Raw genomic sequence first — 115343 nt, 5'->3', positions numbered from 1 at the left:
AAGTTGTTGGTAACTGCCCTGTTGCTGGATATCGACCCATCGATTGGCGGTAACGCCGTTCGCAAGTCCATCGCAGGCCTGCAGCTTTATGCCCCGAGCAATGTCGGCCGCCAGGCCTCCGTTATTTGCCAGGAGCTACGGGCCTTTTTGGTAGCCAAACAAATGGCATCGGCCGGTTTGGCAGCCGTTGCTGCGCACTTGTTGCTGACGGGCATTGCTCCGGAATTTATGGTCAAGGGTATTCCGTCTTCGCTACTGATGGGGTCGGTGGAATGGATGAGTTATTGCCGCGCCGTCGTCTTGGCCGAGTCTGTGCGAAAGGGCGCTGCGCGGGTGATGAGCTATGCGCAAATAGTCGCCTATGGCGAACTGGAGCCACTGGGTGAGGCGCAGATACACCTGCGTGATATGGCAATGATCGGCCCGATGATCGACTGGGCATTGATCAATGATGTGGTGACGTCGTCTGAATTGGCGAATAAGGAAAAGGCCACCACAGAACGTGCGCTGTCTGCATTCCAGGAGTATGCAGACAACTTCGTTCCGCGCTTCGGGCGGCTGCCGGACAGACGTCTGATCGCAAAAGAAGCGCTGGAAGATGCCGCGCCGTTGTGTGACTTTCTGGAAGAAAAAGTACTTCACCAGCATCCGGGCCTCGGCGCGTCTCCGACGGCCGCCTGCATGATCGATTTGCATATGTCCGGCGATCTGTCTGGAGGGGCTTGGGATCGGCCGGAAATCTTCCCGGATAACGTCTACTCCAATATTCCTTCCTTGCATGGTGGTGTGACCAACTACGAACGGCCCAAACGTCATGACCCTTCGGTTGCGAGTATCCACGAAGAATTTCCACGGCTACGTCGCCTGCGCCCGAATGACCAAGAGTTTCATCGCCAGTTGCGGGTCTATCTGGAAAACCTCAATCGCTCGTTGGTTGCCACGGTGAAACTGGCGCTTTCCAACATGCCTCATAGGGATCTGCAGGCCTTTCTGACAGGCACTGTCACCTTCTTTACCTTCCGCGACCGTGCGATTGAAACTTCGTCGTTTCGCGCCGCCGGACCTTTTACCTTTGAGGTGGACTATGAAACACGCCAAGGCAAGGATGCTGCCACCGGGCGTTTCGGACTATTGATGTGCGTGTCAAATGGTGCGGAGCTGACTGCCTATGAGCTGTTTACGTTGCGGGGCGAACTGGTAAAGAATAATCAGCTTGGTAATGAACTGGTCAGCAGAGGCTTGTTCCAGAAACCCGCCAGACTGGATTTTAAGGGTGATCTGAAGAAACAAGACGAGCCCATCGCTAAAACGTCTTTCAATATTGATTTCTCCAAGTACTTACATGGCGATTCTCCAGACTTCAGTTCAGGATCTGGTCAGGCCATCGCTGAAAAACTGGGCGTGCTGAGCGCTGCTGCCAATCCGATCCAGCTGGACAAGAGTGTTTACAAGAACTTCAGCAATCCACAACTTGTGCGCCTGGCCGACTTCATCATCAATCATCATCCTGTCATCAAGTTTGAAGAACTGGTAGCGGCGGCCACCGAGCCAACGGAACTCGAAGCAGAGCGGGCCAAAGGCGAGAAAATCGCCACTTACTTCGTTGATCTGGCCGTGCCTTTCAAAAAATGTATCGAGGACATATCAACGGGTGAGCACAATCGAGTCGTAGACGGGATCTACGGTTGCCTCATGGATGCCATTGCTTTGGGTGGCGCATTCTATGGCGCCGGTGTCAAAGCCTTGAGCATTTCCGCCAAGGCAATCTCTGCGGCCGGCAAAGCCGCGCGCGTGACCAAACTAGTGGTGGCAACCTCCGTATCGGCTTTCAATCCGGTGGATGGAGTACCCACGGCGGTGTACGGCGTCGGCAAACTCGTTCACAAGGGATTACTGCGATTCAGCAAGCCTACGCTGGAACTGTTGGGACTGGCCAAATCTCAATTGACCACGTTGCACGGCAGTAATAAAGGCAAGCACCTGATCCGCTCAGCGGATAATGCTTCAATAGCGCATGGTACCTGGCGGCCGAATGCTTCAGCTTCGGACACGCTCACGGTGCTGGCGGCGCGCAATAACTACAAGTGGTATGCACTGGATAGTTTGGGCAAGCCCTGGGGGCCGGCTCTGGGGCATTTCAACTTTACTGCGTCACTTCGGTTGCCGCGTGCCAATCACACCTTGCCCGTCAGTTATACACGACTGTTCATCGAGCAAAGCTTGCCCCGGGCACGGGCAAAAATAGAAAGTGCAATCAGTGTGTTGACCAGCCATGACTACCGGGCTGAGCGCGATGCGCTGATCAAAATATTGATGGGCCAGACCTCCAGCGATGCGGCGAATCGTGTGTTGGATTATCTGCGGTTGGTCAGGGCGGATTTTGCCGGCGTTTCCATGAGCAACTTCTTTCTCGATCCGCTCAAGGAGACGAACGACATCGCTGAGTTTGATGCGCAGGCCTACCAGCAATGGAAGCGCGCCGGTGGGCAGAGTCCGATTCCGTTCATCCAGATCAATACACCCAATATCAATCGACAGTTCATCGATAAGGGCATGAACCACGACGTAGTAGCGGATGATGTGATTCACGAGTTATTTCATGGGGTCGTACAGAACAATGATGTCGGTTATGCCCTGGATGTCGATGGCGTTACCAAGGGTGGGCAACAGCTGGACGTGGCTGCACTGCTTAATCTTGCCTTGGGGCGACTGGCGGTTGCAGATTCCAGCAACGTCTTTCACCCAAGTACCAAGGCCTTTGAAAACGCCGATTCTCTGGCAGTGCTCACCTCGCTCCTCAGCCAGATGAGCACCGATAAAGTGACGTTTGAAAGCAATCTGCGAGTGCTTCGCGCAGCCGTTGACAACAATGTCGAGGGCACGATTATCGGACCTGTATTGATCAAACTGAACGCCACATCTACACACGATCTGACTGATCCGCCCCTGGCAGATGGCTGGGTCAGACCGGTGTAGTCATCTGGCGCAAATCTGTTGTACTAGATCTCCAGCTCCGGCCGATCCCGAAACTGCTCCAGCGCTTCGGGATTGGCCAGCGCATCGGTGTTCTTCACTGGCCGTCCATGCACCACTTCACGTACGGCCAGTTCGACAATCTTGCCGCTGATGGTGCGCGGAATGTCCGTCACCGCAACGATCTTCGCCGGCACGTGCCTTGGGGTGGTATTGGCGCGGATAACCTGGCGGATGCGTTGTTCCAGCGCCTCATCCAGCGCTAACCCTTCACGCAACCTGACAAACAGCACAACCCGCACATCATCCTGCCACTGCTGACCGATGGCGACGCTGTCCAGCACTTCGGCGATTTTCTCGACCTGGCGATAAATCTCTGCCGTGCCAATGCGCACGCCTCCCGGATTGAGCACGGCGTCGGAGCGGCCATGGATCAGCATCCCGCCGTGCGGCCGTTGCTCGGCGTAATCGCCTTGTGCCCAGACGCCCGGAAAGAGGCTGAAATACGATTGCCGCAGTTTCGTTCCGTCGGGGTCATTCCACAGACCGATCGGCATGGCCGGAAAGTGCCGGATGCAGACCAGTTCGCCTTTTTCGCCAATCACCGGTTGGCCGGCGTCATTCCAGACTTCCACCGCCATGCCCAGGCTCTTGCCCATGATCTCGCCGGCCCGCACCGAGGACAGTGGATTGGCATTGACGAAGCACGAAACGATATCGGTGCCGCCTGACATCGACGCCAGGCACACATCCGGTTTGAAGTCGCGATAGACGAAATCGTAGCTTTGCGGCGATAACGCCGAACCGGTGCACAGCAGCGTCTTCAGGCTACCGAGGTCATGACTTTCACGGGGTTTCGCACCGCTGCTTTCCAGGGTGGCGAGGAACTTGGGGCTGGTGCCGAACACGCTGATGCGTTCGTCGTCGATCAAATCGAGCAAACGCTGGTTGTCCGGGTGAAACGGCGAGCCGTCGTAGAGCACCACGGCGCTGCCGACCGCGAGCGCCGAAACCAGCCAGTTCCACATCATCCAGCCGCAGGTGGTGTAGTAGAAAAGTCGATCGCCCGGGCCGAGATCGCAATGCAGGCCGTGTTCCTTGACGTGTTGCAGCAGTACGCCGCCGGTGCTGTGGACGATGCATTTCGGCACGCCAGTGGTGCCGCTGGAATACAACACGTACAGCGGATGACTGAACGGCACCGGGACAAAATCCGCTTCGCCGCCGGCTTGATAGAAGTCATCCCACAAGGTCACTTCGGCGTGAGTCCGGTAAGTCTCGACGTGGGCGTGCGGCTGGGCATAAGGCACGATGATCAACTGCCTTAACGTTGGCAGTTGCTCGAGTATTCCGTTGATCTTGTCAGTCTGGTCGATGGTTTTGCCGGCATAGCGATAACCGGCGCAGGTGAGCAGCACCTTGGGTTCGATCTGGCCGAAACGATCAATCACGCCGTGGGTGCCGAAATCCGGCGAGGAGCACGACCAGATCGCGCCGAGGCTGGTGGTGGCCAGCATCGCCACTAGCGTCTGCCAGGTATTCGGCATGCACGCGGCGACACGATCACCGATACCGACGCCGGCGGCCTGCAAACTGGCTTGAAATCCGGCGACATGCTCGGCGAGTTCGGCCCAGGTCAATTGCTCGCGCTGACCGTTCTCCGCCACGCTGATCACCGCCACTGCATCGTCACGCCGGCGCAGCAGGTGTTCGGCGAAGTTCAGCGTGGCGCCGGGAAACCACTCGGCGTCGGGCATGTTTGGGCCTTCGCGCAGCACCGCATCGGGCTGAGTGTGGAAGCGGATATCGAAGAAATCGACAATCGCCTGCCAGAACTCCGGGCGCTGCTCGACGCTCCATTGGTGCAGGGCAGGGTAGTCGTCGAGTTTCAGCGAGTGCCGTTGGTTCACGGCACGACGGAAGGTGTCCATGCGCGATTGGGCGATACGGGTAGCGTCGGGTTGCCAGAGGATGTCGGACATTGTTTGCCTCTTGTTATCGGATTACAAAAATTCCCCTGTAGGAGTGAGCCTGCTCGCGATGGCGGTTTGTCAGTTAACTGTTACGGGGCTGACACACCGCTATCGCGAGCAGGCTCACTCCTACAGGAACGCAGCATTACTGCGCCAACCACCCACCATCAATATTCCACGCCGCCCCACGCACCTGACTGCCAGCTTCGCTGCACAAAAACAACACCAGTTCGCCCAGATGCTGCGGTGTCACGAACTCCAGCGACGGCTGTTTCTCTGCCAGCAAATCATGCTGCGCCTGCTGCGGATCGACACCCTTGGCTGCGCGGTCATCGATCTGTTTCTGCACCAGCGGCGTCAGCACCCAGCCCGGACAGATCGCGTTGCAGGTGACGTTGCTGGTCGCGGTTTCCAGACCGACCACTTTGGTCAAACCGATCACGCCGTGTTTGGCGGCCACATAAGCCGCTTTGCCGGTGGAGCCGACTTGGCCATGTACCGAGGCGATATTGATGATCCGCCCCCAGCCTTTGGCGCGCATTCCCGGCAGGCTCAAGCGCGTGCTGTGAAACACCGAAGACAGGTTGATGGCAATGATCGAGTCCCAGCGCTCGACGGGGAAATCCTCCACGGCGGCGACATGCTGGATGCCGGCGTTGTTGACCAGAATGTCGACGCCGCCGAACTCGCGCTCGGCGTAATTGATCATGTCGGCAATTTGCGCCGGATCACTGACATCGGCCGGATGATGGCCGACCTTGCCGCCGAACCGGGCGACTTCGGCGATGACTTTCGATGCATCGCCAAAACCGTTGAGAATCAGATTGGCGCCAGCCTTGGCCAGGCTCAGTGCGATGCCCAGACCGATGCCGCTGGTGGAACCGGTCACCAGGGCGGTCTTGCCGGAAAGAGTCGTCATGAATACCTCACACAATGCCAGTGGCGTAGAAAGTGCCGATCACTACGAAAACCGCCAGGGTCTTGATCAGCGTAATACAGAAAATGTCTTTATAGGCTTCGCGGTGGGTCAGGCCCGTCACCGCAAGCAAGGTGATGACCGCGCCGTTGTGCGGCAGGGTGTCCATGCCGCCACTGGCCATCGCGGCGACGCGGTGCAGCACTTCCAGCGGAATATTCGCGGCGTGGGCTGCACTGATGAACTGCTCGGACATCGCCGCCAGCGCAATGCTCATACCGCCCGAGGCGGAGCCGGTGATACCGGCCAAAAGGGTCACGGTGATGGCTTCGTTGACTAGCGGATTGGGGATTTGCTTGAGCCAGTCCGCCAGCACCAGAAAGCCCGGCAGCGACGCGATCACCGCGCCGAAGCCGTATTCCGACGCGGTGTTCATCGCCGCCAGCAATGCACCGCTGACTGCACTTTTGCTACCTTCGGCGAGTTTGCTGCGAATCGCCTGAAAGCCGAATGCCAGCACCATCAGAATGCCAACCAGCAAAGCCGCCTGCACGGCCCAGATCGCCGTCAGTTTGGCGATCTCGGTGGTGACCGGAGCCGCCATGCCCGGCAGCGCGAGGCTGTGGGTCTTGCCGTACCACTGCGGAATCCACTGGGTGAAGAGCAGGTTCATGATGCCCACCGCCAATAACGGCGACAGCGCAAGCCATGGGTTTGGCAGTTTCAGGTCTTCAGCGGTTTCCGGCTCGTTGCGCAATTCAGTGCCGTAGCCTTCGCCAGCGCGTTGGGCCTTGTTGCGTTGACGTTGCAGAAACAGCATGCCGGCGCAGAACACGAAAATTGTACCGATCACGCCCAGCCACGGCGCCGCCCACGCGGTGGTATTGAAGAACGTGCTGGGGATGATGTTCTGGATCTGCGGGGTGCCGGGCAGGGCGTCCATGGTGAACGAGAACGCGCCGAGGGCGATCGTTGCCGGGATCAGCCGCTTGGGAATATTACTCTGGCGGAACATCTCGGCAGCAAACGGGTAAACCGCGAAGACCACCACGAACAGCGACACGCCGCCGTAAGTGAGCAAGGCGCAGACCAGCACGATCACCAGCATCGCCTGTTTGGTGCCCAGCAAGCGAATGGCCGCAGCGACAATCGAGCGGGAGAACCCCGACAGTTCGATCAACTTGCCGAACACGGCGCCGAGCAGGAACACAGGGAAATACAGCTTGATGAACCCGACCATTTTTTCCATGAACACCCCGGTGAACGCGGGAGCGACGGCGGAGGGGTCGGTGAGCAGGACGGCGCCGAGGGCAGCAATCGGGGCGAAGAGGATAACGCTATAGCCACGGTAGGCAGCCAGCATCAGCAGCGCCAGGGCTGCCAAGGCAATGATCACACTCATGGTGTGTCTCTCCAGAATTGTTATTTTTGTGGGTGGAACGGGTGTGGGAGAGGTATTAGCGAGATCTGTGCCAGATATTTAAGTTATTGAAATATATGGATTTTATTGGTTGTGACTAAAGGTTTTCAACGGTTTCGTCTCCTTTTAGAGACTGAGTTAAACCGAAAAGATCGCAGCCTTCGGCAGCTCCTACAGTGCGAACCCGAATTGCCCCTGTAGGAGCTGCCGAAGGCTGCGATCTTTTGCTCTTCAAATAACTGATCTAAAAAAAGAGATTTATGTCTCTTTATAGAGACTCAAGCAATCCCCAGTGCCACCATTTTTTTGTATAACGTCGACCGCCCCAGCCCCAGTCGAGCCGCTGCCTCGGGCACGTTCCCCGCACATTGCGCAAGAGCTGCCTGGATCAGTTGTCGATCAAAACGCTCCCGCGCCTGAGCGAATGTCTCTTCAGCCAGCGCCTCTATCGTCGGCACGGACGCACGTTCAACCGGCGTCAACGTGCCAATCGCCGCGCGAATATCCTGCTCGGTCAGCATCAAGTCATCACTGAGCAACGCCGCCCGCTCCAGCACATTGCGCAGCTCGCGAATGTTCCCCGGCCAGGCGTGTTGCCCGAGCAGTTCGAGAGCATCACGGTGCAGCTCATGCTGACTGCGCAGCTCTTCAAGGATCGCTTCGCTGAGCGCCGGCAGATCATCGAGACGCTCACGCAATGGCGGCACCTGAATCGGCAACACATTGAGGCGATAGTACAAATCGGCGCGGAACTCACCGCGTTTGATCGCCGCTTGCAGATCGGTCGAGGTGGCGGCAATCACACGCACATCGCTCTGAATCACCTCGTTGGAGCCGACCGGTTCGAACTCCTTTTCCTGCAACACGCGCAGCAGCTTGCTCTGCAAGGGCAGCGGCATGTCGCCAATTTCGTCGAGAAACAGCGTGCCGCCCTGGGCAATCTGCAGCTTGCCGGTGCGGCCCTTGCGGTCGGCACCGGTAAAGGCGCCCGGTGCCGTGCCGAAAAATTCTGCCTCCAGCAGTGCCTCGGGAATCGCCGCGCTGTTGATGCTGACAAAGGCTTTGTGTGCCCGTGGCGAGGCACTGTGAATCGCCTGGGCCAGCAACTCTTTGCCAGTGCCGGTCTCGCCGAGCAGCAACACCGGCGACTCGGCGCTGGCACTGCGTCGGGCACGGCGTTTGACTTCGAGGCTGGCGGCGCTGGTGCCGATGAAATGGGCGAAGTTGTACTTGGTCTGTCGGGCGCGCAGCAGAGAACGGGTCGAGGCCAGTTCTTCCTGCATGCTCAAGTAGCGTTTGAGCATCGGCGACAGCGTGCGCAACTCGTCGAACAGGGCAAATCCGATCGCGCCGATCACCGTGCCGGCGTCGTCATGGATCGGCAGGCGCATCACCACCAAAGGCTCTTTTGGCGTGTCTTGCATGTCCAGAAGAATAGGGCGGCCGGTGCGCACCACTTCCCGCAACAAGCTGCCGGGAATCACGCTTTCACAGGGTTTGCCGATCGCGCCTGCTGCCGATTCAAGACCGAAACGCCGGGCGTAACGCTCGTTCATCCAGACGATGTTGGCATCGCGGTCGACAATCACCGTGCCTTCGCTGGACTGCTCGATGATCTCGAACAGCGAACGGATCGCGAGGGTGCGAACCCGTTGGTAGTCCTTGAGGCTTTCGGTGGTGTTCATCTGGCGGCTGGTCCGGAATTTGAGTTGTTGATGCGGGCCTCTTCGCTGGCAAGCCAGCTCCCACAGGGTTCTCGGTCGTTCACACCTGTTGTGTACACCGCAGCCCCTTGTGGGAGCTGGCTTGCCAGCGATGGCCGCGACTCGGTTTCACGTCGATCCCCGATTATGCCTACCCCGGATGCGCCGCCGCCAACAGCTCTTTGGTGTACGGATGCTGCGGCGCATCGAACACATCATGGCTGGCGCCACGTTCGACCACTTTGCCGTCCTTGATCACGATCATGTCGTGGGCCAGGGCGCGCACCACCGCCAGGTCATGGCTGATGAACAGATAGGTCAGACCGTGTTTTTCCTGAAGCTGGCGGAGCAGGGCGACCACTTGTTTCTGCACCGTGCGATCCAGCGCCGACGTTGGTTCGTCGAGCAGGATCAGTGCCGGTTTCAGCACCAGCGCCCGAGCGATGGCAATGCGTTGGCGCTGGCCACCGGAGAACTCGTGTGGGTAGCGATGGCGACTCTCGGGGTCGAGGCCGACTTCTTTAAGCACGCGGATCACTTGTTCGTCGCATTCATCAGCGCTCGACTCGCAGTGCACTTCCAGGCCTTCGCTGATGATCTGCGCCACTGACATGCGCGGGCTGAGACTGCCGAACGGATCCTGAAACACCACCTGCATTTGCCGGCGCCACGGCCGCATCTGCTTCTGATTGAGGCCGTCGAGCGCTTGGCCCTGAAAGCGGATACCGCCCTCGGAGTCGAGCAAACGCAGGATCGCCTGACCCAGCGTCGACTTGCCTGAGCCGGACTCGCCGACGATGCCGAGGGTCTTGCCACGCTGGATGCTCAGGCTGATGCCATCCACCGCCCGCAGGTATTGCTTGCGCTGAAACAGACCGCCACCGACGACAAACTCAACCTTCAGGTCATCGACCTCCAGCACGTTTTCGCGTTCATCCCGGGGCAGGGCTTCGCCTTCGGGTTCGGCGTTGAGCAGCACGCAGCTGTAAGGATGTTTCGGCTCGGTAAACAAGGTTTCGCAGGGCGCCTGTTCGACGATTTCCCCGGCCTTCATCACGCACACGCGCTGGGCAATACTGCGCACCAGATTGAGGTCATGGCTGATCAGCAGCAGCGACATACCCAGGCGTTGCTGCAGGGATTTGAGCAGCAGCAGGATCTTGCGCTGCACCGTCACGTCGAGCGCCGTAGTCGGTTCATCGGCGATCAATAGCTCCGGTTCGCAGGCCAGCGCCATGGCGATCATCACCCGTTGCCGTTGGCCGCCGGAGAGTTGATGCGGGTAAGCCTTGAGGCGTTCCTTGGGTTTCTGGATGCCCACCAGTCCCAGCAGTTCGAGGATCCGCGCCTGCGCCGCTTTGCCGCCGAGGCCACGGTGCAGCAGTAAGGTTTCGCCGATCTGCTTTTCAATGGTGTGCAGCGGATTGAGCGAGGTCATCGGCTCCTGAAAGATCATCGCGATGCGGTTGCCGCGCAACTCGCGCAAGACCTTGGGATCGGCGCCGATCAGTTGCTGTCCGCGATAGCGAATGCTGCCAGTGGTTTGTGCTTCGCTTTCGGGCAGCAATTGCAGAATCGAATGGGCGGTCACCGATTTGCCCGAGCCCGATTCGCCCACCAGCGCCAGACATTCGCCGGGGCGGATGTCCAGACACAGGTCGCGCACCACGTTCTGGCCATGGAAGGCGACGTTGAGGTTACGGATTTCAATCAGGTTGTCAGTCATGGCCACGCTTCATGATCGAGGGTCGAACGCGTCGCGTAACGCTTCGCCGATGAACACCAATAAAGAAAGGATCAGCGCCAAGGTGAAAAACGCTGTCAACCCAAGCCACGGTGCTTGCAGGTTCTGTTTGCCCTGACCGATCAACTCACCCAGCGAGGCGCTGCCGGCAGGCATGCCGAAACCGAGAAAATCCAGCGCAGTAAGGGTGGAAATCGCCCCGGTCAGAATGAACGGCAGGTAGCTCAGTGTCGCATTCATGGCGTTGGGCAGAATGTGCCGGAAGATCACCTTGCGGTCGCTCAGGCCCAGCGCGCGGGCGGCTTTGACGTATTCCAGGTTGCGTCCGCGCAGGAACTCGGCGCGCACCACATCCACCAGTGCCAGCCACGAAAACAGCGCCATGATCCCCAGCAACCACCAGAAATTCGGTTCGACGAAACCGGAGAGGATGATCAACAGATACAACACCGGCAACCCCGACCAGACTTCCAGCACGCGTTGCCCGAGCAGATCGACCCAGCCGCCGTAGTAGCCCTGCAAAGCCCCGGCGGCGATGCCTATGAGGGCGCTGACAAACGTCAGCATCAAGGCAAACAGAATCGACACCCGTGCGCCGAAAATCACTCGCGCCAGTACATCTCGCGATTGATCGTCGGTGCCCAGCCAGTTGACCGACGTCGGCGGGCTCGGCGCCGGTTTGTTGAGATCGTAGTTTGGTGTGTCGTCACTGAATGGAATCGGTGGGAACAGCAACCAGCCACCGTCCTTGCGAATCAGCTTCTGCACATAGTCGCTGCGGTAATCGGCCTGGAACGGCAGTTGCCCGCCGAACTCCTGCTCGGTATGCCGCTTGAACACCGGGAAGTACCATTGGCCCTGATAGCTGACGACCAAAGGCTTGTCATTGGCGATCAACTCACCGCCCAGTGTCAGCACAAACAGGCCGATAAACAGCCACAGCGACCACCAGCCACGGCGGTTTTTCTTGAAGCGTTCGAAGCGCCGACGGCCCAGCGGCGAAAGCTTGAACATCAGGCGTTCCTCGCGGCGAAATCGATACGCGGATCAACCATCGTGTAACACAAGTCACCGACGAGTTTTATCAGCAGGCCGAAAAGGGTGAAGATGAACAGCGAACCGAACACCACCGGGTAATCCCGCGAAACCGCGGCTTCGTAGCTCATGCGCCCGAGACCGTCGAGGGAGAAGATCACTTCGATCAGCAAGGAACCGGCGAAGAACACGCTGATGAACGCCTGCGGGATGCCTGACACCACCAGCAGCATTGCGTTGCGGAACACATGTCCGTAGAGCACGCGACGTTCGCTCAGACCTTTGGCGCGCGCGGTGACCACGTACTGGCGAGTGATCTCATTGAGAAACGAGTTTTTCGTCAGGATGGTCAGTGTGGCGAAACCACCAATCACCAGCGCCGTGACCGGCAGCACCAGGTGCCAGAAGTAGTCGGCAATCTTGCCGAGAGTCGACAGTGATTCGAAGTTGTCCGAGACCAGGCCACGCACCGGAAACCAGTTCAATGACGTCCCGCCGGCGAACACCACGATCAGGAACATCGCAAACAGAAACGCTGGCATTGCATAGCCGATGATGATCGCCGTGCTGCTCCAGATATCGAAATGACTGCCATGGTGCACAGCCTTGCGGATCCCCAACGGGATCGACACCAGATAGGTGATCAGCGTCGCCCACAGCCCGAGGGAAATGGTCACCGGCATTTTTTCCAGGATCAGGTCGGTGACCGTCGCGCCACGAAAGAAGCTCTTGCCGAAATCCAGTTGCGCGTAGTTCTTCAACATCAGCCACAAGCGTTCGTGAGCCGGTTTGTCGAAGCCGTACTGTTTTTCGATGTCCTTGATCAGTTGCGGATCGAGACCGCGACTGGCGCGGGAAGTACCGCTCATGGTTTCGCTGGCACCACCGCCGACACTAGCGCCGCCGATCCCTTGCAGGTGGGCGATGGCCTGTTCCACCGGACCGCCGGGCGCGGCCTGGATGATCACGAAATTGACCAGCAGGATGATCACCAGCGTCGGGATGATCAGCAGCAGGCGCCGCAGTATGTAACCCCACATCAGTGCGGTCCTCCGGGTCTGCCACGGGCGATCTTCTCGGCCGTCATCTGTTGATTGGTCAGCGGCGTGCTGCTGATTTCCCACCAGCTCTCGATGGCTTCGTCATTGCTGGCTTGCACCGACGGTATGCCGAAGCGGTTCCACCACACGGTCGAGGTGCCCGGTGGATAGTAGTTGGGAATCCAGTAGTAATTCCATTGCAGAACGCGGTCCAGAGCATGGGCGTAGCGCAGCATGTCGGACTGCGTGGAGGCGCGGATCAGACCGTTGATGAGCGTATCCACGGCAGGGTTTTTCAACACCATGTAGTTGTTCGCGCCCGGGTCGTTGGCCGATGCGGAACCGAAGTAATTGAGCAACTCGCCTCCCGGCGAAGTGCTGACCGGATAGCCGGTGACGATCATGTCGTAGTCACGACTCATCAGGCGATTGACGTATTGCGAAGAGTCGATGCGGCGAATATTCAGGTCGATGCCGATCTGTTTCAGCGTGCGCTTGTACGGCAGCAGCAAGCGGTCCATGCCGTTCTGGCTGACCAGGAAGGTGAAGGTCAGCGGCTCGCCCTGGGCATTCACCAGTTGATCGCCATCCGGTTTCCAGCCAGCCTGTTCGAGCAATTCGAGGGCCTGTAATTGTTTGTCGCGGATCAGGCCGCTGCCGTCGGTTTTCGGTGCTTCAAAGACTTTGCTGAAGACTTCATCGGGAACCTGACCGCGCAGCGGTTCGAGAATTTTCAGTTCCTGCGCATCGGGCAATTCGCTTGCGGCCAATTGCGTGTTGGAAAAGTAGCTCTGCTGACGGATATACATGCCGCGCATCATCTGCCGGTTGCTCCATTCGAAGTCCCAGAGCATGGCCAGGGCCTGGCGCACGCGGCGATCGGCGAATACAGGTTTTTGCAGATTGAACACAAACCCCTGGGCCGACTGGGGCGCCTCGGTGGCCAGATGCGCTTTTTGCAGGCGTCCGTCGCTCAGTGCGGGGCTGTCGTAGCCGATCGAGTAGCCGGTGGCCGAGAACTCGCGGTTGTAGTCATAAGCACCACCGCGCAGCACTTGCCGGGCGACGTCGGTATCACCGAAGTACTCGATGCTGAAATGATCGAAATTGTAGAGGCCGCGACTGACCGGCAAATCCTTGCCCCACCAGTCGGCGTTGCGCTCAAAGGTGATGCTGCGCCCTGAATCGACTTTGCCGACTCGATAAGGGCCGCTGCCCAGTGGTGGTTCATACCCGCCACCCCCGGCGAAATCGCGGCTCTTCCACCAGTGCTCGGGAAATACCGGCAGGGTCGCGACGTCCAGTGGCAGGGTGCGGTTTTCATTGCTCTTGAAGTCGAAACGCACGGTCAACGGGCCTTCCACTTCGACGCCTTTGACGTCAGCAAACTGGGTGCGATAACGCAGGCTGCCCTGGGTCATCAATAAATCGTAGGTGTAGCGTACGTCTTCGGCGGTAATCGGCTTGCCATCAGCAAAACGTGCCTTGGGATTGATGAAAAATCGCAGCGACAGACCGTCATCCGAGCGCTCCATCTTTTGCGCGACCAGTCCGTAAACCGTGTAAGGCTCATCCAGCGAACGCTGGGCCAGCGGCGAATAGAGCAAACCATCGATCTGGGTGACGCCGATGCCTTTGTCTATATAAGGAAGAACATGATCGAAGTGGCCGATTTCGATGGCCGAGCGGCGCATCGTCCCGCCCTTGGGCGCTTGCAGGTTGGTGTAGTCGAAGTGACTGAAGCCGGCAGGGTACTTGGCGGGTTCGCCATAAACAGTCAGCGCGTGTTGCGGTGCAGCGTTCGCGCCGGTAGCGCCCGTCAGCAGGGCGAGGGCGGTGAGCATCAATGTGGGGAAAACCAGTCGCATCGTCAGCCTTGGAACCGGGAAATCGATAAGCGCAAGTTGTACGCGAGAGGCGCGCCAGTCGCCAGCCGTATGTGTAACTGAAACACAACGGCCCACCAGAAGGCGGGCCGTTGATAAGCAATCAGGCGACGGATCAGTCCTGACGGCTGGTGACTTCCAGCAGGTGATAACCGAACTGGGTTTTCACTGGACCTTGCACGACGTTGATTGGCGCGCTGAAGACCACGGTGTCGAATTCCTTGACCATCTGGCCAGGACCGAACGAACCCAGATCACCGCCCTGGCGGCTGGACGGGCAGGTGGAGTTGGCTTTGGCAACTTCGGCGAAATCAGCGCCACCTTCGATCTGGGCCTTGAGTTCGTTGCACTTGTCTTCGCTGGAAACCAGGATGTGGCGGGCAGTGGCTTTAGCCATGGGGAAACTCTCCAATCTATTTCAGTAAAGTGTGGAGCCTACCGGATTCAGTGGGCGAATTCTCGGCAAAGTTCCGTTCGATTGTCCGCAGCTTTGCTCAGAGATTGGCGGCGTGCAGACGTTCGGCGTGTTCAACGTACAGTTCAATCGGGTCGGGCAGGGTCGTGATGGGACTGGCCGTGCGGCGCAGGCTGCCCAGATGGTCCAGCGGATAGTCGGAGCGGATAACCTGCCCCAGATGAGAACTGAAGCGACCGACGAAACCGTCATTCTGCTGGGTCTCGGTCATGAAGTATTGCGATAGCGCATGGCAAATGTTCCGGGTCGGATCGAGTGTCGATGGACTGTCAGCCGGCAGGACGCCGCTCCATGAGTAATAACGCACACCATTGACTTGCTCCGCGCCGTGGCCGCCCCAGCTCCCGGGCAACCCTTGAGGAAACTTGTCGTTGAAATCGCCCACGCCTTCGGTAGTCAAGGCATTGAGTGCCGCCAGCGCGTTTTGCGGCAATCTTGCACTGCCACTGAGCAGCGAAAGAAAGTTGCCGAACAGGGTCGCAACATTCTGTGCGACCGCCTCGGGCAGTCGCCCGGGCACCAGTGCCTTGCGCAGAAAGTCGGCCAGCTCCGAACCGTGGTTCGGACCGCTGACAGAAGTCACCGAGGCTACCGCGTGTGGCGCAAGCGCCGCAGCGTATCGGGCAGCCAGTGCGCCCTGGCTGTGTCCGATGAGATTGACTTTTTCGGCACCTGTGCCCCGCAATACACGATCAATCTGTGCAAGCAGTTGTTCACCTCGTATTTCGTTTTTGTGGGTGGCAGAGAGGTGCGGAACAAACACTCGGCTGCCGCCGGCTTTCAGCGCGTTCTTTACGTCATGGAACAGCTCGAAATGACCAATGCGCTCAAATCCGAACAGGCCATGTACCAACAGGACGGGATAACGAGTTGAAGCATTCCGTTGCATGTTCTTACCTTTTTCGCAGAAGTTCATCGGGGAGTACCGAGGCCACTCTAAAACACTCGTCCCGTTGAAGAAGTAAGAAGAGGCTTCTCTTGGCCGTTGAATCTGGACTAGGTGCTGTACGAATTTTCAGATACTTATGAAATCCGAATCGGAAGTTGCGGCCATCTTTCGCCCGGTTGATAGCGGTTTTGTGCAGTTTGCCTACCCAGTTGGAGGCCTTTGCCGGGAACCTGCGGCGGATCGGGCTGACATCGAAAATGTGAGAGGGCGGGTTAAATGTTGGCTGTCGACGCCGTCCACCTACACGGCGTTTTTTCCAAGGAATGGAGCCACCAATGCACACGCATGAAGTCGAGTTTTGCTACCGGATGCGTCACCCCGTCAGTCCCTGTGTGGCGAACGAACTGCTGCCAGCGGCAACCCTGGATTGTCTGGAGGGGGCGGTGCTGGACCCTTCTCTTGGCAAGGTCGTTGCCCGTATTGCCCCTTATGCAAACATGACCTGTGGCGATCAGTTGCTGTTGAGTTGGGACGGTCTGGATATAGAGGGCTTTGCTTATCAGCATGAAATGGTTCGTTATGTCAGCGAAGCCCAGGTCGGCAAGGATGTCGTTTTCGTTATCAAAGGCATGCACATCGCGGCGCTGGATGGCGGCTCGCTGGAGGTCTACTGGAAGCTGCTCAGTGCGGGCGCGTCCGTCCCTGCGCTATCTGCACGGGTGCAATTGTCTGTGGGAGATACTCCGCCGCAGTTGCTTGCACCAGTTGTCGAGGGGGCGATAAGGGGAACACTGGATCCGGAGCGAGTGACGGAAGGCACGCTAATCGTTATCCAGCCTTACGCCCGAATGGCGGTGGGGGATCGGGTCAGGTTGCTGTGGGGCGCTGACGCACTGCCCGCAGCGTTCAGCGACAGCTTGAAGGTTGAAGCCTGTGCTGTCGCTGACGTGCTGTCGTTCTGGGTTGACGGGGCGCACATCGCAGCGCATCTCGGTGGCGAAGTGATGGTGAGCTATCGAGTCGAGCAGGCCGGTGGAGCAGTGCGAAAATCCGAGGTGACAAAAATCCTCGTCGCTCCGCTCCTTCGTGGTGAACTGGATGCTCCCGACGTGCTGGAAGCTGAAAATGGCGTGTTGCTGAAAGAGGATTCAGTCGATGGTGTCACCGTCGTGATCGGTAATGCCCAGACGCAGGAAGGTGAGCTGGTTTATCTCAAGTGCGACGGCGATCTTTTCAACCACCGGGATGACCGTGAGATCACTCGGGAGACGGCGGGAAAGCCGCTGATCTTTATCGTGCCACACCGGTTCTGGCGTGAGCACCATGGCACGACCGTGCGTGTGGCCTACACGGTTGAGCGTCTGGACGATGTCAGTCAGGCATCGGCGGTGGCGCAGGTGCAAGTGGAGGCATAGCGGGAACGTGGCCAGCCCTCCGGATTGCACTGAATCTGGAGGGCAAGCCTGGTTGTCAGGCTTTTACCTGTGCCGCCAGGCGTTGTGCGGCGTCAAGGAGCAGGTGTTCCGTTGCGCTGAAACCGAGGCAGCCATCGGTAATCGACACCCCGTAACGCAGGGACTCGCTCAGTGGCTGGCAGCCTTCGAACAGGTGCGATTCAATCATCATGCCGATCAGTGCGCGATCACCTTGCAGGCGTTGCTCGAGCACTTCGTTGAATACGCCTGGCTGGCGCAATGGATCTTTGCCGCTGTTGGCGTGGCTGCAGTCGACCATGATTCGGCCTGGAATCTTCAGTCGGTTCAGGTCAGCGTGGATTTTTGCCACGCTCTCGCGATCATGGTTCGGCCCTTTATGGCCCCCGCGCAATACCAGATGAGTGTCGGGGTTGCCTGGCGTTTGAATGATGGCCGGATGACCTTGGCTGTCGACGCCGAAATGCCGGTGCGGATGGGCTGCCGAACGCATGGCGTCAACCGCAATGGCTGCGCCGCCGTCGGTGCCGTTCTTGAAGCCGACCGGCATGCTCAAACCACTGGCCATCTCTCGGTGAATCTGCGATTCAGTGGTGCGGGCGCCAATGGCCACCCAGCTCAACAGGTCATCGAAGTAGCCGGCGGCCATCGGTTGCAGCAATTCTGTGGCCACCGGCAAGCCGAGACGGATCATTTCCAGCATCAGCTCGCGTGACAGAGTCAGGCCGCCAGCCATGTCATCGCTGCCATCCAGGTGTGGGTCGTAGGCCAGACCTTTCCAGCCGACCGTGGTGCGTGGTTTTTCGACGTAGGCGCGCATCACCAAGAGCATTTCGCCGCTGACTTCTTCAGCCAGTCGAGCGAGTTTGCCCGCGTATTCGAGTGCCGATTGCGGGTCGTGGATGGAGCAGGGGCCAACGATAACCAGCAGTCGCGGATCTTGGCCATTGAGAATGGCACGAACCGCCTGGCGGTGGTTGGTGACTTGCAGGCTTAAGGCATTGCTCAGAGGCAATTGCTGTTTGAGTTGCAACGAGCTGGGCAGACGCAGGGTCAATGCTTCGTTGGCAGGGTTCAGGGTGGACAGTGGCAGAGCAGAAACGGACGAGTTCATATTCGGTCTTCCTGGGCTGGCGGCGGGTTCTTCCCGCGCACTCGGCCCTACTGGGGTGTTCGACAGTTGGCCGTATTGGCTATATGTGTGTGCTTGCCACCTGTAGGTGACCGATCGGAGGCGGCAGGCTGTCCCGAGCGGAAGCTGGTAAATCGCCAGGCGCTAAAGCTGTCGTAACGGTAATAAGTGGCGTAGTTCATTTCGTGAATCCTCAAAGTGTCTGGTGTGTTGCTGAAAAAGTGTGGGGCTGAAAAAACAAAACCCCCGGTCGGGAGGCCGACCGGGGGTTGAGAATTCTCTGGTAGGCGACCCGTTTTTATGGGCGCCGTTTGGGTATCAGGCGCGCCAGTGGCTAAACCAATACCCAAAATAAAAGCTGATCGGAGCGCAAACGTCATTCACCCGGGCAGCCGCAACCGAGCGCAGGGCGCTGGCGGTACGAAGCTGTGAGAGGGCGTTGAGCATGGTCTGTCTCCGATGAATGGGCCGAGCTTACTAGAGGCTGATACGCCTCAGCAATCAGAAATTGCTATGGCCTGATCAACAAAACGCCTATTGCTAGAGTCACGCAAGAGTGGTGACACTCTGTGCTTTGCTTGATTGCCAAGGATGAAACGTGTCGACATTGACTATTGCTGCTGCCCAGACCATTTCCATCGCCGGTGATCTTTCTGCAAACATTACCCGGCATGGTCGCTTCATTGAGATCGCTGCGCAGCAAGGCGTCGAATTGCTGGTTTTTCCCGAGTTGTCGCTGACTGGCTACGAGGGAGAGGTGGCGGCAGCTTTGGCGATAGACCCGCAAGATGCCGTGCTGCAACCTCTGAGGGATTTGGCCCGAGCGCTTGGTATAACGGCCGTCGTCGGCATGCCGATTCGGCTTGAAGACGGTGCTTCGGTTTTGATCGGTGCCGTCGTCCTGGGCGCTGATGGCTCGCTCGGCGTGTACAGCAAGCAGCATTTGCACTCGGGCGAGGAGCTTGTTTTTGCCCCAGGTGTCGGCGGGTCGACGCTGAACATTGGCGGCGAAGTGATCGCATTGGCGGTGTGCGCCGATTTCTCACATGCCAGCCATGCTGCAGCGGCCGCTGATCAGGGCGCTGGCTTGTACGCGGCCGGTGTATTGATCAGCGAAAAAGGGTACGCAGCCGACACAGCAATACTTCAGGGTTATGCCCGGCAACATTCGATGGCTGTGTTGATGGCCAATCACGGCGGGCTAACCGGTGGATGGCAATCCGCAGGGCGCAGTGGCATCTGGTCTGAAGATGGTTCGTTGGTCGTTGCGGCGCCAGGGGCGGGCGATCTTCTGGTAATCGCCGAGCGCCACGAGGGTGGATGGCAGGGGCGAGTAGTTCCTGTTGTGCAAGCCTGATGACATTGCGCTTACGTCTCGCAAGTCCAGAGGATCTGGCGTTTGCCCGCGATCTCACCTGTCAGAACATGCTGCGCTACTACATTCACCATGACCTGTTATGGCAGGACGAGGCGTTTGACGTGGCGTGGTCGGGGCGGCAGAACTGGCTGATAGTGCAGGGTGATGTGCCGGCAGGTTATCTCAGCCTCAGCCGGGATATGCGCGCGTTGTACATTCGTGAACTGCAGATTGCTGAAGCGTTTCAGGGGCGGGGCCTGGGTTCCTGGGCGATTGATCAGGTTATCGAGATGGCTCGCAAAGAAAAGCGTCCGGCTTTGCGGCTGACCGTATTCGAAAATAATCCGGCGAGAAACTTGTATGAAAGAAAAGGCCTACAGGTTCAGGGCGCGGACGAGTGTTTTCTGCGAATGCAGCTTGATATCAGTACACATGTGCTCTGAAACCCACGGCCGGCAAGCCTTCAATGATGAATTGAAACTTTTTAAATGATGCTTTCCGCTAGGTCTGTGTGGCTCTTTTTGCTAAGGTGTCCGGCATCCCAATATGACCATATCGCGAGGTGTCTGCTTGATTAGGGTGCTAGTGGTCGATGACCATGATCTCGTTCGTACAGGCATTACACGTATGCTGGCCGATATCGATGGCTTGCAGGTGGTTGGCCAGGCCGAATCCGGGGAAGAGTCCCTGATCAAGGCCCGAGAGTTGAAGCCCGATGTGGTGCTGATGGACGTCAAGATGCCTGGCATCGGCGGTCTGGAAGCCACGCGCAAACTGTTGCGCAGTCATCCGGACATCAAGGTGGTCGCGGTTACGGTGTGTGAAGAGGATCCTTTCCCGACACGCTTGCTGCAGGCGGGTGCCGCGGGTTATCTGACCAAAGGCGCGGGTTTGCCGGAAATGGTCCAGGCCATTCGCCTGGTGTTCGCCGGCCAGCGCTATATCAGTCCGCAGATCGCCCAGCAATTGGCGATCAAATCCTTTCAGCCGTCCAACGACTCTCCTTTCGATGCCTTGTCCGAGCGGGAAATTCAGATCGCCCTGATGATTGTTGGCTGTCAGAAGGTACAGATCATTTCCGACAAGTTGTGTCTGTCGCCGAAAACCGTGAACACCTATCGCTACCGTATTTTCGAGAAGCTTTCGATCAGCAGCGACGTCGAGTTGACACTGTTGGCGGTTCGTCACGGCATGGTTGATGCCAGCCTCTGACCATGACTGACACATTCGATTCCGGCGCGTTTCTGTCGACAGTCAGCGGGCGCCCGGGCGTCTATCGCATGTTCGACAGCGATGCACGCCTGTTGTACGTGGGCAAGGCCAAGAACCTGAAAAAACGCTTGGCCAGCTATTTTCGCAAAACCGGTCTGGCGCCCAAAACTGCCGCGTTGGTAGGGCGCATTGCGCAGGTCGAAACGACCATCACCGCCAACGAAACCGAGGCGCTGCTGCTTGAACAGACGCTGATCAAAGAATGGCGGCCGCCGTACAACATCCTGTTGCGCGACGATAAATCCTATCCCTACGTATTTCTGTCCGACGGCCAGTTCCCGCGTCTGAGCATTCATCGCGGGGCGAAAAAAGCCAAAGGCAAGTACTTCGGCCCCTATCCGAGTGCCGGCGCCATACGTGAAAGCCTGAGTCTGCTGCAAAAGACCTTCTTCGTTCGCCAGTGTGAAGACAGCTATTACAAGAACCGCACCCGTCCCTGTCTGCAGTATCAGATCAAACGCTGCAAAGCGCCTTGCGTGGGGTTGGTTGAGCCTGAGGTTTATGCCGAAGACGTGCGTCACTCGGTCATGTTCCTTGAGGGGCGTAGTCACGCGCTGACCAACGAATTGTCGACTGCAATGGAAGAGGCGGCAATCAACCTGGAGTTCGAGCGAGCTGCCGAACTGCGTGATCAGATCGCGCTGCTGCGTCGAGTCCAGGATCAACAGAGCATGGAGGGCGGCACGGGAGATATCGATGTCATCGCGGCATTCGTCAATCCGGGCGGCGCCTGCGTGCACTTGATCAGCGTCCGTGGTGGGCGCGTGTTGGGCAGCAAGAATTTCTTTCCGCAAGTCGGTATCGAAGAGGATGTGTCGGAAGTCATGGCCGCGTTTCTCGGCCAATACTTCATCAGCAGCCCTGAGCGCGATCTACCGAGCGAGCTGATCGTCAACGTGGTGCATGAAGATTTTCCAACTCTGATTGAAGCGATCCATGAGTTGCGTGGTCGCGAGCTGGCCATCAGTCACCGGGTGCGCGGTACGCGTGCGCGCTGGCAGCAACTGGCCGTCACCAATGCCGAGCAGGCGTTGGGCGCGCGCCTGGCCAACCGTCAACACACTGCCGCGCGGTTTGAGGCCTTGGCCGAAGTATTGAACCTGGATGAGCCGCCGCAGCGCCTGGAATGCTACGACATCAGTCATTCCAGTGGTGAGGCGACGGTCGCGTCTTGTGTGGTGTTTGGTCCGGAAGGCGCGATCAAGTCGGACTACCGGCGCTACAACATCGAAGGGGTCACGGCGGGAGACGACTATGCCGCCATGCATCAGGCCCTGACGCGTCGCTTCAGCAAACTCAAGGAAGGCGAGGGCAAGTTGCCGGACATCTTGCTAGTGGACGGTGGCAAGGGCCAGCTGTCGATGGCACGAGATGTTCTCAACGAATTGGCCGTGCCGGACCTGATCCTCCTCGGTGTTGCCAAAGGTGCTACGCGCAAGGCGGGCTTCGAAACGTTGTATCTGAATGATGCAGCGCATGAGTTCACCTTGCGTGGCGATTCGCCGGCGCTGCACCTGATTCAACAGATCCGCGATGAGGCCCACCGCTTCGCGATTACAGGACACCGCGCACGCCGCGGCAAAACCCGCCGTACGTCAACGCTGGAAGGCGTTGCCGGCGTCGGGCCGACCCGACGTCGCGACTTGTTGAAACATTTTGGTGGATTGCAGGAGCTGTCTCGTGCAAGCATCGAAGAGATCGCCAAAGCCCCGGGGATCAGTAAAAAGCTCGCAGAGTCGATTTATGCAAACCTGCATAGCGAGTAGAATGCCCCTTCACCTCGTAGCCAGTTGTGCCGATGAATATCCCTAATCTGATTACCGTTCTACGCGTCCTGCTCATCCCGATCTTCATTTTGCTGTTCTATCTGCCTTACCAGTGGAGTTACATGGCCTCCGCCTCGGTGTTTGCCTTTGCGGCAGCGACGGACTGGCTGGACGGTTATCTGGCCCGTCGTCTGGAGCAAAGCACGCCTTTCGGTGCGTTTCTCGATCCGGTCGCCGACAAACTCATGGTTGCGGTGGCACTGGTACTGCTGGTCCAGGAACACGGCAACCTCTGGCTCACTCTGCCGGCGGCTGTCATCATCGGTCGCGAGATTGTGGTATCGGCCTTGCGTGAATGGATGGCCGAACTCGGCGCCCGTGCCCACGTCGCCGTTTCCAATCTCGGCAAATGGAAAACCGCAGCGCAGATGCTCGCACTGGTAATCCTGCTGGCCAATCCTAAGGACTTCAGTTTCTGGGTTATCCTGGGTTACGCCTTGCTGATGGTCTCTGCTGGCCTGACATTGTGGTCGATGGTTCAATACCTTCGTGCCGCCTGGCCGCACCTGAAGACTGATGTTGAAAAGAAATAAAACTTTTTTGAATCAAGGGGTTGACGGAGCTTCTTAATTCTATAGAATGCGCATCACCAAGCGGGAATAGCTCAGTTGGTAGAGCACGACCTTGCCAAGGTCGGGGTCGCGAGTTCGAGTCTCGTTTCCCGCTCCAATTTGTACAGTGTTTGTTGTTGTGCTACTGACAGCAAATACTTTGAGGCCGAGTAGCAAAATGGTTATGCAGTGGATTGCAAATCCACCTACGCCGGTTCGATTCCGACCTCGGCCTCCACTATAAACAAGCTCCGTAGATCCATGATTTACGGAGCTTTTTTATTTGCACTGCGCTGCAAGATTTAGTCTTGAAAAACGGCCATTGCGAACTTGCTTCACCGGGAAGTGATGTATATATTTCCCGCACTACTGTTCAAGGCTGGATCCTGTCAGGATCGCTACCGCGCAGCAGAAGACAGCAACACCGCGCTACCGCCCGAATGGCGAAACTGGTAGACGCATGGGACTTAAAATCCCCCGCTCGTAAGGGCGTGCCGGTTCGATTCCGGCTTCGGGCACCATCTTGAATCAAGGGTTTGCGGGCGAAAGCTGATGCAAACCCTTGTTTGTTTCCGGGTCGCAATCCAGGTCGTAAGCGCGCTGAAGTCGGTGCAATCCCATCCCTTGGGCTTGCAGGCAGAGGTGTGTGGAGGCCGTTGGCTGCTATCGGCAGTTTGCAGGCGTTACGAATAAGAAGCCCGGACGTATCCGGGCTCGTCGGGGAAAATTCAGCGCGAATCCACTTCTTTCGAAGAGCGAGAGGAAGATCTTTCAATCCGTCTCCGAAGCCAGCTGAAGATCGCGTGCACCGGGTGTAGGAAGGCGGTAAGCACGCCTATGAGCATGATGATGAAGATGGCAACAAGCGGGATGCTTTCGTGCGAGAACATGGTGGGTTACTCCTGTAGTCACTATGTCGGAACCCGCAGCCTAGACGCATCGAGCCATGTTTTCGATGAACGTATGTTCATCCTTCGGTGCCTCATTTGTGCTAAAGCGAGGCTCTCCAGATTGGCGGGATTGAGTCGATGTGGATGTTCGGACAACGCCGCGCGGCACCTTGAATATTAAAGGCCTGCATGAGTCTTCTCATGCAGGCCTTTTTTGTGCCTTGCTTATACGCGCTGCTAGACGAATGCTTGCCCGCTAAAGCCGCGAGGCAAGCGCTGAAGGCCGGCCATGGCGGTCAGGCGCTCGATCCACTCTGCGCGCCAATTTGTTGCGCCGTGCAAGGTTTTGGCCTGACGGGCCATGCGGCGGGTGGCGTTGCGCTGATCCTTTCGTGCCTGCTTGTAGGCATCGGTATTGCGGCAACTGCGGCACTTCACGCGATTGAGTTCGCGACTTGCCGACAGTTGTTTGCCTTTGTGGCCGCAGGCCAGATGCCCGTCGACGCTGAAATGGGTAACCATGACTGTCTCCTTTGCGACATGTATAAGTTATGACAACTTACGAACTGCAACCGTTCGCCGTTTGGGCATTGGCAAAAAAACACCCGCATGCGGGCGGGTGAGGGCGTTACTTTGCAAAGGAGTGATTTCACTGTAGTCGCGCGGATGTATTGGTCATGTGAAAAACTGGAAAAAGAAACATAGCGGCCAGACACATGCGCGGTGACCCATGTGTCACCGCTAATGAGCAAATTCCTAAAACCCTGGCCGGGTCGAGGTCATCTGAACCGAGGCAGTGGCCGATCAAGGGGTTTGAGCGCCGACAGCGTATTGCGAATCAGCGGAGCATCTTTCTCGATGTCGTTCAGCCGGTCACGGATGCGCAGGGCGGTTGGATGTCCGCCTTGGTGGTCGACCCAGTCGGCGATCTCTTTGCAGGCGGCCGCGAGGCGCGCTTGCCGAGCGTCGAGCAGGGTGAGGAGGGTGGTGATGGACTCTTTTTCGGACATGGAACACCTCCGTTCTATGAAACCTGAGCTGCAGCAAAAAGCCCGCGTGTTGCGAGCCTTCTGCCGTGGGGTGCTGCTCCTTCAGCTGGTTTCAGTATAGACCCGCTTCTGATCGGCATCAGCCGGACGGCGCGCGGGCCGGTAGTGGGGAACTGACTGCGTTGAGACGCCTGCATTCGCGCTGCGCGTCCTGCTCTGCGTCGAAGCCGTCGCCGATAAAACCGCCGGTGCGAGTGTCGCAGATGCGAAACCAGCCAGTGGCTTCGGCGGGATCATGTTGACTGTCTCCGGCGCGTCGACCGTGAATGATGATCTTGTTGCAACGCTTCACGACGAAAATGTCTTCCATGGCGTCACCGCAGCTGATTCGTGTCAGATCAACTATAGAAGCCCTTGGCAATCGTGCAAAAAATAGACAGCTCAGCTCGTCGGTTGCCAGCGCCAGCCTTCGCGGTGCCAAGTCAAATGATGGCTTGGGTTTAACGCCTCTAGAAACGCCTGATCGTGGGACACCGTGATAATCGCTCCGGGAAATGTCCGCAAGGCTTGTTCGAAGGCCTGCACCGACGCCAGGTCCAAATGATTGGTGGGCTCATCCAGCAGCAGTAGTTGTGCGGGTGTCTGGCGCCACAGCGCCAGCGCGAGCGCGGCTTTCAAGCGTTCACCTCCACTGAGTGAGGCGCAAGGTCGGGTGACACGCTGCGCATCCAGTTGCAGTTGAGCGAGGTAACTGCGCAGCGTCCCTTCGCTCAAAGGCGTCTGCTGTGTCAACAATTGATCGACAATAGATGCATCGGGATCCAGCAGTTTCAGCTGTTGATCGAGAAAGGCAAAAGGCACATGGGTGATGCACTCGCCACTCACGGGTGCCCACTCGCCAGCCAGCAATCTCAACAGCGTTGATTTGCCGCAACCGTTAGGACCGCTGACAGCAATGCGCATCGGCCCTTGAATGGCGAGGTCAAGCCGAGAGCTGGGCGCGTCTGCCGACAACCATGGCAAACAGGCGTCGACGAGTGTGCACACCCGGCGATTATCTGGAACCACGCTGCCCGGCAAATTGATCAGCACACCGTCGTCCAGCGGGACCTTGGCGTAAGCCTCACGAACGCGTTCATCCAGTTCGGATTTGCGTGCCTGATGGCCAACCTTTGTTTGCCCCGTGATGTCCCGCGCGGCCGCTTTCATCGCCGCCCGTTCGAAGGCAGAAACGTTGGCAGTTTGCGCATTGCGCCGGCTGCCAGCCGCGTGGCGTTGAATCGTATCGTGCTCGCGTTGCAGTCGCGTGCGTTCGCGCTGACGCTCGGTACGGGCCTGATCGAGTTGTGCCTGCGCGGCTTGTTGATGTATCCGGCGCTGCTCGGTGAAGGCCGAAAATCTTCCGCTGAAAACAGTTGCCCCCAGCGGTGTAAGTTCGACGATTCGCTGCATGTGCTCCAGTAGTTGCCGGTCATGGCTGACGACAATCAGTCCGCCCTGCCAGCGATCAAGTGCGCTCATCAGCCACTGTCGACCGGCAGTGTCGAGGTGATTGGTGGGTTCGTCGAGGACGAGCAATTGCGCCTGACTCAGCAACGCGCCGATCAAGGCAATTCTGGCTTGCTGGCCACCGCTGAGGTTTTCGGTCAGGTCCGTCGCGGTGATATCGCTCATCCCGGTCTCATCAAGCATTTGACGCAAGCGTTCGCTCAGGTCCCAACGTTCGCCGATGAGATCGAAATCTTCGCTTGTGGCACAACCGAGTTGCAGTCGCTCCAGTGCGCGGAGCACCGTGGCTGTTCCTGTGGCGTCAGCTACGGTTGTCCATGTGTGGTGACCAAGGTTTGCGCGACATAGTGCGCGGACGCTGAACGTGCCACGCTGCCGAAATCAGGCTGCAAATGCCCGGCAATCAAACGTGCGAGCACACTCTTGCCGACACCATTGCGCCCGACGATAGCGGTCGGTTGACCATCGAAGTTCAGGTTCAGGGCTTCGAAAAGCGTTGCGCCATTGGCGAACTGAAAGCCCAGTTGATTCAGGGAAACGAGTGCGGCTGTACGCGAGACGTGAGTCATCGGCACCTCCAAAAAATGTCGTGAACACTGACAAGCGCCGAGAGCGGCCTGTCGCGATTACATTTTTAGAAGGCTGGATTGTTCACTTCTGCGGTCGTCCGGGGAGGAGGAGAAGGTCGCTAGCCTAGATGACGTTTTGCCGTGGATCAAGGGGCTTCGGTCATCTCGCTCATTTGTTCGAGAAACATCGCCAATGCCACTTCCTCGGCACGCAGGCCCTTGCGCACACGCGGCCGGGGCAGTTCAGCGAGGGCGCCGAGCATGAATTTCTCCACCACCGCGGGGTGGATGTAGCACTTGCGGCACACCGCCGGGGTGTTGCCCAATTGCTTGGCGACGCCTTTGACCATCTCCACCACATGCCGCTTGGCCTCCGTCTCGGATTCCCATTGCAACTCGCGCAACACCGCCAGCGCCAAGGCACTGCCCGCCCAAGTGCGGTAATCCTTGGCGGTGAAATCGGCGCCGGTCAGGGTTTGCAGGTAGGCGTTGACGTCGGAAGAGCTGACGGTATGTCGTTCGCCGTTTTCATCCAGGTACTGAAACAGGTTCTGCCCGGGAATCTCCAGGCAACGTTTGATGATGCGGGCCAGGCGTCGATCCTTGACGGTGATCTGGTGTTCGATACCGCTTTTGCCGCGAAACTGGAACAGGATCGCGCTGCCGTTGACCTCGACATGTCGGCTGCGCAGGGTGGTCAGGCCGTAGGAACGATTGTCGCGGGCGTATTGCGTGTTGCCGACGCGAATCAGTGTGGCGTCGAGCAGCGTGATCACTGTGGCCATGACCTTGTCACGACTGAAACCGGGTGCGTCCAACAGTGCCTCCAGTTGTTTGCGCAATTTTGGCAACGCCAGACCAAACTCGCGCAGGCGTGAATACTTGTCGGCATCGCGCACTTCGCGCCAGCGAGCGTGATAACGATATTGCTTGCGGCCACGGGCATCACGGCCGGTGGCTTGCAGGTGGCCACGCGGGTCCGCGCAGATCCACACGTCGGTGTAGGCGGGCGGCACGGCGAGGGCATTGATGCGTTTGATTTCGTCGGTGTCGGTTATGCGCTGACCTGACGGTTCGAAGTAGCTGAACTTGCCGCGCAGCTTCTTGCGGGTGATACCGGGCTGGGTGTCATCGACGTAATGCAGATCGGAGGGCAGTTCGGCAATCAGCTCGGTGTCGGGCATGGCGGTTTCCTTCAATGGCGCGGCGGTCTGTAAAACGATTGACCGCGCGCCGTTGCCGTCGTGCCGAATGATTCAGGCGAGAACCGCGACCGCTTTGATCTGCGCCCACAATGACTGGCCCGGATGTACGCCCAACTGATCTCTGGAGTAGCGCGTGATGCGCGCGAGCAGCGGGGTGCCGCCGGCATCGAGACGAATCAGCACGTGAGCGGCGTTGTCTGCCGATTGTTCGCTGACCACCGTCACCGGCAGTCGATTGAGAATGCTGCTGACCTCGCTGTTGTGCAGGGTCAGGCTGATATCGCGTGCGTGTACCTTGCAACGCAGGGCCTGACCCACTGCCATCGGCGCGTGCGTGACACGGATGCTCATGTCGGTGGCCGGCAATTGCAGACTCAGCAATTGATACTCCGCATCGTAAGCACTGACCTGGCCTTCAATAATTACACCCGCGTCATCGCCCATCGCCATCGGCAGGTCCAGACGCGCAAGGGTTTCGCCGATCGGGCCGCTGGCCAGCGCCTTGCCTTCGCTGAGCAAGACCAGATGATCGGCCAGCCGTGCGACTTCATCCTGGGCATGACTGACGTACAGCAGCGGAATATCCAGCTCGTCATGCAGGCGTTGCAGGTAAGGCAGGATTTCACTTTTGCGCTGACTGTCGAGCGCCGCCAATGGCTCGTCCATCAATAGCAGCTTCGGGCTGGTCAGCAACGCGCGGGCGATACCGACTCGCTGGCGTTCGCCCCCCGACAAGTGCTGCGGATGGCGTTCGAGCAGATGACCGATGCCCAAGAGCTCGGTGGCCTGCGCCATGTCGACCCGACGCTGGGATCTGGCGATACGCTTGAGGCCGAACTGCAGATTGGCCAGCACCGACAGGTGGGGGAACAGGCTGGCTTCTTGAAACACATAGCCGAGCGCACGTTTGTGCGGCGGGACGAAAATGCCGTTGGCGCTGTCCTGCCAGATTTCGTCGTTGATCCGAATAAAGCCTTGTTCGGCGCGCTCAAGCCCGGCGATACAGCGCAGGCAGGTGGTTTTACCCGAGCCGGAATGCCCATAAAGCGCGGTCACGCCACGCCCCGGCAAGTTCAGGTCGACGTCGAGGCTGAAGCCCGAGTAGGCAATGTTAAGACGTACATCAATCATCACTCAGCTCCAGCCTGCGCGGGTTTTGCGACTGGAGTACAGCGCCAGCAACACCAGAAACGAGAACACCAGCATCGCCCCGGCCAGCCAGTGCGCCTGTGCGTATTCCATCGCTTCGACGTGGTCGTAGATTTGTACGGAAACCACGCGGGTCTTGTCGGGAATGTTGCCGCCAATCATCAGCACCACGCCGAATTCGCCGACGGTATGGGCGAAGCCAAGAATAGCTGCGGTGATAAAGCCGGGGCGCGCGAGCGGCACAATCACGCTGAAAAAAGTGTCCCACGGGTTGGCTCGCAGGGTAGCGGCGACTTCCAGTGGGCGGGTGCCGATCGCCGAGAACGCGTTTTGCAACGGTTGCACCACGAACGGCATGGAATAGATCACCGAACCGATCACCAGGCCTGTGAAGCTGAAAGTCAGGGTGCCCAGACCCAGCAATTGGGTGAATTGGCCGAGAAACCCGTGCGGGCCCATCATCAGCAACAGATAGAAACCGATGACGGTCGGTGGCAACACAAGGGGCAGGGCGACGATGGCGCCGATCGGGCCGCGCAACCACGAACGGGTGCGCGACAGCCAAAGGGCAATCGGAGTGCCGACAACCAGCAGGATCGCGGTGGTCAGGGACGCCAGTTTCAGGGTCAGCCAGATCGCCGCGAAATCGGCACTCGTCAGCGACATTTACAGCTGGTATCCGTAAGACTTGATTACCGCAGCGGCTTTCGGGCCTTTGAGGTATTCAACCAAGGCTTTGGCAGCGGCGTTGTCTTTGCCTTTATTGAGGATCACGGCGTCTTGCTTGATCGGGTCGTGCATGCTCGCAGGGACGATCCATGCCGAACCGCTGCTGACTTTGCCGTCCTTGAAAATTTGCGACAGGGCGACAAAACCCAACTCGGCGTTGCCGGTCGAAACGAATTGGTAGGCCTGAGTAATGTTCTGGCCTTCAACGATCTTGGCTTTGGTGGTTTCGGTCAGTTTGAGTTTTTCCAGCACTTGTGTGGCTGCGAGGCCGTAGGGAGCCGCTTTCGGGTTGGCGATGGACAGGTGCTGGTACTCGTTGTTTTTCAGCACCTCGCCCTTTGCATCGACATAACCTTCTTTCGCCGACCACAGCGCCAGAGTGCCGATGGCGTAAGTGAAGCGCGAACCTTTGACGGTGTCGCCTTCTTTTTCGAGTTTTTCCGGGGTGGTGTCGTCAGCGGAGAGGAACACTTCGAACGGCGCGCCGTTCTTGATCTGGGTGTAGAACTGGCCAGTGGCGCCATAAGCAGCCACCAATTTGTGCCCGGTGTCTTTCTCAAAATCGGCGGCGATGGCCTGGATCGGCGCGGTGAAGTTGGCTGCAACCGCCACCTGCACCTCATCAGCCTGAGCAGCGCCAATGGCGAGGACGGCGAGTAAAGAGGCCAGGCAGGTAGGGGCAAAACGTGGGGCACGAATGGTCATGTAACAGCTCCGTGTTGGCGAGTGCAGAGGGCGCTTTTGTTGGACGTGGACTGCGCCGATGCGAGGGGGTGAATTCGCTATATAGCGAAATATATAGCGAAATGCCGCCAAACGGGAAGCGTTGCTTAAAAGCAGAGTGAGGATGCTTGAATCCTCACTCTGGTTAGCGTCACTGGCGAGTGAGTTTTGCCAATGCACCTTCGGCCAATTGCCGGGTCAGCTCAGCGCTGCCGATGTCTTTACCGAGAGTGAATGCCTGACCGGCCCAGAGGTTGGCAAACTCTGTTTCGTTGATCGCTCGCAGTGGCATCAGTGCACCACCGGCCAAGGGAAATGCCGGTGCCTTCGACGACATCGGACCCAGCTCGCGCATGACGCGGTTGAGAATACCCCGCGCTGGTCGCCCGGTGAAAATATTGGTGATCGCTGTTTCGCTCTCTTTGGCGGTGCGCAGTGCTTTGTGGTGAGCGGCGCTGACTTTCGCTTCCGGCGTGAACAGATAGGCTGTGCCGACCTGCACTGCTGAAGCGCCCAACAAGAATGCCGCTGCCACACCGCGAGCATCGGCGATGGCCCCGGCAGCAATCACCGGCACTTTCACCGCATCGACCACCTGAGGCACCAGGGCAAACGTGCCGACCTGACTGCTCAGATCATCGCTGAGAAACATGCCGCGATGGCCGCCGGCCTCGTAGCCCATGGCGATGATCGCGTCGCAACCGTTCTGCTCCAGCCAGATCGCTTCATCGACAGTGGTGGCCGAGGACAGAATTTTCGCCCCGGTCGCCTTGACCCGATCCAGCAGGGATTTCTCTGGCAGACCGAAGTGGAAACTCACAACCTCAGGTCGAAATTCTTCCAGCACTGCGCAGGCAGCCGCATCGAACGGTGCTCGGTTCGACACCGGCGTCGGTGCGTCGAAATCGGCGCCCAGTTCGCGGTAGTACGGTTCCAGCAAATGCTTCCATTCACGCGCGCGCTGCTCATCGGCCGGCGGTGGCTGATGGCAGAAGAAGTTGACGTTGAAGGGCTTGTCGGTGTGTTGGCGGATGGTCTTCAGCTCTTCGCGCAATTGCTCGATGCTCAGCATCGCCGCCGGCATCGAACCCAGGCCACCGGCATTGCACACGGCGATGACCATGGACGAATTCGTCGCACCGGCCATCGGGCCCTGGATGATCGGCAGTTCAATGCCGAGCAGGTCAACAATGCGCGTGTCTGGCCATTGGCTCATAAGGCTGTACTCCAAACTATGAAAGGCAGAGCCGGTTTTTTAACAGCAAAACCGGATCCGCAGCCAGTTCGAAATTCAGAACAACCCGTGCAGTTTTTCAGCGTCGATGAAATCCGCCGCCTCCACCGCCGCCAAACGAGTGATTCATGAATTGCGAAGAGTTGTGAAAGTTGTTGGTGCGCTGGTTGCCGAAGTTGCGCGCAGCGGAGTCACGGTTGAGGTTCTGCAATTGCGCATTGTTATTGACCGGGGCAGTGCGAGTCGCGCCCCCGACCATCGATTGCCAGCCGTTGTCGGTCTTTTTGTAGACGTTGCCGTCGCGTCCTGCGTAAACGTTGTCGCCCACGCGTGCAGCGCCGCCATTGCGCCCGCGAATCCCGCCATATTGAGTGGTGTTGCCGGTGTTGGGGTTGTACACGGCGCCACGATTGGCGGTGACCTGCGTGCCGTTACGCGCATTGCCGGCGGTGACCCTTTCGCCGGCAATGGCACCACCGTTCGGTCCGACTGCCGCGCCGCTGCGTCCGGCTGCGTAATTGCCGGTGTAGACGTTGTGCACGGCACCGCGTTGACCGGCAGCCGCGACGCCCGTGCGTGAGTTGTAGGAAGCACCGACCTGGCCGGCCCAGCGATTGCCGGTCCAGGCGTTGTAGCCCGCGCCATAGCGGCTGACCGTGGCCCGGTCACCCCACTGATGATAGAGGTTGCCGGTTGTGCCGGCCCAGCCGCCAGGTCCCCAGGCCACCGCGCCACCGCGATAGCCGTAAGCGGCGCCACCCCAGGCCAGTGGCGCCGGGTACAGGTGCGGCCCCCAGGCATAACCCCAACCGTAATTGCCCCTCCACGGGTACGCGCCCCAGCCCCAACCCATCGCCACGGTGCTGCCGCCCCAGCTCCAGCCAAAACCGAAACCGAAAGTCCAGCCCGTCCACGGTGTATAGCGGATGGCGACGCCGAAACCGTAAGTCACCGGCGGGCCATACCAGACGCTGCCCACCCAGGGCGTGTAGGGATAACCGGTGCCATACACCACGACGCCCGTGTTCGGATCAAGATTTGAACCCTGATAACCCGGCGTGTAGCCGACCACCACGGTATCGCCGCTGGACTCGTAGACCTTGACGTACGTGAGGTAATGCATGGGCGAGCTCGGCGGGATCGAATAGATCACCGCTGGCACGGAACTGGCGACAACCCACGGGCCGTTCACACCGGGAGCGGTGAACCAGATACCGTTTTCCACGGCGTACCAGCTGTCGTTGTCGACTCGGATAATGGGCGTAGCGCTGTTGACCACATATTGCAGCGTCGTGGTGTTGATGGCTTTGAGTTGCGGCTCGCCATCGAACTGTGGCGCGGTCATTTTCACCGCGCTTTTTTTGATCGCCGACGTCTGTGGAATAGTCGCAGCAATGGCGGCCTCTTTGGCTTGCGGCGTGCCGGCGACCGAAGCTTTGACGTTTTCCTTCGGGCTGTCATCGGGAATGTTGGCGAAATCTGCCGGCAGCTTGTCTGCCGGGGTAAACGTCCACGGGCCATTCATATCGGTGGCGCGAAACCAGCGCCCGGAGATCAGCACATAGCTGTTCTGGTCACCGATCTCCTTGAAGATGTGCCCGGTGGTATTGCTGACATACAGCAAACCGGTGCCCTGAATGGGCGTCCATTGCGCTGCGCCGTCAGTGACCAGTAGTTCAGTGGGCGTGGTCGCGACAAAAATCTTTGGTTGTGGTGACCTCGCCAGGCTGGGGATTTTGTCTTTCGGGTCGCTTTGTCCGGTCAGCAGATCGACTTGCCGGCTCTGAATGGCGGCCTGTTTGGCTTTTTCCAGTTCGGCAAACGGTGTGGCCAGGCGGGTATACGCGCCATTGATCTGGTCCGCGACCATCCAGCCATCAAAGACGTGCAGATAATGTTTGCCCTGCGCGTCTTTCAACAACAGCGGGCGAGTATTGATCACCCGCTGCAGCGCCGTGCCGTCCACCGATCGGTAGGCCGCATCGCCATCGATATAGACGAGCAGGGCGGGTACGTCAGAACTGATGATGGTCGGCGGAGTGTTTTCCAGCGGCGCGTTGTCAGTTTTCTGCTCGGCTGACAGAACGCCGACAGCCGCTTCCAGTTGATCCAGCGAAATGGTTTTCTTGCGGTTGTCGGCGTCCTTCTGCAGGGCTGCGATCCAAGTGTCGGCTTGACTGGCATCGGCCGGGAAATCGGCTTTGATGATTTTGTACTGATCCAGCGCGACCCAGCGCGTGGCCTTGTCGACCAGCGTATGCGCGCTGAACTGCACAATGCCGTAGGTTGATTTGCCATCGGCGTTGGTGGCTTCAACCGCCGCACGAGCATTGAGGGTGTAGCCGTCCCAACTGTCGAGTTGCGGCTGATAGACAGTCAGCTTCGCTTTGCCGCTGCTGATCACTTGCGGCCAGGTCGGCTCGCTCGGGGTCTCAGCGGCCGGTGCCGCCCAGGCACTGCCGAACGTCAGCAGGCACAGCATCAACATCATGAGAAACGAGCGCGGGTAAGGCATTGTCAGCTCCATCGACAGGCCGATTTCTGAAGGAATAACGGCGAAACCACGACCGTCGAAAAAGCATAGTCGCCCGTGTTGGAAACACCCGGCGGATTCGCCGATTGGCACAAAGTCGTATGTGGCAGCGTGTTGCAATGTGGTATTTCAAGGCACGACATTCTGAAAACAGTCATACGAGGCAGTCATGTTCAACGCCATTGTGATCGACAAAGACGACAGCGGTTATCGCGCCAGCCTGCAGCAAGTCAACGAAGATCAGTTGCCCGAAGGCGATGTCACCGTCGCTGTTGCGTACAGCACGCTGAACTTCAAGGATGGGCTGGCGATTACCGGCAGCAGTCCGGTGGTACGCAAGTTTCCGATGGTGCCGGGGATCGACCTGGCGGGCAGCGTAGAAGCCAGTTCGCACCCCGACTATAAGGTGGGTGATCAGGTGGTGCTCAATGGCTGGGGTGTCGGCGAAAATCACTGGGGTGGTCTGGCGCAGAAGGCGCGACTCAATGGCGACTGGCTGATTCCTTTGCCCAAAGCCTTCACCGCAGCGCAAGCCATGGCCATCGGTACGGCCGGGTATACGGCGATGCTGTGCATTCTGGCACTCGAACGTAATGGCGTGACGCCGGATCAGGGTGAAGTGTTGGTCACGGGGGCCAACGGTGGCGTTGGCAGTTTCGCCATCGCTTTGCTGAGCAAGCTCGGCTACCGCGTTGTCGCATCGACCGGCCGTGTTTCCGAGCATGAGTATCTGAAGCAGTTGGGCGCCACTGAAATCATCGACCGCGCGACCTTGTCAGCGCCCGGCAAGCCACTGGCCAAAGAGCGCTGGGCAGCGGTGATCGATTCGGTAGGCAGTCATACGCTGGCCAATGCCTGCGCCAGCACTCGCTCCGAAGGCACCGTCGCCGCCTGTGGTCTGGCGCAGGGCATGGATTTCCCGGCGTCGGTTGCACCGTTCATTTTGCGTGGTGTGACACTGGCCGGCATCAACAGCGTGACCCAGCCCAAGGCGCGCCGCCTCGAAGCGTGGGAGCGTCTGGCCAGGGATCTGGATTTCTCCTTGCTGGCATTGATCAGCCATGAAATCGGCCTGAACGAGGCGATTGATGCGGCGCCGAAGTTACTTGCCGGACAGCTTCGCGGGCGGGTTGTAGTGGACGTTAATCGCTGACAATGTCAGTCGCGATCGACCTCGGCATCCGTCAAGCCTGCGTCTCGCGCTCAAGCAATTGACGTTTGCGCTCGACGCCCCAGCGATAGCCCGAAAGATTGCCATCGCTGCGCACCACGCGGTGGCAAGGGATCGCCACCGCCAAACGGTTGGCCCCACAGGCCTGGGCTACCGCGCGCATGGATGTCGGTGCGCCAATGCGCTGGGCAATCTCGGCGTAGCTGGCCGTCTGGCCCAGCGGAATTTCCCGCAGCGCCTGCCACACGCGTTCCTGAAACGCCGTGCCTCGCACGTCCAGTGGCAGGTCCAGGCCAATCGCCGGCGCTTCGATAAATCCCACGACTCTGGCGATCAATTGCTCGAAACCGCTATCGGCGCCAATCAGGTTGGCCTTACGAAACTGGTCCTGCAGATCGCACACCAATTGATGCGGATCGTCACCCAGCAGAATCGCACACACACCGCGCTCGCTTTGCGCCACCAGAATCGCTCCTAGCGAGCATTGGCCGACGGCGAAGCGAATGTCGTTGTTCTTCCCGGCCGCGCGATAGTCGCCGGGTTTCATCCCCAACAAATGATCTGCTGATTCATAGAAACGGCTATTGGAATTGAAACCGGCGTCATACAGCGCATCGGTTACCGAGCCGCCGTCTGCCAGGCGCTCACGGACTTTGCGCGAGCGATGCGCCGTTGCGTAGCCCTTGGGCGTCAACCCCGTCGCGGCCTTGAAGACACGATGGAAGTGAAACGGACTCAGGCCAGCGGTTTGCGCCAGTTCGTTGAGCGCCGGCAACGTCTCGGCGGATTCGATTTGGCGGCAGGCAATGGCGACGGTCGCGGCATGCTGCGCGGCGACATCACTTTGATCCTTGCTGGTTCTTTTGCTCGGCCGATAGCCGGCAGCCTCGGCCTGTTCAGCGGTATCGAAAAACTCGACGTTCTGCGGTTTCGGCAAGCGCGCAAGGCTGCTCGGGCGGCAGTAGATGCCGGTAGTTTTCACCGCGTAGACAAATTGCCCGTCCGCCCGTGAATCTCGCGCAACCACAGCGGCCCAGCGTGGGTCTGTTTCAATCGTGAAAGGAGTCGAAAGCGTTTTCATGAGGGTTTGTCCGTTGACCTGTTTGATTCAGGTTAACCAGCGTCGCAAGGCGTAACACTCCGGGCCTTGCGGTCAAATTTTTTGCAGACTATCCGGCCACGCGAAAGGTCAGATTGATCCGCTGTTCCCCCAGGCGCGGATGCCGTCCTTGCTTGATCGGCAGTACACCGTGAAAACGCAAGCGATCAACGCCACCCCAGACCACCATGTCGCCATGCAGCAAGGCAATGCGCTGGCTCTTGTCGCTGCGATTGAAACCGCCGAAGAGGAACATTGCCGGCAACCCCAGTGACAGCGAAACGATCGGTGCACTGTAGGCCTTTTCGTCTTTATCCTGGTGCAATGACATCTTGGCGCCGGCGACATAGCGGTTGATCAGGCAGGAATCAGCGTTGAAGTCAGCGAATCCGACTTGCGCGGCTGCCGAGTGCGCCAGTGCCGCGAATACTTCCGGCATTGGCGGCCATGGCAAATGACTGAGCGGATCGACGCCTGAATAACGATAGCCATAGCGATCAGTGATCCAGCCCAAAGCGCCGCAACTGCTGGTGCCCACCGACATGCTGAATCCACCCGGCGTGACCATGTGGCGCAACGGCGCTGCGGCAAGAATCGTATCCAGCGCCGGCAGGATCTGCTCGATCAGCGGCAGGGCGAAACCATGCAGCAGCCACGATTGCTCGCCAATCTGCTCGGCGCGGGGGCGTTGCTCGGGTTCATGATCGGCGAACAGATCGAAAGTGTTCGGTTGCATGTAGGTCAGGTGGCGTCGTGAAAGATGATGCCTAGGGTATGCCTTTTTCCACTGTGCAGGCGACTGACGCCGTGGCGCATCGTTACCCGATAATCACCGCGCACGCCTTTGACCGGGCGCTGGTTCACGACAAAGATCACCGCATCACCTTTCGTCAGATCGAGTACGTGCGGGCGAGACTGCATGCGCGGGCGCTGCTCGGTGAGGACGAATTCGCCCCCACTGAAGTCTTGCCCGGGTTCTGACAGAAGTATCGCCACTTGCAGCGGAAACACCGATTCGCCGTACAGGTCCTGATGCAGGCAGTTGTAGTCCTGCGCGCCGTACTGCAAAAGAAGCGGGGTAGGGCGTAATTGACCGGTGGCATGGCAGCGCTGAAGAAATTCGGCATGGCTCGGCGGAAAACGCTCGGGCAGGTTCATGCGTTCGTACCAGCGATTGGCCAAGGCAACCAGGCGCGGGTACAGCGCGCCGCGAAGGCGTTCTACGGGTGTCGGCAGGGGATAACGAAAATATTTGTACTCGCCACGACCGAAACCGTGGCGGGCCATGATGACCTGCGAACGAAACGGTTCGGTCTGCTGATACAGCGCACTCAATTGATCGCAGGTTTTAGTCAGCAGCAGCGAACGGACGATCGCGTAGCCGTCCTGATCCAGTTGCCGCTCAAGGCTTGCCCAGTCGAGTGAATCCAGACGAGAGGGTGACATCGACATGCTGACTCCTTGACGCTTGGTCGAAGAAAATCAGTCTAGGCAGGGCCTCGCGGCAGAACACTCCGCCGCTTGCGGTCGAATTCCTGTCGATGCTTACAGCGCTTTGCTGACGGCGATCTCGCTGATCACGTCGTCGCTCTGGCCGTGAAGGGCATCCAAAGCAGCCTTGGCTTCTTCGGCAGTGCCGTTTTCCAGCTGCGCGAACTCAAAGCGGCGTTCACCGTTGAGTTTGTATTTGATGACGTATTTGGTCGTTTGGGCCACGGTCATGCATTCCTTTCTGGTTGGACGGCTTGTGTCAGCTGAGTTTGGTGCTGGAGCGGCGGATGATCTTGATCGAGTGAGTCAGCGTCGGCTTGCGGGTCACGCTGATCGCACGGCGGTTGACGGTGTCGATGGTGATGTTCCAGAAACCGGTGCTCGGCGCGGTGATACGGGCCGGAAAGGTGTCGAAGGCGCCGCCGTGATAGGTGTGACGGCCGCCGTTTTTGAAGCTGCGGAAGTTGGCGTCGTTCATCAGACGGATGTTGCACATTTGCGAGCATTGGATGACGACGATGTCGTCTTCGTTGAGGTGTTCGCGCTGGTGAATGAATTTCATGGGCGCCTCCAGAAGGGCTTTTTCTACAAAATCAAAACGATAGCTTGTAATTGCGCGCAGTTTATCAGCCCGCACGGGTTATTATCTGGCCGTCGGGCGTTGGTTTGACAATTTTGAACAGATATTCGCAATCGGATGCGGGTTAAATGCAGAAGGCCCCGGAGAAAAACGGCATTTGTGCTGTCGGACGGTCTTTAACGGAGGTTTTGTATGAAGTGGGGTGTGGTGTGTCTACCGTTGATTCTGGCTGTGGGTGGTTGTGCGAGTGTTTCCGAAATCAATGAAACGCTGCCGACCGTGAGCGTAATCTCCGGCAAGAAACCCCATGAATATGCCCAATGCCTGGCCGAGAAGCTGGCGGACAGCCGCGGTGCGCTGCAAATGCAGCCGCACAAGGACGGGGTTCGGGTGATCGTCCCGGGTAAATTTTCCACCGGCGCGGCAGCGGTATTTGATATCGAAGATCGCTCCGGCGGCAGCAGCATCAAGTTGCATGAGCGCATGTCGAATGTGCCAGTACGTCCGCGTGATGTGCGAAACGCCGCCAATGCGTGTATTTCCGGCTGATAGACTGATTGTCATCAGCAACGATGCCGTCGCAGTCATGCTGTGACGGCATTTTCATTTCTGGAGTCGCGATGAAGCGAGAGCAAGTACGGGAGCGCCACGTAGAGGGCCTGATCTCTGCCACCCATGTCATCCAGAACCCGGCGAATCCGGGGGAGTGGATCGTGTTTTTCAAGAAGAGCGCCGGACGCAGTTATTTTCTGGTCGACGAAAACGACGAAGTCGAGTCGTTCAACCGTCTCGACGATCTGATCGAAGTCGTACGCGGACTCGGGATCAAATTCGCCGAAATTCATATGTAAGGTCTATTTGCAGACCACGACAACGTTGCGGTTCTTGTAGTTGCCGACATCGACTCCCAGCGTTTTGTCGCTTTCCTTGGGCTGAGGCGTACCGTCAGTGCCGACGATGCGATAACCGGTGCCTGCACAGGACGCATCGGCTTTTTCATAGCAGGTCGCCCAGGAGTTGGCTTCGCCGGAGCAATCGATCGACAGGCCCTGTTCACCGTTGTTCAGGTACGTGGGTTGGGAGGTCGCGCAGCCGGCCAGTGCCAATACCGCTATCAGGGGCAGCCATTTTTTCAAAGTCATGTTCGGGGTCTTCAGCAAGGGGGACTAGACGCTCTGACAGCGCCGGTGTGAAAAGGTTATAGCGTTTGGCCACTTGTTTGTCAGCGGGCACAAAAAAGCCCTGCACAAGGGCAGGGCTGGGGCGTGTCGGGACTGATCAGTCCTGATCTTTGCCGCGGCGCTTGGCCGATGCCGGAGTGTCCGTGAATACGGAAGCCACATCGGTGGCCATTTGTTCGCTGTCGAAAGGCCCGGCGATGTGTTCGCCATTGGTGGTGGTCAGCGTCCACTTGCCGTCTTTCTTGTCGATCACATACCCGTTGATGATTTTTACCGCGGCCATCTATCTGTCTCGTTCGCTGGTTCAAAGGCGCCATGATACCGCCAAATGCTGGCATTGGGGGGCGATGAGCGTATGGTAATCCGGATTGTCGACAGCTATGAGCTACGCTGATCTGGCTGCGTCAGGATGCCGATGGAACTATCGGCGAGAATATTTCTCTATGTTGGCATCGGTTAGCCAGTGCGGGGCATTGTAAGGTGCACGCCGCCTGATTAGACTGCGCCGAAACTCGTACACACAGCCCTTTCAAGGACTTATATGATCAAGAAATGCTTGTTCCCAGCAGCCGGTTACGGTACTCGCTTCCTGCCAGCGACTAAAGCCATGCCTAAAGAAATGCTGCCGGTGGTAAACAAGCCACTGATCCAGTACGGCGTTGAAGAAGCTCTGGATGCCGGCCTGACGGAAATCTCCATCGTCACCGGTCGTGGCAAGCGTGCTCTGGAAGACCACTTCGACATCAGCTACGAGCTGGAAAACCAGATCAAAGGCACCGACAAAGAGAAATACCTGGTCGGTATCCGCAAACTGCTCGACGAGTGCTCGTTCTCCTACACCCGTCAAACTGAAATGAAAGGCCTGGGTCACGCGATCCTGACCGGCCGCCCGCTGATCGGCGACGAACCGTTCGCCGTGGTTCTGGCGGATGACCTGTGCGTCAACCTCGAAGGCGACGGCGTACTGACCCAAATGGTCAAGCTGTACAAGCAGTTCCGCTGCTCGATCATCGCCATCCAGGAAGTCGATCCGCAGGAAACCAGCAAATACGGCGTTATCGCTGGCGAGATGATTCGCGACGACATCTACCGCGTGCACAGCATGGTCGAGAAGCCAAAGCCGGAAGACGCGCCGTCGAACCTGGCAATCATCGGTCGTTACATCCTGACCCCGGACATCTTCGACCTGATCGAGCAGACCGAGCCAGGCAAGGGCGGCGAAATCCAGATCACCGACGCCCTGATGAAACAAGCCCAGAACGGCTGCGTCATGGCCTACAAGTTCAAAGGCAAGCGTTTCGACTGCGGTGGCGCTGAAGGCTACATCGAAGCGACCAACTTCTGCTTCGAGAACTTCTACAAGACTGGCAAGGCTTACTAAGAGCGCTTGATTGGTCTGTAAGAAAAACCCGCTTCGGCGGGTTTTTTCATTTTGCGCCCCCATATGACTGGCAGTGCTTGCCCAATGGGCGTCTGCAGGTATGCTGATCCCCTGCCGAGGAGATAGAAATGGCCTACGATTTTGACCTTTATGTGATTGGTGCCGGTTCCGGCGGTGTGCGCGCTGCGCGTTTTGCGGCCGGTTTCGGTGCGAAAGTGGCGGTGGCGGAGAGCCGTTATCTGGGCGGGACCTGCGTCAATGTCGGCTGTGTGCCGAAAAAGCTGCTGGTGTACGGCGCGCATTTCGCCGAAGACTTTGAGCAGGCGTCCGGTTTCGGCTGGAGCCTGGGTGAGGCGAATTTCGATTGGGCGACGCTGATCGCCAACAAGGATCGCGAGATCAATCGCCTCAACGGCATCTATCGCAACCTGCTGGTCAACAGCGGCGTGACCTTGCATGAAGCGCACGCGAAGATCGTTGGCCCGCATGAGGTTGAAGTGAATGGTGAGCGCTACACCGCGAAAAACATCCTGATTGCCACCGGTGGCTGGCCGCAGATTCCGGAAATTCCGGGGCGCGAACACGCAATTGGTTCCAATGAAGCGTTCTTCCTCAAAGAGCTGCCAAAGCGTGTGCTGGTGGTGGGCGGCGGTTATATCGCGGTCGAATTCGCCGGGATTTTCCACGGCCTCGGTGCAAATACCACGCTGCTGTATCGCGGTGATCTGTTCCTGCGCGGCTTCGATGGTTCGGTGCGCAAGCATTTGCAGGAAGAGTTGACCAAACGTGGTCTGGATCTGCAGTTCAATGCTGACATCGCGCGTATCGACAAGCAGGCCGATGGCAGCTTGAAAGCGACCCTCAAGGATGGTCGTGTGCTGGAAGCGGATTGCATTTTCTACGCCACGGGTCGACGTCCGATGCTCGACAATCTGGGGCTGGGAAACACCGATGTGCAGCTCACCGACAAAGGCTTCATCAAAGTCGACGAGCAGTACCAGACCAGCGAGCCATCGATTCTGGCGCTGGGCGATGTCATTGGTCGTGTGCAACTGACGCCAGTGGCATTGGCTGAAGGTATGGCCGTGGCGCGTCGTCTGTTCAAACCTGAGCAATACCGTCCGGTGGATTACAAGATGATCCCGACGGCGGTGTTCAGCCTGCCGAACATCGGCACGGTCGGTTTGACCGAGGAAGAAGCGCGCGACGCGGGTCATGATGTGGTGATCTTCGAGAGCCGTTTCCGACCGATGAAGCTGACCCTGACCGAGTGCCAGGAGAAGACGCTGATGAAGCTGGTGGTCGACGGCAAGACCGACAAAGTCCTCGGCTGCCACATGGTCGGCCCGGACGCTGGCGAGATCGTTCAGGGTTTGGCGATAGCGTTGAAGGCTGGCGCAACCAAGCGTGACTTCGACGACACGATCGGGGTACACCCGACGGCCGCCGAAGAGTTCGTCACCATGCGTACGCCGGTCGGCGCTTAAGCGTCTTTCGGTTTGGCTGAGTCTGGCGCTGCCGCAACGGTGGGCGCCAGACGCTGGCTTTCTTCCAGGCTTGCCTGGGCCTTGTTCAATTCCTTTTCCAGTGACTGGTTGAGCAGCGTCTGCTCCTCGACGCTCTGTTTGAGTGTCTGGCTTTCCAGGGTGGCTACGCGCAAGCGTTCTTGGAGGAGGGTGCGCTCACTGTCGACGCGCGTCGCTTGTTCGAGCAGTTGATCCTGACGCTGATTGCTCTGCTTGAGCTGATCCTGCAACAAACTCAGTTCGCGCTGGGTGCCACGGTTTTCCGTGAGCAGGCGTTCGTTGTCGCGGTGCAGTTGGGTGATCTCGTCCTGGCGGACCAATGCACTTTGCTGCGCCTGACGCAGCTCGGCCTGAATCTGCTGCACCTGCGCTTCGTGGCGGCTCTGTTCCTGCTCGCGCTGCTCTTTGCTGGCGTTGCGGTAGTGCTCCAGCGCGTCACGGGCATGCAGGTGTTTTTCTTCCAGCGAGCGGATCTGCTCGTCCTTGTCCTGCAAGCGCAATTCAAAATCCGCCAGTGCCTGATTCAGCCCGGCATTGCGGGTTTGCTCGGTTTGCAGCATTGACCGCGTGTTGTTCAGCGCTTCGGACTCGCGCTCCAGTGCGGCGCCTTGAATGTCGTGGTCGTGCTCGAGCTTTTCCAGCGCCTGGCGCGTTTGTTTCAGCTCCGACTCCAGTGCTTCGCGCTGTTCCTCGAACTGCTCACGGGCCTGCTCGATGGGCTCTTGCGCCTGTTCTTTGAGGCGCTGGGCGAGACGAGAGACGAGGGCGGTCAACTCGTCATCGATGGGCTCCGCCGAGGCTTCAACCGGCTGCGCGCCGTCATCCAGCTCTTTCAAATAACGATGGATCGTGGTTTTCGAGCCGGTGTTGCCCATTTCGATGCGTACTGCATCGATGCTCGGGTGTTCGCCACGGGCGAGGATCGCTGTGCGCGCGATCTGCACCAGTGCTTTGGTAATGCCGCCACGGGCCATGTGAACTCCTACGGTTACGTACTGTGGTACATGCCACTAAAGTGCGCAGTGTACCATCTCAAAAATAAACATAAAACTTTGATAATCAAGACGCGGGATATACTGGTATTACCCAGTGTCAGGCGGCAAAATGCGCATCTGCATCCCCATATCTGTACGCCAGCGAGAAAACAGCCCATGAGCGATCTGGATCGCTATCTGCAAGCGGCCACCCGCGACAACACCCGCCGTAGCTATCGCGCGGCCATCGAGCATTTCGAAGTGAAGTGGGGCGGGTTCTTGCCGGCCACGGCCGACAGCGTCGCGCGGTATCTGGTAGCGCACGCCGAAGAGCTGTCGATCAATACGCTGAAACTGCGTCTGTCGGCGCTGGCGCAGTGGCACAACAGCCAAGGGTTTGCCGATCCGACCAAGGCGCCAGTGGTGCGCAAGGTCTTCAAAGGCATTCGCGCTCTGCACCCGGCGCAAGAGAAACAGGCCGAGCCGTTGCAGTTGCAGGATCTGCAGCGCGTCATCGATTGGCTTGAGCAGGAGGTGCAAACCGCGAAAGAGCAACAGGATCGCCCGTTACTGCTCAAGGCTTACCGCGATCGCGCCTTGATCCTGCTGGGATTCTGGCGCGGCTTCCGCAGCGATGAGTTGTGTCGTTTGCAGATCGAGCATGTACAGGCGCACGCCGGCAAAGGCATTACCTTGTATTTGCCACGCAGCAAGGGTGATCGGGAAAACCTCGGCCAGACCTATCAGGCGCCGGCGCTGCTCAAGTTGTGTCCGGTGCAGGCCTACATCGACTGGATCACTGAGGCGGCGCTGGTGCGTGGCCCGGTTTTTCGTAGCATCGACCGCTGGGGCAATCTGAACGAGGAGGGCTTGCACGCCAACAGCATCATCCCTCTGTTGCGCCAGGCGTTGCAGCGTGCGGGCATTGCCGCCGAAAACTACACCAGCCACTCGCTGCGCCGAGGCTTTGCCACATGGGCACACCAAAGTGGCTGGGATCTGAAGTCGTTGATGAGCTACGTCGGCTGGAAGGATATGAAGTCCGCGATGCGCTATGTTGAAGCCAGCCCATTCCAAGGAATGGCTCGGATTACGGATAAACCGGCTTCGTCGTAGAGATCGTTTTCTTCTATTAATACAGTCAGCTAATAGCGAAAACAAATCAGCAGCATCAGGTTTGCCAATGAGCCATCCGTCGAGTGAGTGGGTAGGATTCACCCATCAACTTCATAACCCCTGACGGAGAGTCATCAATGCCTATCATCAACAGCCAAGTAAAACCGTTCAAAGCTACCGCGTTCAAAAACGGCGACTTCGTTCAAGTCTCGGACGCTGACCTGAAAGGCAAGTGGTCGGTCGTATTCTTCTACCCAGCCGACTTCACCTTCGTTTGCCCAACCGAGCTGGAAGACCTGGCTGACAACTACGCTGCTTTCCAGAAACTCGGCGTAGAAATCTACAGCGTGTCCACTGACACCCACTTTGCCCACGCTGCCTGGCACAACACTTCGCCAGCCATCGGCAAAATCGAATACACCATGATCGGCGACCCGACCCACGCCATCTCCCGCAACTTCGACGTGCTGATCGAAGAAGTTGGTCTGGCTGACCGTGGCACCTTCGTGATCAACCCTGAAGGCCAGATCAAAATCGTTGAACTGAACGATGGCGGCGTTGGCCGTGACGCTTCCGAGCTGCTGCGCAAGATCAAGGCCGCTCAGTACGTTGCTGCTCACCCAGGCGAAGTTTGCCCAGCCAAGTGGAAAGAAGGCGAGGCCACTCTGGCACCGTCCCTGGACCTGGTCGGCAAGATCTAAGTCTGTGACACGCAACTCGGGGCGGATCTCCGCACCTACTTAAGTTAGCTGCACCGCCCCATAAAAATGCCCGGGCGAGATTCGCTCGGGCTTTTTTTCGCCTCAAATAAAGGAAATCGCCCGTATGTTGGACGCCAATCTTAAAGCCCAGTTGAAATCGTACCTGGAACGGGTCACCCAGCCGATCGAGATCGTTGCCTCCCTCGACGACGGTGCGAAATCCCGTGAAATGCTGGAACTGCTGAAAGACGTTGCCAGTCTTTCGAGCCAAATTACCTTGATCGACAGCGGTGACGATACACGCAAGCCATCGTTCTCGATCAATCGCCCGGGCGCTGACATCAGTCTGCGTTTCGCCGGCATCCCGATGGGCCACGAGTTCACTTCGCTGGTGCTGGCCTTGCTGCAAGTCGGCGGCCACCCATCGAAAGCCAGTGTTGAAGTGATCGAGCAGATCCGCTCGCTCAAAGGCCAGTTCAGCTTCGAGACTTACTTCTCGCTGTCTTGCCAGAACTGCCCGGACGTGGTCCAGGCGCTGAACCTGATGGTCGTGCTCAATCCGAACATCCGCCACGTCGCCATCGACGGCGCGTTGTTCCAGGACGAAGTCAACGATCGCAAGATCATGGCTGTACCTAGCATCTACTTGAACGGTGAAAACTTCGGCCAGGGCCGCATGGGCCTGGAAGAGATTCTCGCCAAACTGGACACCGGCGCCATCGAGCGTCAGGCCGAGAAGATCAGCGCTAAAGAGGCCTTCGACGTGTTGGTTGTCGGCGGTGGCCCGGCCGGTGCTTCGGCAGCGATTTACGCTGCACGTAAAGGCATCCGCACCGGCGTCGCGGCTGAGCGTTTCGGCGGTCAGGTGCTCGACACCATGGCCATCGAGAACTTCATTTCCGTACAGGAAACCGAAGGACCGAAACTGGCCACGGCACTCGAAGAACACGTCAAGCAGTACGACGTCGACATCATGAACCTGCAACGCGCCGACAAGCTGATCCCGGGCAAAAACGGCGAGCTGCATGAAGTCCGCTTCGCCAGCGGCGCAACCCTCAAAGCCAAGAGTGTGATTCTGGCGACCGGTGCGCGCTGGCGTGAAATGAACGTGCCGGGCGAGCAGGAATACCGCAACAAAGGCGTGGCGTACTGCCCGCACTGCGACGGCCCATTGTTCAAGGGCAAGCGCGTGGCAGTGATCGGTGGCGGTAACTCCGGCGTCGAAGCGGCCATCGACCTGGCCGGGATCGTGTCGCACGTAACGCTGCTGGAGTTCGACGTACAACTGCGTGCTGACGCCGTATTGCAACGCAAGCTGCACAGCCTGCCGAACGTCACCGTGATCACCAGTGCGCAAACCACTGAAGTCACCGGCAATGGCGAGAAGGTCAACGGTCTGCGCTACAAGGATCGCAACACTGACGAGCTGCGCACTGTCGAGCTGGAAGGGATCTTCGTGCAGATCGGTTTGCTGCCGAACACTGACTGGCTGAAGGGCACCATCGAGCTGTCGCCGCGTGGCGAGATCATTGTCGATAACCGCGGTGAAACGTCGATTCCAGGCATCTTTGCAGCGGGTGACGTGACCACTGTGCCGTACAAGCAGATCGTGATTGCGGTGGGCGAGGGCGCCAAGGCTTCGCTGAGCGCTTTTGATCATTTGATCCGCACGTCGGCTCCTGCGTAACTGCCGGGCCAGAAATGAAAAAACCCATGAGCGATCATGGGTTTTTTATTGCGCGTGAAAAGCTGCCCCTCACCCCAGCCCTCTCCCGAAGGAGAGGGGGCCGACCGAGGTGTCTGGCGTTTTCCATCGACCTGAAAGCGCCAGTCGATTATGGATACAGCGCCAGCCGTTAAAGTCGGTGAACCTGCGCAATATCCCCCAATCAGCCCCTCTCCCTGTGGGAGAGGGAGCCGGCCGAGAAGTGGTGCGTCGACTTGTAAGACCTAATCGATTATGGATTCAACGCCAATCGTTCAAGTCGGTGTAACTCTGCAATATCCCCCAATCAGTTCCCTCTCCCCCAGGGAGAGGGCTAGGGTGAGGGGCTTTTGTTTTTACAGCGGCGCAGGCTGAATAATCTCGACCCAGTAACCATCCGGATCCTTGATGAACGCCAGGCTTTTCATGCGGCCATCGCTCAGACGCTTCTGGAAGTCGCAGCCCAGTTCTTCAAAACGCGCACAGGCCGAGACAATATCCGGCACCGAAATGCAGATATGGCCAAAACCACGTGGGTCGGTATTGCCGTTGTGATAAGCGAAATCGGCGTCGTTCTCAGTGCCGTGGTTGTGAGTCAGTTCCAGAATGCCTGGAATCGACTTCATCCACTCGGTGCGAGCCGCTGCGTCAGCCGGGATCTGTGCCTTGTCGACCAGCGCGAGGAAGTACAGGCTGAACTCGGCTTCCGGGAAGTCGCGCTTCTCAACCAGCGAGAAACCCAGCACGCGAGTGTAGAAGTCCAGGGATTGGGTGATGTCTTTGACGCGCAACATGGTGTGGTTGAAGACGAAGTTGCGGGTTGCGCTGTCTGGGGTGGCAGTGACGCCGGGGAAAGTGTTGAGTTCGTGCAGGCTCATGGGCCCTCCAATAACTATGGGCGAGTGAATGGGCGCAATGATACGCATGCCTGTCGGCATCGCCAAATGAAAGGGCAGGCTTGCCCTGCGTGCGGGCGAGCCTCAGACTTTACCGCTCAATCTGTGAGTGCGCCCGGCAATGATCCGACTGTTCAAATCCCTGTTTGTTTTTTCTTTTTTGTCGCTGGTGGCGGTGTGCGCGTCGGCGGACGAACCGAGCATCACCTGGCCGGCCGGCTGGGAAGTCGAGGCGCTGCCTCCGGTGACGGCACAGGTTTCCCGTCAGCGAGCGGTGAAGAATGATGCCAATGGCAATCAGGTGATGGTGATGGAATTGACCATGACTCAGGTTGAGAAGGGCCACCAGGTCAATTTGCAGGGCGTGCTGCTGGAAATGCGCAAGTCGATACAGAAAGACTTCTTCCAGGGCGGCTACCAAAGCGTCTGCAACAAAGTGCATGCGGCGACGCTGGGTTCTTTGTCGGCGCTGGAAACCACTTGCACGATCACCGAAAACGGTCGGCATGTGTTGTCGCAAACCCTGGTAGCGGCGGTAGAGGCGGACAAGGCTTATGTTCTTTCCTACGCCGGGCAAGCTGAGGTTTATAAGGCGAGCGCAGACGAGATAGTGGCGGCGAGAAACAGCTTGAAACTTTAAGCCGCTGTACTCTTCACGGCGAAGGTTAGATACCCGAAGGGATTAAGTACAAAGTTTAACGTGGGTCATGATCGTAACATCGCGCAGCAAAATGTTTGGCGTCTGGCTCAGCAACGTTACAGAAAACTCGAAACTTCTTCGATGAAATTCATTTCATTTGTTAGATATTGTCAATAAAAAAGCCCTGCATGATGCAGGGCTTTTTGGTTGGCGAGGGATTAACCGCGCAACCAGGAGTCAACGGTGGCAGCACCGTATTGTTCCTTCCAGGCTTTCAGGCCGCGGTGGTTGCCGCCCTTGGTTTCGATCAGTTCACCGGTGTGCGGGTTGTGATAAACCTTGACCACGCGAGCGCGGCGGGTTTTAGGCGCTGCAGAGGTCTGCAGACCGGATTTTGCCGGGTTCGGATCGAGGATGGCGATGATGTCTTTCAGGCCTTTGCCGTAGGTTTTCATCAGCCCCTGGAGCTTTTCTTCGAATTCGATTTCTTTCTTGAGCCCGGCATCGTTCTTCAGCGATTCCAGCTGCTTGAGCTGTTCCTGAAGGGCCTTTTCAGCTGCACGAAATTCAGCGAGTCTGGACAATATCTTTACTCCAATAGTGTGTTTGGCTGATACCAACCGCAAACAAAGCTAATAAGCCAAGAGCCTTGAAGCGACTCGGTGATAAATGGCTCACCTGCCAATCTTGCTCAGGTTGAAAAAATTGTAGTAGTTAATGCGCCAAGAGTAAATCCTGATGTTGTCTTCATGTAACAACAGCGGTCTTTTGTATCAATTTGGTGCGCCTGATCGGGACGCTCGTCTTAATCCGGCTTAGTTAATGGTGAGTTAATGCGCTGATGAACTCCGCGGCCGGCATCGGTTTGCCGAACAGGTAGCCTTGCAGAAAGTTGACGTGATGTGCAGTCAGATAATCGGCTTGCGCCTGAGTTTCGACACCTTCGGCAACAATACCCAGATCAAGCTTGGCCGACAGTTCGATAATGGTATCGAGAATGTGTCGGGACAGCGCATCGACGCCGATCATGGCGACGAAACTCTGATCGATCTTGAGGAAATCCACATTGAATTTGCGCAAGTAGCCGAGGCTTGAATGACCGGTACCGAAGTCGTCAATCGCGATCTTCACGCCCAGTGCATGCAGTTGCTCGAACAGTTGCCGGGTGATGTCGGTCGGCTCGATCAATTCGCGCTCGGTCAACTCCAACACCAGGCTGACGCTGTCGGGCACGAACGCGGCGAGAAACGCCCGGCAGTCCTCCACCAGTTCCAGATCCTTGCAATGGCTCGCGGTGATATTGATGCCGATATGAAAGGGCGGGGTGAACGTTGATGACAGCGGTCCCAGCAGCGCAGCGGTTTGTTGCATCAAGGCGCGGGTCATCGGCACGATCAACCCCGAATGCTCGGCGAATGGAATAAACAGGTCCGGGCGCACCAGTCCTTCTTTGGGGTGAGTCCAGCGCATCAGCACTTCGGCCCCCGACCACATCTTGCTGTCGCCATGCACCACGGGCTGAAAGTAAGGAATGAATTCGCCTGCCTCGAGCGCCCGAAGCATCTCGTGGCTCGGAGACGTCGAGCGCTTCTGCAAGACATGGCCGATGGCACCCGAGACCACGCCAAAAAAGATCAGCAGACTGAACAGCGGCGGGTATTCATCGGCCATGTAGCGCCAGGTTTCGCCCTCGGGAAATCCCGCAGAAACGCTGAACGCATAACGCGAAGAATCGAGTGTGTGTTGTGCTATCGGCAACGCGGGCAGGGCGCCAGTGTGTACTTTGCCGTCGGCCGACAGCCAGTTGTCGCCCACTTGCAGCACCAGCAACATGTGCCGGCCGATCAGCCGCAACATGTTGCTCAGATGATAGCCGTCGAGTGTCGTCAGGGCGCCGCCGCGACCTTCGCTGAGTCGATAGACCAGCAGAGCGGTGTTGGGTGTTACCGGGTTGCCATTCATCAGCCACAACTTGCCCTGGTTGTAGTCGCCCGCGTTGACGGCTTCCTTGAAGTCGCCAAACAACGAACTGCAATAGAGGTTGTCGTCCCACACCAGATTGGTCGAGCGCACGAACGGGCGACGGGTCACTTGCTCGCGCAGGGCGAGCTTGACGTTCTCACAAGTCTGGCCGGCCAGAGGCAGCAATTCACGGGCGGCCTGGGCCGTGTTGTCGAGCATCAATTCGAATTGGCGCAACGCCTCTTTCGCAGTCTGTTGTGAACCTTGTTCCAGCGTGCGTTCGGCCTGCACGTAGAGAATTACGCTGCCCATCAGCACCGGAAGCAAGCCACTGAGCAGTGTGACGACGATGCGGGCGCTGCTTTTGCGGCGGGGTCTGGCGGTCAACGGCATGGGCGCATCCTGTCGCGGTGGAGTGGGGCTCTCGAATGCAGGCCGGATAACGGCGCGCCGCTGAAAATCACATCAGCCAGAAGGGAGGATAGATGGCAGAAGGCGCTTGCGCTGCTCATCAAAGATTCATCCGCGACGCCACTTCGATAAAGGCCAGGGTGGCGGGAGAGGCCTGGCGCTGATCGAGGACGGCAAGTCCGACCTGGCGCTGCACGGCGGGCAACAACGGCTTTTTCACGTAGTGAGACGTTGCTTCCTCCGGCAATGAGCCTTCGGCAACAATCGTGATGCCATCGCCACGGCTGACGGTGTCGAGGGTGCTGAGCAGTTGCGAGCAGCGATAGCGAATATTCGGTTGCAAGCGCGCGGCCATGAACAGCTGCGATACCAGTTCTGAAGAACCCGCCTCGGTGAGCACGAACGGGTCGTCGCACAAGTCCTTGAGAGTCAATGCCGATCGCGCTGCCAGCGGATGACCTACAGGGAGCAGGGCAACCATCTGGTCTTCGATCAGCGCAAATGTGTGGAAGCGATCTTGGGGCAGCACCACAAAACCGATGTCGATCCGCCGCTCTTCGAGCCACTGGGTCACTTGTCGATCGGGTCCTTCATCGATGTGCACCTCGATGCCCGGATGCGCCTCTCGATAACGCCGCAAAATATTGGGCAACAGTTTGATCGACGATGTTGGTCCGAACGAGCCGATGCGCAAGGTGCCGCTTTTCATACCGCGCGCATCGGCGGCTTCCTGACGCAAGGTGTTGGCCAGACCGAGCATGGCGCGGGCGCGCAGCAACAGTTGCTCGCCGATATCGCTGAGTTCCACTGTCGACTGGTGCCGACGCAGCAGCTCGACGCCGAGTTCTTGCTCCAGCGCTTTCATCGCATGGGATACCGCCGACTGTGAAATCCCCAGCCGATGCGCCGCGAGGGTGAAACCGCGCAGTTCGGCGACCAGCGAGAAGATCTCCAGTTGGGTGAGGGTCATGAGTATTTGCTCATTTTACGATGATGGGGAATGAGGTGAATGATACGGCATTCCTCAAGTTCCCGGGTCTGGAGCGTTATGCGCAATGTCGAACAGCTGCACACAACATCGTCGGATATTCCCGTTTACCTGACACTGGCGGTGGTCACCATGATCTGGGGCGGGACCTTTGTCGCCGGACGTTTCCTGGCCGGCAGCCTGAGCCCAATGTTCGCCGCCAGCCTGCGCTTCTTGCTGGCCAGTGCGGCGTTGCTGGGCTTTTTGTGGCTGGCGCGGATCCCCTTGGCGCGACCGACCCCAAGGCAGTGGCTGCAACTGATGCTATTGGGATTCTTCGGGATCTTCTTCTACAACCTGTGCTTCTTTTACGGCCTGCAATACATCAACGCGTCGCGGGCTTCGTTGATCGTCGCGTTGAACCCGGCGGTGATCGGTCTGGCCTCATGGTGGTTGTTCAAAGAACGCTTGAGGCGGGTGAAAGTCGCCGGAATCGCCACCTGTATTGTTGGCGCTGGTCTAGTGATCGTCAGCCGTAATCCGCAATTACTGGCTGCAACGCCTGACGCATGGATCGGTGATCTGTTGATCCTCGGCTGTGTGCTGGGATGGGGTGTTTACTCGTTGTTTTCCCGTGAATTGAATCAGACGCTGGGGCCGGTGCAGACCGTGACGTATTCGATCCTGATCGGCACGCTCATGTTGTGGGTTGTGGCGGCTGTGCGCGGCGAACTGTGCTGGGAGGCGCTGGATGATCTGGGGCTGCCGCAATGGCTGAGCCTGACCTACCTCGGCGTCCTCGGCTCGGCGCTGGCCTACATCGGCTATTACCACGGCATCCGCAAAATCGGCGCGACGCGCAGCGGGGTGTTTATCGCGCTGAACCCGTTGACGGCCGTGGTCTTCGGCGCAGTGTTGCTGGACGAACACCTGACATTGGCCATGTATGGAGGTGGCGCAATGATCCTGACGGGCATTTACCTGTGCAACAAACCCCTTGCACCGGGCGCCAGAAAGCGGATTTTATAGAGAGAGCAGACAAGCCTATTTACGCTGTGTAGAATCGGGTTACGCATACAATAATAATCGTCTTCTGGCAGCAGAAGCCTCGCCCGCAAGAGCCTTGGGTCGACAATGAAGATATTCGGGTTTCAACTGATCTACGGTGACTTCCTCGCCCGCAGTGTGCGTGGCATCTCCTGTGCGCCACCCACCGACCTCGCAGACTGACAAATAACCCAGGTTAATTTGATAAGAATGATGAGGCGTCACCATGACAGATTTATACGAAAACCCAATGGGCCTGATGGGCTTTGAATTCATCGAGCTGGCATCGCCGGTGCCGGGCACCCTGGAGCCGATCTTCGAGATCATGGGCTTCACCAAAGTCGCGACCCACCGCTCCAAGAACGTGCACCTGTACCGTCAGGGCGCGATCAATCTGATCCTCAACAACGAACCCAACAGCGTTGCGTCGTACTTCGCTGCCGAGCACGGCCCGTCCGTTTGCGGCATGGCGTTCCGCGTCAAGGATTCGCAAAAAGCCTACAACCGCGCACTGGAACTCGGCGCTCAGCCGATCCACATCGAAACCGGTCCGATGGAGCTGAACCTGCCGGCGATCAAAGGCATTGGCGGCGCGCCGCTGTACCTTATCGACCGTTTCGGCGAAGGCAGCTCGATCTACGACATCGACTTCGTGTTTATCGAAGGCGTTGATCGCAACCCGGTCGGTGCCGGCCTGAAAATCATCGACCACCTGACCCACAACGTGTATCGCGGTCGCATGGCCTACTGGGCGAACTTCTACGAGAAGCTGTTCAACTTCCGCGAGATCCGTTACTTCGACATCAAAGGCGAATACACCGGCCTGACTTCGAAAGCGATGACCGCACCGGACGGCATGATCCGCATCCCGCTGAACGAAGAGTCGTCCAAAGGCGCGGGCCAGATCGAAGAGTTCCTGATGCAGTTCAACGGCGAGGGCATCCAGCACGTTGCGTTCCTCACTGACGACCTGATCAAGACCTGGGATCAGTTGAAGAAGATCGGCATGCGCTTCATGACCGCGCCGCCGGACACCTACTACGAAATGCTCGAAGGCCGTCTGCCGAACCATGGCGAGCCGGTTGATCAACTGCAATCGCGTGGCATCCTGCTCGACGGCGCCTCGGAGCAGGGCGACAAGCGTCTGCTGCTGCAGATCTTCTCGGAAACCCTGATGGGCCCGGTGTTCTTCGAATTCATCCAGCGCAAAGGCGATGATGGTTTCGGCGAAGGCAACTTCAAGGCTCTGTTCGAGTCGATCGAACGCGATCAGGTGCGTCGTGGTGTGCTTGCCACCGAGTAATCGGCCACTGAAATGAAAAATCCCGGCCTGCAGCGATGCAGAGCCGGGATTTTTTTGAAGATCAAAAGATCGCGGCCCGAGCCTGCGGCAGCTCCTACAGGGAAAATGCATTCCAAATGTAGGAGCTGCCGAAGGCTGCGATCTTTTGCTTTTAAGGGCGGCGTTGCCGCGTCAGGTGTTTGAAGCCTTCGAAGATCAGCACCACAACCGCCAGCCAGATCGGAATATACGTCAGCCATTCCCCGGACTTGATGCTCTCACCGAGCAACAACGCCACGCCAAGCAACAGCACCGGCTCAACATAACTCAACAGGCCAAACAGACTGAACGGCAGCAATCGGCTGGCAATGATGTACACCACCAGCGCCGATGCACTGATCAGGCCGAGCAGCGGGATCAGCCACATCAGCCCCGGGTATTGATCAAACACGCCCAAGCCTTGCTCGCCGCCCTGCACAAACCACCAGGCGACCGGCAGCATCAGCGTCATATCCACCCACAATCCGCCGAGGTGGTCGGTTTTCAGGTATTTGCGCAGGACGAAATACAGTGGATAGCCGACCACGACCACCAGTGTCGCCCAGGAAAAACCGCCGACCTGATATAGCTCATTGAGCACGCCCAAACTGGCGAAGAACACTGCAATTTTCTGCAAATAAGACAGACTTTCTCCGTAGGCAATCCGTCCGGTCAGGACCATCGCCAGCGGCAGCAGAAAGTAGCCCAGCGACACGTCGAGGCTGTAGCCGTTGAGCGGCGCCCACATGAACAGCCACAGTTGCACACCGAGCAGGGCAGCCGAGACGCTCAACCCGGCGACCAGTTTTGGCTTTGCCGCGACCACACGAACCAGCTCCAGCACCCGCCGCCATTCCCCGGACACCAGCATGAACACGGTCATGCACGGCACGGTCAGCAGCATCCGCCAGCCGAAAATCTCTACGCCACTCAACGGTGTGAGCAACGAGGTGTAGTAATACATGACGGCAAACAGCACCGAGGCTGAAACCGATAGAGCGATACCTTTAGACAAACTGTCCTCGCGGGGGTTGATGGTCAAACGGGGCGCGAAGGATACGTGGTTTTTGTGCTGAATATTGGGCAAATGCTCAATATTCTTCACACACATTCCCCTGTATGAGCTGCCGCAGGCTGCGATCTTTGATCTCGCCTTTGAAAGTCGAAAGATCGCAACCTGCGGGCGTTCCTCCACAAGCGTAGTCAGTGGCAGGAAAACATCACTGAGCAACCTTCAACGGATTACCGAAGCGCTTGAGGTACATCTCGCCGAACTTGTAAGAGGCATAATCGGTGACGTGACCAATATCACGATAGACCGGCAAACCGTCGACGGTGGTCATGCAGGCGGCGTCTTTGCACTGCACGATTTTCGGGTCAATGACGATCAAGTCGGGATATTCAGCCTTCAGATCATTGAAGAGTTTTTCCAGTACCGGCTCTTTGGCACCTGACCATGGCGCCGTGGCGCAGAGGTTGCTTTGCTCGACACTGCCCATCAAACCGCGCAACTTGACCTGTTGCAGCAGGCAGGTGTTGATCCCCTCAGGCATAGGCAGCGTGTTCTCGAGAAGGACTGGAGTAGCACCGGATTCGACAATGATATCCAGAGACTTGCGGATCGCTGTGCCGAGACGTTGTCTTGACAGTTCCGGGCTGCGCGGGTCATCGAGTTTGGTGACGATGTCATCGTCGAGATAGGCCTCCCAGAACTGACCCACGATCACATACTTGAAATGCCGCTTCGCGATCATGTCGTAATAGCGTTGAGCGGCGTTGTGGCATTTTTGATACAGCCCGTTGGTGTATTTACTCGCGTCATAGAGGTAGATCCCGGGCAAGGCCAGGCACGCCGGATAGCCCTGTGTGAGCACGGCAAGATTGGCATCCTTGGCCAATGTTTCAACAAAGCCCCAGTAATGATTCGAAAACGAATCGCCCATCAGCAGTATTTGCGGTGCAGCCTGTGCGGCGCCCGATATGCAGCCAGGATCGGCGCCATCGCTGACACCCAGGCATCCCTCGCGAGTGGCCGGAACAGACGCTTTCAAACCGTTGAACACGTCGTTGTAGCCTTGGTTGAAGCGGTTCGGCCAGCCTTCTTGTCTGACGCTGGCCGCGTGGAGCAGCGACAGGCCGATTGCCGGCACGATCATCAGCACGACCAGGGTTTTGGCAAAGCCGAGCCTGGCCTTTCGAAAGCGGTTCTCGATCAACACATAGCAGAGCCAGGCCGTGACGAACGTGGAGACGAAGTAAACGATCGTCATCGGCGGGGTGAGCGCGATGCCCATGTAACTCATCACCGCCAGGATCGGCCAGTGCCACAAGTACAAGGAGTACGAGAGCGTGCCGATAAACACCAGGGGTTTGAACGCAAGCAGTTTTGAAGTGATGCTCGCATCGCCAACACCCTGGAACAGTAGGGCTGCCGTTGCGAGGCACACGGCAATGGCGTGATATCGCGGAAAGCCCGGCAGGATATCTTCCAGGGTGGCGCAGTAGATGATCGTCGCCAGCGAAAGCGCGCAGACCAGCGTGGCGCTCAGGCGATTGAGCCTGAACGTGTCCGTGCTGAAGATGACCGCACAAGAGCCAATCATCAATTCGAAAATTCGCGCGGTGAAGAAGTAATAGTTTTTTTCAGGAGCCGTGTAAGACAGGTACAGCGCGAGCGCCATTGCCGCCAGGGTCAAGCCGAGCACCGCTGCTTTGAAAAGGCTTTTCGCCAGATAACGGTAGAGCAACCAGAGGCCCAGTGGCAGCGCCAGGTACCACTGCCATTCGATGGCCAGCGACCAGGTGTGCAAGAGCGGCAGACTGGCCGCATCGGGCGTGGCGTAACCCGTGGTGACTTTGGAAAAGTACTGGTTGGAGATGATCAGCGACGTGTATTTCTCGCTTTTGAGAAAGTCCACATAGTCATCGGGCAAGTACAGCAACGTTGTGACAATCAGCGTTACGACCAGCAACGCAATCACGGCCGGTTGCAAGCGCCAGATGCGCCGCGTGTAGAACCCCGAGAAAGTGAACGTGCCGTTGTTCAGCGACTTCATGATGATTGCGGTGGTCAGATAACCCGAGATCACGAAGAAGATATCGACGCCAATAAACCCGGACGGGAAGAACGCCAGGCCGCCGTGAAAAATCAGCACCAACAACACTGCGATTGCGCGCAGCCCATCGATATCCGCACGGTAATCAATCGAAGGTTTGCGATCCACCGCAGTTGCGGTCGCTGCCGGCGCAGGAAGCTTATCGGCAAACAGTTTGAACAGCAGCCCGCGCAAAGGCTTCCTGGTTACCTCAACGGGGCGATTGAGCATGTATTAAATCCCTGGTTATTTCTGAACGCTCAATCAAATCATCCGTTTGATCGCGCTTGCTTCAACGAAAAACAGCCGATTGTATCGGCTGTTGCTGGACAAGGGAAAACGCTTAAACCAGATGCGGTTTACGCCCCGACACAAAATGACTGACATCGTTGAATCCCGGCGTCGATGCATGGCCCGGCGTCACCAGCGAATCGATGAAAGCCTCATCGGCTGCGGTGATCTTCACGGTCTGTGCCTTGGTATACGCATCCCATTGCGCTTCGGTGCGCGGCCCGACAATCGCCGACGTCACGGCACTGTTGTTCAACACCCAGGCAATCGCAAACTCCACCATCCCGACGCCGCGCTGTTCGGTGTACTGCTGAATCTGCTGGGCAATGCGCAGTGATTCCACGCGCCACTCGGTTTCCAGAATGCGTTTGTCCTGACGCCCGGCGCGGCTGTTGGCGTCCGGCTGCACATCCGGCGCGTATTTGCCGCTGAGCACGCCACGGGCCAGCGGACTGTAAGGCACCACACCCAAGCCGTAGGTTTGCGCCGCGGTGATCTGCTCGGTCTCGGCCTGACGGTTGACGATGTTGTACAACGGCTGGCTGATCACCGGGCGGTCCACGCCGAGTTTATCGGCGATGCGAATCACCTCGGCAATCCGCCAGCCGCGATAGTTCGACAAACCCCAATAACGAATCTTGCCCTGACGAATCAGATCGCCAATCGCCGAAACGCTCACTTCCAGCGGCGTGTTGTGGTCTTCGCGGTGCAGGTAATAAATGTCGAGATAGTCCGTGCCGAGCCGGGTCAGGCTGGCATCGATGCCATTGAAAATGTGTTTGCGGCTCAAACCGCTGCGATTCGGCACACCGTCCACCGGGCCGAAACCGACCTTGGTTGCCAGCACCCACTCATGCCGATGACGGGCAATCGCTTCACCGACGATCTCTTCGGAACGGCCGTTGGTGTAGACGTCGGCGGTGTCGATGAAATTGATGCCCTGATCCCAGGCCTTGTCGATGATACGCAGCGAATCCTCAGCGCTGGTCTGCTCGCCAAACATCATCGTGCCAAGGGTGAGGGTGGACACCTGCAAGCCCGAGTGCCCGAGTGTGCGAAAGCTCATGCCGAAATCCTTTTGTCGGTGGGAAAGGGTTAATCAAATACCAGAAGCGTGCGATGCGGCAAAGTGAATTATTGGCTCAATGCTGCGCAGCGCTGTTGCAGAAACGCCTGCAACACCCTTACCCGTTCCGACACCTGCACCCGATGCGGACAGAGCAAATTGAACGGCGCACTTTCGCCGTGCCAGTCATCAAACAACGTCACTAACCGCCCAGCGCGGACATCTTCAGCAATGTCGAGCCAAGCCTTGTACGCGATGCCATGCCCGGCCAGCGCCCAGCGGCGGGCGACTTCGCCGTCGTCGCTGAGGTAGTCGCCGTGGACTTCGACTTCCAGCGTTTCATCGCCGCGGCTGAAACGCCAGCTGTTATATGGCCGGCCATTGCGTAGATAGAGCAGGGCGCTGTGCTCGCTTAGTTCGCCGGGATGTTGCGGGGTGCCACGGCGTGCCAGATAGTCAGGGCTGGCGCAGGCGACGCGGCGGTGTTGCGGCAGAATCGGCAACGCTACCAGCGTCGAATCGCTCGGTACGCCAAAGCGCAGCGCTACATCGACGGTCTCGCGGAACAGATCGGCGTGGCGGTCGTTGAGCAGCAGTTGCAGCTGAACATTCGGATGTTCACGCTTGAAATCGTCGAGCCACGGCAACAACACGTTGCGCCCGAAGTCCGACGGTGCGGCCAGTTGCAACACGCCGCTCAGGCCTTCGTTTTGCTGCTTGATTGCCTGTTCGCCCTCGGCCAGCGCCGCCAGTGCCAGGCGCACGCTTTCAAGATAACGCCGGCCTTCTTCAGTCAGACGAATGCTGCGGGTGGAGCGTGCGAACAAACGGATACCGAGCCGGGTTTCCAGGCGCTTCAACGCAATACTGGCGGCGGCCGGGGTCAGCTCCAGCGCGCGAGCGGCAGCGGAAATGCTGCCGGCATCGGCGACACGGACGAAGATCTCCAGATCGAGAATCGAGCTCATTGCTAAAAATCCTTTAAAGATCTTTGCGTTTTTGCGGGATTTTTTCGTGATTGGCAAGGATGGATACTGCAATCAATCAATAATCGCAGGAGAGGCGCATGACCTGGACATTCGATCACCTGGCCTTCAATACCGCTGACGGGCAGAGCTTGCAGGACGATTTCGCCAAGTTGCTCGGGCTCAAGCCGGGCCGGCGACCGCCGTTTCCGTTTCCCGGGCGTTGGCTGTATCAGGATGAACATGCCGTGGTGCATGTGATTGAGCGGCCGTTGCCGGATGACACGGAATTGAGCCACATCGCGTTTCGTACTGATGAGCCGGCGGAAACGATTTTGCAGCGGGTGCGTGAGAGTGGATTGCCGTATCAATTGGCGCAGGTACCGGGCGATGGGATTGCGCAGATTTTTGTGCAAATGCCGGGTGGTCTGGTGATTGAGCTGGACGCCAAAGCGCAGCCCTCACCCTAACCCTCCCGAAATGTCGGACCGCCCGAAGGGAGAGGGGACTGACCGAGGTGCTTGAACTAGGTGCGCCGACGTGCAATACCGAGTCGAACTCAAATCTTGAAAAGCACCAAAATCGGCTCCCTTTCCCCGAGTCGAACTCAGGTCTTGAAAAGCCCACAGATCGGCTCCCTTTCCCCCTCGCCCCGTTGGGGGCGGTCCGACGTTTCGGGAGGGCTGGGGTGAGGGGGAAAAGATCTCCAGAACACCACAAAACCCAAGTCGGACACCCAATAAAAAACGGCCCTGAAAAAGGCCGTTCTACTCGGCATCAAAAACTCAAGCCCGCAACGTCCGCGTCATGCGCAACGCCAGCAAACTCCCGCCAACAATCACCCCCGCCAGCAGATACAGCGCGGCATCGGTCGAACCGGTGCTGTCCTTGACCCAACCCACCAGATACGGACTGAGGAACCCAGCCATCTGCCCCATCGAGTTGATCAACGCCAGCCCACCGGCCGCAGCACCCGCGCTCAACATCGCCGTCGGCACCGGCCAGAACATCGGCAGACCGGTCAGCGCGCCCATGGTGGCAATGGTCAGACCGAGAATCGCAATCGCCGGGTTAGCCGCGAAGTTCACCGCAATCACCAGACCGATCGCGCCCATCAACATCGGCACCACCAAGTGCCAGCGACGCTCCTTGCGCAAGTCTGCCGAACGCCCGACCACCAGCATGAACACCGCCGCCAGCAAATACGGAATCGCACTCAGCCAGCCGATCACCAGGTTATCGCTGAAGCCGAGGTTCTTGATGATCGACGGCAGCCAGAAGTTGATCGCGTACACGCCACTCTGGATGCAGAAATAGATCAGGCCAAACGCCCAGATCGCCGGGTTCTTGAACACCGCCAGCAGCGAGTCGGACGTAGTCTTCGGCTTGTTCGCCAAATCTTCCGCCTGATCCGCTTCGAGCACGGCGCGCTCATGCGGGCTCAGCCATTTGGCGTTGGCGAAGCTGTCGCTCAGGAGGAAATAGGCGAGGGCGCCGAGAATGACGGTAGGAATGCCTTGCAGCAGAAACATCCACTGCCAGCCCGCCAAACCACCTTGCCCTGCGGCGAAGTGATTGAGAATCCAGCCAGAGAACGGACTACCGAGCAATCCGGAAACCGGGATCGCCGACATGAACAACGCCATGATCCGGCCACGGCGGAAGGTCGGGAACCACTGCGAGAGGTACAACACGACGCCCGGGAAGAACCCGGCTTCGGCCGCACCGGTGAACAGGCGCAGCGTGTAGAACTCGGTCGGGGTGGTGACGAACAACAGGCAGGTCGACAGCGTGCCCCAAGTGATCATCATTACCGCGATCCAGCGCCGTGGGCCGAATTTGGTCAACGCCAGATTGCTCGGCACGCCACACAGCACGTAGCCGATAAAGAAGATACCGGCCCCGAGGCCGTACACGGTTTCGCTGAATTTCAGGGCGTCGAGCATCTGCAGTTTGGCAAATCCAACGTTGACCCGGTCGAGGTAGTTGAACAAGTAGCAGATGAAAATGAAGGGGATCAAACGCAGGGTGATGCGTTTGTAGACGGCGTTTTTATCGTCATCGATGGTCTGGGTAGCTGCGGCGCTGTGCGACATAGCGGCTCTCTCTTTATTATGATTTTTTGCGATGCAAAGGGTAACGTTGATCGCCCCGAGAGTCTCGGCCACCTTTGGCCGGATTGTCTTTGTGCCTGAGCACAGGGTTTGCCGCCAGACCCTGTGCGGGTGAACAACCGACTGCCGCGTTTTTCAAGGATCTTGCCCATCATGTTTGAACTCGATCACGACCTCGCCCAGGACATCGTCGACCGGGCCATGGCCATTTTGCCCTACAACGTCAATGTCATGGACAGCCAGGGGCTGATCCTCGGCAGCGGCGAACCGGAGCGTATCAACACCCGTCACGAGGGCGCGCAACTGGTGCTGGCCAACGGTCGCGTGGTAGAGATCGACGCGCAAACGGCAGTGCATTTGAAAGGCGTGCAACCGGGCATCAACCTGCCGCTTTTGCTCGATCAGCGCTTGATCGGCGTGCTCGGGATTACCGGTGAACCGGAGCAGCTGCGCACGTACGCAGAGCTGGTGCGCATGACCGCCGAAATGCTCGTCGGCCAGCGCAATCAACAGGCCGAGCAGCAATGGCGGCGTCAGCGTTGCGATGATCTGTTGGCGTTGCTGTTGAGCGAGGCGGGTGACTCGCCGCGACTGCTTGATGAGGCGCAGCAACTCGGACTCAAACCGCAATTGACGCGGGTGCCGTATCTGTTCGAGCTGGGCCTTGAACATGGGCCGGGGCAAACCGTCGAGGCGCTGAGTGCCTGGCTGATGTCGCGTTATCCCGATAGTTGGTGCGTGAGTTCGGCGAAGTCATCGCTGCTGTGGTGCCGCCCGGCGAATCAGACCGTCGAGCACGACCGCTTGCTGGAGAAGCTCGACGGTCTGGGCTGGAAGGTGCTGCGTATTGCCGTCGGCGGGCAGGCGGATGGACTGGCCGGGTTACGTCGGTGTTATCGGCGGGTTGGTGATTTGCTCGCCTATGGCCGGGAAGTGTTGCCGCACTCGCGATTGCTGACGTTGAACCGTTATCGCTTGCCGGTGATGTTGTGGCGGCATCGCAATGACGATGCGCTGGACGAATTGCTTAAACCGTTGCGCAAGGTGATCGCCAAGGACGGCAACGGCCAGTTGCTGGCGACGCTGCGCAGTTGGTGCGAGCACGATGGCCAGAGTCAGGCGTGTGCCGATGCGTTGGGGATTCATCGCAACAGTTTGCGTTATCGGATGGAGCGGATTGCTGAACTGAGTGGGGTTGATCCGTTGCGGCTCGATGGGATGTTGGCGCTTTATCTTGGGGTGCAGCTGTTACCCCAGACAGATCTGTCGGCATGAGGTGATTTTGAGGCCGCCATCGCTGGCAAGCCAGCTCCCACAAGGGTTGATGGTGTTCACTACATTTGTGTTCACCGACAATCCCTGTGGGAGCTGGCTTGCCAGCGATGGCGGCCGAACATTCACCGCCACTTTCCCTGTCTTTGTGAAAATGAACAATAAACGCCCCCGCCACTTGTGCAGCGGACCGGCGTCAACGCTCAGGCAGACTGGCAGCATGAGGGGCATTGCAACCGGAGAATTCGCATGAAGATCGTCATCGCCCCCGATTCGTTCAAGGACAGCCTCAGTGCCCAAGGCGTCGCCGAAGCCATTGCCCTCGGCCTTGCTCAGGTCTGGCCGCACGCGACCTTGGTCAAATGCCCAATGGCTGATGGTGGCGAAGGCACGGTCGAATCGATCCTTGCCGCGTGCGAAGGCGAGCTGCGCCGCACCCGCGTGCGCGGCCCTTTGGGCACAGCCGTCGACGCTGCATGGGGCTGGTTGCCGCACAACCACACCGCAATCATTGAAATGGCCGAGGCCAGCGGCTTGCAATTGGTACCGCTGGGGCAGCGCGATGCCTGCATCAGCAGCACTTTCGGTACCGGCGAACTGATTCGCGCAGCGCTGGATGCCGGCGCGCAACGGGTGATTCTGGCGATTGGTGGCAGCGCGACCAATGACGGCGGCGCCGGTGCGGTGCAAGCGTTGGGCGTGAAGTTGCTCGATGCGCAAGGACAGACGTTGGTACCCGGCGGCTTGGCCTTGGCGCAACTGGCGCGTGTCGATTTGAGCGAACTTGACCCGCGACTGGCGCACGTGCGCTTCGATATCGCAGCGGACGTCAATAACCCACTCTGCGGTCCGCACGGAGCTTCCGTGATTTTCGGCCCGCAGAAAGGTGCCTCACCGGCGCAAGTGCAGCAACTCGATCAGGCCTTGGGGCACTTCGCCGAACTGTGCGCACAAGCGTTGGGCAAAGACGTTCGTGATGAGCCGGGCAGCGGCGCGGCAGGTGGTTTGGGGTTTGCGGCCAAGGCCTTCCTCAGTGCGCAATTTCAAGCCGGGGTGGAAGTGGTTGCCGAACTGGTCGGCCTCGCCGAAGCCGTCAATGGTGCCGATCTGGTGATCACAGGGGAAGGGCGCTTCGATGCCCAGACCTTGCGTGGCAAGACGCCGTTCGGCGTTGCGCGGATTGCCAAACGGCATGACGTGCCAGTGATTGTCATTGCCGGTACTTTGGGCGAGGGTTACCAAGAACTCTACGAGCACGGCATCGACGCGGCATTCGCTGTGACCAGCGGCCCGATGTCCCTGGAACAGGCCTGCGCCGAAGCACCGCGCCTGTTGCGTGAACGCGCGACGGACATCGCCCGTGTCTGGCAGCTCGCTATCGACCGCTGAGCCTGATCAGCTGCCGAAGGCTGTGATCTTTTGATACTGCTTTTAAACGTCAAAAGATCGCAGCCTCGTTCCACTCGACAGCTCCTACACAAAACAACCAACTGTGTTTCATTGCTGTAACACCCTGAAAAATAGTTGCTCTTGACCCGCAATCTTCCTAAAGCCTGGCCGATACAGCTAACAGGCGCGCACATAACTTCCTAAAACAGTGACGCCGGACTGGACCCGCCCCCCTCGGGCCAGTGATCACGCATGGACGCTCGTAGTTTCTATCTTCCGAGAGCTCAACTATGTCCCTGCGTAACCTCAATATCGCGCCCCGTGCCTTCCTCGGTTTTGCCTTTATCGCCTTGCTGGTGATCGTGCTCGGCGTGTTCGCCGTCAACCGCATGTCGATCATTCGTCAGGCGTCCGTCGAGATGGATTCGACGCAACTTCCCAGCGTGACGCAACTTGCCGTAGTGACAGAAAACGTCCTGCGTCTGCGCATTCTGTCGTTCCGCGTGCTGGTCAACCGCGAAGCGGCCGGGTTGCAGGAAGCGCAGACCCGCATCGGCGTTCTGGTCGACAAGGTTCGCGCCGCCCAGGCCAGTTACGCCGCACTACCGGCAAGTCCGGAAGAGCGGGCGTTGTACCAGGCCTTCGCGACCACGCTGGACAACTACCTGCAAGCGCAGAATCAGATGATGGAGCTGTCGCGCCAGGACAAACTCGACGAGATGCGCACCCTGATCAACACGCGGATCAAGGACGGCACCGACCAGATGGGCGAACAGCTCAACAAGCTGATAGCGATGAACGCCGCCGATGCAAAGACCGCTTCGATTCAGGCCGGCCAACATTATGACAGCGCCATCACCGGCATCATTATCGTCGCCGTTTTCGCGGCCATTGCCACGGTGCTATTGGCCTGGCTGCTGACCCGCAGCATCGTCACCCCGCTGAACCGTGCCGTGCAGGCCGCGCAAACCATTGCTGACGGCAACCTCAGCAAAGTCATCGAAGTCGATGGCAAGGATGAAGCGACGCAGTTGCTGCAGGCGCTGGCCACCATGCAGAGCAACCTGCGCAAAACCATCGAACAGATCGCCGGTTCCGCCACGCAACTGGGCGCCGCTGCCGAAGAACTCAGCGCGGTGACCGAAGAAGCCTCCCGCGGCCTGCAACAGCAGAACAACGAAATCGAGCAAGCCGCCACCGCTGTCAACGAGATGACCGCCGCCGTCGAGGAAGTCGCGCGCAACGCCGTGTCGACCTCGGAAGCCTCGAACCAGTCGACCCACGCCGCCCGCGAAGGCCGCGATCAAGTAGTGAAAACCGTCGACGCCATCCAGACCATGACCCACGACGTGCAGAACACCGCGCACATGATCGAAGGTCTCGCCGCGCAGGGCCGTGACATCGGCAAAGTGCTCGATGTGATCCGCGCCATCGCCGAACAGACCAACCTGCTGGCGCTCAACGCGGCCATCGAAGCGGCCCGCGCCGGTGAGGCCGGGCGGGGGTTTGCAGTGGTGGCGGACGAAGTGCGCGCACTGGCTCATCGCACGGCGCAGTCGACCCAAGAGATTGAAAAAATGGTCGCCGGCATTCAGAACGGTACTGGCGAAGCGGTTTCGTCGATGCAGCAAAGCAACCAGCGCACCCAGACCACTCTGGAAATGGCCCGCGCGGCCGGCGTGGCGCTGGAGCAGATCACCCAGTCGATCCATCAGATCAACGAGCGCAACCTGGTCATCGCCAGCGCCTCGGAAGAACAGGCGCAAGTCTCGCGCGAGGTCGACCGCAACCTGGTCAACATCCGCGATCTGGCCACGCAATCGGCCGCCGGGGCCAACCAGACCAGCGCCGCGACCCACGAATTGTCGCGTCTGGCGGTGGATTTGAACGCCATGGTGGCGCGTTTCGTGATTTGAGATACGGTGAAGGCTGGAAACCGCGCAATCAGGAGACGTACATGCGCTATTCAGCCTTGACCCAACGAATCGCCGGAGAAGGAGCCGCCGCCTGGCAGATTCACGACCGAGCGCTGGAGTTGCGCGCCGAGGGTGTCGATATCCTGCTGCTGAGCATTGGCGATCCGGATTTCGATACACCTCTGCCAATTGTTCACGGCGCGATCGACAGCTTGTTGGCCGGCGATACCCATTATTCCGAAGTACGCGGTCGTTTGGCACTGCGCACGCTGATTGCCGAACGCCATCGTCGGCGCAGCGGGCAAACGGTCGATGCTGACCATGTGATCGTCATGCCCGGTGCGCAATGCGCGGTGTATTCGGTGGCGCAATGCTTGCTGGATCCGGGCGATGAAGTCATCGTCGCTGAGCCGATGTATGTCACCTACGAAGGCGTGTTTGGCGCTTGCGGCGCGACGGTGGTGCCGGTGCCGGTGCGGCCGGAGAACGGCTTTCGTGTCGACCCGGTCGACGTCGCTGCGCGTATCACGCCGAAAACCCGCGCCATGCTGCTCAACAGTCCGAACAACCCCAGCGGCGCGAGCCTGTCACTGTTGATCTGGCAGGAACTGGCGGCACTGTGCGTGCAGCATGACTTGTGGCTGATCAGCGACGAGGTCTACAGCGAACTGCTCTATGAAGGTCAGCACGTCAGCCCGGCGAGTTTGCCGGGCATGGCCGAGCGCACGGCGACAATCAACAGCCTGTCGAAATCCCACGCCATGACCGGCTGGCGCATCGGCTGGATGATCGGGCCGACATCGCTGGCCGAGCATTTAGTCAATTTGTCGCTGAGCATGTTGTTCGGGTTGCCGGATTTTGTGCAGAAAGCCGCAGAGATTGCGTTGCAGTCAGACCTGCCGGAAGTGACGCAAATGCGCGAGGAATATCGCCTGCGCCGGGATCTGGTCTGCGAACGTTTGCAGGGTTGTCCGGGGTTGTACCCGATTCGCCCGGATGGCGGCATGTTTGTGATGGTCGATGTGCGCCAGACCGGGCTGGGCGCCCAGGGGTTTGCCGAGCGGTTGCTGGAGGGTTATGGCGTGTCGGTGCTGGCCGGCGAGGCGTTCGGACCGAGTGCGGCGGGGCATATCCGTATTGGTCTGGTGCTGGATCGGGTGAAACTGGCGGATGCCTGTGCGCGGATTGCGCTTTGTGCGGCGCAGTTGTTACAAGCGCGCAGTGCTTGATGGTTTTGTCTTGCCTGCACTGGCCCCATCGCTGGCAAGCCAGCTCCCACAGTGATTTGAGGTGGACATGATATTTGTGTCCGCTCGAGAACCCTGTGGGAGCTGGCTTGCCAGCGATTGGGCCAGAACAGGCACTGAAGATCTCAGCCCTGCCAGGCCGATGGATTCACCAGATTCGCCGGCTTCTCTCCCTTCAACGCCGCCAACAGATTCTCCACCGCACAGCGCGCCATCGCTTCGCGCGTCTCATGCGTCGCCGAGCCCATGTGCGGTGTCGCCACCACATTATTCAACTGCAACAGCGGCGAATCATGGTTCAGCGGCTCACGCTCAAACACATCCAGCCCCGCCGCACGAATCCGTTGATGACGCAGCGCCTCAATCATCGCCGCCTCATCGACCACCTTGCCCCGCGAGATATTGATAAAGATGCTTTCCGGGCGCATCAGTGCGAACTGCTCGGCGCCGATCAAGCCTTCGGTCTGCGCCGTCAACGGCAAAGTCAGGCAAATGAAATCAGCCTGCTGTAACAATTCTTCGAGGCTTCGATATTGCGCATCAAATCGCGCCTCGACCGCCGGTTTGCGCGACTGGCTGTGATAGATCACCGGCATGCCGAAACCGAAATGCCCACGCTGGGCCAACGCCTCGCCGATGCGGCCCATGCCGATAATCCCCAGCGTCTTGCCATGTACATCGGTGCCGAAATGCGCCGGGCCGATGTTGCGGCTCCATTGGCCGCTGCGCACCATGTTCGCCAGTTCCACCACACGCCGGGCAGCCGCGAGGATCAGCGCGAAACCGGTGTCGGCGGTGGTTTCGGTAAGCACGTCCGGGGTGTTGCTCAGGAGGATCTTGCGCCGGGTCAGGTAATCGATGTCGTAGTTATCGACGCCCACCGAAACGCTGGCAATCGCCTCCAGTTGCGGCGCGAGATCAAGCAACGCCGCATCGAGTTTCAGGCTGGCGCCGAGCAAACCGTGGGCGCGGGGCAGGGCGTCGCGCAGTTGCATGAGACCGTCGGCGTCGAGGCTGTCGATCAGCGTCACTTCGCACTGCTCTTGCAGACGCGCCATCAGCGCGGGCGAAAGTTTCTTGTACAACACGACCTGTTTTTTCATGGCAAAAGTCTCTTCAGGAATGCGCTGGCACGGCACGCGTGGCAACGGCTTTGGCAACGACGCGATCACTGGCGCCGGGCTTGAGAAAAATAGTCAGCACCACCGACAGCAGCAGCGCGCCGCTCATCAGCAGGTACGAAGCGCCGGGCGAACCGGTGGAGCTGTTCAAGTAACCGACCAGATACGAGCCGCCGAACGAACCGAGCGCGCCCATGCTGTTGATCAGCGCCATCGCGCCACCGGCAACGTTGGCCGGGAGAATCTCCGGGACGATGGCAAAGAACGGCCCGTAAGGTGCGTACATGCAGGCGCCGGCAATCACCAGCAGCGTGTACGACCACCAGAAATGTTCAGCGCCCAGTGCATAAGAACCGTAGAACGCAATGGACGCGATCAGCAGCGGCGGCCAGACAAAACGTTTGCGCTTCTGCAACTTGTCCGAACCCCACGACACCAAAAGCATGCCGATCACCGCCGCCAGGTACGGCAGCGCCGACAACCAGCCGGCCTCGATCATGTCCATTTGCGCGCCAGCCTTGAGGATCGACGGCAGCCACAGTACAAAGCCGTAAACGCCGATGCTCCAGCAGAAAAACTGCAGCGCGAGAATGATCACCTTCGGCGAACGGAACGCCTCGGCGTAGTTCTTCACCGCTTTGATGCCGACCTGTTCGGCAGCGAGTGCGCTTTCCAGATCCTGCTTTTCCTGGTCGTTGAGCCACTTCGCCTGAGCCGGACGATCATCGGCCAGACGCCACCAGATAAACGCCCACAGCACCGCCGGCAGGCCTTCGATGATGAACATCCAGCGCCAACTGAAATGCTGCACCAGATAACCCGAAACCACTGACATCCACAGCATGGTCACCGGGTTGCCGAGGATCAGAAAAGTGTTGGCCCGCGAGCGTTCGGCACGGGTGAACCAGTGGCACAGATACACCAGCATTGCCGGCATGACAGCGGCTTCGACGACACCGAGCATGAAGCGGATGACGATCAGCCAATAGGCGTTGGAGACCACGCCGGTCAACGTGGCGAGACCGCCCCAGAGAATCAGACTGACGAAAATCAGTTTCTTCACGCTGTGCTTTTGCGCGTAGATCGCACCCGGCACCTGGAAAAAAAAGTAACCGAGGAAGAACAGTGCACCGAGCAGCGATGACAGGCCCGGGGTAATCATCAGGTCTTCGGCCATGCCCGAGGCGGCGGCAAAACCGTAGTTGGCGCGATCGAGATACGCCAGGCTGTAGGTGATGAACACGATCGGCATGATGTACCACCAGCGGCGGGTGGCGAGGGTTGCGGTTTTCATGGGTCTTGCTCCTGAGCTTGTTGTTTTTGTCGCAGCAGGTTCAATAAATCGGTTGCCTGTCAGGGCCTCATCGCTGGCAAGCCAGCTCCCACAGGGATCTCGGGTATGTCAAAGATTGCATTTCCACCACCAACCCTTGTGGGAGCTGGCTTGCCAGCGATGGCGGCCTCAAATTCGCTGAAGAGTTCAGCCCGGGTTGGAAGGCCCTCCATATCCCCGCGACTCTGCACCGCCCGACTGCCAATCCAGTTCGCGCGCTGCACCGCCTCGGCAAAACCCTGATGCTCCAGCAGGGCGCTGATCATCCCCACCGCAAAGCCGTCACCGGCACCGACCGTGTCGACGACATTGGTCACCGGCACACCCGCGACAAAACCCTGATCCAGATGCGTTCGGTAATACGCACCCTGCGGGCCAAGTTTGATCGCCACCGCTTCGGCACCTTGATCGAGATAAAACGCAGCAATGTCCGCCGGGTCTTCGAAACCGGTCAGCAAACGGCCTTCACTCAAACCCGGCAGCACCCAATGGGCGAGGGCGGCGAGGCGGTTGATCTCGGTGATCATTTCGCGCTCGCTGGCCCACAGGCTGGGGCGCAGATTGGGGTCGAAGGACACGCTGCGCCCGGCATTGCGCATGCGTGTCATCAGTTCAAAGGACATCTCCCGCGTCGAGGCTGAGAGCGCCGGTGGGATGCCCGTGGCATGCAGATGACGAGCGCTCAGCAGATTGGTCGTAATCGACTGCGGCGACAAATGACTGGCCGCCGAACCGCGCCGGAAATACTCGACCTGCGGATCGCTGCCATCGTCATTGCGGGACTTGAACTGGAAACCGGTCGGGTGTTGTTTATCGACATCGACATGGCTGCAATCCAGGCCTTCCTTGATCAAGGTCTGCACCACAAAGCGCCCGAGCGAATCGTTACCGACGCGGCTCAGCCATGCGACGTTGAAACCCAGACGCGAAAGCCCGATGGCGACATTGCTGTCAGCCCCGGCGATGCGCTTGTGGAAGTGCTCGACGGCGGCCAGATCACCGGTCTGCTCAGCGACCAGCATCGCCATGGTTTCACCGAACGAGAGAATATCGATCTCAGACATGAGCGGGCTCCAGGCGGGATTGGCCGAGGCGGGCGAGGGCGGCGACGTGCTCGGTGGTCAGTTGCACCAGATCATCGCCCTGCAACGGATATTCGGCGGCGCGCATAACGCCTTGGGCCATGTGCCGCAACAGTTGTTCCCATAGATGCAGGTCACTGACGGCCGGCGGCACCGCCACCAGTTTGCCGTCGGCGCGACGGGCCACGGCTTTGCAGTGCACATAACCGACATGCCGGCCGAGCAGGCGAGCGGCGCTGGTGGCGGACTGGTCCTGCCACTGCCAGTTGCCGATGTCGAAAGTCATTTTGATCGGCAGATTGTGCTGCTCGACGGCAGCGAAGAAGCGCTGAAACGGTTCGATGCGTCCGCCGTGCAAGGTCTGGTCGTTTTCCACCAGCAACTGCACCGGGCTGAGCTTCAAGCGTTCGGCCAGGGCTTGCAGATCGTTGGTGTCGGTGAAGTAGCCGAGAGAAACCTTGAGCCACTTTGAGCCGAACGCTTCGGCCTGTTGCAGCGCGGTGATCAACTCGGGATTAGGCTGCGCCTGACCGGCCAGCCACAGTTCGGTGGGCGAGGAATAAATGCTTAGCAAGCCCTGCGCCTGCGTGGCCTGCGCCAAGTGCGCAGGGTCTTCGCGCGTCAGCAGCTCTTCGCGCCATTCGATGCGATTGGCCCCGGCGGCGGCCAGAACATCGATGAAAGCGTCCTGCCCGCGCTGACGCACAAGCTCGGCGCCGTAGCTGGACAGACTGATGGAAACGGCGGGTTTATTCATTGTTATTGACCTCTGAAACCGGTTTCATTTTTGTTCAAAAAAATATCAGGTGTTTCTGTGTTGTCCTTTCGGACGCCTTCGCGAGCAGGCTCACTCCTACATTTGGAATGCGTTCCCCCCTGTAGGAGTGAGCCTGCTCGCGATAGCGTCAGCTCAAACACCGCTAACCCCCAAGGTAGACCCACGCTCAACCAGCACCGGCGCAAAATCCACCACCCGCGCCACCTCGTCATCCCCGCGCAAACGCTTGAGCAAACACTCAAACGCCCGCGCGCCTATCTCTGCCGTCGGCTGAGCCAGCGCGGTAATCCCGCTGCCCACCAACGGATACCAATCCAGATCATCCAGGGCAATCAGCCCGACATCCTCGAACAATCGAACACCCAATACTCGTAACGCCGACGTGGCCGCCAACGCTGCCACACCATTGGCGCAAAACAGCGCTTTCGGGCCATTGCCGGGTGTGTTTAAAAAAGTTTGAAGTTGTGCGTTCAGTTCATCGCCGGTTTCCAGCACCGCCCCGGCCAGGTTCGAGCGCTGAGCAATCTGCGCCTGAAAACTGCTGACCCGTTCGATCCGTGAACTGGTGCCGTCATACGGCTCAGTGACCAGCACCAGATCCCGATAACCGCGCTGCTCCAAATGCGCCAGCGCCATCTCCACCGCTTGGGGGTTGTTCAACCCAACCATGTCGCTGTCCAGTCCGTCGACCTTGCGATCCACCAGCACCAGCGGCATCTCCCGGCGCAGCTCGTGCAGTTCGTCACGGTGATGGCCAAGGGTGTTCACGATCAACCCTTCGATGTTGTACGAGCGCAACAGGGCCAGGTGCTGGCGTTCCTGCTCGTCATCGCGGTCGGTGTTGCACACCACCAGGCTGTAGCCGTGCGCTCGGCAGGCGGTTTCCACCCCGTGCATCACGGCAATCGAATAAGGGTTACGAATATCGGCCACCAACATGCCGATCAGGCGCGTACGTCCGCGTTTCAGACCACGGGCCATTTGGTTAGGGCGATAGCCGAGTTCGGCAATGGCTTGCTCGATGCGCAGGGCAATGGCATCGGAGAGCAGGGCGCGATCATCGCCAATGAAGCGCGAGACGCTGGCCTTGGACACGCCTGCGCGCTCGGCGACGTCGAGCATGGTCACGCGGCTGCGCTGGGCGGTTGAGAAGTCGTTCATTAATGAACCTTGTTGTTATAGGAATGCGCTGAAACCGGTTTCAGGAGAGCCGATTAGCAGGAAAGTCGTCAAGCGATTTTATCGTCTGATAGGCCGATATTCCGACAGGCGGTCGAAATACCTGTCAGATATGACAGTAGGCAAGAAGTCTGACACGACGTTTAATCGGACCGAGGCTTTTCATTAATTCCAAAAGACATCAAGGGGCTTTGACGTATGTCTAACCGAGGGCCGCTAAACTTTAATCCACCGAGAGTCATCGGTGTAGAAGATGCCGATATTGACCCGGACGGATATATCCCGCTGGATTTGTTACTGGCAGGAATCGACGTGGTCATTCCCCTGTGGCCCAGTTACGCAACGCTGCCTGATGATAGGGATGTTTTAACGGTTTACTTTGATCAGCCAGGGCAGCCGCTGTTCAAGATCGAAAATACCTACACAGCAGCGGACATCCAGCCAGAATTTATTATTCGTATCGATGCGAGCTTTCTGCAGGTTAACGGCGTTGGTCAGTTGCGCTACGAGGTTTTGGATACTGCGGATCAACTCTCAAAGTCAGATCCTCGCAATCTTACAATTGATCACACCCCTATTCCACGTGATCTCGATGAGCCGGATTGCCCCGATAAAGATTTCTACGGATATCTGAACTGCGACACAGATCCACCTTTATGGGAGGGCGTTAGAGTATCTGTTCCCCCCTTGTCGGGATTCAAAACTGGAGATCGAGTTGAGTTGCTTTGGAGAGGTTATCCAAGTTTAAACGGAAGTAATGTGGAGTACGTTAGAGCTCGCAAGAAAAGCATCCGTTTTCCACTGAGCGAGAATGATATAAAAAACGGATACTCGCTAGTGATCGAGCCTTACGATGTTCATATAAAACCCATGGTGGAGAACTCTTCAGCGGTCGTTCAGTATCGGGTTTTTCGCGGCCGGAGACTCGTTGGAGTCTCCAAAGTCAGAGTAGTTAAAATTGATCGAATAGTTACTGGCGAGGAATTTCCATGCGGGCCGTAAAGTATGGAGCGAAAGTGGTAAGTGATAAATGTGGGATAACCAAGAGATTAGAAAGATTTCCTGATATGCAAACGTATGGAGAGAACCATGAACGCTATAGTTAAAAAGGCACACCTGTCCAGGCTGGCGGCGCTTAAAGCAAGGTCCACCGTGCATAACGCTATTGATGCGGATCCGCCATTGGCTGTTACATTCCCTGCGCAAACACTAGCTCCTGATTTGCGCATCCCGATTGCTTCTCTTAACGGTGATTTGGAATATGTGGTACCAAAGCCGGTAATTGAGGACGACGATGATTCATTTCAACCACAGATTCGAATAGCAGGTACGACGACGTGGCTGGACGTTGTTGATCCAGCGGATCCAGACTCTCCGTATATTATTCCCGGTGCGGTCACTGGTCGAGACTGGACGGTGCCCTACAAGATTCGACGCAGCTTGTTTAGAGAGGAGCTTACACCCGAAGCGCCTACCCAATGGGAGTTCCGATATATTTTCTTTGCTGGCGGTATTAATGATGTCGCATCCAGTACCGCTACCTTCGCCATCGATCTTACACCGCCCTACAGAGTAAAAACCCCGCCCTCCGACCGAACCCCCGGAGCGCCTACATGGCCTACCGATTTAGGGCCGAGTGTTCCCATTGATGAAGCCTACCTCGAAGGCAAAACCCATATCATCGTCAAGCCCGTGATTCCCGCAAACTACGAGGCAACTGACGTTTACAGATTTTTCTTCGGGCCTGCGCCGGATCCCGGCCGCGATACTCCCGTATTTAATGATGTACTGTCGGCGGCTCGGGAAGCTGCAATTGAAGTCAAAGTGTTTGTCGATGCCACTGATGGGCCTAATCAGCTTATTTATGTGTCCAAAGATCTGCCGGGAAATGAAGGACGCCGATCAAACTTCAGTCAGCGTACCGTTCAACATGCCAAGGATCCCGATCCCGATACGGTGGTACCACCGATTGTCACGCTGGCAAATGGTACCGATGGCGACAACTTGATCGATCTTGCAGACACTCAGTTTGATCCTCAAGGTGTGGAGTTCAAGGTCAAAGTGCCTACTCCCAATGCTCCAGCGGATACGATTGCCGGCTACTGGGGGGGGCAACAGGTAGGCACCGAACAGCGCGTGGGTGCCAATACCGAACTGACGTTTTACGCCCCCTATGATCTGGTCAAGCAGGTATACGGCGATACCGATGGCATCGTTAAAACCGATGTCAGTTTTAAGATGTTTCGTGGTATCCGTACGTTGGCTGACTCAAACGTTGAAATCGATGTTGATATTTCATATATCGGTCCGGATCCAATAACCATTGGTCTGGAGGCGCCAACGCTGAAGACAACTGCGGGTACTGACAACGCAATCGAGGAGGGTGATTACGGAGATAACGCCATTACTGCGACTATCAAACTTTTTGCTGCCCCCCCGACAGAAGAAGGTTGGCTGATCGATCTGTTTTATGACGACATCCAGATTGGCGACCCCATTGCGTTAACAACAGGTCAAGAGGGCACGGACATAACTCGTGTCATTCCGTGGTCTGTTATTCAACAGCAGGAAAGTGGGTCCAAGGTTCTACGGTATACCCTCTACACTCCGGGCTCGAACAACCCAACTCCGTCGAGACCGAGGGATATCCCGGTCGAGCCATTCCCGATTGAAATGGCTGCGCCGGTAATATTGGGGCTGGCGGGGTCGGTAAGAAGGATTGGATGCTCCACCTTGAACTTCCCTACGGAGACTGTCCCAAATGATGGTACCGCGAGACGAAATTTGCTCGTTCGTGTATTGCCCAATACGTATACGGTCGATGGTGAAACCATTACTTTGAAGTATCAGGCATTTGAACGGGCGGACCCGACGAAACCTATTCCCGATACTGAAGCAACGGCGACTTACCCAATCTCGGGGACATTTCCTACCGGTGGTGCGCTAATCAATATTGGTGATTACGAGGAAGATTTCAAACCGGCTCATATGCAACTTGCCAAGGTGACTTATTCCATTTCCCGCGGGGGAGCTGGTAATAATCCGACACCAGACTCGCTGCCTGCTGAGAACACACTGGATCTGGATGACAGTCAAGGTCGTTTTTGTGAGGAATTTATTCCCGTTCCAAATCCATAATGGGTGATTGTGGGGGGCGTGATCTCAAAGTTTGTGACCGCCTCCCCCGGTTACTGACATCTGGTATTCAATTTTCTAGCCAGAATGAGATTTCGCCAACTAACTGAGGATAAGTCCTACATAAATTTATGAGTCTTCTCTATAGCCTTGCGCCCCTCCAGGAATGGCTACGACTGCCATTTCACCAGTCAGACAGCAGGTATTCACTATGCGGGGTAAGTCATTGTCGGGTCCAGGCCGTTCGCGGCGTTACATAGTTTTGAGCCCTTCGTTGTTGGCAATTTTGAGTGCCTGCGCCAGCGCGGCTCCGGTCGTGGGTCGCGAGGAAACGGTAAACGGTGGCACGCCGGAACGATGGGACCTTTCCCAGAGCGCCACGCTGACGGTCAACGGCGCGCAAACGCTGTCCATCAACTCTGAAAATTCCACGTTGATCGTGAATCCTGGTAGCACAACGCAGCAGATATCGGCTCGCGAAGGGTCAACGGTCAATCTGAGCAATGCGACCGTTTCGGCTACCGGGGGCTTGGCGGCGGTCTTTTTAAGTAGCTCTCAAGCGACGATCGACAGCAGTTCGATTACCGGAAATCGTGTTGGACTCCAAGTGGTTCGCGATGCCACTACACAGGACGGCTCCAGTGTTTCTGTTACCAATGGCACGAAGATCACTGGTGTGACCGGGGGAGCGTTGGTCAGTGCCTTCAGCGTCCTGAACCTCAGCGATTCCGACCTTCTCGGGACCGGAGCCAGCAGCTACGGACTTCGGCTGAATAGCGGTCAAGCGACGGCCCGAAACAGCACTATCATTGGTGGTCGAGAAGGCGTCGTCGTCGATTCCGATCTCAACAAGGTTCAACCGGCGACGTTGAATCTTGAGAACACTACAGTGCAAGGCAAAACCGGCGCTGCCATTCTGGTCAACTTTGCTAACACCACGGATTCCACAGCGGCCATTACGTTGACCAACTCGCGCTTGCTCGCCGGCAACGGCACCTTACTGGATGTCCGAGGCGGGGCAGATGCCTCGCTGGTGGTCAACGACAGTACGCTCAATGGTGACATCGTCACGGAGCAGGGCAGCACCACAAACTTGACTCTGCAAAACAACTCGAAGCTGACGGGCCAATTGCAAAATGTGGCCAGCGCCACGATCAATGACAGTTCCCAGTGGGTACTGACGGGTAATAGCAGTATCGACCAGTTGAGCCTGAACAACGGTGGCTCGGTGGTCTTCGGGGCTACCGACGCCTTTTATCAACTCAACGTAACGTCCTTGTCTGGCAATGGCCGTTTTGTGATGGGCACCAACTTCACCACGGGTGAAACGGATGTGTTGAATGTCACGGGCACCGCCCAAGGGACACATGAACTGCTGATCGCCAGCAGTGGTCTTGACCCTGCTAGCGGACAACCTGTCCGCGTGGTGCAAACCGCAGGCGGCGACGCTCAGTTTTTCATGAGCCGTGATGTCGATCTGGGGACGTATTCCTATGGTCTGGCGAAAAGTGGCAACGACTGGATACTCGATCCCAGCACGCGGACCATCAGTCCTGGGGCTCGCTCAGTGCTCGCTCTGTTCAACACGGCCTCAACGGTATGGCTGGGCGAGTTGACCTCATTGCGCACGCGTATGGGCGAATTGCGCTTCAATGGTGGTCAATCCGGCGCGTGGGGGCGTACTTACACCAACAAGTACAACATCGCCGATGGCTCGGGTGTTGGCTATCAGCAACGCCAGAGCGGGTTTACTTTAGGAGCGGATGCGCCGCTGCCGGTGGGTGACGGGCAGTGGTTGGTCGGGGTGATGGCAGGCCAGAGTCAATCCGACCTCGATCTTGACGCAGGCACCTCCGGGAGCGTGGACAGCTACTATGTGGGTGGCTACTTGACCTGGCTGGATGCGCAAACCGGTTATTACTTTGATGGAGTATTGAAGGCCAACCGCTTCAATAATGATGCCAAGGTGGGGCTGAGTGATGGAACGCGGGCCAAGGGTGATTACGACAATTCCGGGGTCGGTGGTTCGGTGGAAATCGGTAAACACATCAGTCTTGCTGACGGAAACTTCCTGGAGCCCTACACGCAATGGTCTGCAGTGGTCATTGAGGGCAAGGATTATTCCTTGAGTAATGACCTGCAGGCAGAGGGTGATCGAACTCGTTCATTCATCGGTAAAGTGGGTGTCACTGCCGGTCGAAATATCGAACTGGATCAGGGGCGGACTGTACAGCCTTATATTCGACTTGCCTGGGCACATGAGTTTGCAAAGAACAATGAAGTCCAGGTGAATAACAATGTGTTCAACAATGACCTGTCCGGCTCTCGTGGGGAACTGGGTGCTGGCGTCGCTGTAGCGATAGCCAGAAGTTTCAGCGTGCATGCCGATTTCGAGTACAGCAACGGCCGGTACTTTGAGCAGCCCTTGGGTGCCAACATCGGAATTCGCTATATTTGGTAAACGAGGCAATAAAAAAGGAAGCAAAAGCTTCCTTTTTTTTGTTTGCCGGCATTATGGTTATGCGGCGATCGACCGATATCCACGCAACTTCACGATGTCTCCCTTTGCTGAGAATCTAACCTCCAAGGTTAGTTCTTTCTCCACATCGTCGTCTCGATTCTCCACCACGACGTTGTTCAAGTTCCCGGAAAGAGTAGCGGAATCAGGATCATAAGCGATGATGGCTGCCCCCGAACGCTGAGTATAAGTTACAGGCTTGGCTGGATCGCTGTTGTCGACAAATGTCAGGCGAACCTCATGGGATGTTGGTGTCAGTTCGTAGCTGTCATTCGGCAGGTTTTTGGAGAAGGACAGGGTGATTTCTTTGGTTGTAAAGTCCGTTTTACGCTGACGGGCAAACATTACGTAGGCCTCACCGTGCGGCAGCGGGAAGGTTTGCTCGGAGAGTTCAACCAGGCTTGCTTCAAACTGTTCTACGGCGTTGATTGTCCCTACACACTCACCTGTGCCGATTGCATTTCTACGTTTGAGAATTTTATTGATCATTTTTGCGGTCTCCATGTCATGACGAGATATCCCGTGATTAAAGGAAACTTTCGGGATGAGCTATCAGAGCGCTAATGAGGCCAACTGTAAACTGTCAGACTTGACAGTTTACAGTTGGCCAGAAGTGTGATTTCCGAAATTTGGTTATTGGCGAAGGTTAGTTTTGATGGGGAACGTGATTTAAACGGTTCAGGCTCCCGATCATCAGGTTAGCGGATCTACGCCGCCCGCTTGGAAGGACAGTCTCGGTGGACAATAAAATAATCAGCCAAACAGTCCTGCCGCGATATTGATTGAAAATCCCAAAATAGCCGTGTTGAACACAAATCCGATCAGTGATTGCGCCAAAACGATTTTGCGAATATCCCGTGTCGCCACGCCGACATCTGCTGTCTGCACCGCCACGCCGATGGTGAACGAGAAATACAGGAAGTCCCAATAGTTGGGCGTGGTCAGCCCTTCGGCGAAGCGCAACGCCGGTTCCTTGCCGTCCCAGGTGTAATACAACCTTGCGTAATGCACGCAGAAAATCACCCCGATCAGCAGCCACGAACCAATTACCGTCAGCGCGGTGAAACCGTAATGAAGGAGCTTGCGCGTGGTTTCCAGGTCTTTGCTGCCGGCCAGTTCGAAGGTGATGGTTGCCAGACTGGCAAGGGCGGCGATGCACACCACGAACAGCACCAGCCCGGCATTCTCGTCTTCGACTTCAGCGATGCGTTTGACGTCCGGGGCCTTGGCGCGCACGGTCAGCCAGAACATCAGAATCAGGTAAGTCCAGACACCGGCGTTCCAGCCGATGAGGATTTTGCTGACGATGGAATCAGCGGGCGCTAACAGGCCAGTAGCGAGGCCGAGGAGGGCAGCGGCGGACAGGCGAGGGTGGGTGCGGGCGAGGAAGCGCATGGGGACTCACGTTGGTGAACTGTCTCTGCACCATAGCGTACGCAACCCTGCTTTTGTAGGAGCTGCCGAAGGCTGCGATCTTTTGATCTTCTAAAAGCAAAGTCAAAAGATCGCAGCCTGCGGCAGCTCCTACAGTTTGGATCAGTGGGGTTTGGTGAATCGTTGTACGAGTTTCATGACCACGACGAAGAAGACCGGCACGAAGATCACCGCCAGCGTTGCGGTTATCATCCCGCCGATCACGCCAGTACCGATCGCCTGTTGGCTCGCCGAGCTGGCGCCGGTGGCAATGGCCAATGGCACCACGCCAAGAATGAACGCCAGCGACGTCATCACGATCGGCCGCAGACGCAAACGCGCCGCCTGCAACGTTGCATCGATCAGGTCGTGACCTTCGTCATACAGGCTCTTGGCGAACTCGATGATCAGGATCGCGTTCTTCGCCGACAGACCGATGATGGTGATCAGGCCAACCTTGAAGAACACATCATTGGGCATCCCGCGCAACGTCACCGCCAGCACCGCGCCGAGCACACCCAGCGGCACCACCAGTAACACCGAAGTCGGAATCGACCAGCTCTCGTACAGCGCCGCCAGACACAGGAACACCACCAGCAGCGACAGACCGAGCAGGATCGGCGCCTGATTGCCAGACAAGCGTTCCTGCAACGACAGGCCGGTCCATTCCTGACCCAGACCTTTCGGCCCCTGTGCAACGAGACGTTCGATTTCCGCCATGGCTTCGCCGGTACTGTGCCCCGGTGACGGTTCACCGGAAATCGCAATCGCCGGATAGCCGTTGTAACGGGTCAACTGCGCCGGGCCCTGAATCCAGTTGGCCTGTACGAATGCAGACAGCGGCACCATGTGCCCGGCGTTGTTGCGCACGTGCATTTTCAGCAGATCGGCCACCTGGCTGCGTTGATCACCTTCGGCTTGCACGACGACGCGCTGCATGCGCCCCTGATTGGGGAAGTCGTTGATGTAGCTGGAACCGACGGCAGTGGACAGCACGTTGCCAATGTCGGCGAACGAGACGCCCAGGGCATTGGCCTGTTTACGATCCACGACCAATTGCACCTGCGGCGCTTCGGCCAGTGCGCTTTCACGCACGTTCATCAGCACTTTGCTCTTCTCGGCGGCCGCGAGCAGTTCAGTTCGCGCCTGCATCAAGGTCGCATGGCCAAGACCACCGCGATCCTGCAAGCGGAACTCGAACCCGCTGGACGTGCCGAGGCCATCCACGGGCGGTGGCAGTACCGAGAACGCCATGGCGTCCTTGATTTCACTCAGTGCGATGTTGGCGCGATCGGCAATCGAGCTGGCGGAATCATCACTGCCACGCTGTGACCAGTCCTTCAGCGTCGAGAATGCCAAAGCCGCGTTCTGGCCACTACCGGAGAAGCTGAAACCGAGAATCACCACACTGTCACTGATCCCTGGCTCGCCGGCGTTATGCGCCTCAAGCTGTTCAGCCACCGCCACCGTACGATTCTTGGTGGCGCCGGGCGGCAGTTGAATGTCGGTGATGGTGTAACCCTGATCTTCCACCGGCAGGAACGAAGAGGGCAGGCGCGCGAAGCACAGACCCAACCCGATCAGCAGCACCACGTAGATCAGCAGATAACGACCGCTGCGTTTCAGCGCATAGCCGACCCAGCCCTGATAACGATCGGTCAGGCGCTCGAAGCGGCGGTTGAACCAGCCGAAGAACCCGGACTTTTCATGATGCTCACCCTTGGCAATCGGCTTGAGCAGTGTCGCGCACAGTGCCGGCGTGAGGGTCAGGGCGAGGAACGCCGAGAACAGAATCGACGTCGCCATCGATAGCGAGAACTGCTGGTAAATCACCCCGACCGAGCCTTGCATGAACGCCATCGGAATAAACACCGCCACCAGCACCAGGGTGATGCCGATGATTGCGCCGGTGATCTGCGTCATCGCCTTGCGCGTGGCTTCCTTGGGCGACAGGCCCTCGGTGGCCATGATCCGTTCGACGTTCTCCACCACGACAATCGCGTCGTCCACCAGAATGCCGATAGCCAGCACCATGCCGAACATGGTCAGCACGTTGATCGAGAAGCCCAGCGCGAGCATGGTCGCGAATGTACCCATCAACGCCACTGGCACCACCAGTGTCGGGATCAGCGTGTAACGCACGTTCTGCAGGAACAGGAACATCACCGCGAACACCAGCAACATCGCTTCGCCCAAGGTGTAAACCACTTTGGTGATCGAGACTTTGACGAACGGCGAGGTGTCGTACGGAATCTTGTATTCCACGCCCGCCGGGAAGTAGCGGGACAGCTCATCCATCTTCGCCCGCACCAGGGTCGCGGTGTTCAGCGCATTGGCACCGGGCGACAGCTGCACGCCGACAGCGGTGGACGGCTTGCCATTGAGGCGCGTGCCGAACTGATATTCCTGGCTGCCAATTTCGACCCGCGCGACGTCACCGATGCGCACGGTCGAGCCGTCGCGATTGGCTTTCAGCACGATGTCGGCGAACTCTTGCGGCGTCGACAACTGACCCTTTACCAGAATGGTCGCGGTGATTTCCTGGTTCGACGGATTGGGCAGGTCGCCGATGCTGCCGGCGGAGACCTGAGCGTTTTGCGCGACGATGGCTTCATTGACGTCAGCCGGCGTCAGGTTGAAAGCGATCAGCTTCTGCGGATCGATCCAGATGCGCATGGCCCGCTCGGCGCCATACAACTGCGCCTTGCCGACGCCCTCCAGACGCTTGATCTCGTTCATCACGTTGCGCGCCAGATAATCACTGAGCGCCACGTCATCGAGCTTGCCGTCGCTGGACGTCAGGGTGATCAGCAGGAGAAAACCGGACGAGACTTTTTCGACCTGCAAGCCCTGTTGATTGACTGCCTGCGGCAGACGCGACTCGACAACCTTGAGGCGGTTCTGCACATCGACCTGCGCCAGCTCCGGGTTGGTGCCCGGCTGGAACGTGGCTTTGATCGTCGCGCTGCCGAGGCTGCTCTGCGATTCGAAGTACAGCAGGTGATCGGCGCCGTTGAGCTCTTCCTCGATCAGGCTGACCACACTTTCATCGACGGTCTGCGCCGAGGCGCCGGGATACACGGCGTAGATTTCGATCTGCGGCGGGGCGACATCGGGATACTGCGCCACCGGCAACTGCGGGATGGCCAGCGCACCGGCCAACAGGATGAACAACGCGACGACCCAGGCAAACACCGGGCGGTCGATAAAGAACTGCGGCATAGAAAAGCGTCCTGCTTACTGACCAGAGGTCTGGGCAAGTGGAAGAGGGGTGTCGTCGATCTGCACGGTTTCGCCGGGACGGGCATGTTGCAGGCCTTCGATGACGATGCGGTCGCCGGGCTTGAGGCCGCCGGTGACGATCCAGCGATTGTTCTGCACCGCGCCCAGTTGCACCGGTTGCTCGGCGACGCGCATTTGCTCATCGACGGTCAGCACCTGGGCAATGCCGGCGCTGTCGCGCTGCACGGCGCGTTGCGGCACGGTGATGCCGTTCTGAATGGTTGCCTGCTCGAGACGCACGCGAATGAAACTGCCCGGCAGCAAATCCAGGTCCGGGTTGGGGAATTCGCTGCGCAGGATGATCTGACCAGTGCCCGGGTCGACGGTGATGTCGCTGAACAGCAGCTTGCCCGGCAGCGGATACAGGCTGCCGTCATCCTGAATCAGCGTGGCTTTGACCTGATCCTGACCGACTTCCTGCAACTGCCCGGAGCGGAACGCGCGGCGCAGTTCGTTGAGTTCACGGGTCGATTGGGTGAGGTCGGCGTGAATCGGATTTAGCTGTTGAATCAGTGCCAGCGGCGTGGTTTCGTTTTGCCCGACCAGTGCGCCTTCGGTGACCAGTGCACGACCGACACGGCCGGAAATCGGCGCGGTGACGGTGGCATAACCCAGATTCAGTTTCGCCCGTTCGACGGCCGCCTTGTTGGCCGCAACGTCAGCGGCGGTTTGCCGGGCATTGGCGCGGGCGTTGTCGTAGTCCTGGCCGCTAATGGCTTGGTCGTCGATCAACTGGGCATAGCGCTGCTCTTGCAGTTTGGCCTGGAACGCATTGGCCTCGGCCTTGCGCAGCGCGGCTTCGGCGCTGTCGAGGTCAGCCTTGAACGGTGCCGGGTCGATGCGGAACAGCACGTCGCCCTTTTTCACGTCGCTGCCTTCGCGGAAGGTGCGCTGCAAGACCACTCCGGCCACCCGTGCGCGCACTTCGGCAATTCGCGGCGCGGCGATGCGGCCGCTGAGTTCGCTGCTGAGCGTCAGGGGATGCGCTTCGATCGTCTCGATGCGCACCGTGGCCGGTGGCGTCTGATCCTCTGCCTTCGAGGACGAATCACAGGCGCTCAGTGTCAGCGCCATCGCGATCAGGCCGAGCCCGGCCAGCAGTTTGTTCGACATGTACAACCCCCAATATTGATGTCCGCATCCTACGGGCAGACGCCGAGATTAGCGGTGAAGCTTTGTAGGCGCTGTGTGAAATTGTGTAAGGGTTTTGCTCAGGGATGGGCGAGGGCGTATATCCTTCAGGTCTTGAAATTTATTGCGACAGATAGACAGCTTTCGCGAGCAGGCTCGCTCCCACAAGGAATCGCATTCCAAGTGTGGGAGCGAGCCTGCTCGCGAATGGGCCTTATCAGTCGCCACAGCACTTTCTGGATCACCCATGCCCAACATCCTCCTGGTCGAAGACGACACCGCCCTCGCCGAACTGATTTCCAGCTACCTGGAGCGCAACGGTTATTCCGTCAGCGTGATCGGCCGTGGTGACCACGTGCGCGAACGGGCGCGGGTCAATCCGCCGGATCTGGTGATTCTCGACCTGATGCTGCCCGGCCTCGACGGCCTGCAAGTCTGCCGTTTGCTGCGTGCCGATTCAGCGACATTGCCGATCCTGATGCTCACCGCCCGCGACGACAGCCACGATCAGGTTCTGGGCCTGGAAATGGGCGCCGACGATTACGTCACCAAACCTTGCGAACCGCGCGTGTTGCTGGCACGGGTGCGCACCCTGTTGCGCCGCAGCAGCCTCGGCGAACCGCTGACCGCCAATGACCGCATCCTCATGGGCAATCTGTGCATCGACCTGTCCGAGCGCACCGTGACCTGGCGTGATCAACCGGTCGAGTTGTCCAGCGGTGAGTACAACCTGCTCGTGGTCCTGGCCCGTCACGCCGGCGAAGTGTTAAGCCGCGACCAGATCCTGCAGCGTCTGCGCGGGATCGAATTCAACGGCACCGATCGCTCGGTGGACGTGGCGATCTCCAAGTTGCGCCGCAAGTTCGACGACCACGCCGGCGAAGCGCGCAAGATCAAGACCGTGTGGGGCAAGGGCTATTTGTTCAGCCGTTCCGAGTGGGAATGCTGAGCTGATGTTTCGCATCCTGTTTCGCCTGTATCTGGTGACGATCGTCTCGTACAGCGCGGCGATCTATCTGGTGCCGGATCTGGTGGTCATGGCGTTCCGCGATCGCTTCGTCACCTACAACCTCGACTATTCGCGCGGCCTGCAATCGCTGATTACCCGCCAGTTTCATGCAGTGCCGCATGAGCAGTGGCCGGCGCTGGCGGCGTCGATGGACAAGGATTTCCAGCCGCTGCACATCGTCCTGGCGCGCATCGACGATGCCGAGTTCACCGCCATCGAGCAGGAGCGCCTGCGCCGTGGCGAAAACGTTGTGCGTATCGGCGACTGGGGCTGGCGCACGCTGGCGGTGACGCCGCTGGATGACACGACCGCCGTGCAAATGGTCGTGCCGCCGGATCCGATGGACGTCAATCTGTTGTACTGGAGCATCAACGTGCTGATCGGCGCGAGCCTGCTCGCCTGCCTGCTGATGTGGTTGCGCCCGCACTGGCGTGATCTGGAACGCCTCAAAGGCACCGCCGAACGTTTCGGCAAGGGGCATTTGAGCGAACGCACGAAAATCGCCCAGAGCTCCAACATCGGCAGCCTCGCCAATGTTTTCGACACCATGGCCGGCGATATCGAAAACCTGCTCAATCAGCAACGCGATCTGCTCAATGCCGTGTCCCATGAATTGCGTACACCGCTGACGCGTCTGGATTTCGGCTTGGCGCTGGCTCTGTCCGATGACTTGCCAACCGCCAGCCGCGAGCGCTTGCTGGGACTGGTCGCGCACATTCGCGAGCTGGATGAACTGGTGCTGGAGTTGCTCTCTTACAGCCGCTTGCAGAATCCGGCGCAACTGCCGGAGCAGGTCGAGGTGTCGCTGGATGAGTTCATCGACAGCATTCTGGGCAGTGTCGATGAAGAGCTGGAATCACCGGAAATCGTCATTGACGTGTTGCTGCACGGCCAGCTCGAACGCTTCTCCCTCGATCCACGCCTGACCGCGCGGGCGATCCAGAACCTGCTGCGCAACGCCATGCGCTATTGCGAAAAGCGCATTCAGATTGGTGTGCAAGTCAATGCCGAGGGCTGTGAGATCTGGGTCGATGATGACGGCATCGGTATTCCCGATGACGAGCGGGAGCGGATTTTCGAGCCGTTCTATCGACTGGATCGCAGCCGCGATCGCGCCACCGGCGGGTTTGGCCTGGGCCTGGCGATCAGTCGTCGCGCATTGGAAGCGCAGGGCGGCACGTTGACCGTAGAGTCTTCACCGTTGGATGGGGCACGCTTCCGGTTGTGGTTGCCCAATAACGCCTGAGCTACATGACGCTGAAAATATCCCTGTGGGAGCGAGCCTGCTCGCGAAGGCGTCGGGTCAGTCAACGCATACTTGGCCGCCTTCGCGAGCAGGCTCGCTCCCAAAGGGGGCTGTGGTTGTTCAGATCAGTTCAGTCGATTGAATCAACCCGACGCCGGCGTCCTGCATCCGTTCAATTGCTGCCGCCAGTGATCCATTCAGATCGATCGCCCGGCACGCATCCAGCACCACGTAGGCATTGAACCCCGCCGCCCGTGCATCCAGCGCCGAAAACATCACGCAGAAATCCAGTGCCAGCCCCACCATGTAGACCGTATCGATCCCGCGCTCTTTGAGGTAGCCGGCCAGCCCAGTGGTGGTTCGACGATCGGCTTCCAGAAAGGCCGAATAGCTGTCGATATCAGGATTGCAGCCCTTGCGAATGATCAACTGGGCATGAGGCAAGTCGAGTCCCCGGTGAAACTCGGCCCCTGCTGTCGATTGCACACAGTGGTCGGGCCAGAGTGTCTGCTCGCCATAAGGCAACTGGATGACATCGTAGGGCTGGTGTCCGGGATGACTGGAGGCGAATGAGGCATGGCCGGTGGGGTGCCAATCCTGTGCAACGACGACCTGGGTGAACTGACGGGCGAGCCGGTTGATCAGCGGCACAATCAGGTCACCTTCCGGTACTGCCAATTGGCCGCCGGGGGTGAAGTCGTTTTGAACGTCGATAACCAGTAAGGCAGAACGGGAAGAATCAGGCATCGTGGAGTCCTTGAAAAATCACTCACCCAGAATAGTGCAGCATTTATCCGGTGTTTAAACGGCTGTTCAACAGTTTTGCCTTGTCTTCCAGCGCCACCGGGGCGTCGTGTCCGATCAGCATCCACGCGTGTTCACGTTCAGTCCAATACACCACGTTCATCTCACGTCGACGCTCATGGGCCAACGGCTGACTGCCGCGGTTCGAGCGCGTGACACACAGCGCCAACGGCCCATGTTTCGCATCCAGATATACGATCTGCGCGATGGGCACACCGTCGTATTCGAGCATCTGCGCCCGTTTGAACTCGGCACCTTGTAACTTCAACGCGGCAGGTGAAAGATTGAGGCCCAGGCGCGCATCGATCGTGCGCAGTTGTGCCCGTTGTGCGGCGTCGTCGGTGGGCAGATGATCAAGCGTTTGCGGCACGTACAGCGCCATGTAATCAGCCACCAACCCTCGCCAGTTATTCGATTGTGCGGCATGCCAGCCGAGGAACAAGCGGTCGGCCAACACCCCGCCGGCCACTAGCGCTGCGGCGGCGCCAGCGATAAACCAGCGGCGGTTGAAGCCCGGACGCTGCGGTGAAGGCATCGCATCCAGCCGCGCCTGCAGGCGATCGAGCGGCGCCTGTTGCGCCAGTTCGTCATAGGCGTTCTTGTATGGCAGATTGCTGCGGCTGAGCCATTGCACGCGCAGACTCAGCAGCGAGTCTTCAGCAATGGCATTGTCCAGCTGATCGCGGTCCTCACGGTCGAGTTCGCCGTCGAGGTAGGCGACCAGTTGTTCATCCGAAGGCGTGTTCATGAACGGTCTCCTTCGGTGGGTTTAGGCACTGCTTGCAACGGCGGGTATTCGGCGAGTTTCAGCCGTGCGGTGGCCAGGCGACTCATCACCGTACCGATCGGCACTTGCAGGATCTCGGCGACTTCGCGGTAGGACAAGCCTTCGACATAGGCCAGATACACGGTTTCGCGTTGGGTTTCCGGCAGCGCGTCCACTCGGCGAATCACCTGCGCGGCCATCACGTGCGTCTGCGCGGCGTACTCACCGTCGAACGCCAGTTGACCATCGGCATCGACCTGTCCCGTCCCCTGACGCACGCGACGAGCGCGCACTTCGTTGAGCCAGATCGAATGCAGAATGCTCAGCAACCAGCGATCCATGCGCGTGCCGGCCACATACTGACTGGCGCGCTCCAGCGCCCGCACACACGTGGCCTGCACCAGATCCTCGGCCACGTGCCGATTGCGCGACAACAGCAAACCATAGCGCCACAGTCGCGCCAGATGTTGTCCGAGTTCTGTTCTGAATGCCTGATCGTTGACGATGATGACGGCCCTTATATGTGCTCAGGTTTTCGATGAATCGTTGATGGCTTCGGCCAGATCCTGGTATTCCTCGCAGGACATACCGCAAATCGATTTGATCTGCTGCAACTGTTCCTGCGCCAGATCGACGCGACCTTTGATCACATAGGCCTCGCCGAGGTATTCGCGCACTTGCGCGTACTGCGGATCGAGTTTCACCGATTGTAGGTAATAACCGATGCCTTCGTCGGTGCGCCCCAGTTTGCGTGTGGCGTATCCGCGATAGTTGAGGGCCTTGGCAGTGTTCGGTTGCTTCAGTGTGTCGAGCAGCGTCAGAGCTTCTTCGTAGCGACCGACCTTGGCGAGGCGATAGGCATAATCGGTACGGTCGGCATCCGAAAGTGCTTTGCTGACTTGCATCACACACTTCTGCGTTTTGCTGTCCCAGACCTGGCCTTTCGGGCATTCGGGTTTCTGCACCGGCGCTTCTTCATCACCATTGGCCAAGGCCAGTTGGCTGGACATCGCGGCGACCAGCAGCAACGGGGCGGCGAACATAACGGAACGGATAGTCATGGGCAAGGCTCCACAGGGGGTTATGTTTCACTTTGAACACCACAGGGTGAATTTTTATTCATCGCTTTATCAGTGACTGTTCAAGTTCAGCGTAAATTCAAGCGCTATGCTCGGGAGCGTCTGCCGTCGATCCGATGTTTTGCCGTAAGGAGCGTTGCCATGACCGACCAAATCCATCACTCAGCCGCTGCCGGCTACAAAACCGCCGCCGACACCTACGTCAAAGGGCGGCCGGACTATCCGCCGCAAGTCAGTCAATGGTTGACCGCGACGCTGGGCCTGGATGGGCATAAAACCGTGATCGATCTGGGCGCCGGTACTGGCAAGTTCACCGGGCGGCTGGTGGCGACCGGCGCACAAGTGATCGCGGTTGAACCGGTGCCGCAGATGTTGGAAAAGCTGTCTGACGCCTGGCCCGATGTGCTGGCCGTGAACGGCACGGCGACTGATCTGCCGTTGCCGGACGCTTCAGTCGATGTGGTGATTTGCGCGCAAGCGTTTCACTGGTTCGCCAGCACCGAAGCAATGACCGAAATCGCCCGGGTACTCAAGCCCGGTGGCCAGTTGGGGTTGATCTGGAATCTGCGCGACACCCAGGTCAGCTGGGTGCCGAAACTGGACGCCATCGTCAACGCACTGGAAGGTGACACGCCACGCTATTACACCGGCGCCTGGCGCACAGTGTTTCCGCACCCGGCGTTCGCGCCTCTGCAGGTCGAACGGTTTCACCATGGCCATACCGGTTCGCCGGAGGACGTGATTTTCAACCGCGTGCGCTCGACCAGTTTCATCGCCGCGCTGCCGGAGGCGCAGCGGGCGAAGGTTGATGAGCAGATTCGCGCGTTGATTGCCGCCGAGCCGGAACTGCGTGGTAGGGATGTGGTGACGGTGCCTTACGAAACCGCCGCGTTCGTCGCCGTAAAAAAGGGCTGAATGCCATGACATTCCAGTGTAGGAGTGAGCCTGCTCGCGATAGCGGAGTGTCAGTCACCTCATCTTTGGCTGACACTCCGCTATCGCGAGCAGGCTCACTCCTACAGGGGTTTCAGGTGTTCATAGTATCTGGCTGCACTTTGCCACCGCCTTCCGCCGTTCGCGAACCCCGCGCATCACGAGATACAACAACGGCCCAACCGAGACAAAAACCGCCGTCAGCAACAAATAAGGCACCACCGACCAGACCGACTGCCCACGCGACCGCGCATCCTTGACCATCCATACGCCGGCCAGAGTCGCCAGCAGATACAGATCAATCACCACCTGCGCGGTGTCGGGCCGCGACATCAGGCTGATGCCAAAGTCGATCAATGACTGTTCAGCCTGGAGCATCACTGAAACGGTGTAAGCGCTGAACGCGAGTAAAGCCGTGAGGGGCAGGGCGATAGACATCATGCAAGCCTTCCTTGGTGTGATGAGAGAGTCGCCAGACTAACGTCGCCACGCAAAATTGGCCATTGACTTGCCAGCACCGTGCAGGCTAATTTCCAGTCCATGACTTCGACTGTATCGCGTTGCCAGCCAATGATTATTACCGCCATTCCTCATTTGGCGGGCTAGCTCACGACTGCAGCACCCAACCCGCCCTAGAGGCGGGTTTTTACTTTCTGTCTCCGGGGTTTTGAAAAATGTCAGGAGACGACCATGCCGCACAGCCCCGATCAGCAAACCCTGCTTGAGCACTACGTGAAAAAGATCCTCGCCGCACCGGTGTACGACCTCGCGGTGCGCACGCCTTTGCAAGCGGCGCCGGCGCTGTCGGAGGCGCTGGGCAACCGGATTCTGCTCAAGCGTGAAGACCTGCAACCGACGTTCTCCTTCAAGATCCGTGGCGCCTACAACAAATTGGTGCAATTGAGCGACGAACAGAGGGCGCGGGGGGTAATCACCGCATCGGCTGGCAATCACGCGCAAGGCGTGGCATTGGCAGCACGCGAACTGGGGATTGCAGCGACCATCGTCATGCCAGCGACAACGCCGGAATTGAAAGTGCTGGGTGTACGCAGTCGCGGCGCTGAAGCGCTGCTGCACGGCGAGAGTTTCCCGTTCGCACTGGCCCATGCGCTGCAACTGGCGCAACAGACTGGGCGCACCTTCGTTTCACCGTTCGATGACCCGGAAGTGATCGCCGGGCAGGGCACCGTGGCGATGGAAATCCTCCGCCAGCATCAAGGTTCGCTGGATGCGATTTTTATCCCGGTGGGCGGCGGCGGTCTGATCGCCGGCATCGCGGCCTACGTCAAATACCTGCGCCCGGAAGTACGGATCATCGGCGTCGAATCTGAACACTCAGCGTGCCTGAAGGCTGCGCTCGAAGCAGATCAGCGCGTGGTGCTGCCCAATGTCGGCACCTTCGCCGATGGCGTGGCGGTAGCGCAGATTGGCGCGTTCGGGTTTGAGGTTTGCCGCTTTTGCGTCGACGAAGTCATCACCGTCAGCAACGACGATCTCTGCGCGGCGATCAAGAATATCTACGACGATACCCGCTCGATCACCGAACCGTCCGGCGCCTTGGCCGTGGCCGGGATCAAGCAGTACGTAGCGCGAACCGGGGTGCGCGAGCAGACATTCGTGGCGATCGACTCGGGCGCCAATATCAACTTCGACAGCCTGCGCCATGTCGCCGAGCGCGCCGCGATGTGCGGCGTCTCGGCATGATGAGGTTTACGACAGCAACGGGCGCAGGAAGCTGCGCTCGTAGCTGACGATAAACTTCTTCTCGACCAGGCTGGCCACCAGTGCAGTGCTTTCCGGATCGGTCATCGCGATGTGTCGATAGCTTTCGTAATCCGCCAGCGACGGAAAACTGAACAGGCAATAAGCGATGTTGCTCGCGCCTTCGGACGGCAAAAAGTAGCCGTGATGGGTGCCGCCCAAGCGCTCGACGATGCCGAGCCAGGCCTTGGCGTAAGCCTCGAACTCAGGCAATTGGTAGGGATCAATGACATATCGGACGTGGCAGGTAATCAAACGAAGCACTCCTTGTTCCGGTTATTCCTGCAGGGCTGTACCGACTTTGTCCGACGCCGACCAGATGCGATAACGCACTTCGACGTCAGACGGCGCATACACCACGACCGGCAACTTGCTGTTGTACCGCAGCATGAAACCGTCACCAACGACCGGCACGAACGCGCGCTTCTTCTGGCTGCCGGGTGGGCAGGCCATCATCGTGCTCATCGGCCCAATGACTTTTTCCAGGCGATAGAACGGATAACCCCAGCCCTCAAGATTCTTCTCATCGAGAACGCCGCCCAAACGCTGGCGATTGCAGTCCACTTCCAGGGTTTTGCCGGCGAGGATTTCCACCTGGAAGTTTTCTTCCTGCTCTTGCTTGGGCAAGTGAATGACCTGGCGGGTGAACCCGGCTTCAGCCTTCGGGAACGGCGCGACGTCTTCAAGCTTGGCGGCGTGGGCGAGGGTGGACAGGCTGGCGATGAACAAACCGGTGGTCGCGTAAACGCGTAAAGAACCCATGGAAGCCTCCGTGCGGGTGTAGGGTGGATGACGGGCATTCTTACCGTCATGGGCCGTGATTGCAAACCAGCGTCGAGTTGCAAAATGCAGTGCCGGCAGGGGCCATTCTTGCAATTTGCAAGTAGCCAAATGCCGGCACCGCCGCCAAGTGCTTGATTTCATGAGGGTGAAAATGAATCGATGAAAGGCACGCTTTATGCGTCTTTTCAGTGCGGCGCACCGGACTTGGGCGCCTACACTCCAATGGGCATTTCGCAGTACCACCGCTTGTCGCACCAGGGAAACAGCGGGGACACACCCGTGCAGGGGCAGCAACGGTCAGCGTGAATACTTGATTGGCATCTCACAGTAAGGAGAGGGTTCGCCATGTTTCTGTCTGCCTTGGAACTACGCAATATCATTGAAAGCAGTTTTCTGCCGAAACGCTGCCAGTGCACGCTGTCGCCGGACTTGTCGATGACCGTCAAGGTTTTCGGCGATCATCAGACCGATCAGGTCGATCTGCTGGTCAGTGGCATCGACGCCAGCCATCTCAATGGCTGTCGTGAAATCAACGAACTGATCGCCGGGCTGCGCTCGGATCTGAACCAGCAAACTGTGCAACATCACTACAGCCCACGCTCCAGAGTCGTCTAACGCACCGTTTCACCCAGTTCGACCGTCACGCGCCGGGCCTGCACAAAACCAAGGCCCAGCGCGAACTCGACCAGCACCGCGAGCAAAATCCCGGGGCCGGCATGACCGTTCAGCCATTCCGCAAAACCCAGCACCGCCAAACCAAAACAACCGACGATAAACCCGTTGCTCAGCGCATTGCGCCCCAGCGACGGCGGTGCATTGCGCACCAGATAAAACATCACTCCCAACGCCGCAAACAGCACCGCACTGCGCCGCGCGACAAATCCGGCCCCTTCGGAATATTCAATGCTCCAGATCGCCAGCAACATGTCCGGGACAAAGCCCCAGGCCAGCGCCAACAGAAAACACAACGAAGAAGTGAGACCCGACAACGTGCGAAACGACAACTGCATGGCGAATCCTTGCGGCAGTGAGGAGGGCTCCGAGCATAACCGCCGAAACTCCCCACGCCTACCGCAAACCCGCAAATCAGACGTTTCTGTCAGTTCTGGAAGTTGCACGCGTCAGACAATTTCCGATAGCTGATTTCCTCAGGCTTACCGGCGTTGTCGATGTACTTCATGTCGGCCGTGACCACTTTGCACAGTTGCGTTGGCGGCTCGGTCAACGACACCACCTTGGCCACATGCAGCGGCATGCCGTACTCATACGGCACGGCTTTGGACGTGGCAGAGGTGTCATTGGCCTGGGCCAGCCCGGCGAACGCGGTGCAGGCGAGGGCGACGCTGAGCAATAAAGGACGAATGTTCATGAAAGGACTCCCGTGTGGCGGTTCTAGAGTTCGGCGTGATGCACCCGAACCTGCCGCACTGGGCAACAGCCAAAATGGCTGAGGGCGTGCGGTTCAGTAGAGTTTTTGACCACGGCGTTAAGAGATGGTTAACCGGGCTGAACGCCGGCTGTCAGGGAGTGCGGCGGTTTTCTTTGGAAGGTTTGGCGAATTCCTACAAAGGCTGGTGCCTTGTCTGCTTTCGGCGGTTGGAGCGGGGCGGTTATTGTCGGTTGCCGCTGCAAAATCAGTGGTTCGGGTTTGGTCACCTGAGAAAAGTTCATTGCATATGTGCCATCATTTGCACCGCTCGGATTACCTAATCCGTGGAGTGCATTGCAGTGGCGGCTGTGTGCAGGACGCCTTCGGGCGAGCTGAGTTTTGAACTGTTCTCGGTTGACCAAGCCTGTACACGGCCGCCTCCCACCGTTTGGTCACGGCTATGGCGGTTACCCTCTAATACAGTTGAGTAATCAAAATGCCAATAATTAAACCGCTTCAAAACCGCTATCTCCCCCTCAGCAGCAACGTCACCGAAACCCCGACGCTGCTCATCGACACCCAAGCCAACCCGAAAGACATCCTCGAAGCCGCCGTCCAGCGCATCCGCGCCGCCGCCGACCTGCTCGAGACCTTGCATTGCCTGTGCTTCAAACACGCCGACGTGCAAGACATTCCACACATCACCCATGCGCTGTACCTGCTGACGCAGGATGGCAATGATTTGCTGCAGGTCGCGCAGCAGCAGATGTTGAGTTGGAAGGCGCCGGTTTGATGGGCTAGTAAAAACGGGAGTAGGACGGCGCTGGGCTAACTCCGAGCTATCTACTCCTCCCGTTTGTATGATTCTTGCGCCACTGTTTTGAATAAAATAATCTAACGGCTTAGCTTGTCAGGGAAAAAAGACAGGGGTGGATGCGTTGATATCCATTTTTTTGATTGTTCCTTGGCTTCTAATATCTGCGAAGGGGTTAGCTTGGAAGCAATAAGCGGAAGCTTGTATTTAACGTTTTCCTGCATTCCTCCACCACCATCCAAGATGCTTAGGGAGTGAATGAGCGAGTATCCCTGTACAGGCTCATAAGGAAAGCCATAGGTGTCAGGCTCGTGAGCCAAGTATGAACCGTATCCATATATGGACTCTGCATAACCCGTAACTGCCGCTTGTTCATTCCAATGCCGGAAGCCTTCAATATTCCCCTTCTCAAAAAGAAGAACCGCCAACTCCATCATTGACTTAGGATTGCCGCCTTCAGCCGAAAGTTTGTACCATTTTTCAATCGCCTCACTTCGCCTCCATGGAAGTAAAAAAATCTCACCTTGTTTCAATGAAGTTGCCACCCAGTATTGCGCAATAGCATTTCCTGAAGATGCAGCCTTTTCTAACCAAATATCATCTAGCGTTATTTCGTACATCAGGTACATCGCTTCTGCGTCACCCGCGTCAGCTTATTGTCGGGCTAACTGTTTTGCTTGATTTAACCACTCTGCAGGTGTTTTTTGCGAAGGGGGCAGTCACTTGATATGTTACATAGATCTTGCTCTATACGCCCTAACTGAATCATTGCATATAGGTTGTTTTGGTTCGCAGACGCTTCGTACCATTTTCTGGCAATTGCGTTCATATAGTGATTTTTTGTTCGAAGAGCTTCGCCTAAATAATACTGAGCTTCAGGATCGCCAGCCTCTGCAGCAATTGTTAAAAAGGAGATGGCTGAAGTGGCCTTGTACTGGTTGTAAAGTGCAATGCCTTTGTTTTTAGCGATTTTCTGCTGTGCATCCAGTTGGGCTTCCCCGTAAGAAGGAAGTGATGTCATGAGTAGCAGAAAAATGGCCAAATACTTCATGGGTTCTATCAGCTTAACTTGTCAGAAAGAGGATAATGATAGATTTAGTTTTTAGCGACTTAATTTGTCTGGGTAGAAGGGAAGTGGGGCGTGAGTAGCCTTCCATTCTTTCGCAAGTTGTTTGCCTTCTGAAATTTGTTCAGCTGTCATCTTCGCTTCAATTTTTGGTAGCTTGCTCTCCACTCTTTCTTGTAAACCCCCACCGCCGTCTAGCTTCTTCAGGTAAGCGAGCGCATAACCTTTAACGACATCGAATAGAAATCCATACGTGTCTGGCTCATGAGCAAGATCAGAGCCGTAACCATAAACCTTTGTGGCGTAACTTGCTAAGCTGCTTGCTCATTCCAATGACGGAACCCTTCAATATCATCTTTTCCATAAAGAAGGGCTCCGTATTCCATCATGGAAGGCGGGTACCCACCCTCAGCTGAAGCTTTGAATAGTTTTTCGACAACTTCTGAGCGTTTCCATGGAAGGAAAAAACCGTCCCCCTGATGGTAGCTTTTAGCTAACAAATACTGTGAAATTTGGTGATTTTTTGTAGCTGCCTTTTCATACCACTTTTTTGCTTCAGAATTCATATAGCTATTTTTTTTGTCGCAATGACTCAGCTATATAATATTGTGCCTCATGGTCTCCAGCCTCTGCCGCTATTCTCAGTAGAGGAGGCGCTGAAACAGCTTTAAAATGATTGTAAAGAACTATGTCGCGATATTTCATTGCAAGTTTGTAGTCACTTAGTGCCAGTGCGGCGGGGTTAAAAGCGACTAGCAAAAAACCTGCGATAGGAAGTTTTATGGTGATCAACGGCTAAGTTTGTCAGGAAAAAAAGAGAGAGGAGGGTGCGACGCAGCCCATTCTTGAGAAAACTTTTTTGCTGCTTCAATCTGTTCAGCAGTCATTTTAGCGGCGATTCGAGGTAGCGTGTACTCAACATTTTCCTTCATGCCACCACCCCCGTCGAGCTCGGACAGCCAGTATAAAAGCGCGTACCCCTTAATTAAATCTAGCGGAAATCCAAATCTGTCAGGCTCATGTGCCAAATCCGAGCCGTAGCCGAAAACAGTAGTTGCATACCCCGTTAGCGCTGTCTTTTCGACCCAATGGCGATAGCCTTCTACATCACCTCGTTCATATAAAATGGCGGCATAATTCATCATTGACTTGGGGTAGCCGCCTTCAGCCGAAAGCTTAAACCATTTTTCAACTGCTTCTCTTCGTTTCCAAGGCAGGAAAAAGCCATCGCCTTGCTTGACGGAAACCGCCATCCAGTACTGTGCAAATGCATCTCCCGCAACGGCGGATCTTTCAAGCCAAGTATCATCTAGCGTGATTTCATACATTATGTACATCGCCTCCGCGTCTCCAGCTTCGGCTTTTTCTTGAGCTATATTTTTTGCCTGATTCAACCAATCAATTGCTTGCTTCTGCGAAGTGGGGCAGTCGTTGGATATTTCGCACATGTCGTGCTCAATGCGGCCCAATTGGATCATGGCATAAAGATTGTTCTGACCTGCCGATGCTTCATACCATTTTCTGGCCTCATTGTTCATGTAATGATTTTTCTTTCGAAGAGACTCTCCTAAATAATATTGTGCTTCGGAGTCGCCCGCTTCTGCTGCTGTTGTTAAAAAAGGGATCGCAGAAGTGGCTTTGTATTGGTTATATAAAATAATCCCAGTGTTTTTCGCCGAGCTTTGCTCTTTTGTCAGTTCAGTGTTTGCATAGCAGTTGAGCGTGAAAAACATCAATAGCGAAAGTGCTGTTTTGATTAACATGAGGGTTCCGAGCTAAATGGTTGTTTTTGGAGTGCCAACATAGGTGGCTTTGCCGGAGGGGATATAGGTACGCCCGTAATACTGAGTTCGCTGACAGAAGCTGTCTCGTTTTGCACCTAGTAACTTGACGTGGGATGAGTATCGTTCGCGCATTCGGTCACCATCAATTTCCACGAGGCGCAACACTGCTTCATTCATGAAATTATCAAGATCCAAGCGGCTTTCACAGTATTTTTGATCTGCGTTCTTCGGTTTCAAGCCGAACTTGTTCATGCTCATGCAGATCTCTACGAATTGGCTCTGCGCTTTGTCCAGACAGTTTTGCTTTTGAGCGTTATTTACTATCCACGCTAATATTCTTTCGATCGCTCTTTGTTGGATTAGATGAGCCTCATCGGCGCTGTATTTTCGTTCTTCTTTATTTGATGGGTTCGAAGGGGATGACGCGTTGATAGTGAATCCTTCTGGCGGACTAATTAACGTCATGAGCAGAGGGCCAAGTGCTCCTGGGATCGCGTTGACACACCACTCCTCGATTTCTGCTTGTTGGTCATAAAACATAATCGTGTCTGCGATCAGTCCTCCTTTTCCAGTGGAGGTCAAGCTTTCATAAAGGCTCATCACTGCATCTACCCCCATGAGATAAATCATCCCTACATCGAAGCCGGAGATAGCAAGCGAATTCATTTTGGATAAGTAAGCGTACGTCTCATCTTCAATGACAAAAATCGGGTTTTGATTGTTTTTGTACAGTTCTCTACGGAACATGTTAAGCAACTCAGTGACGGCGTCGTACCCCACTTCGAACTTGAAGGAGCCTCCTACGCCGGGGCCGGCTATCAATGCGGCCTTGAGCACCAGAACCAGACGCCCCTCGTGCAAGGAAATACTGGCTTCAGCCCTCGCACCGAGACCGGCTGCGGCATTGAGTTCCACGGTCAAACGCGCAAGGCTAAACCATTCGCTGGCCTTCATTCCGGCAGCTTTGCCGGCAACGGGCGCTTTGGTTAGCAAGGCTACTTCGGAGGGGGGAGCCCAGTTTAGCGCTCCGGTGACCATGATCCCGGTTTGCAGGCCTGCGAACAGATTGAATGCGGCTTTTGCGCCATCCTGTATCTGTAGCGTTTCAGGAGCTCTTTTAATTTGGCCACTTTTTTCAGTTCTCGCGTAGCTGCGCTTATCGGGGTTGCGAACGACTGGTTCCGGAGGCGCTAAATGGAAGCCAGCGTTGCTGACATCCAATGCAATTTCCGAAGAAAGCAGCAACGATGCTCCGGCGTAGCCCCAAGCCTTCGCGCCTAGATAGAGCGAAAAACGTCCGAGGTTCATCTTCTGCTGTATGTCTTCGGCGTTTCGGTAGGTGATAACGATATCTTTAGCGCTGGCGCGGTCTGGCAAGTCGACTTTGAAGAGTTCGACTTCACCCCTGGCAAGGTCAACGGCAAAGGTCGCCTTCGCCGAGGCCTGGAATCCTTCGGCCAATGTCCAATCAGGCCCCTCTACTTTTGTCGACGAATGGATGATCTTCGTGGTGGAAGGCATCAGGCAACGAACCAACTGTGCCTGCGGAGTGATGTCGAAAATGCGGAAGGTCTTGCGAACGTTGTCCTTGAACAACACTTGCTGCAACCGGTCTCCCCATTCTTTACGCGTTCCAGCGCTCTCCAGCGCCGTAACCTTGTACTTTTTGCTTTCAAGATAGGCGTTGAATTTTTCGATCTCGAACCAGCCTTCGGAGGAGAACCAATCGCTTTCCTGATCCTTGATCCTCAAAGCGCCTTCGTCTTTCAGCCACTGTCCGAACAAGCTCAGCTCAGTGTCGGTCGTTGCTTTTCCATCACTATTGCCCGGACGCTTCGCCAGATCTTTGACCTTGGCGCCAACTTTCTTCCAGTCATCTTTAACGGTCTGTTTGATTCGTGGCAGCGAATACATGCTGAGATAGGTCAGAGGTTTTTTCAGGCTGTCCGCCATGCTCATCTCGGCCAGCGGGAAGCCGTTCTTGATCAAACGCTCTTCAGGTCTTGCCTGAAATTGTTCTGGCTCCCACAACAGATGACGGCGAACAGTCGCCGTTTCCACATTGTTTTCAGCCTGGAGCCGTAGTGTTTCTTTTGATGCTTGCAGCCGATCCCAGGCGGTGCGCTCATTGGTGACAAGGTTGGTGGGCGCCTTGGCTTGTCGTCCACTTGCCTCGATCCAGCTTTTGTATTTGGTACTGAGGCGTTCATTGACCTCTTTTTGCTCTTTCTCTAGTGCCAGATACTGCTTGAACAAGTCGACGCCACCCTCGACTGCTCCCCCTTCGGGGATCAGTGCGAACTCGGGCAAGGCAATTCCGTACTGAGCAACATCGGTGATGGCATCCAGATAAGCGTTATAAGTCGCTTTCCTTTCCTTGCGTTTGATTTCCTGGTCACGCACATAAGTACACAGCATCAACTGATTATTGGTGCCGCACATCGCGATGTCATCTATCCGCTTTTTGTCCTGAGCGAGCATCGGGGCGAGTTCTGCCGATGTTAACGTGGTTAGATCCTTGTCTTCTAACAGCGCTTCTCGTGCTTTCAGATATTTTTGAACGGCTTCACGAGCGGCTATGGCTTTCGGCGCATAAAGACTGCCGCTTTCGTACGCGTAGCCTTTTTCCGTCGCGGCGGCAATGGCCGTACGCTTGAGCTTTTTCCATTCACTGTGCATGCCGTGCACGCGAGTAGCGTCTTCACGGGCGGACATCAATTCGTTTCTTTTGATCTGATCCTGTTCGAGGCGCGTGAGAGGCGTTGCAGGTGCTTCTGCTTCTGCTTCTGGTGCTGCGGCTTTCCTGCTCTGTTGCGATTCAAGCAGGGCCGCGTCCAGATTACTTATGTTGGGATGTTGAGTTTCGATCTCCAGCATCCGGGATTTCTCTTCACCCTCAAGAAAGTTTGCCAGCTTGGGTTCGAGGAAATACTCCAAGAGACCGGATTCGTAGAGCCCTTTTTTGCGCTCTTCGGGTGACTTGGTAGAGCTAACTTTTTGTTCCAGATCGCTGGAAGCTTCTTTCAGTGCCGAATTGGTTCGCTCCGGCAGCAACCAGAATGATTCATTCTCAGTGTCGTAAATGGCGCTGCCATAAACGGTGGAGCAGGGCGTTTTCACTTTGTCGTGATCGCCTGGTGTATCTTCCGGCGCTTCGGGTTGTTCACCGATATCCCGAGGTGGTTTTGCACAAGTCTCGTCTGCAACTACTGGTGTAGCAGGTGCCGACTCGGTGTTAGTTGTTGCGCTGGTGTTCTGTTCCATTTCGCTTCCATTCATTCTTTACGGACGGGGGTCATCAAGCAGCGCTGATAGCGAGTTGCTGCAACTGCTGCACTTTGATGAACGACTCTTCCCTGGATTGCAGGATGGCCATTGCCTGAGGCTGCATTTCGAGCAGCGGGCCGTTGGTGATTTGGCCCAGTTTCAGTAAATGACGACCTTCGTAAATGTTGTGGGCAACCAGCACGTTCAGGTTTTCCACGAGGTTGGGCAGTTGTTCGTCGGTGGGTTCACCGTAGGCAGCGTATTGCTCGTCTGCCCAATAAACCCAACCCAGATGCTCCTGAACCTTTGGCGCTGTTGGCGGCAGGTTGAACGCTGAGACGTCGCCCAGCCATTCAAGTTCCGAAACGGGGCGCCAGCTGAGCCAGCGACCGCGATTACGCCCGAAGTGGACCGGTGCCGGGCTGTAAACGTGTTGCCAAGGGCCGAAAAGTTGATGCGAACTTTCACCAGCGGTGTAGGCCAGCGCGGCCCACAGGCTTGGCTTGTGATAGCTCAACAGGCTTTGGCCACCTGAGCCATCGTTGGCACGCAGGAGCCAGCGGGCATGTGCCAGTGCCTTGGCTGGATCTGTTGTGGAGAGGGCAATGCCGGAGAAATTTTCTTCGCAGAGCTTTGCCGCTTCGGCTGCGAGTCGACTGCCCCACGGGGCGACCAGCCAGAGAGGACCGTCAGCGGCAATTTCAGCGAAGTCGGTGTTGAGAAACAGACCTTGGGTGTCTACGGGCTCGCCGACACGGTACAGGCGGCTCATGGCTTCCGGCTGACGGACGCGATCAATGATGAAACACAGGGTCAGGTCGGAGCTTTCTCTCGGCAATTCCTCGAACCCATGGCGTGGCGCTTCGAGGAGGGCGGTCAGCGCTTTTACATGCATGTGCAATCCTTACGGCTGCAGGCGCCGTTGCTTTGTTTTCCGCACAACGGCGTGATACCTGACTCGTTCAGACGCTTTGGAAGCGGGATGAGTACTTTTCCGGCCTTATCCGCATCCGCCACTTTCATCGGTCCCGGCAGCAATGGTGCCGCAGGCGTCCCGACCCCAGGCGAGCCGCCAGTGTTGACCTTCACTTCGGCACCGCTGATGGTCACGCCACCCGCGTCAACCTTGACGAAACTCCCGCCAGCCTTGGCCGTGAGTTCCATCGCACCTTCGACCACCACTTTCTGGCCGGCGTAGTAATGGATTTCTGACCCGGCCTCGACAAACTGCGCAGTCCCGACCTTCAGGTGCTGGGTGACACCCACGGTCAGGTGATCATCCGCACGCATCTCGCTGATGCGATCCAGATGCGTAATTCGGTGCTCTTCAACCTTGAACTCGCTCAGCGTGTTGGCTTCAACGGTGTCATGTCGTTCGTTGCCGACGCGAATCTTCTGATCGTGCTCAATGTTCTCATCCCAATCGCGTTGAGCATGGATGTAGATCTGCTCGACGCCTTTTTTGTCTTCGATACGGAATTCGTTGTAGCCCTTGCCGCCCGGTGAGCTCAGGGTCTTGAAGGTGCTGCGGGTTTTGTTTGCCGGCAGGTCGTAGGGGACGACGTTTTCCTTGTGGTACAGGCAACCGGTGACCAGCGGCTGGTCGGGATCGCCTTCGAGGAAGGTGACGAGGACCTCCATGCCGATGCGCGGGATGGCGATGCCGCCATACGCCGCGCCGGCCCAGCCGCTGGCGACGCGCATCCAGCAGGTGGTTTTGTCGTTGGACTGGCCGTCGCGGTCCCAGTGGAATTGCACCTTGATGCGGCCGTATTGGTCGCAGTGAATCTCTTCTCCTGCCGGGCCGGTTACGACCGCGGTCTGGCTGCCGAGGACTTTCGGTTTCGGGTGTTCAAGGGCAGGGCGGTAGTGCGCGTCCCACGGGGTGGCGAGGAAGCTGTTGCGGTAGCCCTGGTGGAAATCGCTTTTGTTGTCGGTGACGTCGCTGGTGACGTTTTCGCCGAGGACTTGCGGTTGTTTGCCTTCGTGGAAGACTTCCAGCAGTAGCCACAGGTCGTTCCATTCGGCGCGCGGGTGTTCGGCCAGCGTGAGGAAATGGCCGCTGGTGAGGGTTGGTTCGTCACCTTTGCCTTCGGCGAGTTTGTAGTCGCTGCGATGGCGTTCGAGCGCGCGGGTGGAGAGGAACTTGCCGCGCTCGCGAGTAGTGAAGCGGCCGGGGTAGTCGTAGTCCTCGAGGTCCGGGGCGAACTCGGTTTTGACCGCGCCTTCGGGGAGGATCTTTGGTTTTTCGAAGTCGTAGTCGCGGCGGCTGACGCGGGTGGTGCGGGTTTCCAGGCGCAGGTTGAAGCGTTTGATCACCGGTTTGTCGGCGGCCATGCCGGAGTCTTGCTGGTAGCTCACCGGTTTCAGCTTGCGGAACACGGTCTGGTCGTCGCCGAACACCAGTTTGTGGCCGCTGCTGCTGTGCTGGAAGTGGAAGTGAATGCCTTCTTCTTCGCACAGGCGCTGGATGAAGTGCAGGTCGGATTCGTCGTACTGCACGCAGTATTCGCGTTGCGGGTATTCGGCGCCGAGCTGGAAACTGTAGGCGTCGGCGAGGATGCCGCGATCTTCCAGCACCTGAGCGATGATCTTCGGCACGGTCAGTTGCTGGAAGATCTGCTGATCGTGGTTGTGCCGCAGGTAGGCCAGTTGTGGCACCAGGCTGAGGCTGTAACGGGTCAGGGTCTTGCCGGAGTCGCCTTGCTCGATGCGATAAACCAGACCGTGGATCTTGCCTTCGCCGGTCGGGCCGAAGGTCAGGACGCCGGGCTTGTGCAACAGCTCTTCGAGTTTGAGGTCGGGGCGGGCGCTGACGAGTTCGAGGTCGAAACGGAACGGTTGGTTGAGGGCTTCGCGACCGGTGAAGCTGAGGACTTGCAGGTCGGCGTTGGCGCCTTCAAGCGTGAGGGTGATGTGGGTTGCGTTGGCGTCCAGCATGCCTTGAATTCCGTCCGTTGAATAAGCAGGTGACGGATGATGGAGGATTAAGCAGCCTCGTTCAAGGCACAAAAGCCGTAGGTCTGGCAGGTTTGCGGTATAGGGAAAACCCTTAGATGGGGTGTTTGGCCCAATGAAAACGGGTGTTTAGTGCGAATTGGCGTTGATCGCCGGCAACTTTTCCCACGATCCCGGGTTGAAGAATCCTCAGTCAGATTCAGACTAAAGTCGCCTGTAGCACGTCAAAGCCATCTGCCATCATTGCCGTTCACCCCTGCGTGTTCACTTTCTCCCGGTCAATCTGACCCGGGACGGGAGCTATTTTTCTGGCTTGTTGCGCGCTTGCGCAAACGCTGCATTGTTGGAGTTTTTCATGCGTCCCCCATTTCCCCTCATCACCCCGCGCCAGTCGTTTGGCTTCGGAGCCTTTGTGCTGTGCGCAGGTTTTACCGCACAGGTTCAGGCCAGCGGATTCTTTGAAGACACCACGGCGAAAATCGAATCGCGCACGGTGTACTTCAACCGCGATTTCCGTGATGGGAGCACCTCGAACGCTCAGGGCGCCTCCAAGCGTGAAGAGTCGGCACAGGGCTTTATTCTCAACCTGCAATCGGGCTACACCGAAGGTACGGTGGGTTTTGGTATCGATGCGCTGGGCATGCTTGGCTTTCAACTCGATTCCAGCCCGAACCGCAGCAACAGCGGCTTGCTGCCTTCCAGTGGCAACGATCCGCGCGGCTCGAAAGGCCAGTACGCGAAAATGGGCCTGACCGCCAAGGTCAAAGTCTCGGACACCGTGCTGAAGTACGGCGCGCTACTGCCGGATCTGCCGTTGCTGAAATACAACGACGGCCGTTTGCTGCCGACCATGTTCAATGGCGCCATGCTCACTTCTAAAGAGCTGAAAGACCTGACCTTCATGGCCGCGCGTCTGGACAAGTACACCGCGCGTGATTCCACCGATTCGCAAGACATCCGCGTGCACTGCAAGAACAAGCGCTACGCGTGCAACACCACCGCCGATCATTTCGACATGTACGGCTTCGACTACAAGATCAACGATCGCCTGACCGCGCAGTATCACTACGCCGAACTGGAAGACATCTATCGTCAGCACTTTGTCGGGCTGTTGGGTAATCAACCGTTAGCTGGCGGTGTACTTAAAGCAGATCTGCGGGTGCTGAAGAGTGCCGACAGCGGTGATGCCAAGGCCGGTTCCATTGATAACCGTGCGTTGAGCGGCATGTTGTCGTATGCGCACAGCGGCCATACGTTCAGCGCCGGTTGGCAGCGTATGAACGGCGACAACTCGATGCCGTACCTCGATGGCAGCAATCCGTATCTGGTCAACTACGTGCAGGTCAACGACTTCGCCGCCGCGCAGGAACGTTCGTGGCAGTTGCGTTATGACTATGACTTCAAGGCCATTGGCATTAATGGTTTGAGCTTCCTGACCCGTTATGTGAACGGTGACCACATCAAGGTGTTGGGCAGTGATCAGGAAGGCAAGGAGTGGGAACGCGACAGCGAGTTGAAGTATGTGATTCAGACGGGCACGTTCAAGGATGTGAGTCTGCGTTTGAGGAATGCTACGTATCGCACCAATTATGAGAAGTTTGCCCGGGATGTGGATGAGACCCGGTTGATTGTGAGTTATAGCTTCTCCGTCCTGTAAGGGCCCCCACTGTAGGAGCTGCCGCAGGCTGCGATCTTTTGACGTTGATCGTTAAAAACAAGATCAAAAGATCGCAGCCTTCGGCAGCTCCTACACGGGATCCCGAAGCTGTTACAACCAATGCCAGAACCGGCTCCAGAATCCGCGATTCAAATCCTCTTTGCACCCGGCATATTGCCGCGCATAAACATCCGAACGAGTCTGCACTTTGCGCGCCGTCGGCATCAGCCACGCTTTGCTGGCGTAAGTCTTGTTGCGGAAGCCGCCCCAGCCTTCGTGGTAGTTGAGGTACTGGTTATAGGCGTCGTACTTGTAGACGCCGTTGATCGAATAGGTCTTGTCCATGTACCAGCCGACAAAGTCGATGGCGTCGTCGAAGTCTTCGCGATCGGCTCCGCTGCGACCGGTGCTTTTCTGATAGTCGGCCCAGACTTCATCTTTGGCTTGCGCATAGCCCGATGCGGTGGACACACGGCCCCACGGGATCACCCAGAGCAAGTATTTGCGCGGAGTCTTGGCGTCGTAGCGGTAGCCGGATTCCTGATACATGATCGCGAAGGGCACCTGAATCGGCACGCCCCAGCGTTTTTGCGTGACTTGCGCCGCGTCGTACCAGTCGCTTTTCTCGCGGAAAATCTCGCAGATATCTTCCGGCGAACGGGGCGGCGAGGTGCCGCACCCGCTCAGTAGCGTTGCCAGTGTCAGTAGTCCAAGCGTCTGCCTGTAATTCAAAAGCCGTTATCCCGTCGTGCGCAAAAAGGCCGACAGTCTACGCGTTCAACTCAATTGGTGACGATAGGGCAGATCCGGGCCGGTCTTGCTGCAGGTCAGCGCGGCGGCTTGTACGGCGAACTTGAGCATGGCGTCGATCTGCTCGCGGGCGAGTTGCTGCACGCCTTCGACCGAATCCAGACCGTGCTCGGTCAGCCAGGTGATCAGCGCGGCCTGGAAGGTGTCACCCGCGCCAACGGTGTCGGCGATTTTCACCGAGGCCGCCGGCACCGACCAGTTGCCATGCTGGCGGCTGAACACACTGGCGCCGTCGCCGCCACGGGTGAGGAAGACAATCTGACAGCGGTGTTCGAGCCAGCCTTCGATCACGCGTTGCGGATCCTGTTCGGGGTAGAGCAGGCTCAAGTCTTCGTCGCTGACCTTGATCAGATCGGCCAGTTGCACCAGCGTCGCGATGCGCTCACGCCACAGGTCGATGTTCGGCTCGGGATTGAGGCGTACGTTCGGGTCGAGGGTGATCAGGCGTTTGCCGCTCTCGCGCTGTACCAGCGTCAGCAAGGTGTCGCCAATCGGCTGCACCACCAGCGAGAACGAGCCAATGTGCAAGCCGCGCACCTCAGGACCCAGCGCCGGCAGATGCACCAGACTCAACTGCCGGTCCGCGCAGCCTTCACCGCGAAAGCTGTAGTGCGGCGAGCCATTGGCACCGACGGCGACCATGGCCAGCGTGGTCGGCGCGGCGAAATCCACCAGATAGTCCGGGCACACACCTTCATCCTGCAGCACTTGCTGCAAGCGGCGGCCGAGGTAGTCAGTGGACAGCCCGCCAAACAAGGCCGAGTCCACGCCCAGACGGCGCAAACCCACGGCGACGTTGAACGGCGAGCCGCCGGCAATCGCCTTGAAATTGACTTTCGAGGCCAGACCGCTGGCGTCGTCTTCACTGAAAAAATCAAACAGGGCTTCGCCACACACCAAATACATAATTGTTTGCTCTTTATAGGGTTGCGACATGCTGTTGATAGCGTTCATAGGCCTGCTGAAACGCCGCAACGTTGGCGGCAATCGGCAGGGTTTCGCTGCTTGAATCGAGTTTCACGCAGCGCTGGCACAGGTCGGCGAGGCTGTCTTCGTGGCCATTCGACCAGGATTTGCACCACGCCGCTTGAATCGCTGCGCCAAGTGCCGCGGCTTCGCTTTGTTCGGTGCAGATCACCGGGGTGTTCATGATGTCGGCAACGATCTGCCGCCAAACCGCGCTTTTCGAACCGCCGCCGATCAGGCAAATGCTGCGGCTTTGTAAACCATTGTGGCGGAGCAAATCCAGCCCGTAACGCAAACCGAAAGTGGTGCCTTCGACAGCGGCGCGGCACAGGTTGGCCTGGGTCAGGTTATCCAGCGTCAAGCCGTGCAGGCTGCCGGTGGCGTGGGGCAGGGCGGGAACGCGCTCGCCGTTGAGGAACGGCAGCAAGCTCACGCCGTCGGCGCCGATGGGGGCTTGCGCGACGAGGTCGTTGAACTGTGGCAGATCGAGGTTGAACAGCTCGCGAATCGCGCCAGTAGCATTGGTCAGGTTCATGGTGCAGATCAGCGGCAACCAACCGCCGCTGGACGAACAGAACGTCGCGACCGAAGCGTCCGGGCTGACTTTTGGTACTTCGGAATAGGCGTAAACCGTGCCGGAAGAGCCGAGGCTCATGGTGATCGCGCCGGGCTGGATATTGCCAGTGCCGATGGCGCCCATCATGTTGTCGCCGCCACCGCTGGAGACCAGCGCATTGGGGTTGATGCCGAGGTGTTCGGCAATCGCCGGGAGGATGGTGCCGACAGATTGATGCGCGTCTATCAGCTCAGGCAGTGCAGCTTGCAGGCGTCCGCTGGCGTCGATGTCGCGCAGCAGTTGCAAGTCCCATTGGCGGGTGCGCACGTTGAAATAGCCAGTGCCCGAGGCATCGCCGTATTCGCTGCAGGCGCGACCGGTCAGCCAGAAATTCAGGTAGTCGTGGGGCAGCAGAATACGCGCGATGCGTGAGAACACCACGGGGTGCTGTTCTTTGGTCCAGAGTAGCTTCGACACCGTGTAGCCTGGCGCGATAACCACACCGAGGCGTTCCAGTGAGCCTTTTTCACCGCCCAGATGAGTGAGCAGACGGTCGTTTTCGGCGCTGGTTTCGGTGTCGCACCAGAGCTTGGCGGGGCGCAGCACTTCACCTTGATCATCGAGCAGGACCAGACCGTGCTGCTGGCCGGAGACGCCGATGCCGAGGATCGACTGGCCATCGACATTCGCCGCCAACAATGCGCGGCGAGTGGCGAGGGCGAAGGCTTCGAGCCATTGCTGGGTGTCTTGTTCGCGGCGGCCGTTGGCGCCGCTGATCATTGTGTGGGCGGCGGCGCCCTGGCCGATGACTTGACCGCTGGCGGCGTCAAGGATGATGGCTTTGGTGCCTTGTGTGCCGCAGTCGATGCCTAGGAACAGTTGTTGTGTTGTCATGTGTGAACCACTCGGGTGTGGTGAAGATCAAGAGCTTACCCCCTCACCCCAACCCTCTCCCCCAAAGGGGCGAGGGGGGAAGGGAGCTGATCGGGGGGCTGTTCAAAACCTGAGTTCGACTCCGGTTCTCTCAAACCGGGGCTGTTCAAAACCTGAGTTCGACTGCGGTTCTCTCAATCAGGTGCTGTTCAATACCTGAGTTCGACTCCGGACGTTCAGGTCGATGTAACTTGCACAAACCACTCGGTCACCCTAACCCTCTCCCTCGGGGAGAGGGCTAGGGTGAGGGGCTTTTCAATCCAGAATCCGCTGCAAAGTCCGCGTCACACCCTCTTCGCGCAAGCTGTTGCAGCACCACTCGAACGCCGCGACAAACTCCGCCGAACGCGGTATCGCCGTGCCGAAAATCTCCTCGACCGCCAACAACCGCTGCGTAATTAAAGCATCGTCCGCCACCAACGCCTGACAAAACGCCGCGCGCGGATCCGGGATTGAATAGGTATCACCATTCTCATCCACACCCTTCAAATACAACGCCCACGCCGCCACCACCAACGCCGCACGCTTGGTCTCCTGCCCATCGGCAATCAACCGGTTGATGGTAGGAATGGTGAACTTGGGAAACTTCGACGAGCCGTCCGAACACACCCGCTCAAGCTGATCGGCAATCGCCTGATTGGAGAAGCGTGCCACCAGCGTATTTTTGTAATCCGTCAGATCAATACCTGGCACCGGCGCCAGTTGCGGGGTCACGTCCAGATCCATGTAGGCGCGCATGTAACGTACAAAAAGTGGATCGTTCATGGTCTCGTGCACAAACCGGTAACCCTTCAAAAAGCCCAGATACGTCAGCGCGAGGTGGCTGCCGTTGAGCAGTTTGATCTTCATCTCTTCATACGGCGAAACATCGTCGGTGAACTGCACGCCGACCTTCTCCCAGGCCGGGCGACCGTTGCCGAATTTGTCTTCCAGCACCCATTGAACAAACGGCTCGCAGACCACCGGCCAGGCATCGTCGACGTCGTGTTTGTCCGCCAGTTGCAGGCGATGCGCGGTGCTGGTCATTGGCGTGATGCGGTCGACCATGGCGTTGGGGAAACTGACGTTGGCGTCGATCCAGCTGCACAGATTGCTGTTACGCAGGGTGGCAAACGCCAGCAGCGCCTTGCGCGTCACGGCGCCGTTGTGCGGCAGGTTATCGCAGGACATCACGGTAAACGCCGGAATGCCCGCCGCCCGACGTTTTTCCAGGGCCGCACACAAGAAACCGAACACGGTTTTCGGGTCTTCTGGGTGGGCCAGATCATGCTGAATTTGCGGCAGGTGCGCCATGAACTCGCCGTTGCTGTCGTCGATGCAGTAACCGCCCTCGGTGATGGTCAGCGAGACGATGCGAATTTGTGGGTCGGCGAGTTTGTCGATCAACGCCTGAGCGCCGTCCTCGGCCAGTAGCATGTCGCGAATCGCGCCGATCACGCGCACTTCGGTGTCGTCGCTGTCACCGAGTTCGAACAGGGTGAACAGGTAATCCTGCTCCTTGAGGTCATCGCGAGCACGGCGGTCTTCGGCGCGCAGGCCGACGCCACAAATGGCCCAGTCGAGGGCTTCGCCGGTGTTCATCAAGGCATCGGTGTAAAACGCCTGATGCGCGCGGTGAAAGCCGCCGACGCCAATGTGGGCGATGCCTTGGCGCGTGTCGCTAAGGTTGTAGGCCGGCAGTTGCACTTCGGCGGCCAGACGATGGAGGTTCTGTTGGTTGAGTTTCATCGGGAGTTCTCGAAATCAGGCCGCAGCGCGCAGCGGACGGGTCAACGCGATACCTTCGGCATCGAATAAATGGCAGTGCGCCGGGTCGAGGTGCAGGCTCAGTTGTTCGCCGTAACGGCTGGCCAGATCACCGCGCACGCGCATGGTCAGGGCTTCGCCGGCGTTGGTGGTGACGTGGCAGAAAGTGTCGCTGCCCAGACGTTCGCTGACGTCGGCGGTGACTTGCAGGCTGCAATCACCGGGTTGCGCCAGTTCCAGATGTTCCGGGCGAATGCCGAGGGTCACGGCGCTGCCGACACTGAGGTTGGCAGCATTGAAGGGCAGGGTGATGCGCGTGCCGGCGTCCAGCGAGACTTCGCAGCTCTGGCCGTCGACGCGGGCGATCTTGCCTTTGAGGAAGCCCATTTTCGGCGTGCCGAGGAAACCGGCAACGAAGAGATTTGCCGGGTTGTGATACAGGTCCAGCGGCGAGCCGACCTGTTCGATCTTGCCGCCATTGAGCACCACGACTTTGTCGGCCATTGTCATCGCTTCGACCTGATCGTGGGTCACGTAGATCATCGTCGCTTGCAGGTCTTTGTGCAGGCGCAGCAGTTCCAGACGCATCTGCACGCGCAGCGCGGCGTCGAGGTTGGACAGCGGTTCATCGAACAGGAAGATTTTCGGATTGCGCACAATGGCGCGGCCGATCGCAACACGCTGGCGCTGGCCGCCGGAGAGCTGTTTCGGCTTGCGCTCAAGCATCGGCCCGAGTTCGAGAATGCGCGCCGCTTCGCCGACCTTCTTCTCGACTTCGGCTTTCGGTACGCCGGCCAGATCGAGGGCGAAGGACATGTTCTTTTTCACGGTCATGTGCGGGTACAGCGCGTAGGTCTGGAACACCATCGCCAGATCGCGCTTGGCCGGGCTGACTTCGGTGATGTCGCGGCCATCGAGTTCGATGGTGCCGTCGCTGACTTCTTCCAGACCCGCGATCAGCCGCAGCAGGGTGGATTTGCCGCAGCCCGACGGGCCGACGAAGACCACGAATTCCTTGTCGTTCACTTCCAGGTCAATGCCTTTGATGATGGAGAAACCTTCGAAGCCTTTTTGCAGATTCTTGATTTTCAGGTTGGCCATGAGGATGGGCCTCCACATTGTTGTTTTTTTAAGATCAAAAGATCGCAGCCTGTGGCAGCTCCTACAGGAGATTTATGCCGATACGACATTCCATGTAGGAGCTGCCGAAGGCTGCGATCTTTTGCTTTTCAATCTTCATTTCACGGCGCCGAACGAGAGGCCGCGCACCAGTTGTTTCTGGCTGATCCAGCCGAAGATCAGAATCGGCGCACACGCCAGGGTCGACACCGCCGACAACTTGGCCCAGAACAAGCCTTCCGGGCTCGAATACGAGGCGATCAACGCGGTCAGTGGCGCGGCTTTCGACGAGGTCAGGTTCAGCGACCAGAACGCCTCGTTCCAGCACAGAATCAGCGACAGCAGCACGGTCGAGGCAAGGCCGCCCTTGGCAATCGGCAACAGCACGCGGACCATTTCCTGCCACAGCGTGGCGCCGTCGAGACGGGCGGCTTCGAGGATGTCTTTGGGGATGTCCTTGAAGTAGGTGTAAACCATCCAGACCACGATCGGCAGGTTGATCAGCGTGTAGATCACGATCAGCGCGATGCGCGTATCGAGCAGGCCGAAACTCTTCGCCAGCAGGTAGATCGGCATCAGCACGCCCACCGGCGGCAGCATTTTGGTCGAGAGCATCCACAGCAACGTGCCTTTGGTGCGCTGGGTTTCGTAGAAGGCCATCGAGTACGCTGCCGGCACCGCGATCAACAGGCACAGGGCCGTGGCACTGAAGGAAATCACCACCGAGTTCCAGGCGAAACTGAAGTAATCGCTGCGCTCATTGATGTGCAGGTAGTTCTCCAGCGTCGGCGTGAAGATGAACTGCGGCGGCGTGGCGAACGCGTCGATTTCGGTTTTGAAACTGGTCATCAGCATCCAGAAGATCGGGAAGAAAATCACGATCGCGATGGCCCAGGCCAGGGTGCCGAGCAGCAGGCTTTGCAGCCGGCGGGATTGTTGAAGAGTCATGGCAGGCCTCAGGCTTTGTCAGTCAGGTTTTTGCCGATCATCCGCACCAGAATGATCGCGGCGATGTTGGCGATGACCACGGCAATCAAGCCGCCCGCCGAGGCCATGCCGACGTCGAACTGCACCAGCGCCTGGTTGTAGATCAGGTAGGCGAGGTTGGTCGAGGCGTAGCCGGGGCCACCGTTGGTGGTGGTGAAAATCTCGGCGAACACCGACAGCAGGAAGATCGTTTCGATCATCACCACCACGGCAATCGGCCGTGCCAGATGCGGCAGGGTCAGGTGCCAGAAGATTGCGATCGGCCCGGCGCCGTCGAGACGCGCGGCCTCTTTCTGTTCCTGGTCGAGGGACTGCATGGCGGTCATTAGGATCAGGATCGCGAAGGGCAGCCATTGCCACGAAACAATGATGATGATCGACAGCAGCGGGTAGTGGGCGAGCCAGTCCACCGGTTGCGCGCCGAACAACTTCCAGAGGTAAGCGAGGATCCCCGAGACCGGATGGAAAATCAGGTTCTTCCAGATCAGCGCACCGACCGTGGGCATGATGAAGAACGGCGAGATCAGCATGACCCGCACGATGCCGCGACCGAGGAACTCACTCGCTTCAAGCAACGCACTGATGAGTACGCCGAGCACCACGCTGATCAACAACACGCTGCCGACCAGCAGCAAGGTGTTGGTCGCACCGGGCATGAAACCCGAATCCGTCAGGAAGTATGTGAAGTTCTCCAACCCGACGAACTGGTTTTCACCGGGGTAGAGCAGGTTGTAGCGGATCATCGAGAAGTAGATGGTCATGCCCAGCGGCACGATCATCCACAGCAGCAACAGGGCCACCGAAGGGCTGACCAGAAACCAGCCGGGATTGCGTACGCGGACTTTGCGCGCAGGCTGCGACAGGTCGATGTGGGCTTTGGCAGTTGAAGTATTCATGGTGATCACAACCAATTGGGTGCAGAAACATGTTCAGGAAAGACAACATTCCTGACATCGGCGCGGACCCTGTGGGAGCTGGCTTGCCAGCGATAGCAATAGGTCAGCCGACAGCAATGTCGAATGTGCCGGCCTCATCGCTGGCAAGCCAGCTCCCACAGGTTTAGAGGCGGTTACTTGGGATAACCGGCGCGCTTCATCTCGCGTTCAGTGGTTTGCTGCGCGGCAGTCAGGGCTTGATCCACCGTGGTCTGGCCGATCAGCGCCGCCGAGAACAGCTTGCCGACCTGGGTGCCCACCGCCTGGAACTCAGGAATGGTCACCAGTTGAATACCGATGTACGGCACCGGTTTCAGCGTCGGTTTGCCCGGGTCAGCCGCTTT

Annotated in this window: 102 protein-coding genes, 3 tRNA genes and 2 pseudogenes (2 of these 107 running past the window's edge); 36 read left to right on the top strand and 71 right to left on the bottom strand. The window is 58.0% G+C overall.

All coding sequences use genetic code 11. The annotated features are described in order from the left end of the window. On the top strand, positions 1 to 2976 hold the 3' portion of the coding sequence (locus ACM6JQ_RS25935) for a hypothetical protein (RefSeq protein WP_414894910.1). Its footprint begins 873 nt before the window's first position; 2976 of the gene's 3849 nt are visible here — the last part of the coding sequence; its start codon lies off the left edge, out of view; the stop codon is at positions 2974 to 2976. 23 nt (positions 2977 to 2999) lie between these two features. On the opposite strand, the gene ACM6JQ_RS25930 is transcribed toward ACM6JQ_RS25935, so the two are convergent. The 10 genes from ACM6JQ_RS25930 to ACM6JQ_RS25885 form a co-directional block, all read right to left on the bottom strand. Continuing rightward, on the bottom strand, positions 3000 to 4955 hold the full coding sequence (locus ACM6JQ_RS25930; RefSeq protein ID WP_414894909.1) for an acetoacetate--CoA ligase: 1956 nt from the start codon (positions 4953 to 4955) through the stop codon (positions 3000 to 3002). Positions 4956 to 5091: 136 nt separating this feature from the next. Beyond that, positions 5092 to 5865 (bottom strand): 3-hydroxybutyrate dehydrogenase, encoded by a 774-nt coding sequence (gene hbdH / locus ACM6JQ_RS25925; RefSeq protein ID WP_007912316.1) that lies wholly within the window; start codon positions 5863 to 5865, stop codon positions 5092 to 5094. Between the two features lie 7 nt (positions 5866 to 5872). Then, entirely contained in the window at positions 5873 to 7264 is a 1392-nt protein-coding gene (locus tag ACM6JQ_RS25920) for a GntP family permease (protein ID WP_007912313.1), read from the bottom strand. Between the two features lie 296 nt (positions 7265 to 7560). Beyond that, on the bottom strand, positions 7561 to 8967 hold the full coding sequence (locus ACM6JQ_RS25915; protein ID WP_414894908.1) for a sigma-54 interaction domain-containing protein: 1407 nt from the start codon (positions 8965 to 8967) through the stop codon (positions 7561 to 7563). 169 nt (positions 8968 to 9136) lie between these two features. Next, a complete protein-coding gene (locus tag ACM6JQ_RS25910; RefSeq protein ID WP_414894907.1) occupies positions 9137 to 10711 on the bottom strand; it encodes an ABC transporter ATP-binding protein in 1575 nt (524 codons plus the stop codon). A 9-nt stretch (positions 10712 to 10720) separates the two neighbouring features. Continuing rightward, a complete protein-coding gene (locus tag ACM6JQ_RS25905) occupies positions 10721 to 11743 on the bottom strand; it encodes an ABC transporter permease (RefSeq protein ID WP_007912307.1) in 1023 nt (340 codons plus the stop codon). Then, complete coding sequence (locus tag ACM6JQ_RS25900; protein ID WP_007912305.1) at positions 11743 to 12804, bottom strand: microcin C ABC transporter permease YejB; 1062 nt, start codon at positions 12802 to 12804, stop codon at positions 11743 to 11745. The genes ACM6JQ_RS25905 and ACM6JQ_RS25900 overlap by 1 nt, the downstream gene beginning before the upstream one ends. After that, a complete protein-coding gene (locus ACM6JQ_RS25895) occupies positions 12804 to 14672 on the bottom strand; it encodes an extracellular solute-binding protein (RefSeq protein WP_007912304.1) in 1869 nt (622 codons plus the stop codon). Before ACM6JQ_RS25895 ends, ACM6JQ_RS25900 begins: the two co-directional genes overlap by 1 nt. Positions 14673 to 14805: 133 nt before the next feature. After that, entirely contained in the window at positions 14806 to 15087 is a 282-nt protein-coding gene (locus ACM6JQ_RS25890) for a peptidylprolyl isomerase (protein ID WP_007912303.1), read from the bottom strand. 97 nt (positions 15088 to 15184) lie between these two features. Next, the gene (locus ACM6JQ_RS25885) at positions 15185 to 16054 is read right to left on the bottom strand and encodes a lipase family alpha/beta hydrolase (RefSeq protein ID WP_095113419.1); all 870 of its coding nucleotides are present in this window, start codon (positions 16052 to 16054) and stop codon (positions 15185 to 15187) included. 335 nt (positions 16055 to 16389) lie between these two features. Between ACM6JQ_RS25885 and ACM6JQ_RS25880 the strand changes: the two genes are divergently transcribed. Next, the gene (locus tag ACM6JQ_RS25880) at positions 16390 to 17469 is read left to right on the top strand and encodes a hypothetical protein (RefSeq protein ID WP_095113358.1); all 1080 of its coding nucleotides are present in this window, start codon (positions 16390 to 16392) and stop codon (positions 17467 to 17469) included. Between the two features lie 55 nt (positions 17470 to 17524). Here ACM6JQ_RS25880 and ACM6JQ_RS25875 read toward each other — a convergent pair whose 3' ends face one another. Then, complete coding sequence (locus tag ACM6JQ_RS25875) at positions 17525 to 18601, bottom strand: 3-deoxy-7-phosphoheptulonate synthase (RefSeq protein ID WP_007912298.1); 1077 nt, start codon at positions 18599 to 18601, stop codon at positions 17525 to 17527. Positions 18602 to 19217: 616 nt separating this feature from the next. Here ACM6JQ_RS25875 and ACM6JQ_RS25870 point away from each other — a divergent pair. From ACM6JQ_RS25870 to ACM6JQ_RS25835, 8 genes are all read left to right on the top strand, one after another. Then, positions 19218 to 19976, top strand: a complete 759-nt coding sequence (locus ACM6JQ_RS25870) for a carbon-nitrogen hydrolase family protein (RefSeq protein WP_414894906.1) — start codon at positions 19218 to 19220, stop codon at positions 19974 to 19976. Next, positions 19976 to 20419 (top strand): GNAT family N-acetyltransferase, encoded by a 444-nt coding sequence (locus ACM6JQ_RS25865; protein WP_007912292.1) that lies wholly within the window; start codon positions 19976 to 19978, stop codon positions 20417 to 20419. The genes ACM6JQ_RS25870 and ACM6JQ_RS25865 overlap by 1 nt, the downstream gene beginning before the upstream one ends. Positions 20420 to 20546: 127 nt before the next feature. Continuing rightward, complete coding sequence (gene uvrY / locus ACM6JQ_RS25860) at positions 20547 to 21188, top strand: UvrY/SirA/GacA family response regulator transcription factor (RefSeq protein ID WP_016984198.1); 642 nt, start codon at positions 20547 to 20549, stop codon at positions 21186 to 21188. A gap of 2 nt (positions 21189 to 21190) precedes the next feature. Then, entirely contained in the window at positions 21191 to 23014 is a 1824-nt protein-coding gene (gene uvrC, locus ACM6JQ_RS25855) for an excinuclease ABC subunit UvrC (RefSeq protein WP_038368253.1), read from the top strand. Between the two features lie 32 nt (positions 23015 to 23046). After that, the gene (gene pgsA / locus ACM6JQ_RS25850; RefSeq protein ID WP_007950102.1) at positions 23047 to 23607 is read left to right on the top strand and encodes a CDP-diacylglycerol--glycerol-3-phosphate 3-phosphatidyltransferase; all 561 of its coding nucleotides are present in this window, start codon (positions 23047 to 23049) and stop codon (positions 23605 to 23607) included. 60 nt (positions 23608 to 23667) lie between these two features. Further along, positions 23668 to 23743 (top strand) — tRNA-Gly (locus tag ACM6JQ_RS25845). Between the two features lie 46 nt (positions 23744 to 23789). Further along, positions 23790 to 23863 (top strand) — tRNA-Cys (locus tag ACM6JQ_RS25840). A gap of 196 nt (positions 23864 to 24059) precedes the next feature. After that, positions 24060 to 24146: transfer RNA gene (locus ACM6JQ_RS25835), tRNA-Leu, on the top strand. A gap of 606 nt (positions 24147 to 24752) precedes the next feature. Here the strand turns inward: ACM6JQ_RS25835 and ACM6JQ_RS25830 are convergent. The 10 genes and pseudogenes from ACM6JQ_RS25830 to ACM6JQ_RS25785 all read right to left on the bottom strand — a co-directional run bounded on the left by ACM6JQ_RS25830 (position 24753) and on the right by ACM6JQ_RS25785 (position 35137). Beyond that, complete coding sequence (locus ACM6JQ_RS25830) at positions 24753 to 25037, bottom strand: hypothetical protein (RefSeq protein WP_414894905.1); 285 nt, start codon at positions 25035 to 25037, stop codon at positions 24753 to 24755. 257 nt (positions 25038 to 25294) lie between these two features. Further along, positions 25295 to 25525 (bottom strand): hypothetical protein, encoded by a 231-nt coding sequence (locus ACM6JQ_RS25825; RefSeq protein ID WP_007912278.1) that lies wholly within the window; start codon positions 25523 to 25525, stop codon positions 25295 to 25297. 118 nt (positions 25526 to 25643) lie between these two features. Continuing rightward, positions 25644 to 25874: a hypothetical protein gene (locus ACM6JQ_RS25820; RefSeq protein WP_123375102.1), complete on the bottom strand. Its 231-nt coding sequence runs from the start codon at positions 25872 to 25874 to the stop codon at positions 25644 to 25646. A gap of 71 nt (positions 25875 to 25945) precedes the next feature. Then, positions 25946 to 27582 (bottom strand): annotated as a pseudogene (locus ACM6JQ_RS25815) (ATP-binding cassette domain-containing protein). Between the two features lie 146 nt (positions 27583 to 27728). After that, a complete protein-coding gene (locus tag ACM6JQ_RS25810) occupies positions 27729 to 28766 on the bottom strand; it encodes a DNA topoisomerase IB (RefSeq protein ID WP_123375104.1) in 1038 nt (345 codons plus the stop codon). Positions 28767 to 28838: 72 nt separating this feature from the next. Continuing rightward, positions 28839 to 29918 (bottom strand): molybdenum ABC transporter ATP-binding protein, encoded by a 1080-nt coding sequence (modC, locus tag ACM6JQ_RS25805; RefSeq protein ID WP_007912268.1) that lies wholly within the window; start codon positions 29916 to 29918, stop codon positions 28839 to 28841. Positions 29919 to 29921: 3 nt separating this feature from the next. Then, positions 29922 to 30602: a molybdate ABC transporter permease subunit gene (gene modB, locus ACM6JQ_RS25800; RefSeq protein WP_414894904.1), complete on the bottom strand. Its 681-nt coding sequence runs from the start codon at positions 30600 to 30602 to the stop codon at positions 29922 to 29924. Then, positions 30603 to 31370: a molybdate ABC transporter substrate-binding protein gene (gene modA, locus ACM6JQ_RS25795; RefSeq protein WP_414894903.1), complete on the bottom strand. Its 768-nt coding sequence runs from the start codon at positions 31368 to 31370 to the stop codon at positions 30603 to 30605. Between the two features lie 169 nt (positions 31371 to 31539). Then, positions 31540 to 32604, bottom strand: coding sequence for an NAD(P)H-dependent flavin oxidoreductase (locus ACM6JQ_RS25790; protein ID WP_414894902.1), 1065 nt, complete (start codon positions 32602 to 32604; stop codon positions 31540 to 31542). Between the two features lie 97 nt (positions 32605 to 32701). Continuing rightward, positions 32702 to 35137, bottom strand: a complete 2436-nt coding sequence (locus ACM6JQ_RS25785) for an autotransporter (RefSeq protein WP_414894901.1) — start codon at positions 35135 to 35137, stop codon at positions 32702 to 32704. A gap of 187 nt (positions 35138 to 35324) precedes the next feature. Here ACM6JQ_RS25785 and ACM6JQ_RS25780 point away from each other — a divergent pair, with 187 nt between their 5' ends. Beyond that, complete coding sequence (locus ACM6JQ_RS25780; protein WP_123375108.1) at positions 35325 to 36308, top strand: MDR family oxidoreductase; 984 nt, start codon at positions 35325 to 35327, stop codon at positions 36306 to 36308. A 31-nt stretch (positions 36309 to 36339) separates the two neighbouring features. On the opposite strand, the gene ada is transcribed toward ACM6JQ_RS25780, so the two are convergent. The 5 genes from ada to ACM6JQ_RS25755 all read right to left on the bottom strand — a co-directional run bounded on the left by ada (position 36340) and on the right by ACM6JQ_RS25755 (position 39478). Beyond that, a complete protein-coding gene (gene ada / locus ACM6JQ_RS25775) occupies positions 36340 to 37407 on the bottom strand; it encodes a bifunctional DNA-binding transcriptional regulator/O6-methylguanine-DNA methyltransferase Ada (RefSeq protein WP_007912258.1) in 1068 nt (355 codons plus the stop codon). Between the two features lie 88 nt (positions 37408 to 37495). Continuing rightward, positions 37496 to 38161 (bottom strand): DNA oxidative demethylase AlkB, encoded by a 666-nt coding sequence (alkB, locus tag ACM6JQ_RS25770; protein ID WP_414894900.1) that lies wholly within the window; start codon positions 38159 to 38161, stop codon positions 37496 to 37498. Between the two features lie 5 nt (positions 38162 to 38166). Then, positions 38167 to 38877: a 2OG-Fe(II) oxygenase gene (locus tag ACM6JQ_RS25765; protein ID WP_414894899.1), complete on the bottom strand. Its 711-nt coding sequence runs from the start codon at positions 38875 to 38877 to the stop codon at positions 38167 to 38169. A 93-nt stretch (positions 38878 to 38970) separates the two neighbouring features. After that, entirely contained in the window at positions 38971 to 39147 is a 177-nt protein-coding gene (locus tag ACM6JQ_RS25760) for a hypothetical protein (protein ID WP_007912252.1), read from the bottom strand. 28 nt (positions 39148 to 39175) lie between these two features. Further along, complete coding sequence (locus ACM6JQ_RS25755; RefSeq protein WP_007912251.1) at positions 39176 to 39478, bottom strand: DUF1883 domain-containing protein; 303 nt, start codon at positions 39476 to 39478, stop codon at positions 39176 to 39178. Between the two features lie 210 nt (positions 39479 to 39688). On the opposite strand from ACM6JQ_RS25755, the gene ACM6JQ_RS25750 reads away from it, so the two are divergent. Further along, positions 39689 to 40045 carry a hypothetical protein gene (locus ACM6JQ_RS25750; protein WP_007912249.1) on the top strand — a complete coding sequence of 119 codons (357 nt, stop codon included), beginning with the start codon at positions 39689 to 39691 and terminating at the stop codon, positions 40043 to 40045. A 71-nt stretch (positions 40046 to 40116) separates the two neighbouring features. After that, positions 40117 to 40347, top strand: a complete 231-nt coding sequence (locus tag ACM6JQ_RS25745) for a hypothetical protein (RefSeq protein ID WP_007912247.1) — start codon at positions 40117 to 40119, stop codon at positions 40345 to 40347. 3 nt (positions 40348 to 40350) lie between these two features. On the opposite strand, the gene ACM6JQ_RS25740 is transcribed toward ACM6JQ_RS25745, so the two are convergent. Together ACM6JQ_RS25740 and ACM6JQ_RS25735 are read right to left on the bottom strand one after the other, a co-directional pair. Further along, complete coding sequence (locus ACM6JQ_RS25740; RefSeq protein ID WP_042704992.1) at positions 40351 to 40638, bottom strand: lipoprotein; 288 nt, start codon at positions 40636 to 40638, stop codon at positions 40351 to 40353. Positions 40639 to 40774: 136 nt separating this feature from the next. Then, complete coding sequence (locus tag ACM6JQ_RS25735) at positions 40775 to 40960, bottom strand: hypothetical protein (RefSeq protein ID WP_007912238.1); 186 nt, start codon at positions 40958 to 40960, stop codon at positions 40775 to 40777. Between the two features lie 258 nt (positions 40961 to 41218). On the opposite strand from ACM6JQ_RS25735, the gene galU reads away from it, so the two are divergent. After that, positions 41219 to 42058 carry a UTP--glucose-1-phosphate uridylyltransferase GalU gene (gene galU / locus ACM6JQ_RS25730; protein WP_007912230.1) on the top strand — a complete coding sequence of 280 codons (840 nt, stop codon included), beginning with the start codon at positions 41219 to 41221 and terminating at the stop codon, positions 42056 to 42058. Between the two features lie 128 nt (positions 42059 to 42186). Further along, positions 42187 to 43545 (top strand): glutathione-disulfide reductase, encoded by a 1359-nt coding sequence (gene gorA, locus ACM6JQ_RS25725; RefSeq protein WP_414894898.1) that lies wholly within the window; start codon positions 42187 to 42189, stop codon positions 43543 to 43545. Here the strand turns inward: gorA and ACM6JQ_RS25720 are convergent. Then, positions 43542 to 44558, bottom strand: coding sequence for a DNA-binding protein (locus ACM6JQ_RS25720; RefSeq protein WP_414894897.1), 1017 nt, complete (start codon positions 44556 to 44558; stop codon positions 43542 to 43544). The genes gorA and ACM6JQ_RS25720 overlap by 4 nt on opposite strands. Before the next feature lie 177 nt (positions 44559 to 44735). Between ACM6JQ_RS25720 and ACM6JQ_RS25715 the strand changes: the two genes are divergently transcribed. The 3 genes from ACM6JQ_RS25715 to ahpF all read left to right on the top strand — a co-directional run bounded on the left by ACM6JQ_RS25715 (position 44736) and on the right by ahpF (position 48062). Next, positions 44736 to 45674: a site-specific integrase gene (locus ACM6JQ_RS25715; protein ID WP_095113342.1), complete on the top strand. Its 939-nt coding sequence runs from the start codon at positions 44736 to 44738 to the stop codon at positions 45672 to 45674. Between the two features lie 137 nt (positions 45675 to 45811). Next, positions 45812 to 46375, top strand: a complete 564-nt coding sequence (gene ahpC / locus ACM6JQ_RS25710; protein ID WP_007912224.1) for an alkyl hydroperoxide reductase subunit C — start codon at positions 45812 to 45814, stop codon at positions 46373 to 46375. Between the two features lie 124 nt (positions 46376 to 46499). After that, positions 46500 to 48062, top strand: a complete 1563-nt coding sequence (gene ahpF, locus ACM6JQ_RS25705) for an alkyl hydroperoxide reductase subunit F (RefSeq protein WP_414894896.1) — start codon at positions 46500 to 46502, stop codon at positions 48060 to 48062. Between the two features lie 374 nt (positions 48063 to 48436). Here ahpF and gloA read toward each other — a convergent pair whose 3' ends face one another. Further along, entirely contained in the window at positions 48437 to 48958 is a 522-nt protein-coding gene (gene gloA / locus ACM6JQ_RS25700; protein ID WP_007912219.1) for a lactoylglutathione lyase, read from the bottom strand. Positions 48959 to 49097: 139 nt separating this feature from the next. Between gloA and ACM6JQ_RS25695 the strand changes: the two genes are divergently transcribed. Beyond that, positions 49098 to 49616, top strand: coding sequence for a DUF4946 domain-containing protein (locus tag ACM6JQ_RS25695; protein WP_007912218.1), 519 nt, complete (start codon positions 49098 to 49100; stop codon positions 49614 to 49616). A 218-nt stretch (positions 49617 to 49834) separates the two neighbouring features. Here the strand turns inward: ACM6JQ_RS25695 and ACM6JQ_RS25690 are convergent, their stop codons facing one another. From ACM6JQ_RS25690 to ACM6JQ_RS25680, 3 genes are all read right to left on the bottom strand, one after another. Next, positions 49835 to 50200, bottom strand: a complete 366-nt coding sequence (locus tag ACM6JQ_RS25690) for a histone-like nucleoid-structuring protein, MvaT/MvaU family (RefSeq protein ID WP_007912217.1) — start codon at positions 50198 to 50200, stop codon at positions 49835 to 49837. Between the two features lie 235 nt (positions 50201 to 50435). After that, the gene (locus ACM6JQ_RS25685; RefSeq protein ID WP_414894895.1) at positions 50436 to 51971 is read right to left on the bottom strand and encodes an EAL domain-containing protein; all 1536 of its coding nucleotides are present in this window, start codon (positions 51969 to 51971) and stop codon (positions 50436 to 50438) included. 118 nt (positions 51972 to 52089) lie between these two features. Further along, entirely contained in the window at positions 52090 to 52959 is an 870-nt protein-coding gene (locus ACM6JQ_RS25680; protein WP_414894894.1) for a LysR family transcriptional regulator, read from the bottom strand. Between the two features lie 78 nt (positions 52960 to 53037). Between ACM6JQ_RS25680 and ACM6JQ_RS25675 the strand changes: the two genes are divergently transcribed. Further along, positions 53038 to 53985 (top strand): DMT family transporter, encoded by a 948-nt coding sequence (locus tag ACM6JQ_RS25675; RefSeq protein ID WP_414894893.1) that lies wholly within the window; start codon positions 53038 to 53040, stop codon positions 53983 to 53985. Between the two features lie 244 nt (positions 53986 to 54229). Next, complete coding sequence (gene hppD / locus ACM6JQ_RS25670; protein ID WP_016984437.1) at positions 54230 to 55306, top strand: 4-hydroxyphenylpyruvate dioxygenase; 1077 nt, start codon at positions 54230 to 54232, stop codon at positions 55304 to 55306. Between the two features lie 151 nt (positions 55307 to 55457). Here hppD and rarD read toward each other — a convergent pair whose 3' ends face one another. The 4 genes from rarD to ACM6JQ_RS25650 form a co-directional block, all read right to left on the bottom strand. Further along, positions 55458 to 56339: an EamA family transporter RarD gene (rarD, locus tag ACM6JQ_RS25665; protein ID WP_042704993.1), complete on the bottom strand. Its 882-nt coding sequence runs from the start codon at positions 56337 to 56339 to the stop codon at positions 55458 to 55460. Between the two features lie 205 nt (positions 56340 to 56544). Then, complete coding sequence (locus tag ACM6JQ_RS25660; RefSeq protein WP_414894892.1) at positions 56545 to 58650, bottom strand: acyltransferase family protein; 2106 nt, start codon at positions 58648 to 58650, stop codon at positions 56545 to 56547. 112 nt (positions 58651 to 58762) lie between these two features. Next, a complete protein-coding gene (locus tag ACM6JQ_RS25655) occupies positions 58763 to 59776 on the bottom strand; it encodes an aldo/keto reductase (RefSeq protein WP_007912205.1) in 1014 nt (337 codons plus the stop codon). A gap of 68 nt (positions 59777 to 59844) precedes the next feature. Continuing rightward, a complete protein-coding gene (locus ACM6JQ_RS25650) occupies positions 59845 to 60744 on the bottom strand; it encodes a LysR family transcriptional regulator (protein WP_414894891.1) in 900 nt (299 codons plus the stop codon). Positions 60745 to 60842: 98 nt separating this feature from the next. On the opposite strand from ACM6JQ_RS25650, the gene ACM6JQ_RS25645 reads away from it, so the two are divergent. Further along, positions 60843 to 61211: a hypothetical protein gene (locus ACM6JQ_RS25645; protein ID WP_414894890.1), complete on the top strand. Its 369-nt coding sequence runs from the start codon at positions 60843 to 60845 to the stop codon at positions 61209 to 61211. A gap of 315 nt (positions 61212 to 61526) precedes the next feature. Here the strand turns inward: ACM6JQ_RS25645 and ACM6JQ_RS25640 are convergent, their stop codons facing one another. Continuing rightward, on the bottom strand, positions 61527 to 62837 hold the full coding sequence (locus ACM6JQ_RS25640) for an MFS transporter (RefSeq protein WP_007912199.1): 1311 nt from the start codon (positions 62835 to 62837) through the stop codon (positions 61527 to 61529). 171 nt (positions 62838 to 63008) lie between these two features. On the opposite strand from ACM6JQ_RS25640, the gene ACM6JQ_RS25635 reads away from it, so the two are divergent. The 4 genes from ACM6JQ_RS25635 (at position 63009) to ACM6JQ_RS25620 (ending at position 68661) form a co-directional block, all read left to right on the top strand. Beyond that, positions 63009 to 64130, top strand: coding sequence for a sugar diacid recognition domain-containing protein (locus tag ACM6JQ_RS25635; RefSeq protein ID WP_414894889.1), 1122 nt, complete (start codon positions 63009 to 63011; stop codon positions 64128 to 64130). Positions 64131 to 64376: 246 nt separating this feature from the next. Beyond that, positions 64377 to 65516, top strand: coding sequence for a glycerate kinase (locus ACM6JQ_RS25630; protein WP_414894888.1), 1140 nt, complete (start codon positions 64377 to 64379; stop codon positions 65514 to 65516). A gap of 290 nt (positions 65517 to 65806) precedes the next feature. Then, positions 65807 to 67432, top strand: coding sequence for a methyl-accepting chemotaxis protein (locus ACM6JQ_RS25625; RefSeq protein WP_414894887.1), 1626 nt, complete (start codon positions 65807 to 65809; stop codon positions 67430 to 67432). Between the two features lie 41 nt (positions 67433 to 67473). Next, positions 67474 to 68661 carry a pyridoxal phosphate-dependent aminotransferase gene (locus ACM6JQ_RS25620; protein ID WP_414894886.1) on the top strand — a complete coding sequence of 396 codons (1188 nt, stop codon included), beginning with the start codon at positions 67474 to 67476 and terminating at the stop codon, positions 68659 to 68661. A 143-nt stretch (positions 68662 to 68804) separates the two neighbouring features. On the opposite strand, the gene ACM6JQ_RS25615 is transcribed toward ACM6JQ_RS25620, so the two are convergent. From ACM6JQ_RS25615 to ACM6JQ_RS25595, 5 genes are all read right to left on the bottom strand, one after another. Then, positions 68805 to 69782: a 2-hydroxyacid dehydrogenase gene (locus tag ACM6JQ_RS25615; protein WP_414894885.1), complete on the bottom strand. Its 978-nt coding sequence runs from the start codon at positions 69780 to 69782 to the stop codon at positions 68805 to 68807. A 13-nt stretch (positions 69783 to 69795) separates the two neighbouring features. After that, the gene (locus tag ACM6JQ_RS25610) at positions 69796 to 71094 is read right to left on the bottom strand and encodes an MFS transporter (protein WP_007912186.1); all 1299 of its coding nucleotides are present in this window, start codon (positions 71092 to 71094) and stop codon (positions 69796 to 69798) included. A 59-nt stretch (positions 71095 to 71153) separates the two neighbouring features. Further along, complete coding sequence (locus ACM6JQ_RS25605) at positions 71154 to 72197, bottom strand: sugar kinase (protein ID WP_007912184.1); 1044 nt, start codon at positions 72195 to 72197, stop codon at positions 71154 to 71156. After that, entirely contained in the window at positions 72190 to 72972 is a 783-nt protein-coding gene (locus tag ACM6JQ_RS25600) for a sugar phosphate isomerase/epimerase family protein (protein ID WP_095113325.1), read from the bottom strand. The genes ACM6JQ_RS25605 and ACM6JQ_RS25600 overlap by 8 nt, the downstream gene beginning before the upstream one ends. A gap of 153 nt (positions 72973 to 73125) precedes the next feature. Next, complete coding sequence (locus ACM6JQ_RS25595) at positions 73126 to 74154, bottom strand: LacI family DNA-binding transcriptional regulator (protein WP_095113324.1); 1029 nt, start codon at positions 74152 to 74154, stop codon at positions 73126 to 73128. Positions 74155 to 74370: 216 nt separating this feature from the next. On the opposite strand from ACM6JQ_RS25595, the gene ACM6JQ_RS25590 reads away from it, so the two are divergent. The 3 genes from ACM6JQ_RS25590 (at position 74371) to ACM6JQ_RS25580 (ending at position 79768) form a co-directional block, all read left to right on the top strand. Next, the gene (locus ACM6JQ_RS25590) at positions 74371 to 75174 is read left to right on the top strand and encodes a hypothetical protein (protein WP_414894884.1); all 804 of its coding nucleotides are present in this window, start codon (positions 74371 to 74373) and stop codon (positions 75172 to 75174) included. An 87-nt stretch (positions 75175 to 75261) separates the two neighbouring features. Next, entirely contained in the window at positions 75262 to 77310 is a 2049-nt protein-coding gene (locus tag ACM6JQ_RS25585) for a hypothetical protein (RefSeq protein ID WP_414894883.1), read from the top strand. 208 nt (positions 77311 to 77518) lie between these two features. Further along, on the top strand, positions 77519 to 79768 hold the full coding sequence (locus ACM6JQ_RS25580; protein WP_414894882.1) for an autotransporter outer membrane beta-barrel domain-containing protein: 2250 nt from the start codon (positions 77519 to 77521) through the stop codon (positions 79766 to 79768). Between the two features lie 57 nt (positions 79769 to 79825). On the opposite strand, the gene ACM6JQ_RS25575 is transcribed toward ACM6JQ_RS25580, so the two are convergent. The 4 genes from ACM6JQ_RS25575 to ACM6JQ_RS25560 form a co-directional block, all read right to left on the bottom strand. Further along, positions 79826 to 80314 (bottom strand): hypothetical protein, encoded by a 489-nt coding sequence (locus tag ACM6JQ_RS25575; protein ID WP_095113320.1) that lies wholly within the window; start codon positions 80312 to 80314, stop codon positions 79826 to 79828. A gap of 264 nt (positions 80315 to 80578) precedes the next feature. Continuing rightward, positions 80579 to 81220, bottom strand: a complete 642-nt coding sequence (locus ACM6JQ_RS25570) for a DUF1345 domain-containing protein (protein WP_414894881.1) — start codon at positions 81218 to 81220, stop codon at positions 80579 to 80581. A gap of 141 nt (positions 81221 to 81361) precedes the next feature. Then, positions 81362 to 84460, bottom strand: a complete 3099-nt coding sequence (locus ACM6JQ_RS25565) for a multidrug efflux RND transporter permease subunit (RefSeq protein WP_414894880.1) — start codon at positions 84458 to 84460, stop codon at positions 81362 to 81364. Positions 84461 to 84475: 15 nt separating this feature from the next. After that, positions 84476 to 85633, bottom strand: coding sequence for an efflux RND transporter periplasmic adaptor subunit (locus tag ACM6JQ_RS25560; protein ID WP_007912173.1), 1158 nt, complete (start codon positions 85631 to 85633; stop codon positions 84476 to 84478). A 265-nt stretch (positions 85634 to 85898) separates the two neighbouring features. Between ACM6JQ_RS25560 and ACM6JQ_RS25555 the strand changes: the two genes are divergently transcribed. Both ACM6JQ_RS25555 and ACM6JQ_RS25550 read left to right on the top strand, forming a co-directional pair. After that, complete coding sequence (locus tag ACM6JQ_RS25555; RefSeq protein ID WP_007912171.1) at positions 85899 to 86600, top strand: response regulator transcription factor; 702 nt, start codon at positions 85899 to 85901, stop codon at positions 86598 to 86600. Positions 86601 to 86604: 4 nt separating this feature from the next. Beyond that, on the top strand, positions 86605 to 87906 hold the full coding sequence (locus ACM6JQ_RS25550; RefSeq protein WP_414894879.1) for an ATP-binding protein: 1302 nt from the start codon (positions 86605 to 86607) through the stop codon (positions 87904 to 87906). A gap of 120 nt (positions 87907 to 88026) precedes the next feature. Here ACM6JQ_RS25550 and pncA read toward each other — a convergent pair whose 3' ends face one another. The 4 genes from pncA to ACM6JQ_RS25530 form a co-directional block, all read right to left on the bottom strand. After that, complete coding sequence (gene pncA / locus ACM6JQ_RS25545; protein ID WP_007912169.1) at positions 88027 to 88653, bottom strand: bifunctional nicotinamidase/pyrazinamidase; 627 nt, start codon at positions 88651 to 88653, stop codon at positions 88027 to 88029. Positions 88654 to 88696: 43 nt separating this feature from the next. Then, the gene (locus ACM6JQ_RS25540; protein WP_414894878.1) at positions 88697 to 89458 is read right to left on the bottom strand and encodes an anti-sigma factor family protein; all 762 of its coding nucleotides are present in this window, start codon (positions 89456 to 89458) and stop codon (positions 88697 to 88699) included. Beyond that, the gene (locus ACM6JQ_RS25535) at positions 89455 to 89940 is read right to left on the bottom strand and encodes an RNA polymerase sigma factor (protein WP_414894951.1); all 486 of its coding nucleotides are present in this window, start codon (positions 89938 to 89940) and stop codon (positions 89455 to 89457) included. Before ACM6JQ_RS25535 ends, ACM6JQ_RS25540 begins: the two co-directional genes overlap by 4 nt. Before the next feature lie 63 nt (positions 89941 to 90003). Continuing rightward, positions 90004 to 90537 (bottom strand): tetratricopeptide repeat protein, encoded by a 534-nt coding sequence (locus ACM6JQ_RS25530; RefSeq protein ID WP_414894877.1) that lies wholly within the window; start codon positions 90535 to 90537, stop codon positions 90004 to 90006. Positions 90538 to 90696: 159 nt separating this feature from the next. Between ACM6JQ_RS25530 and ACM6JQ_RS25525 the strand changes: the two genes are divergently transcribed. Then, positions 90697 to 91470, top strand: coding sequence for a class I SAM-dependent methyltransferase (locus ACM6JQ_RS25525; protein WP_414894876.1), 774 nt, complete (start codon positions 90697 to 90699; stop codon positions 91468 to 91470). A gap of 120 nt (positions 91471 to 91590) precedes the next feature. Here ACM6JQ_RS25525 and ACM6JQ_RS25520 read toward each other — a convergent pair whose 3' ends face one another. Then, positions 91591 to 91929, bottom strand: a complete 339-nt coding sequence (locus tag ACM6JQ_RS25520) for a DUF2834 domain-containing protein (RefSeq protein ID WP_095113314.1) — start codon at positions 91927 to 91929, stop codon at positions 91591 to 91593. A gap of 249 nt (positions 91930 to 92178) precedes the next feature. Between ACM6JQ_RS25520 and ilvA the strand changes: the two are divergent. After that, positions 92179 to 93174, top strand: a pseudogene (gene ilvA / locus ACM6JQ_RS25515) (threonine ammonia-lyase, biosynthetic); the annotation flags it as partial. A gap of 24 nt (positions 93175 to 93198) precedes the next feature. Here ilvA and ACM6JQ_RS25510 read toward each other — a convergent pair. Both ACM6JQ_RS25510 and eco read right to left on the bottom strand, forming a co-directional pair. Next, positions 93199 to 93504, bottom strand: a complete 306-nt coding sequence (locus tag ACM6JQ_RS25510; protein WP_007912159.1) for an NIPSNAP family protein — start codon at positions 93502 to 93504, stop codon at positions 93199 to 93201. A gap of 21 nt (positions 93505 to 93525) precedes the next feature. Next, complete coding sequence (gene eco / locus ACM6JQ_RS25505; RefSeq protein WP_007912158.1) at positions 93526 to 94011, bottom strand: serine protease inhibitor ecotin; 486 nt, start codon at positions 94009 to 94011, stop codon at positions 93526 to 93528. Positions 94012 to 94377: 366 nt separating this feature from the next. Here eco and ACM6JQ_RS25500 point away from each other — a divergent pair, with 366 nt between their 5' ends. After that, on the top strand, positions 94378 to 94647 hold the full coding sequence (locus tag ACM6JQ_RS25500) for a DUF1652 domain-containing protein (RefSeq protein WP_007912157.1): 270 nt from the start codon (positions 94378 to 94380) through the stop codon (positions 94645 to 94647). On the opposite strand, the gene ACM6JQ_RS25495 is transcribed toward ACM6JQ_RS25500, so the two are convergent. Further along, positions 94644 to 95042 carry a hypothetical protein gene (locus ACM6JQ_RS25495; RefSeq protein ID WP_007912156.1) on the bottom strand — a complete coding sequence of 133 codons (399 nt, stop codon included), beginning with the start codon at positions 95040 to 95042 and terminating at the stop codon, positions 94644 to 94646. The two genes, ACM6JQ_RS25500 and ACM6JQ_RS25495, sit on opposite strands and share 4 nt — an antisense overlap. Positions 95043 to 95131: 89 nt before the next feature. Next, the gene (locus ACM6JQ_RS25490; protein WP_414894875.1) at positions 95132 to 95401 is read right to left on the bottom strand and encodes a DUF2790 domain-containing protein; all 270 of its coding nucleotides are present in this window, start codon (positions 95399 to 95401) and stop codon (positions 95132 to 95134) included. Between the two features lie 496 nt (positions 95402 to 95897). On the opposite strand from ACM6JQ_RS25490, the gene ACM6JQ_RS25485 reads away from it, so the two are divergent. Next, positions 95898 to 96194 (top strand): hypothetical protein, encoded by a 297-nt coding sequence (locus ACM6JQ_RS25485; protein WP_414894874.1) that lies wholly within the window; start codon positions 95898 to 95900, stop codon positions 96192 to 96194. Between the two features lie 101 nt (positions 96195 to 96295). On the opposite strand, the gene ACM6JQ_RS25480 is transcribed toward ACM6JQ_RS25485, so the two are convergent. The 7 genes from ACM6JQ_RS25480 to ACM6JQ_RS25450 form a co-directional block, all read right to left on the bottom strand. Beyond that, the gene (locus ACM6JQ_RS25480) at positions 96296 to 96835 is read right to left on the bottom strand and encodes a tetratricopeptide repeat protein (RefSeq protein WP_414894873.1); all 540 of its coding nucleotides are present in this window, start codon (positions 96833 to 96835) and stop codon (positions 96296 to 96298) included. A 62-nt stretch (positions 96836 to 96897) separates the two neighbouring features. Next, positions 96898 to 97266 (bottom strand): hypothetical protein, encoded by a 369-nt coding sequence (locus ACM6JQ_RS25475; RefSeq protein ID WP_081498739.1) that lies wholly within the window; start codon positions 97264 to 97266, stop codon positions 96898 to 96900. A 326-nt stretch (positions 97267 to 97592) separates the two neighbouring features. Beyond that, positions 97593 to 97847, bottom strand: coding sequence for a hypothetical protein (locus ACM6JQ_RS25470; protein ID WP_414894872.1), 255 nt, complete (start codon positions 97845 to 97847; stop codon positions 97593 to 97595). 222 nt (positions 97848 to 98069) lie between these two features. Continuing rightward, positions 98070 to 99044 (bottom strand): tetratricopeptide repeat protein, encoded by a 975-nt coding sequence (locus ACM6JQ_RS25465; protein WP_007912139.1) that lies wholly within the window; start codon positions 99042 to 99044, stop codon positions 98070 to 98072. Between the two features lie 12 nt (positions 99045 to 99056). After that, positions 99057 to 102329: a hypothetical protein gene (locus ACM6JQ_RS25460; protein WP_007912137.1), complete on the bottom strand. Its 3273-nt coding sequence runs from the start codon at positions 102327 to 102329 to the stop codon at positions 99057 to 99059. A 34-nt stretch (positions 102330 to 102363) separates the two neighbouring features. Beyond that, the gene (locus tag ACM6JQ_RS25455; RefSeq protein ID WP_007912135.1) at positions 102364 to 103227 is read right to left on the bottom strand and encodes a DUF4123 domain-containing protein; all 864 of its coding nucleotides are present in this window, start codon (positions 103225 to 103227) and stop codon (positions 102364 to 102366) included. Beyond that, positions 103218 to 105272 carry a type VI secretion system tip protein VgrG gene (locus tag ACM6JQ_RS25450; RefSeq protein ID WP_414894871.1) on the bottom strand — a complete coding sequence of 685 codons (2055 nt, stop codon included), beginning with the start codon at positions 105270 to 105272 and terminating at the stop codon, positions 103218 to 103220. The genes ACM6JQ_RS25455 and ACM6JQ_RS25450 overlap by 10 nt, the downstream gene beginning before the upstream one ends. 373 nt (positions 105273 to 105645) lie before the next feature. Between ACM6JQ_RS25450 and ACM6JQ_RS25445 the strand changes: the two genes are divergently transcribed. Further along, positions 105646 to 106947 carry an OprD family porin gene (locus ACM6JQ_RS25445; RefSeq protein WP_007912132.1) on the top strand — a complete coding sequence of 434 codons (1302 nt, stop codon included), beginning with the start codon at positions 105646 to 105648 and terminating at the stop codon, positions 106945 to 106947. 111 nt (positions 106948 to 107058) lie between these two features. Here the strand turns inward: ACM6JQ_RS25445 and ACM6JQ_RS25440 are convergent, their stop codons facing one another. From ACM6JQ_RS25440 to ACM6JQ_RS25405, 8 genes are all read right to left on the bottom strand, one after another. Next, positions 107059 to 107679 (bottom strand): hypothetical protein, encoded by a 621-nt coding sequence (locus ACM6JQ_RS25440; RefSeq protein ID WP_095113307.1) that lies wholly within the window; start codon positions 107677 to 107679, stop codon positions 107059 to 107061. A gap of 45 nt (positions 107680 to 107724) precedes the next feature. Beyond that, entirely contained in the window at positions 107725 to 108663 is a 939-nt protein-coding gene (locus ACM6JQ_RS25435; RefSeq protein WP_414894870.1) for a carbohydrate kinase family protein, read from the bottom strand. 13 nt (positions 108664 to 108676) lie between these two features. Further along, complete coding sequence (gene xylB / locus ACM6JQ_RS25430; RefSeq protein ID WP_414894869.1) at positions 108677 to 110173, bottom strand: xylulokinase; 1497 nt, start codon at positions 110171 to 110173, stop codon at positions 108677 to 108679. 294 nt (positions 110174 to 110467) lie between these two features. Next, on the bottom strand, positions 110468 to 111940 hold the full coding sequence (locus ACM6JQ_RS25425; RefSeq protein WP_414894868.1) for a mannitol dehydrogenase family protein: 1473 nt from the start codon (positions 111938 to 111940) through the stop codon (positions 110468 to 110470). Between the two features lie 15 nt (positions 111941 to 111955). Further along, positions 111956 to 113059, bottom strand: a complete 1104-nt coding sequence (locus ACM6JQ_RS25420) for an ABC transporter ATP-binding protein (protein ID WP_007949744.1) — start codon at positions 113057 to 113059, stop codon at positions 111956 to 111958. A 135-nt stretch (positions 113060 to 113194) separates the two neighbouring features. Next, positions 113195 to 114025: a carbohydrate ABC transporter permease gene (locus ACM6JQ_RS25415; RefSeq protein ID WP_007914972.1), complete on the bottom strand. Its 831-nt coding sequence runs from the start codon at positions 114023 to 114025 to the stop codon at positions 113195 to 113197. Between the two features lie 8 nt (positions 114026 to 114033). Then, positions 114034 to 114960, bottom strand: coding sequence for a carbohydrate ABC transporter permease (locus ACM6JQ_RS25410; protein ID WP_007914969.1), 927 nt, complete (start codon positions 114958 to 114960; stop codon positions 114034 to 114036). A 173-nt stretch (positions 114961 to 115133) separates the two neighbouring features. Beyond that, on the bottom strand, positions 115134 to 115343 hold the 3' portion of the coding sequence (locus ACM6JQ_RS25405; RefSeq protein WP_414894867.1) for an ABC transporter substrate-binding protein. The gene runs 1101 nt beyond the window's last position; 210 of the gene's 1311 nt are visible here — the last part of the coding sequence; its start codon lies beyond the right edge, outside the window; the stop codon is at positions 115134 to 115136.

Origin of the sequence: Pseudomonas sp. IT-232MI5 (genome assembly GCF_949767845.1) — a bacterium.
Taxonomy (GTDB): domain Bacteria; phylum Pseudomonadota; class Gammaproteobacteria; order Pseudomonadales; family Pseudomonadaceae; genus Aquipseudomonas.
The sequence above is the reverse complement of the archived record's forward strand: the minus strand, read 5'-3'. Positions and strand labels throughout refer to the sequence as shown.

Coding starts and splice junctions, on each gene's coding strand:
- ACM6JQ_RS25930 (WP_414894909.1), bottom strand. CDS start 4,955: ATGTCCGACATCCTCTGGCAACCCGACGCTACCCGTATCGCCCAATCG.
- hbdH (WP_007912316.1), bottom strand. CDS start 5,865: ATGACGACTCTTTCCGGCAAGACCGCCCTGGTGACCGGTTCCACCAGC.
- ACM6JQ_RS25920 (WP_007912313.1), bottom strand. CDS start 7,264: ATGAGTGTGATCATTGCCTTGGCAGCCCTGGCGCTGCTGATGCTGGCT.
- ACM6JQ_RS25915 (WP_414894908.1), bottom strand. CDS start 8,967: ATGAACACCACCGAAAGCCTCAAGGACTACCAACGGGTTCGCACCCTC.
- ACM6JQ_RS25910 (WP_414894907.1), bottom strand. CDS start 10,711: ATGACTGACAACCTGATTGAAATCCGTAACCTCAACGTCGCCTTCCAT.
- ACM6JQ_RS25905 (WP_007912307.1), bottom strand. CDS start 11,743: ATGTTCAAGCTTTCGCCGCTGGGCCGTCGGCGCTTCGAACGCTTCAAG.
- ACM6JQ_RS25900 (WP_007912305.1), bottom strand. CDS start 12,804: ATGTGGGGTTACATACTGCGGCGCCTGCTGCTGATCATCCCGACGCTG.
- ACM6JQ_RS25895 (WP_007912304.1), bottom strand. CDS start 14,672: ATGCGACTGGTTTTCCCCACATTGATGCTCACCGCCCTCGCCCTGCTG.
- ACM6JQ_RS25890 (WP_007912303.1), bottom strand. CDS start 15,087: ATGGCTAAAGCCACTGCCCGCCACATCCTGGTTTCCAGCGAAGACAAG.
- ACM6JQ_RS25885 (WP_095113419.1), bottom strand. CDS start 16,054: ATGCAACGGAATGCTTCAACTCGTTATCCCGTCCTGTTGGTACATGGC.
- ACM6JQ_RS25880 (WP_095113358.1), top strand. CDS start 16,390: ATGCACACGCATGAAGTCGAGTTTTGCTACCGGATGCGTCACCCCGTC.
- ACM6JQ_RS25875 (WP_007912298.1), bottom strand. CDS start 18,601: ATGAACTCGTCCGTTTCTGCTCTGCCACTGTCCACCCTGAACCCTGCC.
- ACM6JQ_RS25865 (WP_007912292.1), top strand. CDS start 19,976: ATGACATTGCGCTTACGTCTCGCAAGTCCAGAGGATCTGGCGTTTGCC.
- uvrC (WP_038368253.1), top strand. CDS start 21,191: ATGACTGACACATTCGATTCCGGCGCGTTTCTGTCGACAGTCAGCGGG.
- pgsA (WP_007950102.1), top strand. CDS start 23,047: ATGAATATCCCTAATCTGATTACCGTTCTACGCGTCCTGCTCATCCCG.
- ACM6JQ_RS25830 (WP_414894905.1), bottom strand. CDS start 25,037: ATGGTTACCCATTTCAGCGTCGACGGGCATCTGGCCTGCGGCCACAAA.
- ACM6JQ_RS25825 (WP_007912278.1), bottom strand. CDS start 25,525: ATGTCCGAAAAAGAGTCCATCACCACCCTCCTCACCCTGCTCGACGCT.
- ACM6JQ_RS25820 (WP_123375102.1), bottom strand. CDS start 25,874: ATGGAAGACATTTTCGTCGTGAAGCGTTGCAACAAGATCATCATTCAC.
- ACM6JQ_RS25810 (WP_123375104.1), bottom strand. CDS start 28,766: ATGCCCGACACCGAGCTGATTGCCGAACTGCCCTCCGATCTGCATTAC.
- modC (WP_007912268.1), bottom strand. CDS start 29,918: ATGATTGATGTACGTCTTAACATTGCCTACTCGGGCTTCAGCCTCGAC.
- modB (WP_414894904.1), bottom strand. CDS start 30,602: ATGTCGCTGACGAGTGCCGATTTCGCGGCGATCTGGCTGACCCTGAAA.
- modA (WP_414894903.1), bottom strand. CDS start 31,370: ATGACCATTCGTGCCCCACGTTTTGCCCCTACCTGCCTGGCCTCTTTA.
- ACM6JQ_RS25790 (WP_414894902.1), bottom strand. CDS start 32,604: ATGAGCCAATGGCCAGACACGCGCATTGTTGACCTGCTCGGCATTGAA.
- ACM6JQ_RS25785 (WP_414894901.1), bottom strand. CDS start 35,137: ATGCCTTACCCGCGCTCGTTTCTCATGATGTTGATGCTGTGCCTGCTG.
- ACM6JQ_RS25780 (WP_123375108.1), top strand. CDS start 35,325: ATGTTCAACGCCATTGTGATCGACAAAGACGACAGCGGTTATCGCGCC.
- ada (WP_007912258.1), bottom strand. CDS start 37,407: ATGAAAACGCTTTCGACTCCTTTCACGATTGAAACAGACCCACGCTGG.
- alkB (WP_414894900.1), bottom strand. CDS start 38,161: ATGCAACCGAACACTTTCGATCTGTTCGCCGATCATGAACCCGAGCAA.
- ACM6JQ_RS25765 (WP_414894899.1), bottom strand. CDS start 38,877: ATGTCGATGTCACCCTCTCGTCTGGATTCACTCGACTGGGCAAGCCTT.
- ACM6JQ_RS25760 (WP_007912252.1), bottom strand. CDS start 39,147: ATGACCGTGGCCCAAACGACCAAATACGTCATCAAATACAAACTCAAC.
- ACM6JQ_RS25755 (WP_007912251.1), bottom strand. CDS start 39,478: ATGAAATTCATTCACCAGCGCGAACACCTCAACGAAGACGACATCGTC.
- ACM6JQ_RS25750 (WP_007912249.1), top strand. CDS start 39,689: ATGAAGTGGGGTGTGGTGTGTCTACCGTTGATTCTGGCTGTGGGTGGT.
- ACM6JQ_RS25745 (WP_007912247.1), top strand. CDS start 40,117: ATGAAGCGAGAGCAAGTACGGGAGCGCCACGTAGAGGGCCTGATCTCT.
- ACM6JQ_RS25740 (WP_042704992.1), bottom strand. CDS start 40,638: ATGACTTTGAAAAAATGGCTGCCCCTGATAGCGGTATTGGCACTGGCC.
- ACM6JQ_RS25735 (WP_007912238.1), bottom strand. CDS start 40,960: ATGGCCGCGGTAAAAATCATCAACGGGTATGTGATCGACAAGAAAGAC.
- galU (WP_007912230.1), top strand. CDS start 41,219: ATGATCAAGAAATGCTTGTTCCCAGCAGCCGGTTACGGTACTCGCTTC.
- gorA (WP_414894898.1), top strand. CDS start 42,187: ATGGCCTACGATTTTGACCTTTATGTGATTGGTGCCGGTTCCGGCGGT.
- ACM6JQ_RS25720 (WP_414894897.1), bottom strand. CDS start 44,558: ATGGCCCGTGGCGGCATTACCAAAGCACTGGTGCAGATCGCGCGCACA.
- ACM6JQ_RS25715 (WP_095113342.1), top strand. CDS start 44,736: ATGAGCGATCTGGATCGCTATCTGCAAGCGGCCACCCGCGACAACACC.
- ahpC (WP_007912224.1), top strand. CDS start 45,812: ATGCCTATCATCAACAGCCAAGTAAAACCGTTCAAAGCTACCGCGTTC.
- ahpF (WP_414894896.1), top strand. CDS start 46,500: ATGTTGGACGCCAATCTTAAAGCCCAGTTGAAATCGTACCTGGAACGG.
- gloA (WP_007912219.1), bottom strand. CDS start 48,958: ATGAGCCTGCACGAACTCAACACTTTCCCCGGCGTCACTGCCACCCCA.
- ACM6JQ_RS25695 (WP_007912218.1), top strand. CDS start 49,098: ATGATCCGACTGTTCAAATCCCTGTTTGTTTTTTCTTTTTTGTCGCTG.
- ACM6JQ_RS25685 (WP_414894895.1), bottom strand. CDS start 51,971: ATGCCGTTGACCGCCAGACCCCGCCGCAAAAGCAGCGCCCGCATCGTC.
- ACM6JQ_RS25680 (WP_414894894.1), bottom strand. CDS start 52,959: ATGACCCTCACCCAACTGGAGATCTTCTCGCTGGTCGCCGAACTGCGC.
- ACM6JQ_RS25675 (WP_414894893.1), top strand. CDS start 53,038: ATGCGCAATGTCGAACAGCTGCACACAACATCGTCGGATATTCCCGTT.
- hppD (WP_016984437.1), top strand. CDS start 54,230: ATGACAGATTTATACGAAAACCCAATGGGCCTGATGGGCTTTGAATTC.
- ACM6JQ_RS25660 (WP_414894892.1), bottom strand. CDS start 58,650: ATGCTCAATCGCCCCGTTGAGGTAACCAGGAAGCCTTTGCGCGGGCTG.
- ACM6JQ_RS25655 (WP_007912205.1), bottom strand. CDS start 59,776: ATGAGCTTTCGCACACTCGGGCACTCGGGCTTGCAGGTGTCCACCCTC.
- ACM6JQ_RS25650 (WP_414894891.1), bottom strand. CDS start 60,744: ATGAGCTCGATTCTCGATCTGGAGATCTTCGTCCGTGTCGCCGATGCC.
- ACM6JQ_RS25645 (WP_414894890.1), top strand. CDS start 60,843: ATGACCTGGACATTCGATCACCTGGCCTTCAATACCGCTGACGGGCAG.
- ACM6JQ_RS25640 (WP_007912199.1), bottom strand. CDS start 62,837: ATGTCGCACAGCGCCGCAGCTACCCAGACCATCGATGACGATAAAAAC.
- ACM6JQ_RS25635 (WP_414894889.1), top strand. CDS start 63,009: ATGTTTGAACTCGATCACGACCTCGCCCAGGACATCGTCGACCGGGCC.
- ACM6JQ_RS25630 (WP_414894888.1), top strand. CDS start 64,377: ATGAAGATCGTCATCGCCCCCGATTCGTTCAAGGACAGCCTCAGTGCC.
- ACM6JQ_RS25625 (WP_414894887.1), top strand. CDS start 65,807: ATGTCCCTGCGTAACCTCAATATCGCGCCCCGTGCCTTCCTCGGTTTT.
- ACM6JQ_RS25620 (WP_414894886.1), top strand. CDS start 67,474: ATGCGCTATTCAGCCTTGACCCAACGAATCGCCGGAGAAGGAGCCGCC.
- ACM6JQ_RS25615 (WP_414894885.1), bottom strand. CDS start 69,782: ATGAAAAAACAGGTCGTGTTGTACAAGAAACTTTCGCCCGCGCTGATG.
- ACM6JQ_RS25610 (WP_007912186.1), bottom strand. CDS start 71,094: ATGAAAACCGCAACCCTCGCCACCCGCCGCTGGTGGTACATCATGCCG.
- ACM6JQ_RS25605 (WP_007912184.1), bottom strand. CDS start 72,197: ATGTCTGAGATCGATATTCTCTCGTTCGGTGAAACCATGGCGATGCTG.
- ACM6JQ_RS25600 (WP_095113325.1), bottom strand. CDS start 72,972: ATGAATAAACCCGCCGTTTCCATCAGTCTGTCCAGCTACGGCGCCGAG.
- ACM6JQ_RS25595 (WP_095113324.1), bottom strand. CDS start 74,154: ATGAACGACTTCTCAACCGCCCAGCGCAGCCGCGTGACCATGCTCGAC.
- ACM6JQ_RS25590 (WP_414894884.1), top strand. CDS start 74,371: ATGTCTAACCGAGGGCCGCTAAACTTTAATCCACCGAGAGTCATCGGT.
- ACM6JQ_RS25585 (WP_414894883.1), top strand. CDS start 75,262: ATGAACGCTATAGTTAAAAAGGCACACCTGTCCAGGCTGGCGGCGCTT.
- ACM6JQ_RS25580 (WP_414894882.1), top strand. CDS start 77,519: ATGCGGGGTAAGTCATTGTCGGGTCCAGGCCGTTCGCGGCGTTACATA.
- ACM6JQ_RS25575 (WP_095113320.1), bottom strand. CDS start 80,314: ATGATCAATAAAATTCTCAAACGTAGAAATGCAATCGGCACAGGTGAG.
- ACM6JQ_RS25570 (WP_414894881.1), bottom strand. CDS start 81,220: ATGCGCTTCCTCGCCCGCACCCACCCTCGCCTGTCCGCCGCTGCCCTC.
- ACM6JQ_RS25565 (WP_414894880.1), bottom strand. CDS start 84,460: ATGCCGCAGTTCTTTATCGACCGCCCGGTGTTTGCCTGGGTCGTCGCG.
- ACM6JQ_RS25560 (WP_007912173.1), bottom strand. CDS start 85,633: ATGTCGAACAAACTGCTGGCCGGGCTCGGCCTGATCGCGATGGCGCTG.
- ACM6JQ_RS25555 (WP_007912171.1), top strand. CDS start 85,899: ATGCCCAACATCCTCCTGGTCGAAGACGACACCGCCCTCGCCGAACTG.
- ACM6JQ_RS25550 (WP_414894879.1), top strand. CDS start 86,605: ATGTTTCGCATCCTGTTTCGCCTGTATCTGGTGACGATCGTCTCGTAC.
- pncA (WP_007912169.1), bottom strand. CDS start 88,653: ATGCCTGATTCTTCCCGTTCTGCCTTACTGGTTATCGACGTTCAAAAC.
- ACM6JQ_RS25540 (WP_414894878.1), bottom strand. CDS start 89,458: ATGAACACGCCTTCGGATGAACAACTGGTCGCCTACCTCGACGGCGAA.
- ACM6JQ_RS25530 (WP_414894877.1), bottom strand. CDS start 90,537: ATGACTATCCGTTCCGTTATGTTCGCCGCCCCGTTGCTGCTGGTCGCC.
- ACM6JQ_RS25525 (WP_414894876.1), top strand. CDS start 90,697: ATGACCGACCAAATCCATCACTCAGCCGCTGCCGGCTACAAAACCGCC.
- ACM6JQ_RS25520 (WP_095113314.1), bottom strand. CDS start 91,929: ATGATGTCTATCGCCCTGCCCCTCACGGCTTTACTCGCGTTCAGCGCT.
- eco (WP_007912158.1), bottom strand. CDS start 94,011: ATGGGTTCTTTACGCGTTTACGCGACCACCGGTTTGTTCATCGCCAGC.
- ACM6JQ_RS25500 (WP_007912157.1), top strand. CDS start 94,378: ATGTTTCTGTCTGCCTTGGAACTACGCAATATCATTGAAAGCAGTTTT.
- ACM6JQ_RS25495 (WP_007912156.1), bottom strand. CDS start 95,042: ATGCAGTTGTCGTTTCGCACGTTGTCGGGTCTCACTTCTTCGTTGTGT.
- ACM6JQ_RS25490 (WP_414894875.1), bottom strand. CDS start 95,401: ATGAACATTCGTCCTTTATTGCTCAGCGTCGCCCTCGCCTGCACCGCG.
- ACM6JQ_RS25485 (WP_414894874.1), top strand. CDS start 95,898: ATGCCAATAATTAAACCGCTTCAAAACCGCTATCTCCCCCTCAGCAGC.
- ACM6JQ_RS25480 (WP_414894873.1), bottom strand. CDS start 96,835: ATGTACGAAATAACGCTAGATGATATTTGGTTAGAAAAGGCTGCATCT.
- ACM6JQ_RS25475 (WP_081498739.1), bottom strand. CDS start 97,266: ATGAAGTATTTGGCCATTTTTCTGCTACTCATGACATCACTTCCTTCT.
- ACM6JQ_RS25470 (WP_414894872.1), bottom strand. CDS start 97,847: ATGAATTCTGAAGCAAAAAAGTGGTATGAAAAGGCAGCTACAAAAAAT.
- ACM6JQ_RS25465 (WP_007912139.1), bottom strand. CDS start 99,044: ATGTTAATCAAAACAGCACTTTCGCTATTGATGTTTTTCACGCTCAAC.
- ACM6JQ_RS25460 (WP_007912137.1), bottom strand. CDS start 102,329: ATGGAACAGAACACCAGCGCAACAACTAACACCGAGTCGGCACCTGCT.
- ACM6JQ_RS25455 (WP_007912135.1), bottom strand. CDS start 103,227: ATGCATGTAAAAGCGCTGACCGCCCTCCTCGAAGCGCCACGCCATGGG.
- ACM6JQ_RS25450 (WP_414894871.1), bottom strand. CDS start 105,272: ATGCTGGACGCCAACGCAACCCACATCACCCTCACGCTTGAAGGCGCC.
- ACM6JQ_RS25445 (WP_007912132.1), top strand. CDS start 105,646: ATGCGTCCCCCATTTCCCCTCATCACCCCGCGCCAGTCGTTTGGCTTC.
- ACM6JQ_RS25435 (WP_414894870.1), bottom strand. CDS start 108,663: ATGTATTTGGTGTGTGGCGAAGCCCTGTTTGATTTTTTCAGTGAAGAC.
- xylB (WP_414894869.1), bottom strand. CDS start 110,173: ATGACAACACAACAACTGTTCCTAGGCATCGACTGCGGCACACAAGGC.
- ACM6JQ_RS25425 (WP_414894868.1), bottom strand. CDS start 111,940: ATGAAACTCAACCAACAGAACCTCCATCGTCTGGCCGCCGAAGTGCAA.
- ACM6JQ_RS25420 (WP_007949744.1), bottom strand. CDS start 113,059: ATGGCCAACCTGAAAATCAAGAATCTGCAAAAAGGCTTCGAAGGTTTC.
- ACM6JQ_RS25415 (WP_007914972.1), bottom strand. CDS start 114,025: ATGACTCTTCAACAATCCCGCCGGCTGCAAAGCCTGCTGCTCGGCACC.
- ACM6JQ_RS25410 (WP_007914969.1), bottom strand. CDS start 114,960: ATGAATACTTCAACTGCCAAAGCCCACATCGACCTGTCGCAGCCTGCG.